The 115,343-nt window shown below is 64.7% G+C and carries 92 protein-coding genes and 1 pseudogene (1 of these 93 running past the window's edge); 46 read left to right on the forward strand and 47 right to left on the reverse strand.

Annotated elements, in window-relative coordinates:
- The first annotated feature begins 192 nt into the window (after window positions 1–192).
- On the forward strand, window positions 193–1,431 hold the full coding sequence (locus tag ACQR10_RS28770) for an NAD(P)/FAD-dependent oxidoreductase (protein WP_316216316.1): 1,239 nt from the start codon (window positions 193–195) through the stop codon (window positions 1,429–1,431).
- The gene (locus ACQR10_RS28775) at window positions 1,428–1,715 is read left to right on the forward strand and encodes a hypothetical protein (protein ID WP_316216317.1); all 288 of its coding nucleotides are present in this window, start codon (window positions 1,428–1,430) and stop codon (window positions 1,713–1,715) included. Before ACQR10_RS28770 ends, ACQR10_RS28775 begins: the two co-directional genes overlap by 4 nt.
- A 167-nt stretch (window positions 1,716–1,882) precedes the next feature.
- On the opposite strand, the gene ACQR10_RS28780 is transcribed toward ACQR10_RS28775, so the two are convergent.
- The 3 genes from ACQR10_RS28780 to ACQR10_RS28790 form a co-directional block, all read right to left on the reverse strand.
- Window positions 1,883–2,962, reverse strand: a complete 1,080-nt coding sequence (locus ACQR10_RS28780) for a D-TA family PLP-dependent enzyme (RefSeq protein ID WP_316216318.1) — start codon at window positions 2,960–2,962, stop codon at window positions 1,883–1,885.
- A gap of 151 nt (window positions 2,963–3,113) precedes the next feature.
- Window positions 3,114–4,919 carry an ABC-F family ATP-binding cassette domain-containing protein gene (locus ACQR10_RS28785; RefSeq protein WP_434912155.1) on the reverse strand — a complete coding sequence of 602 codons (1,806 nt, stop codon included), beginning with the start codon at window positions 4,917–4,919 and terminating at the stop codon, window positions 3,114–3,116.
- 4 nt (window positions 4,920–4,923) lie between these two features.
- Complete coding sequence (locus ACQR10_RS28790; protein ID WP_315805062.1) at window positions 4,924–5,418, reverse strand: YaiI/YqxD family protein; 495 nt, start codon at window positions 5,416–5,418, stop codon at window positions 4,924–4,926.
- A gap of 125 nt (window positions 5,419–5,543) precedes the next feature.
- Here ACQR10_RS28790 and ACQR10_RS28795 point away from each other — a divergent pair, with 125 nt between their 5' ends.
- Entirely contained in the window at window positions 5,544–6,341 is a 798-nt protein-coding gene (locus ACQR10_RS28795) for a hypothetical protein (RefSeq protein WP_316216320.1), read from the forward strand.
- A 304-nt stretch (window positions 6,342–6,645) separates the two neighbouring features.
- Entirely contained in the window at window positions 6,646–8,301 is a 1,656-nt protein-coding gene (locus tag ACQR10_RS28800) for a helix-turn-helix domain-containing protein (RefSeq protein ID WP_316216321.1), read from the forward strand.
- Between the two features lie 101 nt (window positions 8,302–8,402).
- Here the strand turns inward: ACQR10_RS28800 and ACQR10_RS28805 are convergent, their stop codons facing one another.
- The 12 genes from ACQR10_RS28805 to ACQR10_RS28860 form a co-directional block, all read right to left on the reverse strand.
- Window positions 8,403–9,959, reverse strand: coding sequence for a hypothetical protein (locus ACQR10_RS28805; protein ID WP_316216322.1), 1,557 nt, complete (start codon window positions 9,957–9,959; stop codon window positions 8,403–8,405).
- A 178-nt stretch (window positions 9,960–10,137) separates the two neighbouring features.
- A complete protein-coding gene (locus ACQR10_RS28810) occupies window positions 10,138–10,860 on the reverse strand; it encodes a hypothetical protein (protein WP_315805058.1) in 723 nt (240 codons plus the stop codon).
- 122 nt (window positions 10,861–10,982) lie between these two features.
- Window positions 10,983–11,666, reverse strand: coding sequence for a hypothetical protein (locus ACQR10_RS28815; protein WP_316182633.1), 684 nt, complete (start codon window positions 11,664–11,666; stop codon window positions 10,983–10,985).
- A gap of 26 nt (window positions 11,667–11,692) precedes the next feature.
- Window positions 11,693–12,748, reverse strand: a complete 1,056-nt coding sequence (locus tag ACQR10_RS28820; RefSeq protein ID WP_316216324.1) for a hypothetical protein — start codon at window positions 12,746–12,748, stop codon at window positions 11,693–11,695.
- Window positions 12,749–12,754: 6 nt separating this feature from the next.
- Complete coding sequence (locus ACQR10_RS28825) at window positions 12,755–13,099, reverse strand: hypothetical protein (protein WP_315805055.1); 345 nt, start codon at window positions 13,097–13,099, stop codon at window positions 12,755–12,757.
- Between the two features lie 98 nt (window positions 13,100–13,197).
- Window positions 13,198–13,830 (reverse strand): RebB family R body protein, encoded by a 633-nt coding sequence (locus ACQR10_RS28830; protein WP_315805054.1) that lies wholly within the window; start codon window positions 13,828–13,830, stop codon window positions 13,198–13,200.
- A gap of 1 nt (window position 13,831) precedes the next feature.
- On the reverse strand, window positions 13,832–14,053 hold the full coding sequence (locus ACQR10_RS28835) for a RebB family R body protein (RefSeq protein ID WP_315805053.1): 222 nt from the start codon (window positions 14,051–14,053) through the stop codon (window positions 13,832–13,834).
- A 68-nt stretch (window positions 14,054–14,121) separates the two neighbouring features.
- Complete coding sequence (locus ACQR10_RS28840) at window positions 14,122–14,394, reverse strand: RebB family R body protein (RefSeq protein ID WP_172108192.1); 273 nt, start codon at window positions 14,392–14,394, stop codon at window positions 14,122–14,124.
- A gap of 74 nt (window positions 14,395–14,468) precedes the next feature.
- Window positions 14,469–14,738, reverse strand: a complete 270-nt coding sequence (locus ACQR10_RS28845; RefSeq protein ID WP_172108194.1) for a RebB family R body protein — start codon at window positions 14,736–14,738, stop codon at window positions 14,469–14,471.
- A gap of 72 nt (window positions 14,739–14,810) precedes the next feature.
- On the reverse strand, window positions 14,811–15,080 hold the full coding sequence (locus ACQR10_RS28850) for a RebB family R body protein (RefSeq protein ID WP_315805052.1): 270 nt from the start codon (window positions 15,078–15,080) through the stop codon (window positions 14,811–14,813).
- 61 nt (window positions 15,081–15,141) lie between these two features.
- Entirely contained in the window at window positions 15,142–15,432 is a 291-nt protein-coding gene (locus ACQR10_RS28855; protein WP_315805051.1) for a RebB family R body protein, read from the reverse strand.
- Between the two features lie 423 nt (window positions 15,433–15,855).
- Entirely contained in the window at window positions 15,856–18,231 is a 2,376-nt protein-coding gene (locus tag ACQR10_RS28860) for a xanthine dehydrogenase family protein molybdopterin-binding subunit (RefSeq protein ID WP_316216325.1), read from the reverse strand.
- Window positions 18,232–18,431: 200 nt separating this feature from the next.
- Between ACQR10_RS28860 and ACQR10_RS28865 the strand changes: the two genes are divergently transcribed.
- From ACQR10_RS28865 to ACQR10_RS28915, 11 genes are all read left to right on the forward strand, one after another.
- Window positions 18,432–19,505: a Ppx/GppA phosphatase family protein gene (locus ACQR10_RS28865; protein ID WP_316216326.1), complete on the forward strand. Its 1,074-nt coding sequence runs from the start codon at window positions 18,432–18,434 to the stop codon at window positions 19,503–19,505.
- A gap of 110 nt (window positions 19,506–19,615) precedes the next feature.
- A complete protein-coding gene (locus ACQR10_RS28870) occupies window positions 19,616–20,311 on the forward strand; it encodes an RlmE family RNA methyltransferase (RefSeq protein WP_316182643.1) in 696 nt (231 codons plus the stop codon).
- A gap of 100 nt (window positions 20,312–20,411) precedes the next feature.
- Window positions 20,412–20,690 (forward strand): DUF3551 domain-containing protein, encoded by a 279-nt coding sequence (locus ACQR10_RS28875; RefSeq protein ID WP_316216327.1) that lies wholly within the window; start codon window positions 20,412–20,414, stop codon window positions 20,688–20,690.
- Window positions 20,691–20,770: 80 nt separating this feature from the next.
- Window positions 20,771–21,133 (forward strand): hypothetical protein, encoded by a 363-nt coding sequence (locus tag ACQR10_RS28880; protein WP_316216328.1) that lies wholly within the window; start codon window positions 20,771–20,773, stop codon window positions 21,131–21,133.
- A gap of 165 nt (window positions 21,134–21,298) precedes the next feature.
- Window positions 21,299–22,267 (forward strand): Bug family tripartite tricarboxylate transporter substrate binding protein, encoded by a 969-nt coding sequence (locus tag ACQR10_RS28885; RefSeq protein WP_316216329.1) that lies wholly within the window; start codon window positions 21,299–21,301, stop codon window positions 22,265–22,267.
- Window positions 22,264–22,758, forward strand: coding sequence for a tripartite tricarboxylate transporter TctB family protein (locus ACQR10_RS28890; RefSeq protein WP_316216330.1), 495 nt, complete (start codon window positions 22,264–22,266; stop codon window positions 22,756–22,758). Before ACQR10_RS28885 ends, ACQR10_RS28890 begins: the two co-directional genes overlap by 4 nt.
- Entirely contained in the window at window positions 22,758–24,257 is a 1,500-nt protein-coding gene (locus ACQR10_RS28895) for a tripartite tricarboxylate transporter permease (protein WP_315805044.1), read from the forward strand. Before ACQR10_RS28890 ends, ACQR10_RS28895 begins: the two co-directional genes overlap by 1 nt.
- Before the next feature lie 198 nt (window positions 24,258–24,455).
- Window positions 24,456–25,931, forward strand: a complete 1,476-nt coding sequence (locus tag ACQR10_RS28900) for an HlyD family secretion protein (RefSeq protein WP_316216331.1) — start codon at window positions 24,456–24,458, stop codon at window positions 25,929–25,931.
- Complete coding sequence (locus ACQR10_RS28905; protein ID WP_316216332.1) at window positions 25,928–27,148, forward strand: hypothetical protein; 1,221 nt, start codon at window positions 25,928–25,930, stop codon at window positions 27,146–27,148. Before ACQR10_RS28900 ends, ACQR10_RS28905 begins: the two co-directional genes overlap by 4 nt.
- Window positions 27,148–29,124, forward strand: a complete 1,977-nt coding sequence (locus ACQR10_RS28910; RefSeq protein WP_316182655.1) for a glycosyltransferase family 2 protein — start codon at window positions 27,148–27,150, stop codon at window positions 29,122–29,124. The genes ACQR10_RS28905 and ACQR10_RS28910 overlap by 1 nt, the downstream gene beginning before the upstream one ends.
- Window positions 29,125–29,424: 300 nt before the next feature.
- Window positions 29,425–30,483 carry an acyltransferase family protein gene (locus ACQR10_RS28915; RefSeq protein ID WP_316216333.1) on the forward strand — a complete coding sequence of 353 codons (1,059 nt, stop codon included), beginning with the start codon at window positions 29,425–29,427 and terminating at the stop codon, window positions 30,481–30,483.
- On the opposite strand, the gene ACQR10_RS28920 is transcribed toward ACQR10_RS28915, so the two are convergent.
- Window positions 30,468–31,847 (reverse strand): O-antigen ligase family protein, encoded by a 1,380-nt coding sequence (locus tag ACQR10_RS28920; protein WP_316216334.1) that lies wholly within the window; start codon window positions 31,845–31,847, stop codon window positions 30,468–30,470. The genes ACQR10_RS28915 and ACQR10_RS28920 overlap by 16 nt on opposite strands.
- 200 nt (window positions 31,848–32,047) lie before the next feature.
- Here ACQR10_RS28920 and ACQR10_RS28925 point away from each other — a divergent pair, with 200 nt between their 5' ends.
- The gene (locus tag ACQR10_RS28925; protein WP_316216335.1) at window positions 32,048–33,241 is read left to right on the forward strand and encodes a sialate O-acetylesterase; all 1,194 of its coding nucleotides are present in this window, start codon (window positions 32,048–32,050) and stop codon (window positions 33,239–33,241) included.
- Window positions 33,242–33,255: 14 nt separating this feature from the next.
- Here the strand turns inward: ACQR10_RS28925 and ACQR10_RS28930 are convergent, their stop codons facing one another.
- Window positions 33,256–34,743 carry an MDR family MFS transporter gene (locus ACQR10_RS28930; RefSeq protein WP_434912156.1) on the reverse strand — a complete coding sequence of 496 codons (1,488 nt, stop codon included), beginning with the start codon at window positions 34,741–34,743 and terminating at the stop codon, window positions 33,256–33,258.
- A 135-nt stretch (window positions 34,744–34,878) separates the two neighbouring features.
- On the opposite strand from ACQR10_RS28930, the gene ACQR10_RS28935 reads away from it, so the two are divergent.
- The 8 genes from ACQR10_RS28935 to ACQR10_RS28970 all read left to right on the forward strand — a co-directional run bounded on the left by ACQR10_RS28935 (window position 34,879) and on the right by ACQR10_RS28970 (window position 44,229).
- Window positions 34,879–35,127: a hypothetical protein gene (locus ACQR10_RS28935; protein WP_434912157.1), complete on the forward strand. Its 249-nt coding sequence runs from the start codon at window positions 34,879–34,881 to the stop codon at window positions 35,125–35,127.
- A gap of 262 nt (window positions 35,128–35,389) precedes the next feature.
- A complete protein-coding gene (guaB, locus tag ACQR10_RS28940; RefSeq protein WP_316182664.1) occupies window positions 35,390–36,877 on the forward strand; it encodes an IMP dehydrogenase in 1,488 nt (495 codons plus the stop codon).
- Window positions 36,878–37,062: 185 nt separating this feature from the next.
- Window positions 37,063–38,085 carry an NADP-dependent oxidoreductase gene (locus tag ACQR10_RS28945; RefSeq protein WP_434893954.1) on the forward strand — a complete coding sequence of 341 codons (1,023 nt, stop codon included), beginning with the start codon at window positions 37,063–37,065 and terminating at the stop codon, window positions 38,083–38,085.
- Between the two features lie 142 nt (window positions 38,086–38,227).
- Window positions 38,228–38,560, forward strand: a complete 333-nt coding sequence (locus ACQR10_RS28950) for an MAPEG family protein (protein WP_316216338.1) — start codon at window positions 38,228–38,230, stop codon at window positions 38,558–38,560.
- Between the two features lie 13 nt (window positions 38,561–38,573).
- A complete protein-coding gene (locus ACQR10_RS28955) occupies window positions 38,574–39,875 on the forward strand; it encodes an RsmB/NOP family class I SAM-dependent RNA methyltransferase (RefSeq protein ID WP_434912158.1) in 1,302 nt (433 codons plus the stop codon).
- Between the two features lie 286 nt (window positions 39,876–40,161).
- Window positions 40,162–41,769: a glutamine-hydrolyzing GMP synthase gene (guaA, locus tag ACQR10_RS28960; protein ID WP_316216340.1), complete on the forward strand. Its 1,608-nt coding sequence runs from the start codon at window positions 40,162–40,164 to the stop codon at window positions 41,767–41,769.
- A gap of 80 nt (window positions 41,770–41,849) precedes the next feature.
- On the forward strand, window positions 41,850–43,499 hold the full coding sequence (locus ACQR10_RS28965) for an RNA-directed DNA polymerase (RefSeq protein WP_316216341.1): 1,650 nt from the start codon (window positions 41,850–41,852) through the stop codon (window positions 43,497–43,499).
- Window positions 43,474–44,229, forward strand: coding sequence for a hypothetical protein (locus tag ACQR10_RS28970; RefSeq protein WP_316216342.1), 756 nt, complete (start codon window positions 43,474–43,476; stop codon window positions 44,227–44,229). The genes ACQR10_RS28965 and ACQR10_RS28970 overlap by 26 nt, the downstream gene beginning before the upstream one ends.
- 744 nt (window positions 44,230–44,973) lie before the next feature.
- On the opposite strand, the gene ACQR10_RS28975 is transcribed toward ACQR10_RS28970, so the two are convergent.
- Together ACQR10_RS28975 and ACQR10_RS28980 are read right to left on the reverse strand one after the other, a co-directional pair.
- Complete coding sequence (locus ACQR10_RS28975; RefSeq protein ID WP_316216343.1) at window positions 44,974–45,720, reverse strand: DUF4396 domain-containing protein; 747 nt, start codon at window positions 45,718–45,720, stop codon at window positions 44,974–44,976.
- Window positions 45,721–45,831: 111 nt separating this feature from the next.
- Window positions 45,832–47,139: a DUF2254 domain-containing protein gene (locus ACQR10_RS28980; protein ID WP_316216344.1), complete on the reverse strand. Its 1,308-nt coding sequence runs from the start codon at window positions 47,137–47,139 to the stop codon at window positions 45,832–45,834.
- 350 nt (window positions 47,140–47,489) lie between these two features.
- On the opposite strand from ACQR10_RS28980, the gene ACQR10_RS28985 reads away from it, so the two are divergent.
- Window positions 47,490–47,870 carry a hypothetical protein gene (locus tag ACQR10_RS28985; RefSeq protein ID WP_316216345.1) on the forward strand — a complete coding sequence of 127 codons (381 nt, stop codon included), beginning with the start codon at window positions 47,490–47,492 and terminating at the stop codon, window positions 47,868–47,870.
- Between the two features lie 101 nt (window positions 47,871–47,971).
- Here the strand turns inward: ACQR10_RS28985 and ACQR10_RS28990 are convergent, their stop codons facing one another.
- The 13 genes from ACQR10_RS28990 to ACQR10_RS29050 are packed head-to-tail and all read right to left on the reverse strand — an operon-like array spanning window position 47,972 to window position 62,000.
- Window positions 47,972–48,274: a cytochrome C oxidase subunit IV family protein gene (locus ACQR10_RS28990; protein WP_316216346.1), complete on the reverse strand. Its 303-nt coding sequence runs from the start codon at window positions 48,272–48,274 to the stop codon at window positions 47,972–47,974.
- Entirely contained in the window at window positions 48,271–48,915 is a 645-nt protein-coding gene (locus ACQR10_RS28995; protein WP_316216347.1) for a cytochrome c oxidase subunit 3 family protein, read from the reverse strand. Before ACQR10_RS28995 ends, ACQR10_RS28990 begins: the two co-directional genes overlap by 4 nt.
- Window positions 48,912–50,585 (reverse strand): cytochrome c oxidase subunit I, encoded by a 1,674-nt coding sequence (locus ACQR10_RS29000; protein WP_316216348.1) that lies wholly within the window; start codon window positions 50,583–50,585, stop codon window positions 48,912–48,914. The genes ACQR10_RS28995 and ACQR10_RS29000 overlap by 4 nt, the downstream gene beginning before the upstream one ends.
- Complete coding sequence (gene coxB, locus ACQR10_RS29005; protein WP_316216349.1) at window positions 50,582–51,520, reverse strand: cytochrome c oxidase subunit II; 939 nt, start codon at window positions 51,518–51,520, stop codon at window positions 50,582–50,584. The genes ACQR10_RS29000 and coxB overlap by 4 nt, the downstream gene beginning before the upstream one ends.
- Window positions 51,517–52,290, reverse strand: a complete 774-nt coding sequence (locus ACQR10_RS29010; RefSeq protein WP_316216350.1) for an SCO family protein — start codon at window positions 52,288–52,290, stop codon at window positions 51,517–51,519. The genes coxB and ACQR10_RS29010 overlap by 4 nt, the downstream gene beginning before the upstream one ends.
- Window positions 52,287–52,691 carry a hypothetical protein gene (locus ACQR10_RS29015; RefSeq protein ID WP_316216351.1) on the reverse strand — a complete coding sequence of 135 codons (405 nt, stop codon included), beginning with the start codon at window positions 52,689–52,691 and terminating at the stop codon, window positions 52,287–52,289. The genes ACQR10_RS29010 and ACQR10_RS29015 overlap by 4 nt, the downstream gene beginning before the upstream one ends.
- Window positions 52,681–53,754: a hypothetical protein gene (locus ACQR10_RS29020; protein ID WP_316216352.1), complete on the reverse strand. Its 1,074-nt coding sequence runs from the start codon at window positions 53,752–53,754 to the stop codon at window positions 52,681–52,683. The genes ACQR10_RS29015 and ACQR10_RS29020 overlap by 11 nt, the downstream gene beginning before the upstream one ends.
- Window positions 53,751–54,278: a c-type cytochrome gene (locus ACQR10_RS29025; protein WP_316216353.1), complete on the reverse strand. Its 528-nt coding sequence runs from the start codon at window positions 54,276–54,278 to the stop codon at window positions 53,751–53,753. The genes ACQR10_RS29020 and ACQR10_RS29025 overlap by 4 nt, the downstream gene beginning before the upstream one ends.
- Window positions 54,275–54,796 carry a DUF3341 domain-containing protein gene (locus ACQR10_RS29030; protein ID WP_316216354.1) on the reverse strand — a complete coding sequence of 174 codons (522 nt, stop codon included), beginning with the start codon at window positions 54,794–54,796 and terminating at the stop codon, window positions 54,275–54,277. Before ACQR10_RS29030 ends, ACQR10_RS29025 begins: the two co-directional genes overlap by 4 nt.
- Complete coding sequence (gene nrfD, locus ACQR10_RS29035) at window positions 54,793–56,160, reverse strand: NrfD/PsrC family molybdoenzyme membrane anchor subunit (RefSeq protein ID WP_316216355.1); 1,368 nt, start codon at window positions 56,158–56,160, stop codon at window positions 54,793–54,795. Before nrfD ends, ACQR10_RS29030 begins: the two co-directional genes overlap by 4 nt.
- Window positions 56,157–59,033 (reverse strand): 4Fe-4S dicluster domain-containing protein, encoded by a 2,877-nt coding sequence (locus tag ACQR10_RS29040; RefSeq protein WP_316216356.1) that lies wholly within the window; start codon window positions 59,031–59,033, stop codon window positions 56,157–56,159. The genes nrfD and ACQR10_RS29040 overlap by 4 nt, the downstream gene beginning before the upstream one ends.
- Window positions 59,021–59,674, reverse strand: a complete 654-nt coding sequence (locus ACQR10_RS29045) for a cytochrome c3 family protein (RefSeq protein ID WP_316216357.1) — start codon at window positions 59,672–59,674, stop codon at window positions 59,021–59,023. Before ACQR10_RS29045 ends, ACQR10_RS29040 begins: the two co-directional genes overlap by 13 nt.
- Window positions 59,675–59,699: 25 nt before the next feature.
- Window positions 59,700–62,000 (reverse strand): FdhF/YdeP family oxidoreductase, encoded by a 2,301-nt coding sequence (locus ACQR10_RS29050; RefSeq protein WP_316216358.1) that lies wholly within the window; start codon window positions 61,998–62,000, stop codon window positions 59,700–59,702.
- Between the two features lie 222 nt (window positions 62,001–62,222).
- On the opposite strand from ACQR10_RS29050, the gene ACQR10_RS29055 reads away from it, so the two are divergent.
- Window positions 62,223–62,666 (forward strand): MgtC/SapB family protein, encoded by a 444-nt coding sequence (locus ACQR10_RS29055; protein ID WP_316216359.1) that lies wholly within the window; start codon window positions 62,223–62,225, stop codon window positions 62,664–62,666.
- A gap of 136 nt (window positions 62,667–62,802) precedes the next feature.
- Here the strand turns inward: ACQR10_RS29055 and ACQR10_RS29060 are convergent, their stop codons facing one another.
- On the reverse strand, window positions 62,803–64,065 hold the full coding sequence (locus tag ACQR10_RS29060) for a cation:proton antiporter (RefSeq protein ID WP_316216360.1): 1,263 nt from the start codon (window positions 64,063–64,065) through the stop codon (window positions 62,803–62,805).
- A 173-nt stretch (window positions 64,066–64,238) separates the two neighbouring features.
- A complete protein-coding gene (locus tag ACQR10_RS29065) occupies window positions 64,239–65,048 on the reverse strand; it encodes a Crp/Fnr family transcriptional regulator (RefSeq protein ID WP_316216361.1) in 810 nt (269 codons plus the stop codon).
- 129 nt (window positions 65,049–65,177) lie between these two features.
- On the opposite strand from ACQR10_RS29065, the gene ACQR10_RS29070 reads away from it, so the two are divergent.
- The 7 genes from ACQR10_RS29070 (at window position 65,178) to ACQR10_RS29100 (ending at window position 71,974) form a co-directional block, all read left to right on the forward strand.
- A complete protein-coding gene (locus ACQR10_RS29070) occupies window positions 65,178–67,202 on the forward strand; it encodes a sensor histidine kinase (protein ID WP_316216362.1) in 2,025 nt (674 codons plus the stop codon).
- Window positions 67,199–67,858 carry a response regulator transcription factor gene (locus tag ACQR10_RS29075; RefSeq protein ID WP_316216363.1) on the forward strand — a complete coding sequence of 220 codons (660 nt, stop codon included), beginning with the start codon at window positions 67,199–67,201 and terminating at the stop codon, window positions 67,856–67,858. Before ACQR10_RS29070 ends, ACQR10_RS29075 begins: the two co-directional genes overlap by 4 nt.
- A 126-nt stretch (window positions 67,859–67,984) precedes the next feature.
- Window positions 67,985–68,383, forward strand: coding sequence for a BA14K family protein (locus ACQR10_RS29080; RefSeq protein ID WP_316216364.1), 399 nt, complete (start codon window positions 67,985–67,987; stop codon window positions 68,381–68,383).
- 87 nt (window positions 68,384–68,470) lie between these two features.
- A complete protein-coding gene (locus ACQR10_RS29085) occupies window positions 68,471–69,076 on the forward strand; it encodes a PRC-barrel domain-containing protein (protein WP_316216365.1) in 606 nt (201 codons plus the stop codon).
- 287 nt (window positions 69,077–69,363) lie between these two features.
- Entirely contained in the window at window positions 69,364–71,142 is a 1,779-nt protein-coding gene (locus ACQR10_RS29090) for a PQQ-binding-like beta-propeller repeat protein (RefSeq protein ID WP_434848333.1), read from the forward strand.
- Window positions 71,094–71,525 carry a PQQ-binding-like beta-propeller repeat protein gene (locus ACQR10_RS29095; RefSeq protein ID WP_316216367.1) on the forward strand — a complete coding sequence of 144 codons (432 nt, stop codon included), beginning with the start codon at window positions 71,094–71,096 and terminating at the stop codon, window positions 71,523–71,525. Before ACQR10_RS29090 ends, ACQR10_RS29095 begins: the two co-directional genes overlap by 49 nt.
- On the forward strand, window positions 71,522–71,974 hold the full coding sequence (locus ACQR10_RS29100) for an SPW repeat domain-containing protein (protein ID WP_316216368.1): 453 nt from the start codon (window positions 71,522–71,524) through the stop codon (window positions 71,972–71,974). The genes ACQR10_RS29095 and ACQR10_RS29100 overlap by 4 nt, the downstream gene beginning before the upstream one ends.
- Window positions 71,975–72,015: 41 nt before the next feature.
- Here ACQR10_RS29100 and ACQR10_RS29105 read toward each other — a convergent pair whose 3' ends face one another.
- The 7 genes from ACQR10_RS29105 to ACQR10_RS29135 form a co-directional block, all read right to left on the reverse strand.
- The gene (locus tag ACQR10_RS29105) at window positions 72,016–74,238 is read right to left on the reverse strand and encodes an alpha,alpha-trehalose-phosphate synthase (UDP-forming) (protein ID WP_316216369.1); all 2,223 of its coding nucleotides are present in this window, start codon (window positions 74,236–74,238) and stop codon (window positions 72,016–72,018) included.
- Between the two features lie 67 nt (window positions 74,239–74,305).
- Complete coding sequence (locus tag ACQR10_RS29110) at window positions 74,306–74,596, reverse strand: DUF5985 family protein (protein WP_316216370.1); 291 nt, start codon at window positions 74,594–74,596, stop codon at window positions 74,306–74,308.
- Window positions 74,597–74,854 (reverse strand): DUF5985 family protein, encoded by a 258-nt coding sequence (locus ACQR10_RS29115; protein WP_316216371.1) that lies wholly within the window; start codon window positions 74,852–74,854, stop codon window positions 74,597–74,599.
- Window positions 74,855–75,229, reverse strand: a complete 375-nt coding sequence (locus ACQR10_RS29120; RefSeq protein ID WP_316216372.1) for a hypothetical protein — start codon at window positions 75,227–75,229, stop codon at window positions 74,855–74,857.
- A 354-nt stretch (window positions 75,230–75,583) separates the two neighbouring features.
- Window positions 75,584–76,066, reverse strand: coding sequence for a hypothetical protein (locus ACQR10_RS29125; RefSeq protein WP_434848334.1), 483 nt, complete (start codon window positions 76,064–76,066; stop codon window positions 75,584–75,586).
- A gap of 82 nt (window positions 76,067–76,148) precedes the next feature.
- A complete protein-coding gene (locus ACQR10_RS29130) occupies window positions 76,149–76,451 on the reverse strand; it encodes a hypothetical protein (RefSeq protein ID WP_316216374.1) in 303 nt (100 codons plus the stop codon).
- Between the two features lie 298 nt (window positions 76,452–76,749).
- Window positions 76,750–77,166 (reverse strand): GFA family protein, encoded by a 417-nt coding sequence (locus ACQR10_RS29135; RefSeq protein WP_316216375.1) that lies wholly within the window; start codon window positions 77,164–77,166, stop codon window positions 76,750–76,752.
- A 112-nt stretch (window positions 77,167–77,278) separates the two neighbouring features.
- Here ACQR10_RS29135 and ACQR10_RS29140 point away from each other — a divergent pair, with 112 nt between their 5' ends.
- Both ACQR10_RS29140 and ACQR10_RS29145 read left to right on the forward strand, forming a co-directional pair.
- On the forward strand, window positions 77,279–77,893 hold the full coding sequence (locus tag ACQR10_RS29140; protein WP_316216376.1) for a TetR/AcrR family transcriptional regulator: 615 nt from the start codon (window positions 77,279–77,281) through the stop codon (window positions 77,891–77,893).
- 218 nt (window positions 77,894–78,111) lie between these two features.
- The gene (locus ACQR10_RS29145) at window positions 78,112–78,243 is read left to right on the forward strand and encodes an SDR family oxidoreductase (RefSeq protein WP_316216377.1); all 132 of its coding nucleotides are present in this window, start codon (window positions 78,112–78,114) and stop codon (window positions 78,241–78,243) included.
- A 358-nt stretch (window positions 78,244–78,601) separates the two neighbouring features.
- Here the strand turns inward: ACQR10_RS29145 and ACQR10_RS29150 are convergent, their stop codons facing one another.
- Entirely contained in the window at window positions 78,602–79,453 is an 852-nt protein-coding gene (locus tag ACQR10_RS29150) for an alpha/beta fold hydrolase (protein ID WP_316216378.1), read from the reverse strand.
- Window positions 79,454–79,530: 77 nt separating this feature from the next.
- Window positions 79,531–80,082, reverse strand: a complete 552-nt coding sequence (locus ACQR10_RS29155) for a carboxymuconolactone decarboxylase family protein (RefSeq protein ID WP_316216379.1) — start codon at window positions 80,080–80,082, stop codon at window positions 79,531–79,533.
- A gap of 47 nt (window positions 80,083–80,129) precedes the next feature.
- Between ACQR10_RS29155 and ACQR10_RS29160 the strand changes: the two genes are divergently transcribed.
- Complete coding sequence (locus ACQR10_RS29160) at window positions 80,130–80,750, forward strand: LysR substrate-binding domain-containing protein (protein ID WP_316216410.1); 621 nt, start codon at window positions 80,130–80,132, stop codon at window positions 80,748–80,750.
- A 550-nt stretch (window positions 80,751–81,300) separates the two neighbouring features.
- Window positions 81,301–82,412: pseudogene (locus tag ACQR10_RS29165) on the forward strand (tyrosine-type recombinase/integrase); the annotation flags it as partial.
- A gap of 82 nt (window positions 82,413–82,494) precedes the next feature.
- On the opposite strand, the gene ACQR10_RS29170 reads toward ACQR10_RS29165, so the two are convergent.
- Window positions 82,495–83,013, reverse strand: a complete 519-nt coding sequence (locus tag ACQR10_RS29170; protein ID WP_316216380.1) for a papain-like cysteine protease family protein — start codon at window positions 83,011–83,013, stop codon at window positions 82,495–82,497.
- A 323-nt stretch (window positions 83,014–83,336) separates the two neighbouring features.
- Window positions 83,337–85,250, reverse strand: a complete 1,914-nt coding sequence (locus ACQR10_RS29175; RefSeq protein WP_316216381.1) for a hypothetical protein — start codon at window positions 85,248–85,250, stop codon at window positions 83,337–83,339.
- Window positions 85,251–85,327: 77 nt separating this feature from the next.
- Here ACQR10_RS29175 and ACQR10_RS29180 point away from each other — a divergent pair, with 77 nt between their 5' ends.
- Both ACQR10_RS29180 and ACQR10_RS29185 read left to right on the forward strand, forming a co-directional pair.
- Window positions 85,328–97,714, forward strand: a complete 12,387-nt coding sequence (locus tag ACQR10_RS29180; RefSeq protein WP_316216382.1) for a hypothetical protein — start codon at window positions 85,328–85,330, stop codon at window positions 97,712–97,714.
- Window positions 97,715–97,717: 3 nt separating this feature from the next.
- Window positions 97,718–105,847, forward strand: a complete 8,130-nt coding sequence (locus ACQR10_RS29185) for a hypothetical protein (RefSeq protein WP_316216383.1) — start codon at window positions 97,718–97,720, stop codon at window positions 105,845–105,847.
- Between the two features lie 958 nt (window positions 105,848–106,805).
- On the opposite strand, the gene ACQR10_RS29190 is transcribed toward ACQR10_RS29185, so the two are convergent.
- Both ACQR10_RS29190 and ACQR10_RS29195 read right to left on the reverse strand, forming a co-directional pair.
- Window positions 106,806–107,084, reverse strand: a complete 279-nt coding sequence (locus ACQR10_RS29190) for a hypothetical protein (RefSeq protein ID WP_316216384.1) — start codon at window positions 107,082–107,084, stop codon at window positions 106,806–106,808.
- A gap of 34 nt (window positions 107,085–107,118) precedes the next feature.
- On the reverse strand, window positions 107,119–107,397 hold the full coding sequence (locus ACQR10_RS29195) for an ATP-binding protein (RefSeq protein ID WP_316216411.1): 279 nt from the start codon (window positions 107,395–107,397) through the stop codon (window positions 107,119–107,121).
- Between the two features lie 139 nt (window positions 107,398–107,536).
- Between ACQR10_RS29195 and ACQR10_RS29200 the strand changes: the two genes are divergently transcribed.
- The 7 genes from ACQR10_RS29200 to ACQR10_RS29230 form a co-directional block, all read left to right on the forward strand.
- Entirely contained in the window at window positions 107,537–108,196 is a 660-nt protein-coding gene (locus tag ACQR10_RS29200; protein WP_316216385.1) for a cupin domain-containing protein, read from the forward strand.
- A gap of 333 nt (window positions 108,197–108,529) precedes the next feature.
- The gene (locus ACQR10_RS29205) at window positions 108,530–109,546 is read left to right on the forward strand and encodes an ABC transporter permease (RefSeq protein ID WP_316216412.1); all 1,017 of its coding nucleotides are present in this window, start codon (window positions 108,530–108,532) and stop codon (window positions 109,544–109,546) included.
- Between the two features lie 3 nt (window positions 109,547–109,549).
- On the forward strand, window positions 109,550–110,401 hold the full coding sequence (locus ACQR10_RS29210) for an ABC transporter permease (protein ID WP_316216386.1): 852 nt from the start codon (window positions 109,550–109,552) through the stop codon (window positions 110,399–110,401).
- Window positions 110,401–111,363, forward strand: a complete 963-nt coding sequence (locus tag ACQR10_RS29215; RefSeq protein WP_316216387.1) for an ABC transporter ATP-binding protein — start codon at window positions 110,401–110,403, stop codon at window positions 111,361–111,363. The genes ACQR10_RS29210 and ACQR10_RS29215 overlap by 1 nt, the downstream gene beginning before the upstream one ends.
- Complete coding sequence (locus tag ACQR10_RS29220; RefSeq protein WP_316216388.1) at window positions 111,360–112,352, forward strand: ABC transporter ATP-binding protein; 993 nt, start codon at window positions 111,360–111,362, stop codon at window positions 112,350–112,352. The genes ACQR10_RS29215 and ACQR10_RS29220 overlap by 4 nt, the downstream gene beginning before the upstream one ends.
- On the forward strand, window positions 112,342–113,796 hold the full coding sequence (locus ACQR10_RS29225; RefSeq protein ID WP_316216389.1) for an amidase: 1,455 nt from the start codon (window positions 112,342–112,344) through the stop codon (window positions 113,794–113,796). Before ACQR10_RS29220 ends, ACQR10_RS29225 begins: the two co-directional genes overlap by 11 nt.
- Before the next feature lie 47 nt (window positions 113,797–113,843).
- Window positions 113,844–115,343: the 5' portion of an ABC transporter substrate-binding protein gene (locus ACQR10_RS29230; protein WP_316216390.1), read on the forward strand. 114 nt of this gene lie beyond the right edge of the window; 1,500 of the gene's 1,614 nt are visible here — the first part of the coding sequence; the start codon lies at window positions 113,844–113,846; its stop codon lies off the right edge, out of view.

A 115,343-nucleotide genomic window follows, 5' to 3' on the forward strand; every position in this document is an offset into this window, starting at 1 on the left:
GGGGCCACCCCAACTTGCCAAAAACCCACAACAGTTGAGCCTCGCAATATGCGGAAGCTGAACCGGACAGCCGTGGGCTTGACCCGGCCATCCACGTCTTTGGCACTGCGGCGTGGACGGGCGTGGATGCCCGGGACAAGCCCGGGCATGACGACCTTTGGCTTGGTGCGGTGGGGGGCCTAAACTGACGACATGTCCTCTTTAAAGCACATTGCGGTCATCGGGGCCGGCCCGGCTGGGCTCATGGCCGCCGAGGTGCTGGCGGGCGGCGGCGTCGCCGTCACCGTCTACGACGCGATGCCGTCGGTTGCCCGCAAGTTCCTGATGGCGGGGCGAGGGGGCCTCAATCTCACCCACAGCGAAGAGCTGCCGCTGTTCCTGTCGCGCTATCGCGACGCTGCGTCGTGGCTTGCGCCGGCCATCCAAGCCTTCTCGCCGCAACAACTGCGCGACTGGTGCGAGGCGCTGGGCGAGCCGACCTTCGTCGGCTCCTCGGGCCGCGTGTTTCCTGTCGCAATGAAAGCCTCGCCGTTGCTGCGGGCGTGGCTGCGCCGGCTCGATGCGCAGGGCGTGCGAGTCGCGCTACGGCATCGCTGGACCGGCTGGGACGACCGGGAACATCTGACCTTCGAGACGCCGAACGGTCCGCACACCGTGGCAGCCGACGCGACCGTGCTGGCACTCGGCGGCGCCTCCTGGCCGCGGCTCGGATCCGACGGCGGCTGGGTGCCGATCCTCGCCGCCAAGGGCGTCGCGATCGCGCCGCTGCGGCCCGCCAATTGCGGCTTCACCGTCGGCTGGTCCGACATCTTCCGCGACCGCTTCGAGGGCCAGCCGCTGAAGGGCATCGCGCTGGCGTTCGGCGAGCGCAGCGTGCGCGGCGAGGCGGTCGTGACGCGGGACGGCATCGAAGGCGGCGCGGTCTATGCACTGTCGGCCGAGCTGCGGGAGGCCGTGGCTGTTCATGGCGAGGCTGTCCTGCACGTCGCGCTGCGGCCCGATCTCGCTGCCGCTGATCTGATCAAGAAGCTATCGGGTCCACGCGGCAAGCAGTCGTTCTCGAATGTGCTCCGCAAGGCGTTGCAGTTGTCGCCGGTCGCGATCGGCCTGCTGCAGGAGGCAGCAAAGACGCAAGGGCTGTCGTTGTCGTCGCTACCGCCCGACCGTCTCGCGGCACTGATCAACGCCCTGCCGATCAAGCTGACCGGCACCGCCGGGCTCGCGCGCGCCATCTCCAGCGCCGGCGGCATCGCCCGCGATGAGCTCGACGCCGACTACATGCTGCGGCGACTGCCCGGCGTGTTCGCCGCGGGAGAGATGCTGAACTGGGAGGCGCCGACCGGCGGCTATCTGCTGCAGGCGTCGTTTGCGACTGGCGCGGCTGCGGGGAAGGGCGTGTTGAAGTGGCTGAGAGGGGCTGGGCTGTCGTGATCGAGCTGCTCCCTGAGCCCTGGTGTGCGCTCACCGAAGATCATGTGCGGACAACATTCGAGGCCGAGCTGGCGCGCGAAGTTGCTCCAGGTCACGCGCTGGCAAATCTGCCCAGCAGCATCATCGCAAAGCGTGACGATTGTGATGATGTCCTCGTTGCATTGAGTGACGGCCGCGTGGCTGTAGTGCACCTCACGTGGTCTGGCTGTCGTGAAGCTGACCTGCGGTGGCCGACAACCGTGATCTACGACTCGCTCGATGATTGGCGTATGTCTCTCGACTGATCGTGATGTCGGAAGGAGCCAACCTCAGTTTCCGCGGTCATTGCGAGCGAAGCGACTTGTCCGCCAGAGCCCGAAGGGCGACGGCGGAAGCAATCCAGGGCGGCACGTGCGGCTCTGGATTGCTTTGTCGCTTCGCTCCTCGCAATGACGGGCTGAGAGAGCGCCCCCTATCGCAGCTTCCCCCGCGCCGCGACCGGCAGCGTGCCCAAAATCTCCTCGCCGCGCACCATCACCACCTCGTCCATCATGTTGACGACGACGCAGACGTGGTTGGGGACGATGCGGACGACGTCGCCGACATGGGGGCGGGTGTTGCTGCGCGACAGATCGAGGAAGCCGTGCTCCTCGGCGAAGCGCGCGATCTTGGCTTCGGGGTGTTCCAGGATCAGGCCGTGGCCGTCGAGCCCGCCAGTGTCGGTCGTCAGCGTCTTCGAGCCGGCATCGAGAATGCCGCGCTCGGGCGCGGCGCGACTGACGACGGTCGAGTAGATGTGCAGCGCGCAGTCGTCCCAGGTGGCGACGCCGGCGGCGACCTGCATGCGGTCGTTGTAGATGTAGGTGCCGGGGCGGTGCTCAGTCGCGCCCCTGAGCTTGCCAAGGTTCTTGAGGTTCGGCGAGCCGCCGGTCGAGACGATGGCCGCCTCGAGCCCCTCGGCGCGCACGCCGGCCAGCGCCTCGTCGTAGAAGCGCTGCGCGTCGTCCCAGCCGCTCTCGGTCGGATACAGCATGAAGCCGGCGAAGCGCAGGCCCTCGGAGGCTTTGATCTGGCGCGCGAGCTGGATCGCCTCCGCCGGTGTCTCGACCCCGGCGCGTTTGCGGCCGGTGTCGCATTCGACCACGACCGACAGCGTGCGGCCCGACTGCTTTGCCGCCTGCGGCAGGCCGGCGATGACGGTCGCGTTATCGGCGGCGACGGTCATGTCGGCCTTGGCCTGCAGCGCGGCGAGGCGGGCCATCTTCTCCTCTCCGATCAGATTGTAGCTGATCAGGATGTCGGCGATGCCGGCGTCCGCCATGATCTCGGCCTCGCCGATCTTCTGGCAGGTGATGCCCTGCGCGCCCGCCTCGATCTGCAGTTTCGCCAGCACCGGGCTCTTGTGCGTCTTGATGTGCGGCCGGTTGGCGACGCCCGCGGCCTCGCACTGGGCCTGGATGCGCGCGATGTTGCGCTCGACCCTGTCCATGTCGATGACGGCGCAGGGCGTGCCGTACTCACGGGCGATCCTGGCGGCGAGCGGGGTGGTCATGTCATTCACTCCATGTTGCCGTCATTGCGAGGAGCGAAGCGATGACGGAGAGAATGTCGGGTGGGCAAAACGAAGCGTGCCCACCGTCTTCTGTTGCGCAAGCTCGTGGTGGGCACGGCGCTTGCGCGCCTTTGCCCATCCTACGTAAACATCAAGCCCCCTCGATTTCCTCGCGCAGCACTTCCAGCTCCAGCCAGCGGTCTTCCGCGGCGGTGAGCTCGGCCTGCGCGGTGGCGATGGCGAGGGAGGCGGCGTCGAACTTTTTGCGGTCCTTGGCGTAAAGAGCAGGATCCGCGAGCACGGCCTGCTGCTTGGCAATCTCGGCCTGCAGCTTCGCGATCGTCTTCGGCAGGGTCTCCAGCGCGTGCTTCTCGTTGAAGGAGAGCTTGCGCTTCGGCGCGCTCGCCGGCGCAGCCGGCTTGGCCTCCTTCTTCTCCTCAGCCGCCTTGGCATGCTCGCGCTTTAGGTCGGCGCCGCGCTGCGCCAGCATGTCGCTGTAGCCGCCGGCATATTCCTGCCATTTGCCGTTGCCCTCGGGCACGATCACCGAGGTCACGACGCGGTCCAGGAAGTCGCGGTCGTGGCTGATCAGGATCACCGTGCCTTCGTAGTCGCCGAGCATGTCCTCGAGCACGTCGAGCGTCTCGAGGTCGAGATCGTTGGTCGGCTCGTCCAGCACCAAGAGGTTCGATGGCTTGGCCAGCGCGCGCGCCAGCATCAGCCGGCCGCGCTCGCCCCCCGATAGCACTTCGAGCGGCGTGCGCATCTGCTCGCGCGAGAACAGGAAGTCCTCCATGTAGCCGACGACGTGCCTCGGCTTGCCGGCCACCATGACGTGATCGCCGCGGCCGCCCGTCAGCGCGTCGGCGAGCGTCGTCCGGGGATCGAGGCTCTCGCGGTGCTGGTCGAGCGTCGCCGTCTCCAGATTGACGCCGAGCCTGATGCTGCCGCTGTCGGGCTCGCTGCCGCCGGTGAGCAGATTGACCAGCGTGGTCTTGCCGGTGCCGTTGGGGCCGACGATGCCGATGCGGTCGCCGCGCTGGATGCGGATGGAGAAATTGTCGACGATCCTGCGGTCGCCATAGCTCTTCGATGCGCCCTTGGCCTCGATCACCAGCTTGCCGGACTTGTCGGCTTCCGCCGCGGCGAGATTGGCGCTGCCGGCCGTACCGCGATAGTCGCGGCGCTGCTGCCTGAGCGCATGCAGATTGGCGAGCCGCTTGACGTTGCGCTTGCGCCGGCCGGAGACGCCGTAGCGCAGCCAGTGCTCCTCGTTGACGATCTTGCGGTCGAGCTTGTGCTGCTCGCGCTCTTCTTCCGCCAGCACCTCGTCGCGCCACGCCTCGAATGCCGCAAAGCCGCGATCGATCTGCCTGATCTGGCCGCGGTCGAGCCAAGCGGTCGCGCGCGACAGATTGGTGAGGAAGCGACGATCGTGACTGATCAGCACCAGCGCCGAGCTTCGGCCGTCGAGCTCGTTTTCCAGCCACTCGATGGTCGTGAGGTCGAGGTGGTTGGTCGGCTCGTCCAGCAGCAGGATGTCGGGGTTGGGCGCGAGCACGCGCGCCAGCGCCGCGCGGCGCGCCTCGCCGCCGGAGACTTCAGCGGGATCCTCTTCTCCGGTCAGTCCGAGCTGCTCGACGAGATAGCGTGCCTGATAGTGATCGTCGCCCGGCCCGAGTCCGGCCTCGACATAGGACAGCGTGGTGGCATGGCCGGAGAAATCCGGCTCCTGCGGCAGATAGCGCACCGTGGCGCCCGGCTGCACGAAGCGGGTGCCGCTGTCGCATTCGACCAGGCCGGCGGCGATCTTGAGCAGCGTCGACTTGCCGGAGCCGTTGCGGCCGATCAGGCAGACGCGCTCGCCTGGCGAGACCGACAGCTCGACACCCTGCAGCAGGGCCGTGCCGCCGAAGGTCAGGCGGATGTCCTTGAGTTGGATGAGAGGCGGCGCCATGAGGTTAGCTCTGCTGCTGGGTCCGCGCCGCGCGCTGGCGCTGCAGGCGGCGGATCGTGGTGTCGAGGGTGGAAAGGAAGGTGGAGCGGTCGCGCGGCGTGAACGAGCGCGGGCCGCCGGTCACCTCGCCCGATGATCGCAGATCGGTCATGAGGTTGCGCACGGCGAGCGTCATGCCGATCGACTCCTCCGTGAACGGCTTGCCGTTCGGCGCGATCACGGCGCTGCCGGCCTTGACGCAGCGGCTGGCCAGCGGAATGTCCGCCGTGATGACGATGTCGTCAGCGCCGGTGCGCTCGGCGATCCAGTCATCCGCGGCATCCATGGCGCTGCCGGCCGCCACGCGCGTGATCAGGGGATCCTCGGGCACGCGGATGAAGCCGCCGGCGACGACGGTCACCGGCAGGCCATGCCGGATCGCAACGCGGTAGATCTCGTCCTTCACCGGGCAGGCGTCGGCGTCGACATAGATGCGGATCGGGGCGGTTTCGGTCGTCATCGGGCCATCGGTTGGAATGGTCCGGTTGGTACCCCATCGCGCCGGGAATTGCGAGCCAAACGCGCCGCTTGCCAGGGCCTTTCCGGCCGCTACCATCGCCCGAAAACGGTGAAAGGGAGGCAAGGATGTCGGGCAGAATCGCGGCGTATGCGGTCGAGGCGTTCAACACGGCCAAGCAGTCCGAGAACAAGATGCACGACGACAGTGTGGCGCGGCGATTCGGCTTCGCCGGCGGTCTCGTACCCGGCGTCGAGGTGCTGGCCTATATGCTGCATCAGCCCGTCGCACGCTGGGGGCGGGCGTTCCTGGAGCGTGGGCTGATCGAGGCACGGTTCACCAAGCCGGTCTATGACGGCGAGATCGCGGAGGTCGTCGCGAACGAGACCTCCGACGGGCTCGCCCTCGAGGTGATCAGCCGAGGGCAGCTCTGCGCCACCGGTTCCGCTTCGCTGCCCGCGTCGGTGCCGGATGTCGTGCTGGCCGAGTACCGGGATGTTCCGGCCGCGGCGGTGCGGCCGCTCGTCAGTGCGGAGTCTTTCGCTGTCGGCAGCTGGCTCGGCACGGCGCCGCGCGCGTGGCCAGGGCAGGCGGCCGCCGCCTATCTTTCTGAGATTCGCGAGCGCGATCCGATCTATGCCAACGAACGGCTCGGCCATCCCGGCATGCTGCAGCGGGTGATGAACCGGCTGCTCGTCGACAACGTCGTCCTCGGCCCCTGGATTCACGTCGGCAGCCGCATGCAACTGCTGTCGGCGATCGAAGAAGCCGACGAGATCACCGCGCGCGGCCGTGTGGTTGCCAACTACGAGAAGAAGGGTCACCGCTTCGTCGAGCTCGATGCGCTGGTGGTCGCCAATGGCGACCGCCCGCTCGCGCATTGCCATCACGTGGCGATCTATCAGCCACGCGAACAGCGCGGATAGCCGCGACGAATCGCATCAGTCATCAAGACCATTTGATGGCCTGCTTGTGAATTCATTCACACTCAATCTAAAATTGTGTATGGTTTGGTTGGCCCGTAGTTGTGAGGGGGAAGGGCCAATGATCGGACATGGGAGATGCGGCGTGGCCGCGGGCTGCGTCATGGGGGACCATGAATTCTGGCAAGCGATGCACAAGGTGGGCAGATCGGGCCGGCCGCTTCGGTCGGAAGCGGCGTCGGAGCCGCGGTAACGTGCCCGCCATGTTGGATCATCGACACAACGCGTCCGTGCGCTGAGCCGGGTCATGAAAGACCAGCGGGGACTCGACGGCGGCGATCAGGCCTGGCGCGATCTGTCCAGGATGAGCCGGCCGTATCTCAACGTCGTCGATTTCCTGGCAAGCTATGCACAGCGTCTGGCGGAGCTGTCGCGGGCGGCGACTGTGGAGATTGCCGTCGCCGATCTCGGCCGCATCGTCCTGTCCCGATCCGGATCGGAAACCGTGCAGGACTGGCTCAGCGAAAGAGACGGCGGTGGTGCGGCGACTACCGAGCGCGAGCCGCGGCGTGCGCCGGAATGGCGGCTCGAACCGACGCCATCCGTGACGGCGCCGCTGGTCTATGCCGACGTCGGGATCGGCCGTTTGACGTTGGCCTGGGAGGGGCGGCGGGGCGGGCCGGACCTGTCCGACGCGCTGGCGGATTGCGCGCGCCAGCTCGCCTTCGTGATCAAGCGCCACGAGGTCTGCGAGTGGGCACGGCAGCGCCTGGGCCGCTCGCTGCTGTTGGTGGGTGTGAGCGAGGCGGTCCGAAATCTCGAGATCTTCGTCGAGAAGGCGTCGCACAGCGATCTGCCGTGCCTGTTGCAGGGCGAGTTCGGGACCGAGACGCCGTATCTGGCCGCCGCGATCCATTGCTGCGGGCCGCGCCGCGATCTGCCGTTCGTGCAGGTCAATTGCGCGCAGCCGCGGGGGGCGCCGCAGGACTGGTTTCGGCAGGCCGAGGGCGGCACGCTGTTCTTCAGCGACATCGACATGCTGGCGCCCGGTCTGCAGAACGAATTGCCGCAGCACATGCATTCTCGCCTGGGACAATGGCTGGACGTGTCGAACACGACGCGCGTGCGCGTGATCGCCTCGGCCGGCGGCGATCTGCCGCGCATGGTGGCCGAGCGCTCCTTCTCGCGCCAATTGCTGGCCGAGCTCGACTTTCTGCCCGTCAGCGTGCCGCCGCTGCGCGAGCGCTGCGACGACATCGAGCCGCTCGTCATCGCTGCGCTCGAGGGACATGGTCATCGCGCCGAAGACAAGATCAGCGCCGAGATGCTCGATCTGTGCCGCAGCTATCCGTGGCCGGAGAACGCGTTCGAGGTCGAGCGCGTGGTCGCCCGGCTCGCGGTCATGACCGGACGTGCGAGGATCCGTGCCGAGGACATCAGGCGCTATTTCCCGGCTCTCCACGCGCGGGCCGAGCGCGTGACGGTGACGTCGGCGGCACCGTCACCGGCGTTGCCGGCGGCGAAGCCGCCGGCCGAAGCCGTTCGCGAGCAAGCGTCCGCGAGGCCGGAAATCGGGGCGGAAGCGGATGATTGGATTCGCCACGTGCTCAACAAGGACATCACGGCGCTGTCGCGCCTGCATCCCAATCTGCGCCGGGCACTTCTGTATCTCGTCGATCACTATGCCGAGCCGATCCGGCTCGGCAGCCTGGCACGCCAGGCCCATGTCAGCCAGTCGCATCTGAGCTTCCTGTTTCGCCACAGCCTGCAGACCTCGTGCAAGGCAATGCTGTCGCGCATTCGGGTCGAGAAAGCCAAGGAGTTGCTGTCAACAAATGCGCGGCAGCCGATCACCGATGTGGCGCTACAGGTCGGCTTCGCCGATCTCAGCCATTTCGAGAAATACTTCCGCCGTCAGGTCGGCCGCACCCCGCGCGAGTACCGGCGCATGGCGGCGGAGTGAGGGGGCGGTTGTCCTCTTTCACAGAGGCTTTGGAAACATGTAAGCGCCGCCGAGGGTTGGTATGAAAAAGACGCATTTCCACCCAAGGCATTCTCCGTCGCCTAATGCCGGCGATGCTCAACGAGGTACGTCCAATCACCGGTCGACGGCGAGGACCCCGGTAGTTTGATCGAAGACCACATGGTGTCGTAGCGTCCTTCCCACTTCGGTGCTCTGGAATAGTCAAGAAACGGGCGCGCATTTGGCGGCGGCAGATTGAAAGCAAGATCGGTGGATGGATTGCTCGCGTTCAGGAGCATTGCGCCCAGCGCTTTCTCCACCATGTTGATCGCTTTACAGAGAGATTTGACGTCGTACGTCGCGAGCCGTGAGTAAGGTTTCTTTCCGGCCTTCTCTATGTACTCGCGTTGAAACTTTGCGAGTGCGTCCAGCCAAATCGCAGCCGTTTCTCCCGACAAGAGAACTTCGCCGAGCTTGCCGCAAAACGTGCGATCAAAGTCTTCCTTGCTGATCACGTCCAGCAGCGCAGCCTTAAACCAGAGTGCCGTTAAATCCTTCAGGTAGCTATGAAATGGCAACCAGCGCCACCAGCCCGGGAATTGGTCCACTTGATATGAATTGATCTGTTCCTCAAAGGGGTATGGATCCCGAAAGATCAACGTCGATTTTTCGGCGTATGCGATTTCCTGGAGCTTGAGCTGATTCATCTCGCTCAGAGCGCCCATTGCACCGCATACCACCTTGTTCGTAACAAGGAAAACAAACGCGGACTTCTTGAGTTCTGCAATAGTCATGTTCAGTTCGACTGGAACTTTCGCCGGATCAATCTGACCGACGTCCTTATAGATCTTTGTAAGCAATGACATGTATCCGCTATAGACTTCGGCCATGACGTTCAACCAGATCCAGGATGGCCGTGCCACGCCCTTGCTGAAGCGCAGATTTTCACGAGGTAGTTTCCACGCCATTTGGTATAAAAAATAACCTTGCAAGGTCATGGGCATGTTGACCTGCGAAGAAAAGCCTTCTTTTGGGTCTTTCTGGCTGCGCCCAAGGAGGATGTTGTTGAGGTAATCGTTCCACGGTTGTGGATCTTGGGGGCTTCCCTCGTTCTTGGCGAACGTCCATAGGGCCGCGCCGACATTAGTCGTATCGTCAATGTTGTTTTCGTTCAGTTGAACAAGAACTTGAGTGGAGCTGCGATTCTTCGCCTCGGCTTTCTTCAACGCTTTGCCAAAGAAATTCTTGACGAGGGTATCGAAGGCCTCGCTTGCGAGCGCCGCCTTCCATTGCAGGAAAGTCACATATTTTTGCGTCGATGTCCCGGATACAGAAGCGACGAGATATTCAGCAAGTCGGTCTTTGGCAAGGTAGGCGTCCGCGACGGTCGAAAACCACGTCTTGCCCGTCGTGAGTTCGAAGACGTTGTCCGAATCGGTCTCGATCGTCCAGACGGCTTTTGCTTCCGGCGAGTCTCCAACCGTCAATTCGATGTCGGCTGCTTCAACGTGAGTGAATTGGAACACCCAGCTGTTGTGGCTGCAGAATTCGATCTCGAAGCCGTAGCTGTTGGGGCTGATCTGCTCGCCTCCTGACGCGATGACGACTTGCCTGTCGTCCTTGGTCACGAAGATCGTTGGTTCGTCGCCTTTTGGCATCCTGATCGTCCTCTTCTCTTTGTTTGATGTGAGCGCCGTATGCCTGCGAGTTTCGCATCCCCTGGCGCAATCGAATGGGAATCAGTTCTGATGTTCACCGTTTTGCCGTTGGCGTTACGCCCCGGGTCGATCGGCACGGCTCGCGCGCTGCGTCGGGACGGTAGTCCCGCGGCGATCGTCAAAGCGCGCCTCCGTTGGCGATCGTGATGATGGTGAAGCCGCTGGTCGGGAATCCGAGCGCTTGGCATGCGCCCCACGACACCGCAACGATCATGCTGTTGCCGGTTGAATTCACGAACGCATTCAGACTTTTTTGCTTGTTTGTGAGAGTTCCGCCGCTGCCGATCGCCATCTTGAAGAATCGAATGAGTAGTTGTTCGACGTCGACTGTCGTTGAATCGATGTAGACCGTTGGATCTTTAAGGGAATAGATGGGATCGGCGACCCTGCAGGTTTCCATCGTGTTCATCTGCAGCGCGCTGGCGAAAGCATATTGTGGAGTTCCCGGAGCGAATTGGCCGGGCAAGAGGAGGTTGGCGAGGCGGCCATCGTTCGTTTGGGCGTTGTAGGTGATGCCGGCCTCGACCTTGAAGACTGGCAGTGGCGGCGAGGGAGGTTGCGGCGTGTTGAAGGCGTAGGCGACACCCCAGAACGCGCCGACGCCCCTGAGATTGTTGGTGCTCAGTCCGAACTCGTTCACGGTGAGCATTCGACCATCGAAGCGGTCCGCCAGATTGCCGGCTTTCCCGATGTATCTGTTGTTGGTGGGAACGTTGACGATCACGTAGAGGCCGCCTTGGGTTCCCATGCCTTGGGGCAGCGCGCCAGGGAGGCCGGCACCCGGCGAGGCGAGGGTGTCCAGGCCACCGGTGCTGGCGAGATCGAAGATGATGCAGCACATCGGATTGGATCCTTCCGCGTGATAGGCGGTGCCGGAGGCGGTGTTCTTACGACCGCTTCGGGAGTATCGCTGACACAGCAGGTCGGATCACCCGCAGCCGCAGCGAGGTGGTTTGCGTGGCGTCAGGCGGAAGCCGCCGTCTTCTGTGGCTGGCTCGCCGCCAGCGCGGCGCTGATCGAGCGTTCGGCGGCGATGACGCTCTGCTCGGCCGCCTGCTGGGCCTCGGCGATGATGGCGCGGCCGGTGGCGGCCATCGCCGCGAGCTGACGATCGGTGAAGTTGGTGGCCTGGCGCGTGGCGACGATCGAGGCCGCGACGGCCTGCTCGGCCGTCTCGACCGTGGGCGGCGCGTAGTCCGCGGGCGGCTGCAGCGGTTCGACCTGCGCCCGGCGTGACAGCATGGCGGCCTGCGCCGCGGCCATCTTGCGCTCCATCGAGGCCGCCGTGCGACCAACCGCTTCGTTGAACGCCTGCTGGGCCGCGGCGATCGCGCGGGAGGCCTCCAGTAGGCGATGCTCGATCTGGTGGATGGAGTGCGAGGAGAGGGGACTGGCGACCTGCTCGTCCACCTCGATCACCGCCTCGTCCATCTCGCCCAGATGCTCCTCGATCGACACGACCTCGTCGGTGGCGCTCTCGATCAGCTCGGCTTCGACTTCGGTATCGCGCGCCGACTGAGCCGCCGACTGCTCCTCGATCTGCTCGATGAATGCTTCAGGCAACATCGGGCTGGCATAGGGATTGTCGAGCAGGATGTCGGGCTCGTTCTCCGGCGGAGAGGTCTGGGACGGGGGCTGCTCGCTCATGATGCCTGCCTCATGGGGTGTCGGACTCAACTCTTTTCGGCGGGCGGCGCGATCCGCCTGAATTGGCGCAAGGTGATGTCGCCGTCGGCGCCGAGGTAGAGCTCGGCGTAGAGATTGCCGGATTGCGTCGGCAGGATGCAGGAGCGTCCGTCCTGGCTGATCCGGCCGGTCTTCGGATGATTGGCCGAGAGGAACGACTGCGCGTTGGCGAGATACAGCGTGACGACCTGCTGGGCCGCCGCGCCGGTCTCCTGCGTGAATGTCGTGCTCTCGATGATGCGGCAGACGCCCTCCGACAGCCGGGCGAAACCGAGCCGCCGTCCCTGCCGCAGCCAGTTGTTGACGGCCGCGGCGACCTCGTGCGGGGGCACCAGGCCCCGCACCTGCGGACAGTCGAGCGCGCCGAACATCATCGGCAGCAGCGTCTGAACCGCGCCATTGGCCTGGGACAGGCGTTGCTCGGCAGAGCTGGCGGCGGTCTTCAGCTTGGCCGTCAGCGCCATGTAGATGCGGTAGTAGTCGCAGAACTCCTCGGGCGTGCGGGCCTGCTGCACGGCGAAGGCGGCCGCGTCGTTGCGGATGTCGGGCTCGCCGTCCTGCGGCTGCGGCAGCGCGATCAGCTCCCACAGCGCGATCGTCTCGTTGAGGCCAAGACACTGGAACAGCGGCGACGTGGCCACGCCAAACTGCGAGAGCAGGGCCGGGACCGCTGCGAGATCCGACTGCGCATGGATGCCGTGGGCGTTGAGGATGCTCTCGGTCTGGCTCGCCGTCGCGGCGTCCTGCGCGCCGGTCTCCGCCTTGGCGATCGCGCGCAGGTCACCGAGATTGAAGGTCAGGAGCTTGACCGGGCTGACCTGCAGGCCCAGACCGGGCAGCAGCGCCAGCGGCGAGCCGTGCAGCCCGTCCTGGATTTCGGCCATCATGCTGGTTTCGTCGGGGAAGCTGTAGCTCGCCGTGGGCGCCCGCACCGCCCATTCGAGCCACTGCACGCCGCCGTCGATGAACGCCAGAACCACCGCGCCGATCTCGGAGAGGCCGCCACGGCCTTGGATCAGCCTGTTTGCGACCGTCACCGACATGACACATCACCCCGACGGGAAGTTCTTGAGGATCGTGGAAGCGGCCGCGCCGATCTGGGCAAAGTCGTCGGTCGCCGATTTCATCATGCTCTGCGCCGTCACCAGCGCTTCGGCGTATTTCGGCTCGCCGGTCGCCAGCAACTGCGCCATGGCGACGCCGGAGGCCGTGGTCGCGATGGTCGAGACGTTGCGCAGCGCATCGGCCGCGTCCTGGATGGCGATGGCCGCCGATTGCGCCACCGACTGATAGGCCTTGCCGGCGCCGCTGGTGAGTACGACCTGCGGCGCCATGGTCGCCTTCTGGACCTGGTTGATCACGTCGATGATCTGGGCGTCGACATTGCTGGGCATCTGCGTATCCTCAACCGATCCGAAGGCTGCGGCCGGTGCTGGTTGCGGCGCCCCGGATCATGGCGGTCTCGTCGTCGGGTCTTCGGCTCAGGATCTGGTCAGGTCTTCGGAGGAGCGGGCGGGGTGCCGCCGGCCTCGGTGATCAGCTTGTTGAGGTCGCTCTCCGCGGTCTGCGCCAGGCCATTCGCGGTCGCGGCCTGGGCCTTCAGCGTGTCGATCGCGCTCGCCGCATCCGCATAGGCGGTCGCGATCGAGCTGCTCGGGGGTGGCGGCGTCGAGGGCGTCGTGCCGCCGGCGTCGGTGACGATCTGGTTGAGATCTGCCTGCGCGGTCTGCGCCAGGCTGGAGGCCGAGCTGGCCTGCAGTTTCAGCGCGGTCACCGCGCTTTCCGCTTCGGCAAAGGCGGCGGCGACGGCTGCGCTCGGCGACGGATTGGGCGGCGGTCCGGGGAGCGGATCGACGGCGGGCGGCGGGGGCTTCGGCGCGGGCGGCGGTGCAATGGGAAGCGGCACCGACAGCATCTTGGCACACGCCGCGGTCACTGCCGCCGAGCCGATCACGCTCGCGCCCTGCTGCCGCCCGATCGCATTGTGCATGGCCATGCCGAGCGTCTCGACCATCACGGCGTCGAGCAGTCCGAAGGCCTGCGACGGAGACTGACCGGTCAGAAGCGTGACCACGCCGGTCGTCGAGTCGATGATCTGGCCGTTGACCGTACCCGGATCGCTCATGTCACGAACTCCCTTGCGCAATGATCATCGCCAGGACCTGCGCGAGCGCCGCGCCGGCCAGGACCTGGCCACGTTGCTGATTGGCCGCGGCGTTCGCCATGGCGAGCCCGAGGCTGTCGGCCATCGCCACATAGGTCATGCCCATGGCGACCGATGGGGCGAGCCCGACATTGACGACGTTGCCGTCGACCACGGCCGTCAACGATGCGGAGGCGGCTGGCACGACGAACGGCTCCCTTGGCCGGACGCAAGCCTGCGGCTAGCCGGGTGGCACCGTCGGTGGACGGACCGCTACACCAGGCCGAGCACCTTTTCGGTGGCGATGCCGGTCGTGCCGGTATCGAGGGTCAGCAGGGTGGAGATGCCCTGAGTGGTCGAGGCCTGCATCGTCACGTAGGACTGCTGCTGGTTGTTGGTCGCGTTGTGGGCCGCGTTGGACAGCGCCTGGCTGGTGGCGATGAACAGGTTGCCCATCGCGACGGCCGGCGCGTCGCCGAGCACCTTGGTGTTCACCTGGCTGATGGAGTCGGTGATCTGACTGTTGACGGCGGTGGGGAATGCCATGATGTCTCTCCTTTGCGAGTGCTGTTGGCGTGGGGTCGTCTCTCGATCAGCCGGGCATCACGCGCGGATGGTGCCTAGCTCTTCAGGATGGTCGACGTCGCCAGTCCGGTCGACGCCGTGTCGAGTGAGTAGAGCAGCGCGACGCCTGCCGTCGTCGCTGCCTGCGCAGTGACGTACATCTGTTGCTGCGCCAGGGTGGCGTTGTGCGCGGCATTCGCCAGCGCCTGCGCCGTCGCCTGATACAGGTTGCCCATTGCGATCGCAGGTGCCGTACCGAGGACCTGGACGTTGCTCTGGGTCACGGAGTCCGTGATCTGACTGTTGACTGCCGTGGGAAATGCCATCTCACCAGCTCCCTGGGATCATGAGGCGAGGGCCAAGATCGGGGAGTGTCCCGATCCCGCGCTCGGGCCTGGTCAGGACGACAGGATGTCCTTGGTGGCGACGCCGGTGGAGGCGGTGTCGAGCGAGTAGAGCGTGGCGACGCCCATGGTCGTTGCCGCCTGCGCGGTCACATAGCTCTGCTGCTGCGAATTGGTGGCATTGTGCGCAGCGTTCGCGAGCGCCTGCGCGGTTGCCTGGAACAGGTTGCCCATCGCGATCGCCGGCGCGTCGCCGAGCACCTTGGTGTTCGCCTGGGTGACGGAATCGGTGATCTGATTGTTGACTGAGGTCGGAAATGCCATGGCTCGATCCTTTCAGGTGGAGGTCATTTCAGCAGGTGGGTGGTCGAACGGGACGTGCGCGTCAGCTCGTCAGGCCCTTGACGCCGGTGTTGAGGATGTCGGCCGTCGCGACGCCGGTGGTGGCGGTGTCGAGCGAGTAGAGCGTGGCGACGCCCATGGTGGTGGCGGCCTGCGTGGTCACGTAGCTCTGCTGCTGCGCATTGGTCGCGTTGTGAGCCGCATTGGCGAGCGCCTGCGCCGTGGCCTGATAGAGGTTGCCCATCGCAATCGCGGGCGCATCTCCGAGCACCTTGGTATTCGCCTGGGTGACGGAATCGGTGATCTGGTCGTTGACCGACGTCGGGAAAGCCATCTCGTCATTCTCCCTCGTTTGAGCCGACATTCACCGCGTGACGCAGTCGTGCGTCGTTTGGCGTGGCACCGGCGTCCGGCGTGTGTTGAAGATGCCAACCGGCGTTGCAGCAACCTAAGGAAGATCGGGACGCTCGCGATAGTCGAAAGGGATGGAACTCAGGGACGAATCCCGGCGAAAATAACCGGATGACTTCATCGGTTCTGCCGCAATTCAGCGATTTTTCCGCACGCCTGCTGCGGTGATCGCGATTGGCATCCCCCGCTGCGGGCAGGGCGATCGCGTATGGAGGGAGCTTGAGACCGGCGCGCGGCAACGTCGCCGTGCGAACGGATCCTCTGCCATCTGCGCAAACGAAAGCCCGGCCGTTCGGGCCGGGCTTGATCAGGCAAAAGCGACGGCGATGCGCCGAAGACGACGGTTCTACGCCGCGGTCCTCGCCTTGCCGTCCTGGATTGCGCGCCAGAGCTTCTCGGTGGTCAGCGGCATATCGAGATGCTTCACGCCGTAGTCGGACAGTGCGTCGATCACCGCGTTGATCACGGATGCCATCGAGCCGGCGCAGCCGGCTTCGCCGCAGCCCTTGGTGCCCAACGGGTTGGACTTCGCCGGCACCGGATGGTTGTCGACCGTCATCATCGGCACGTCGGAGGCGCGCGGCAGCGCGTAGTCCATCAGCGATCCCGTGATCGGCTGGCCGCTCTCGTCGTAACGCAGGTGCTCCATCAGCGCCTGGCCGATGCCCTGCGCGACGCCGCCATGGAGCTGGCCGGCGACGATCATCGGGTTGATCACCGTGCCGAAGTCGTTGATCGCGGTGTAGGCGACGATCTGCGCGACGCCGGTGTCGGGCTCGATCTCGACCTCGCAGACATGGCAGCCGTTCGGAAACGTCGACTCGGTCGCGGTCGAATTGTGGTCGACGTCGAGCGAGGCCGGCACGCCCTCGGGCATCTTGCCCTCGCGCATGCGCCGCGCCAGCTCCATGATGTCGATGCTGCGGTCGGTGCCGGCGATGGTGAACTGGCCGCTCGCGAACTCGATGTCGGCTTCCGAGGCTTCGAGCAGATGCGCCGCCGCCTGCTTGCCCTTGGCGATGACGAGCTGCGAGGACTCGACGATCGCCTGGCCGGTCGCGGTGATCGAGCGCGAGCCGCCGGTGCCGTTGCCGAAGCGAACGAGGTCGGAATCGCTCTGCTCCAGCCGGATCTTCTCGAAGGGCACGCCGAGCTGCGCCGACAGCACCTGCGAGAACGGGGTCGCGTGACCCTGGCCGTAATCGAGCGTGCCGGTGGTCAGCGTCACGCCGCCATCGGCGTCGAAGGTGATCTTGCCGAGCTCGCCCGACGGCGGCGCGGTCACCTCGAGATACGAGCCGACCGCGATGCCGCGCAGCTTGCCGTTCTTGCGGCTCTCGCGCTTGCGCCTGGCAAAGCCGGCGTAGTCCGAGACCTCCAGCGCCTTCTCGAACACCGCGGCGAAGTCGCCGGAATCATAGGTGACTCCGGACGCCGCCGGGAACGGCATCTGGCTCGGCTTGATGAAGTTGCGCTTGCGGATGGTGAGGCGGTCGATGCCCATCTCGCGCGCGGCGGTATCGATCAGCCGCTCCATGAAGTAGTTCGCCTCGGGCCGTCCGGCGCCGCGATAGGCGCCCATCAGGGTGACGTTGGTCAGCACCGTCTTGATGTCGACGCCGAGCAGCGGCGTCTTGTAGACGCTGGCGAGGTTCTTGCCGGTGTTGAGCGACAGCGGCAGCGGCGCCACGCCCATGATGTAGGCGCCGAGATTGCCGTAGCCGGACAGCCTGACAGCGAGGAACTTGCCGTCGGCGTCGAGCGCCAGCTCGCCATGGATGATCTGGTCGCGGCCCTGGCTGTCGGACAGGAAGGCCGTGGTACGCTCGTCGCGCCACTTCACCGGACGGCCCAGCGCCTTGGCCGCATGCAGGATGCAGACATATTCGGGATAGGAGACGTTCTTCATCCCGAAGGAGCCGCCGACATTGGTGGTGAGGATGCGGACCTTGTCCGGCGCGACGTTGAGGATCTTGGCGAGCGTTGCCTTGTTGCCGGAGACGCCCTGGGTCGGCACTTGCAAGGTGAAGCGCTCGGTCTTGCCGTCGAAGGCCGCCAGCGCAACGCGCGGCTCCATCGACACCACGGCGACGCGGGTGTTGACGATGTCGAGCTTGGTGACGTGCGCCGCCTTGGCGAAGGCCTCCTCGATCTTGGCGGTGTCGCCATAGTGGTAGTCGAGGGCGACGTTGTTCGGGATGTGGTCGTAGAGAAGCGGCGCGCCGGGCCTAGCGGCTTCCTCGGCATTGGTGACCGCGGGCAGGGGCTCGATATCGAGCTCGACCGCCTCGGCCGCATCGCGGGCCTGCGCGGCGGTTTCCGCCACGACGAAGGCGACGGGGTCGCCGACGAAGCGCACCTTGTCGGTCGCCAGCGCCGGGCGATTGGTCTGCAGCAGCGGTGAGCCGTCCCGGCCCTTCAGCGGCAGGCCGCAGGTGAACGGGCCATAGGCGGCCGCCGCGAGGTCGGCGCCGGTCCACACCCCGAGCACGCCGGGCATCGCCTTTGCGGCCGCGGTATCAATGCCCTTGATGATGCCGTGGGCATGGCTGGAGCGCACGATCCAGGCATGGGCCTGGCCGGGCAGGTTGAAATCGTCGGTATATTTGCCGTGGCCGCGCACCAGCGTGTCGTCCTCCTTGCGCCGGACCGGCTGCCCGACGCCGAATTTCTGCAGCGCGATCGCGTTTTCGAGGGAGGCCGGGGAGGTGTGATCTTGCATGGATGAGGACCCAACGGGCTGGATTGGTCGCAAATGCGGGCTGTTCCCAGATAGTGCAGCGCCCGCGGCCGGACAACGGTTGATTAGGAATGGTGCATCACGCCTGACGGAGGGGCTGTTGCGCCGGCGCTATCCACTGATAATGTCTAGGGAAAGAGAACTTCCATCTGGGCCGGTCCGGCCAGCGGAAAGACATTTGAATGATCAATGACACGCGGCTGCGGGAGAGTCCCACGCCGCGCGGGAACCTGGAGCCCGGCTTGCGTCCGGGTCTGGACGTCGCAACGCCTTCCTGCGCCAGCAATGGCAGCAGCGTCTACGCGGCCCTGGACCTCGGAACCAACAATTGCCGGCTCCTGATCGCCTGTCCTTCGGGCGACAGCTTCCGCGTGGTCGACTCGTTCTCGCGCATCGTCCGGCTGGGCGAGGGCATCTCGACCACCGGCTGCATCAGCGACGCGGCGATGGATCGGGCCATTGCCGCCCTCAGCATCTGCCGGGACAAGATCCAATCCAAGAAGGCCAGCCGCCTGCGCCTGATCGCGACGGAAGCCTGCCGCGCCGCCGCCAATGCCGACGGGTTCCGCAGCCGGGTGGCGGCCGAGACCGGCATCGAGCTCGAGGTGATCGACCGCGAGACCGAGGCGGCACTCGCCGTCAAGGGCTGCGCGCCGCTGCTGGATCCGGGCGGGCGCGGGGCCATCCTGTTCGACATTGGCGGCGGCTCCAGCGAGCTGGTGCGGATCGCGCGCGACCCGGCCGACCGCAACGCGGAGCCGCGCATCAAGGCCTGGATGTCGATCCCGCTCGGCGTCGTGACCTTGGCCGAACGCTTCGGCGGTCGCGACGTGACACCGGAGATCTATGCCGCCATGGTCGAGGCCGTGGCCGAGCATGTCGGGCCGTTCGCGGCCGAGAATGGCGGCGACCTCTCCGGCATGCATCTGCTCGGCACCTCCGGTACCGTGACGACGCTCGGCGGCATTCATCTGAACCTCGCGCGCTACGATCGGCGCCGGGTCGACGGCATCTGGATCAACGATGCCGACATCACGACGACGATCGCCAAGCTGCTGGCGATGAGCTACCAGGAGCGCGCCGAGAACAACTGCATCAGCATCGACCGCGCCGACCTCGTGCTCGCGGGCTGCGCCATTCTCGACGCGATTCGTCTGGCGTTTCCGCTGCCGCGGCTGCGCGTCGCCGATCGCGGCCTGCGCGAGGGCATGCTGGTCGAGATGATGCGCGAGGACGGCGCGCTCAGGACGGCGTAAATTCTTCACCCTCCCCCTCCATGGGAGGGTGAGCCGACTAGCTGCTGTCGGATCTTTGTTGTCGAACGATCCGTCGTCGTCGGCATCTGGTCACGACCATTGAGACCCATATGGCAAAAGACACCACCGGCCGCATGCATGTGCAGGTCAAGACCGGAGGCAAGCGAAAGCTGTCCTCGAAACTCTGGCTGGAGCGCCAGCTCAACGATCCCTATGTCATGAAGGCCAAGCGCGACGGCTACCGCTCGCGCGCGGCCTATAAGCTGCTCGAGATCGACGACAAGTATCACTTGCTGAAGCCCGGCATGACGGTGGTCGATCTCGGCGCTGCGCCCGGCGGCTGGAGCCAGATCGCGGCGCGTCGGGTCGGGGCCGAAGCCGGGAAGGGCAAGGTGATCGCGATCGATCTGCTGGAGATGGGCGAGATCCCCGGCGTCACCTTCACCCAGCTCGACTTCCATGCCCAGGATGCGCCGGAAAAGCTCCGCGCGATGCTCGGCGGCCGTGCCGACGTGGTGATGTCCGACATGGCGGCCAACACCACAGGCCACCGCAAGACCGACCAGCTGCGCATCGTCGGTCTCGTCGAACTTGCCGCGCATTTCGCCAGCGAGGTGCTCAAGCCGGGCGGCAGCTTTCTCGCCAAGACGTTCCAGAGCGGCGCCGATGCCGACTTGATGGCGCAGCTCAAGCGCGATTACGCCAGCGTCCGCCACGTCAAGCCGGCGGCGAGCCGGCAGGATTCGTCGGAGCGCTACGTGCTGGCGATGGGTTTCCGCGGCGGAGAGCAGGCCGACCTGTTGTAATGGCGTCATTGCGAGCGGCCCGCGCCGGCGATACAGAGCAGATGCAACACGGTCTCGGGAATCGGCTTGGGCCGACGAGACCCCTTCCGGAGGTCCCCGAATGCGTGTCCTGACCTGCAGCGCTGTCGCGGTCGCTTTGATGGTGGGCTCGGCCATGTCGGGGCCGGCTCATGCCCAGGCCTACGATCCGCGCTATCCCGTGTGCATGAAGGTCTATGAAGGCGGCCGGTTTGGCGGTGGCGAGTGGATCGACTGCAGCTATACGTCGCTGCCGCAGTGCCGCGCGACGGCGTCCGGCCGGGCGGCGATGTGCGACCTCAATCCGTTCTACGCCCCGCCGTCGCCTCCGCCGCGCCGCGCGCATCGGCGGCATCGCTGAAACATGTCATGACGCTGCGGCCGTTGCCGTGCCGCAATCGGACTGAAGATTCGCGACCTCCTCTCCATCGGGCTGACGCCATGCCGCATCGTTTCATCGTCTCGATCGTGATGCTCCTGCTGCTGTTGCCCGCAATCGCGACCGCCGCGCCGTCGCACAAGCGCAAGGCGCACCGCTGGCAGGGCTATGGCTTCCTGCCCGGCTACAAGCAGCCGCCCAACAACAGCCTGCCGCTCTATGCCGACAAGGAGGCGATGCGTAACGGGCCGCCGCGCGGCAGCCGCCGCCACTGGTACATCGACGGCACGCCGAAATACATGCTCTACAACGGCGAGTGGCATTACTTCGGCCAGCCCGGCTTCTATCGCGGCCATTACAACGGCGGCAGCTTCGGCCCGTGCTGGACGCGGACGCCGGTGGGGATGGTCTGGACCTGCGGTTAGGCCGCTCCTCCCGCATCCGTCTCGTTCTCCCGGGGCTGTTGCTGCAACGCAGGCGACGGCGCGAGCAATCCCGTCTGGACAGGGGCCGCATTTCCCGCTGAAATGCCGCTCCTGAGAGGCAAAAGAAACGCGAGCCGTTCGTTCGGCCGACCGTGGAGGACCGCTTTGAATTCGCTCTGTACGCGCCTGTTCGGCGCCGTCGTCGCTTTGACCGTGCTTGCCGGTCCTCCGGCCTTCGCCCAGCAACTCGAGTTGAAGGTGATGGCGCCGGCCGCGCCCGGCGGCGGCTGGGACCAGACCGCGCGGGCCATGCAGCAGGCCTTCGTGGCGTCGGGCGTGGCGCGCAGCGTCCAGGTGACCAACGTCGCCGGCGCCGGCGGCACCGTCGGCATCGCGCAGTTCGTCACCGGCGCCAAGGGCGACGGCAACCAGCTGATGGTCAACGGCTTCGTGATGGTCGGCGCGCTCGCCATGAACAAGTCGCCGGTGACGCTGGAGCAGGTGACGCCGATCGCGCGGCTGACCGAGGAGATCCAGGTCATCGTCGTGCCGGCCAACTCGCCGATCAAGACGGCGCAGGACCTCGCCGCGGCGCTGAAGGCCGATATCGCCAAGGTCACCTTCGCCGGCGGCTCGGCCGGCGGCGTCGATCACGTGATGGCGGCGCTGTTCGCCGGCGCCGTCGGCGCCGACGCCAAGAAGGTCAACTACGTCCCGTTCTCGGGCGGCGGCGAGTCGCTGGCGGCGATCCTCGGCGGCAAGGTCACGGCGGGCATTTCCGGCCTGTCGGAGTATGACGGGCAGATCAAGAGCGGCAAGCTGCGCGCGATCGGCGTGTCCTCGGAGAAGCGCATTCCCGGGGTCGACATCCCGACCTTCAAGGAGCAGGGCATCGACCTCGTGCTCGCGAATTGGCGCTCGGTGGTCGCGCCGCCCGGCATCACGCCGGAGCAGAAGAAGGTGCTCAGCGACGCCGTCGAGAAGATGGTGAAGTCGGATGCCTGGAAGGAGATCCTGAAGCAGAAGGGCTGGGACGACGCCTATCTTCCGGGGGATGCGTTCGCCGACTTCCTGAAAAAGGAGAACGTCCGCGTCACCGACGTGTTGAAGTCGGTCGGCCTCGTCAAATCATGACGACGGAGCGCGCCGGCGCCGAGACACCCGCCTCGGGAGGCGTCGACAAGGCCGGCATCGTCATTGCGGCGCTGCTCGCGGCCGTTGCGCTCGTGCTGGTCTACGACGCCAATCAGATCCCGGCGACCACGATGTACGGCATGGGCCCGCAGGTCATGCCGGTCGTGATCGCGATCGGGCTCGGCATTCTTGCGCTGGCCAATCTGATCGATGCCGTCAGGGGCAACATGCCGCCGCGCGAGAGCTCCGATCCGGTTGCGGTGCTGCTGATCCTCGCCGGCCTTGCGCTCTTGATCGCGATCATCGGCTTCGGCGGCGGCTTCATCCTGGCGACGACGACGCTGTTCGTGACGACGTCGGCCGCGTTCGGCCGGCGCGCCTTCGTCACCGATCTCGTCATCGGCGCCGTGCTGACGACCATGATCTATCTCGCCTTCGACCGTCTCCTCACCCTGAGCCTTCCCGCCGGTCCGCTCGAAAGACTGCTCTGATGGACACCTTTGCCGCGCTCGCGCATGGGATGGCGATCGCCGTCCAGCCCATGAACCTGCTCTATGCGCTGGTCGGCGTGTTCCTCGGCACCGCCGTCGGGGTGCTGCCGGGCATCGGGCCGGCGCTCACGGTCGCCCTGCTGCTGCCGGTCACCTACAAGCTCGATCCCGGCGGTTCGCTGATCATGTTCGCCGGCATCTATTATGGCGGCATGTATGGCGGATCGACCACCGCGATCCTGATCAACACGCCAGGCGAGAGCGCCTCGATGGCGACCGCGCTCGAGGGCAACAAGATGGCCAAGTCCGGCCGCGGCGGCCCGGCGCTGGCGACCTCGGCGATCGGCTCCTTCGTCGCCGGCACCATCGCCACCATCGGTCTCGCCTTCCTGTCGCCTTACCTCGTCGACATCGCCGTGCGCTTCGGTCCGGAGGACTACTTCGCGCTGATGTGCGTCGCCTTCGTCACGGTGTCCGCGACCTTCGGCGATTCACCGATCCGTGGCCTCACCAGCCTGTTCATCGGGCTGACGCTCGGTCTCATCGGCATCGACAAGCTGACGGGGCAGGCGCGGCTCGCCTTCGGCGTGCCGGAACTGCTCGACGGCGTCGAGGTGACGACGTTGGCGGTCGGCCTGTTCGCGGTCGGCGAGGCGCTCTACGTCGCCTCGCGCCGTCACCATAGCGAGGAGAAGATCGAGGCCATCAAGGGCTCGCTGTGGATGACGCGCGAGGACTGGAAGCGGTCGTGGAAGCCGTGGCTGCGCGGCACGCTGTTCGGCTTTCCGATCGGCGCGCTGCCGGCGGGCGGCGCCGAGATTCCCACCTTCCTGTCCTATTCGGCCGAGCGGCGGCTGACCAAATATCCTGACCAGTTCGGCAAGGGCGCGATCGAAGGCGTCGCCGGCCCTGAGGCCGCCAACAACGCCTCGGCCGCGGGCACCCTGGTGCCGCTGCTGACCCTCGGCCTGCCGACCTCGGCGACCGCCGCGATGATGCTCGCGGGCTTCCAGCAATATGGCCTCAATCCGGGACCGCTGCTGTTTGCCGAGCGGCCCGATCTGGTCTGGGGCCTGATCGCGAGCCTGTTCATCGCCAACACGATGCTGCTCGTCCTCAACCTGCCGCTGGTCGGGCTGTGGGTGAAGCTGCTCGCGATCCCGACACCCTGGCTCTATGCTGGCATCCTCGTGTTCGCGACCATGGGCACGATCGCGGCAAAGCCTTCGGTCGTGGAACTGTCGATGCTGGCCGGCTTCGGCGTGCTCGGCTTCCTGATGCGCCGGTTCGATTTCCCGATTGCGCCGGTCGTTGTCGGGCTCATCCTCGGGCCGATCGCCGAGAGCCAGTTGCGGCGGGCGCTCGCGATCAGCCTCGGGGATCCCATGACCCTGCTGCAGTCGCCGATCTCTGCAACGCTTCTGGTGGTTGCGCTGATTGCGCTGATCGCGCCGTTCATCTTGAAGGGACTCGGCCGCTTCAAGGCGAATGAGGATTGAGTGTGGCGCGCAAGCGGAAACCGCACCATCGCACTGCAACATAACGTGACCGGAGGTGAGCGCGGAGATCGGGCGCGGCGTGAAACGATGTGCCCGCGATCCGGTTTTGGGTTGAGCCATCGAGACCGGAGCCTGGAACTCCGGATCAGCTGAGGAAGCGTCTTTCGGGGCGTGTCACCCCAAACCGAAAGAGACCCGATGACCGATCGCTTCGATGACGGTTTCAAGCCAGCCCCCGCGCAACGTCCCGCCGCTCCAAAGACCGCAACCCAGCCGCCGCGCCATCCCGTGATCCTCAGGGTGTCGGCGCTCGGTGTGGCCGGCATCCTTTCGGCGTTGATGCTGACCGCGGTGGTGCCGCCGATCGTGGCCGACCAGTCCGATCGCGCCGTGGTCGATGCGCCGGTGATGCTGCTGACGTCCCCGATCGCGGGCCAGGTCGATTCGCTCACGGCCAAGCCGGGTGGCGAGGTTCGGTCCGGCCACCGCCTCGCAGAGATCACCAATCCGCGGCTCGACCGCACCACGCTCATCTCGCTGGAAGAAAAGGCGGGCGACGCGCGTCAGAAGCTCGATGCCACACGCGCCAAGCATCAGTCTGACGTCGCTTATGTCAGCTCGCTCGATCAGGAGATCGCGAGCCAGGCCGGTCAGTTGAAGGCGCAGTTGCAGTCCCAGATCGAGGAGCTGCGGGCCCGCGTCGCGCAGTCGAACGCGCAGAGCAGCGAGAAGAAGGCCATCGTCGACCGCCAGAACCGCATGGTCGCGCGCGATGCCGCCAGCGTCGAGATGCTGAAGCCGACCGAGCAGCAATATGCGGCGGCGCTGCACGACACCGATGCGCAGACTGCCAAGCTGAACCAGAAGCTGGCGCAGCTGGAGGCGCTCGACGCCGGCGTCTATGTCGGCGAGGATCTGGTCGCGCTGAACATGCTCAGTCAGAAGCGCCGTGACATCGATCTCGATGCAAGGCGGATGGAGATCGAGGAGAAGCAGCAGGCCGCCGTGCTCGAGGATCTCGAGGGCCTGATCAAGTCCGAGCGCGCGCGGCTGGCGCGGCTCGCTGCCGCGGACGTGCTCTCGCCCGGTCCCGGCAAGGTGCTGGCGGTGGGCGCCGACACCGGACGCCACGTCAGCGCCGGCGATACGATCGCCTCGGTGGTCGATTGTGACAAGCGCTTCGTGGTCGCGATCTTCTCCTATCGCCAGGGCGAAGCGATGAAGCCGGGCACCAAGGTGCGCATCGATGGCGGCGGCTTCCATAGCGGCATCGTCAGCGCCGTGCTGCCGAAGACGAGCGACAAGGTCGACGAGCGCTTTGCCGTGCCATTTCCGCAGACCGAGCGGCGCGAGCTCTACGTCATGATCACGCCTGACGCCGCAGACGAAAAGCCGGCAGCGCAGCCGACCTCCGCGGCGACGCCGGCCTGCACGGTGGGGCAGTGGGTCACCGTGACGCGCGACAATGGCATCGTGCCGTCGATGTCGGTGACATGGCGCCGGCTCGGCCACCTCGTTGCGTCGCTGACCGATCTGGACCCGTCTGAGCCGGACGAAGCGACGCGCCGTGCCGGCGTCAGCAAGCTCGACTCCGCCTTGCGGTCGCACCCGGCGCAGCAGCCGGTCTTCGACGAGCAGTGGCTGCCGACAGCGCGCGCGGTCTCGGCACAATGAGGCTTCTCTCCATGGCGATGGCGGTGATCGCTCTGCTCAGCGGCGCATCGCCGATGCGCGCCGAGACGTCGTCGCTCTGTGCGGGACTGATGCAGGCCGTCGAGCCTGGCCTCGCCGGCCGTGACGCGGCGTTCATCCGCAGCTACGAGCCGGGTGCCGACGAGGAGGGGCTGCCGCTCGGCCTTTCGACGACGGCGTTCACCTATGATAACGCCCTGGCCGCCATCGCGCTGGTCGCATGCGGTCGCGTCGACGAGGGCCGCGTGATCGGCAACGCGCTGGTGCATGCCGCCGCTCATGATCGCAGCTTCGGCGATGGCCGCCTGCGTAACGCCTATCGCGCCGGTCCTGTCGGCCCCGGCGCGGCGCTGCTGCCGGGCTGGTGGGACGACCACAAGAAGATCTGGGGCGAGGACGCCGCGCAGGACGGCACCGCGACCGGCAACGTTGCCTGGGCAGCGTTGGCGCTGCTGACGCTGCATCAGGCGACCGGTGAGGAGGACTACCTGTCCGGCGCGCGGCGCCTGATGGACTGGATCATGGCCCACGCAACGAACGGCGCGGACGGCTTTAGCGGCGGTTATCACGGTTACGATCCGCAGCAGGTGCGCCTCAGCTGGATGTCGACCGAGCACAATGCCGATGTCTACGCCGTGGCCTCCTGGCTCTCTCGTATCACATCGGAGCCGCGCTATCGGGATGCCGCGCAGACGGCGCGCCGGCTGCTCGATCGCACGTTCCGCGGCGATCACTTCCTGCTCGGCACCAAGCCCGACGGCCACCTCGCCGACGGCAATCTGCTCGCGCTCGACGTCCAGCTCTGGCCGTGGATGGCGGTGACGGATGCGCCCGACTGGCGCAGGGCGCTGCGCTTTGCCGAAACTCATCTCGCCGTCGACGGCGGCTTCGATTTCAACGGCGATCGCGACGGCGTCTGGGTCGAGGGCACCGCGCAGGCGGCGCTGGCCTATCGCATGGTCGGAGATGCCGCCGCCGGCCAGCGGCTGCTTGCAGGATTGCGTGCCGACCGCACGGCAACGGGATTGCTGAACGCGACGCGCAACGCGCGCCTCACCACGGGGCTGTCGATCGATCCGACGGGCGCCACCACCATCCAGGACTTCTTCTACTACAAGCGTCCGCATCTCGGTGCCACCGCCTGGGCCGTGCTCGCCGAGACCGGCTGGAATCCTTTCACCGGCGCAAGGGTGCCCTGATGTTTCCGCTCCCCAGCAATGACGCCTCGGTGTTGACCACCGATCTCGGAGTCCTGCTCGGGCTCCTCGTGATGGCTCGCCTGCTCGATCCGACGCGCCGGCGCGACCGCCTGCTGTTCGGCGCTACCGCAGCGTCGTTCCTCCTGATCTACACGCTATGGCGCTGGCACGACACGCTGCCGGTGTTCGACCTGACCCTGCAGGCGCTGTGGCCGCGGCTGTTCATCACGCTCGAGATCGTGGCGATCTCCTACACGCTGATGTCGATCCTGATTCTGACCCGCAGCGTCGACCGCTCGGGACAGGCCGACGCCGCGCAGCGCGCGCTGGCGGCACGGGGCGAGCAGCCGGCCGTGGACGTCTTCATCTGCACCTATGACGAGCCCATGGAGATTGTCGAGCGCTCGATCCTGGCCGCGCTCGCGCTCGACCATCCCAACAAGACCGTCTGGGTGCTCGACGACACCCGGCGTGATCGGCTCCGCGCGTTCTGCGACGAGGTCGGCGCGCGCCATCTGACGCGGCCCGACAACAAGGGCGCTAAGGCCGGCAATCTCAACAACGCGCTTGCGGCGACGGCGCAGCTGTCGAACGCGCCGGTGATCCTGGTGCTCGATGCCGACTTCGCCCCGCGCCGTGACTTTCTCCAGCGCACGGTCGGCCTGCTGCTGTCCGAGCCCGATATCGCCGTCGTGCAGACGCCGCAATTCTACTACAACCCCGATCCGATCCAGCACAATCTGCTGTCATCAGGCCATTGGGTCGACGACCAGCGCTTCTTCTTCGACGTGTTCCAGCCGGCCAAGGATGCCTGGGGCTGCGCGTTCTGTGTCGGCACCTCCTTCGTCGTCCGCCGCGAGCGGCTCATGGAGATCGGCGGCTTCCCGCATGCGGCGATCTCCGAGGATCTCAACCTCACCTACACGCTGCTCAAGCGCGGCCATCGCACGGTCTGGCTGAACGAGCCGCTCAGCTTCGGCCTCTCGGCGGAAGGCGTGCCCGAATACATCACCCAGCGCGCCCGCTGGTGCCTCGGCACGATCCAGGTCGCGCTCTTGCGCGATGGCCCGCTGCGCAGCCGCGGCTACAGCTTCACCCAGCGCTGGCACTTCCTGCATGGCGTGCTCAACTGGGCCTGCAAGCCGTTCATGGTGCTGCTTTTGATCGCGCCGCCGATCTACTGGTTCGCCGGGCTGCCGGCGTTCGAGGCCGACTATCTGTCGTTCCTGCGCTACGGCGTGCCGGCGCTGCTCGGGACGATCATCTACATGGGCTGGATCTCGCGTTCCAAGACCCTGCCGCTGTTCATGGAAGCGACCCATGCAGTGACCTGCTTTGCCGTCACTGCCACCTTGCTCAGCGCGCTGGTCCGGCCGTTCGGCCGCCCCTTCAAGGTGACCGACAAGGGCGGCGACCGCTCCAAGCCGCGCGTCCACGGCAAGCTCGCCGCGATTTTCGGCGCGATCGCCGCGAGCTCGGCGGCGGCCATCGTCTGGGCGTTCGTGTCGCCGAATGCAGCCAGCGAGATCTCGTCGATCGACTACTTCAATCTGTTATGGGCCGGCATCGCGATGCTGATCGCCTTCATCGCGTTTCTCGTCTGCTTCGAGCTGCCGCGCGGCGAGGACCTGTTTCCGAGCGACGAGGCGGGCTGGCTGGCGCAGAACGGCGAGGTCGTGCCGTGCAAGATCGAGGCGCTGTCTCTGTCGTCGGCACGCGTGGCCCGGTCGCGCGGCCGCGGAACGATGCGGCCAGGGGCGCTGCTGCCGGTGCATCTCGACGGCCTCGGATGGATCGAGGCCTCGGTGAGCGATGTTTCCAGGACGACGATGCACCTCCGCATGCACCCGACCGAGGCGCAGCGGCGCCAGTTGGTCGTCCGCCTGTTCAGCTCCTCTTGCGGCGTCATCACCGGCCGCGCCCGCCTGCGCGGGGCCCTCGCAGGGTTGGCGCGCCGCGGCTTCGTCGGTCGCTGACGTTCCGGATCCAGCGGTAGGGTGGGCAAAGCAGCCGCCGCAGGCGGCAGCGTACCCACCGGCCGGGCGGGATGGCGAGCGTCTCCACCTCGTGCCTGGCTTCGGTCGCGATCCCCGGCGGAGGTGCAGCCATCCGGCAGAGGCTTATCGGTTGGTTAAGACTAACGCGAGAATACCCCCGATGTCCTTGCAGCCGCCGACGGCGTTGCAAAGCCGGCTGCGATATGACTTGGGGCGCGCTGACTTCGCAGCATCGCGGACTGGACGCGGGCTGCGCGACAGAAGCAGGACATGTCGGGCATGGACGCTGGAACGCAGAGGGCAACGGCTGACACCGCGCGCACGGCGTGGATCGATTTCGCGCGTGGCCTTGGCGTCATCCTGGTGGTGTACGGTCATGTGCTTGGCGGTCTCGTGCGCCCGGGCATCTTCCCGGATGGAGCCGTCGCGCGCTGGATGGACTACACGCTCTATACGTTCCACATGCCGCTGTTCTTCTTCCTGGCCGGCTTGAACGTGCAGCACAGCTTGCGGCGCGGCGCGCGTTCCTTCCTCACCTCCAAGCTCTGGACCATCGCCTATCCCTACGTGCTGTGGTCGTTGATCCAAGGCGGGATCACGATGCTGCTGGCGCGGGATGCCAACATCCCGATCTATCCCGGAGATCTCGCCGCGATCTGGTATCGTCCGATCGCACAGTTCTGGTTCCTCTACGCGCTGATGATCTGCCATGTGTTCGCGGTGCTGGTTCCGTCGCGGACGGTTTTGATCACGCTCGCGCTGGCCGGGCTCGGCGTGTTCCTCGCGCTGCCGATCCGGCCTGACCTCGCACTCACCCTGCATCATCTGCCGTTCTACGTTGCGGGCATCTACGGCACCCGCGTGGTGGCGGAATGGCGGCCGTTCGGCTGGTCCTCTCCGGTCGTGATCGGGATTGCGTTTGCGGCCGCAGTGGCGCTGGGCGGCCAGCTGTCCGGCATGGACGCCAACGGGCTCGCCTCCCTGCCGGCCTGTGTGCTCGGGATCGCCGGCACGGTCGGGCTCTGCAAGCTGCTCGCGCCGACGCGCCATCGCTGGCTTGCGGCCGCGGGCGTCGCGTCGATGACGATCTATGTGCTGCACATCCTTGCCGGCTCGGGCGTGCGGATCATCATGCTGAAGCTGCACATCCCGCCATTGCCATGGGTCTACCTGCTGGCCGGAACGGTGGCCGGCGTGGTGCTTCCTCTGATCGCGCATGCCATCCTGCGGCGGCTCAATCTGCTGGCCGTCTTCGGGCTCGCACCACTGGCCTCCCGCAAGCCGCAGACTGCGGCGATCACGCCGCGCGTTGCAACGTCCGATCAGGCGCCGGCCTGATGCTGCCGCGCGGCGACGGTGCGCCGTGCTGCGCCGGCCGACTGGTCGAGCGGACAGGCCATGGCGACGAGCATCCAGAACAGCGTCGAGACCTCACCGGACGAGATGCTGGTCAGCGGCAGCTGAACCAAGAGCGCACTGATGGCGAGCGCCCCGAGCACGGCGCCCTCGCGCGTCGGCATCCGCCACGCGGCTCCGGTGGCGGCGAGCCCGACCCAGACATAGGCCGCGAGGCAGATCAGTCCGACAGGAATGCCCATCGTCACCCAGCTTGCGATGATCTGCCCGTCGATCGGCATCGCGCCCGCGACGCCGACGTCGGTGATGGTGAAGCCCGATCCCAGGACCATGCTGTTCGGCGCATTCCACAGCGTGACGAACTCATCCAGCCGCTCGCTGCCGCTGCTGTCCTGCGACACGCTGCCGAGCGATTCCAGACGGGAGGTGATGACCTCCGCGAACGGCGTGAACATGACGGTGACGATCACCGCGCCGACCAGTCCGACCGTGATCGATACGGCGCGACGCCGCGTCGCGGGGAGCAGCATGCAGAACAGCACGCCCACCGCGAGCGTGATCCAGCTGGTACGATAGAGCGACAGCAAAAGGCCGAGTGCTGCGGGCGCCATCGCCGCCATCGACAGCCATCCCGGGCGCAGGAAGCCCACCAGCAGCAGGCCGGTGGCCGTGAAGGTCGCGTAGCTGGCGGGGCCGTTCATCGTGCTGAACACGCGGACCATGTAGGGCAGCGGATAGCCGGCCGAGGTGATGCTGGCATTCACCATCCAGAACCGATCCCAGCCTTGCGGATCGACATATTGCCAGATGCCGTAGAGGCCGGTGACCGGCAGCACCAGCAGGAAGACACGCGTGATTGCATCGAGCAGGGCGCCGTCGGATCGCGACCGCTGCTGCAGGGCGATCGCATAGAGCACGGGCGCGGCCCATTTCATTCCGCCATTGGCGGCGTTAAACCAGTCGTTCTGGAATATCGACAGCACGCCGCCATAGACGATGCAGGCGAGGACGATGAAGGGCGCCACGAGCCATGGATTGCCCGGCCTGTCCTTGTCCGAGGGCGAGAGCACCAGACTCGGAACTGGCGCGATGATGAACAGCAGCGGGCCGCTCAGCATGATGCCGGACGAATCGAATCCCGCGGAGATGTCGACCAGGCGGCGCACGAAAGGAGCGAAGGCGAACATCAGGATCGCCGACTGCACGTGGGCTGCGGGGCTGCGACGCCACGCGAACCAGCCGGCGACCGCGCAGCCGAGCACGAAAGCCGGCCTGACGATGCCGCCGAGTGCGGGCACGGCGAGCGCCGTCGCTGCCAGGAGAAGCGCGGACGGCCAACAGTTCATCGCCATCGCCGCAAGCGGCTGCGGGTCGATTCGGCTCTCTTTCATGAAGTCGGACTATAATGGAAAACCCGGGCTCCCGACGCACGTTCGAACGAGACCGTGCCGGCGCGCATGGCTGGGACAGCCGCATGGCCGGGAAAGTCAGAGGCCCGGCGCCTGGGGCGGCCGTCAACCGAGGCGACGAAAGAAATGATCCGAGCATGATGCGACGCGTAATCGTGGCCACGCTTGTCGCCGCGTGGTTGGCCGTCTCGTTGACTGCGACGGCAGGAGCCGCGGAGGTGCTGCCGCCCCGCGACGTCTGCCAGCCGACCACCTCGGCCAAATCGCACGACGGCAATTGCGTTCCCTGCGCCGTCGGACCCGTCTCGACCGCCCCAGGCTTCCTGACACTGCTGGAGCAGGTGCGCACGCGGCGCGCCGCCTTTGCCGACATCGACCGTCGTATCGATGGCGCCAGCGGAGATCCGGAGGTGCAGACCCTGCTGCAGGGACGCAACCTGGCCCGTGCGCTGTACGGTTCTGACGCGGATTTCATCGCGGGCGGCAGCGCCTCGCGCTGTCTCCTGCCGGACAACGAGGCGGTGCGCGCCAGGGCGACGCCGATTGCCTGCGACGCCATTCCGCGCGAGGGGCTGGTGGTGCTTCTGACCGCGGGCCAATCGAACATCTCCAACACCGGCGCGCCCGATCAGAGCGGCCGGCTCTATCAGCCGCACAACCGGTTCTACAATTTCGACCGCTTCGACGGCCGCTGCTACGTGGCGCGCAATCCCTTGCTGGGAACGCCGGGCGAGGGCGAGAACGTCGCCACGCGGCTGGGCGACGAATTGATCGATCGCGGACTGGCGAAGACGGTCGTGATCGCCCCCGTTGCGATCGGCGGGACTTATCTCGAGGAGTGGCGGGCCCGCGGCGGCAAGTATTTCGAGGTGCTGCTCGCGACCATCGCCGGCCTGCGCGAGGCCAATCTCGAGCCGAGCGCGGTGCTCTGGCATCAGGGCGAGTCCAACGCCTTCGCCTTCTCGACCAATGGCGCGGAGGACGGCACGCAATTGCAGGTCACCGCGAAGATGAAGGAGGCGGGACGGCTGTCCTACTTGCGGAACGATCTCGAGATCGTGGCCGGGCTGCGCGCGGCCGACGTGACCGCGCCGATCTTCGTCGCCACGGCGACGCTCTGCGGCAGCGTTCCCGACGAGATCATCCGGTCGGCGCAGGCCGCCGTGCCGAACCCTGCGACCGGCGTCTATCCGGGGCCGGACACCGACCAGATCGGCCTTCCGCTGCGCCACGACCGCTGCCACATGAGCCACGCCGGCACCGAGCTTCACGCGCGGATGTGGGCCGATCGCCTCGCCGAATTCTGGAAGTCCGGCGGGCGGAGACATTGAGTGGAGAGCAGCCGCTACCCCAGCCGCTGATCCCGCGCATCCTGCGTGGTCTCGCTCGCCGACTTCCTGGCGGCCTTCTCCGCGCCCTTCTCGGCGCCCTTGCGACTGGCGATCGCCGCGACCTTGCGGCCCGAGATCTCGCTGCCGGCGTCATCCGGCATCTGCCAGAACAGGATCGACGACAGCGCCGAGGTGATGGCGACGACGATGAAGGCGGGCGCGAAGGACGCCGCGGTGAGCTGGCTCGCGCCGTGCATCCACATCGTGGTCTCCACCGAGAACGCGCCGACCGCGACGCCCGCGGAGATCGCGAGCTGCTGGTTGACGCTGGTGAGCGTCGTGGCGCGGCTCATCTGGGCGGTCTCGACCTCGGCATAGGCGACGGTGTTGATCGCGGTGAACTGCAGCGAGCGGAAGAAGCCGCCGACGACGAGAATGATCAGGATCAGCAGCAGCGGCGTCGCCGGCGTGAACAGCGCGCAGGCGGCGAGGAAGACCGAGCTGACGACGGCATTGACCGTCATCAGATGGCGGAAGCCGAAGGCGCGGATGAGCCGCGCGGCCAGCGCCTTCATGCCCATCGCGCCGGCGGAGGAGCCGAAGGTAACGAGGCCGGACTGGAACGGCGACAGGCCGAAGCCGAGCTGCATCAAGAGTGGCAGCAGGAAGGGCAGGGCGCCGATGCCCAGGCGAAACATGAAGCCGCCGACGATCGAGGCGCGCAGGGTCGGCAGCCGCAGCAGCGAGAAATCGAGCACAGGAGAGTTGGTTCGCCAGGAGTGGCGGACGTAGAGCGTCATCGAGATCGCGCCGATCGCAACGAGACTCGCGACCACCGACCACGGCAGCAGGTTGAGACCGGCGACCGAGAGGCCGAAGGCGAGACCGGAGAGGCCGATGCCCGCCAGCACCATGCCAGTAAGGTCGAACGGCTCGGGATTGTCGCTCTTGATCGGATCGATGAAGCGCAGCGCCATGATGATGCCGACGATGCCGATCGGGATGTTGATCAGGAAGATCCAGTGCCAGGAGAAATAGGTGGTGATGAAGCCGCCGACCGGCGGCCCGATCACCGGGCCGATCAGCGCGGGGATCGTGACCCAGGCCATCGCGCCGACCAGCGCGCTCTTGTCGACGGAGCGCAACAGGACAAGACGTCCGACCGGCGTCATCATCGCGCCGCCCATGCCCTGCAGGATGCGCGCGAACACGAAGTTCTCGACGGAGTTGGCGAGCGCACAGCCGATCGAGCCGATCATGAACACGGCGACCGCGCTGGAGAACACCCGCCGCGCGCCAAACCGGTCGGCGGTCCAGCCGCTCGCCGGGATGAACACCGCCAGCGACAGCAGATACGATGTGATGGCGAGCTTCAGCGTCAGCGGGCTGGTGCCGATGTCCCTGGCGATCGCCGGCAGCGAGGTCGCGATCACCGTGGAGTCCATGTTCTCCATGAACAGGGCGGTGGCGACGATCAGCGGAATGATTCGTTGCTTGTTCATCGAATCCTGGGAGGGGAAGGCGGGGCCGGCGCGGCGGCTTTAACACCCTGCGACGAACGGGGCCATTGCGCTGCCGGCATGGCCCCCCAAATGCAGCGCGACGCTGTCGCGTCCTATGGTTTGGGAGATGTGCCGATGATCTACCTGCTCGCCGCCCTGGTGCCGCCGCTGGGTCTGCTGCTCAACGGGCAGCCGTTGGCGGCCATCTTCAACCTGCTGCTGTGCGTGGTCTGCCTGGTGCTCGGCCTGTTCTTCCACGTGCTGCTGCTGGTGCCCTCGGCGCACGCCCTGATCGCCGTCCGCATGCGGCGCGAGGATCGGCGGCACCGCGAGGTGGTCGACGCCATCCGCCGCTATGGACCGCCGCCCGGCGCCTGGCGCTAGAGCCGCGGAACTTCTGCCCCGGAATCGCGGCTTTCGCGACCGTTTATTGCGTCTCCGGGCCATATCAGGGGCCGATCCGCGCCGTCATTCGCAATCGCGGGAGGACGGCGGATCGGCCCTTTGATTCGTCACAGGCCCATGCTATCGACCCGCGTCAACCCCACCGATGGGCTCCGATTCGACGGCGAGGCATGGTCTCGACGGCGGCGCCGCTCATCCGTAACCGCATCGCGGCCGTTCGGCCGCAGACAAGGAGTTGACGATGGCGACCGTCCAGACACTTCGCGAAGCCTTCACCTTCGACGACGTGCTCCTGAAGCCGGGCCTCTCCGATGTGCTGCCCTCCGAGGTCGACATCCGTTCGCGCGTGACGCGCGAGATCCCGCTCAACATTCCGATCATGGCCTCCGCCATGGATACCGTCACCGAGGCGCGTATGGCGATCGCCATGGCGCAGGCCGGCGGTGTCGGGGTGATCCACCGCAACTTCGATCCCGAGGGTCAGGCCGCGCAGGTGCGCCAGGTCAAGAAGTTCGAATCCGGCATGGTGGTCAACCCGCTGACGATCTCGCCCGAGGCGACGCTGGCCGACGCGCTGGCGCTGATGAAGGACTACGGCTTCTCCGGCATTCCGGTCGTCACCGGCGGCGGCAAGGGCATCCCCGGCAAGCTGGTCGGCATCCTGACCAATCGCGACGTCCGCTTCGCCACCGATCCGCGGCAGAAGATCTCCGAGCTGATGACGCATGAGAACCTCGTCACCGTGCGCGAGGGCGTCGGCCAGGACGAGGCCAAGAAGATCCTGCACAAGCACCGCATCGAGAAGCTGCTCGTCGTCGACGACCAGTACCGCTGCGTCGGCCTGATCACCGTGAAGGACATGGAGAAGGCGGTCGCGCATCCGCTCGCGTGCAAGGACGCGCAGGGCCGCTTGCGCGTCGCCGCGGCGACGACCGTGGGCGAGGGCGGCTTCGAGCGCACCGAGAAGCTGATCGAGGCCGGCGTCGACCTCGTCGTGGTCGACACCGCGCACGGCCATTCCTCGCGCGTGCTGGAAGCCGTCAACCGCATCAAGCGCATCTCCAACGCCGTGCAGGTGATCGCCGGCAACATCGCCACCCGCGACGGCGCGCAGGCGCTGATCGACGCCGGCGCCGACGCCGTCAAGGTCGGCATCGGCCCGGGCTCGATCTGCACCACCCGCATCGTGGCGGGCGTCGGCGTGCCGCAGCTCACCGCGATCATGGATGCGGTGGAAGCCGCCAAGAAGGCCGACGTGCCGGTCATCGCCGACGGCGGCATCAAGTTCTCGGGCGATCTCGCCAAGGCGCTCGCCGCCGGCGCCGATGTCGCCATGGTCGGCTCGCTGCTCGCCGGCACCGACGAGACGCCCGGCGAGGTGTTCCTGTGGCAGGGCCGCTCCTACAAGGCCTATCGCGGCATGGGCTCGGTCGGCGCGATGGCGCGCGGCTCGGCCGACCGCTACTTCCAGCAGGACATCAAGGACACCTTGAAGCTCGTGCCGGAGGGCATCGAGGGCCAGGTGCCGTACAAGGGCCCGGTCGGCAACGTCATGCACCAGCTCGCCGGCGGCCTGCGCGCGGCGATGGGCTATGTCGGCGCCAAGGATCTCGCCGAATTCCACGGCAAGGCCGAGTTCGTCCGCATCACCGGCGCGGGCTTGCGCGAAAGCCACGTCCACGACGTGACGATCACCCGCGAGAGCCCGAACTATCCGGGCGGGGTGTAAACAACCACCGCTCTCTCCGTCATTGCGAGGAGCGAAGCGACGACTTGTCCGCCATAGCCCGAAGGGCGACGGCGGAAGCAATCCAGGGGTTGCGCGCGCGGCCCTGGATTGCTTCGCTTCGCTCGCAATGACGGCTCCCGTGGGGTCGGCGCCGAACGCCACATCAACAAACAAGAGGAAACACCATGTCCCAAGCCAAGCGCATCGTGCTCGCGTCCCGTCCCGTCGGCGAGCCCAAGCCGTCTGATTTCCGCCTCGAGGAGCACACCATCCCGACTCCCGGCGCCGGCGAGGTGCTGTTGCGCACGATCTGGCTGTCGCTCGATCCCTACATGCGCGGGCGCATGAGCGACGGGCCGTCTTACGCCCAGCCGGTGCCGGTCGGCGGCGTGATGGAGGCGGGGACCGTGTGCGAGGTGGCGGCCTCCAACAATCCCGGCTTCAAGGCCGGCGACATCGTGCTGGCGCGCGCCGGCTGGCAGACGCATGCGGTCTCCGACGGCAAGGGTCTTGCGAAGATCGACCCGAGCCTCGCGCCGATCTCGACCGCCGTCGGCGTGCTCGGCATGCCCGGCATGACCGCCTACACGGGCCTGCTCGACATCGGCCAGCCCAAGCCGGGCGAGACCGTGGTGGTCGCCGCCGCCTCCGGCGCGGTCGGCTCGGCGGTCGGACAGATCGCCAGGATCAAGGGCGCCCGCGCCATCGGCATCGCCGGCGGCAAGGACAAGTGCGACTACGTGAAATCCGAGTTCGGCTTCGACGACTGTCTCGACCATCGCGACCCCGATCTCGCCGCCAAGCTGAAGGAAGCCTGTCCGAAGGGTATCGACGTCTATTTCGAGAATGTCGGCGGGGCGGTGTTCGAGGCGGTGTTCCCGCTGTTCAACGCCTTCGCGCGCATGCCGGTCTGCGGCCTGATCGCCCATTACAACGATACCCAGTCGGTGGCGCCGAAATGGGCCGGCGCGCTGATGCGCAACGTCCTGACCAAGCGGCTCCTGATCCGCGGCTTCATCGTCTCCGACTTCGCCTCCCGCCATGGCGACTTCCTCAAGGACATGTCGGCCTGGGTCCGCGACGGCAAGGTCAAGTACAAGGAGCACGTCACCGAGGGCCTGGAGAACGCGCCCGCGGCGTTCATGGGCCTGCTCAAGGGCGCCAATTTCGGCAAGCAGCTGGTACGGGTCGGGCCGGACAAGGCCTGAAGCCACACTTGATGTGATTCTTCAGCGCGACCGTAAAATCACGGGAACCACAGCCCCTTATCGGGAGTCCTGAGGGAACCGGTTCATCCACGAGGGCCCGGCATCATGCCGGGCCTTCACTTTTCCCAAGGGGGGATTGTCGATGTCGCTGCCCATGGTGCTGCTGCCCGTTTTCGTCGAGGTTGCACTGACCTTCGCGCTGCTGTTCTGGAATAAGAGGAAGGCGCAAGCCACGGATGCCGCCGATGAATTCGGCCTGCCGACTTTGTTCTATGCCCTGATCGCGCTTGCGCTGCCGCTGCGCCATGCCGATCTGGTGATCGTGCTGCTGTCCTGGGTGTTCGTCGTCACCCGCTTCGTCAATGCCGGCTTTATCAGTGGGGCAGACAAGCGCGGGCTGGCCTGGACCGCCTCGGCGCTGGTGCTGCTGGCGATGTGGCTGTATTTCGCCCTGAAGATGCTTCTCCTGATCTGAGACTGGATACTGAATGACCCCCGCCGCCCGGCTGTCCGCCGCCATCGACATCATCGAATCCATCGAGTCCCAGCGGGCGCCGGCGGCGAAGGCCTTGAAGGATTGGGGCACCAGCCACCGCTTCGCCGGCTCCGGCGACCGAGCCGCCATTGCCGGCCTGGTCTGGGACGTGCTGCGCCGCCGCGCCTCCAGCGCCTATGTCATGGAGGACGACACCGCGCGGGCGCGGGTGCTCGGCATGCTCAAGCTCGAGCGCGGCCTGGATGTGCCGACCATCGCCGCGATGTGCGACGGCAGCCGCTTCGCGCCGCCGCCGCTCACCGCCGCCGAGGAGAAGGCGCTGGCCGCGCGCACGACCGAGGGCGCGCCGCCGCCGGTCGCCGGCGACTATCCCGACTGGCTCGACCCGTATCTCGCCGCCGTGTTCGGCGACGACCGCGTCGCCGAGGCCACGGCGATGGCCAGCCGCGCGCCGCTCGATTTGCGCGTCAACACGCTGAGAGCGAAGCGCGAGAAGGTGCAGGCCTCGCTGAAGCATCTCGGCGCTCAGCCGACGCCGTGGTCGCCGCTCGGCCTGCGCATCACGCTCGGGGCCGACGCGCGCAATCCCGGAATCCATGCCGAGGAGGATTTCATCAAGGGCGCGATCGAGGTCCAGGACGAGGGCTCGCAGCTCGCGGCGCTGTTCACCGCCGCCAAGCCCGGCGAGCAGGTCATCGACCTCTGCGCCGGCGCCGGCGGCAAGACCTTGGCTCTGGCGGCGATGATGCAGGGCAAGGGCCGGCTGATCGCCACCGACGCCGACAAGCGCCAGCTCGCGCCGATCCACGAGCGGCTGTCGCGCGCCGGCGTCCACAACGCCGAGATCCGCACCCCGAAGGGCGACGCCGACCCGCTCGCCGACATCAAGGCGTCGGCCGATCTGGTGGTGATCGACGCCCCCTGCACGGGCACCGGCACCTGGCGCCGCAACCCCGACGCCAAATGGCGCATGCGCCCCGGCGCCCTGGAGATCCGCCTCAAGGACCAGGCCGAAGTGCTCGACCGCGCCGCCCGTCTGGTCAAGCCCGGCGGCCGCATCGGCTACATCACCTGCTCGGTGCTGCAGCCGGAGAACGGCGACCAGGTGCGGGCGTTCGTGGCGCGGCATCCGGAATTTGCGGTCCAGCCGCCGGAGCAAACCGCTACCGTTCTCTGGGACAAGGCCGAAGCCTTCGCCGAAGCCGCCCTGCAGACCCCCGAAGGCTGGCTGATGACCCCCCGCCGCACCGGCACGGACGGGTTCTTCGTGTCGGTGCTGCGCCGCTCCGCCTGACGCGGGCTGCCCATGACTGAGCCCTCTCCCCTTGTGGGAGAGGGCATGCAGGACAGCTCGGCAGATTCGGTCGGGTGAGGGGTATGCCTCCGCGAGCACTGTTCGCCGAGAGATACCCCTCACCCAACCGCGTGCGTGGATGGGCCGGTGATGCCCTCTCCCACAAGGGGAGAGGGCGCTGCATCGGGCAGCCCTGCAAAGCGTGTCGGTGAAACGGTTGCACGGCGCGGTGAATCCCCCGCTGCCAAGGGTTGCGAGTCCCCCCGCAGCGGCGTAATTCCTTGCCATGACAGCCCCAGCCAACAACACCCCGACCACCGCCGCCGCCGACACCTCGGTGGCCGCGCTCCATGACAAGATCCTGATCGTCGATTTCGGCAGCCAGGTCACGCAGCTGATCGCGCGCCGGGTGCGCGAGGACGGCGTGTATTGCGAGATCGTGCCGTTCCAGAAGGCGGAGGCCGCCTTCCGGCAGATGAACCCGAAGGCCGTGATCCTCTCCGGCGGCCCCGAATCCGTCCACGAAGAAGGCTCGCCGCGCGCCCCGCAGCTGATCTTCGATTCCGGCGTCCCGGTGATGGGCATCTGCTACGGCCAGATGACGATGGCCGCCCAGCTCGGCGGCACCGTCGAGGGCGGCCACCACCGCGAGTTCGGCCGCGCCGACGTCGAGGTCAAGACCAACAGCCTGCTGTTCGACGGCGTCTGGCAGCCGGGCGAGCAGCACCAGGTGTGGATGAGCCATGGCGACCGCATCACGCAGATGCCGCCGGGCTTCTCGGTCGCCGGCGTCTCGCCGAACGCGCCCTTCGCCGTGATCCAGGACGAGGCGCGCAAGTACTACGGCCTGATGTTCCACCCCGAGGTGGTGCACACGCCCGACGGCGCCAAGCTGATCCGCAACTTCGTCCGCAACATCGCCGGCCTCGGCGGCGACTGGACCATGCACGCCTTCCGCGAGGAGGAGATCAAGAAGATCCGCGCGCAAGTGGGCCAGGGCAAGGTGATCTGCGGCCTCTCCGGCGGCGTCGATTCTGCCGTCGCCGCAGTGCTGATCCACGAAGCGATCGGCGACCAGCTCACCTGCGTGTTCGTCGATCACGGCCTGCTGCGCTTGAACGAGGCCGAGACCGTCGTCGATCTGTTCCGGCACCACTACAACATCCCGCTGGTGCATGTGGACGCCTCAAAGCTCTTCCTCGGCGAGCTCGCTGGCGTCACCGATCCGGAAGCGAAGCGCAAGACTATCGGCAAGCTCTTCATCGACGTGTTCGAGGCGGAGGCCAAGAAGATCGGCGGCGCCGATTTCCTGGCGCAAGGCACGCTCTATCCCGACGTGATCGAGAGCGTCTCCTTCACCGGCGGCCCCTCGGTGACGATCAAGTCGCATCACAATGTCGGCGGCCTGCCGGCCCGCATGAACATGAAGCTGGTCGAGCCGTTGCGCGAGCTGTTCAAGGATGAGGTCCGCGTGCTCGGCCGCGAGCTCGGTCTTCCCGATGTGTTCGTCGGCCGCCACCCGTTCCCGGGCCCGGGCCTCGCCATCCGCTGCCCCGGCGAGATCACGACAGACAAGCTCGACATCCTGCGCAAGGCCGACGCCATCTACATCGACGAGATCCGCAAGGCCGGCCTCTACGACACCATCTGGCAGGCCTTCGCCGTGCTGCTCCCCGTCAAGACCGTCGGCGTCATGGGCGACGGCCGCACCTACGACTACGTCGTGGGCTTGCGCGCCGTCACCTCAACGGATGGCATGACCGCGGATTTCTATCCGTTCGATATGAAGTTCTTAGGCAATACCGCGACGCGCATCATCAACGAGGTGAAGGGCGTGAACCGCGTGGTGTATGATGTGACCAGCAAGCCGCCGGGGACAATTGAGTGGGAGTGAGGCATACGCAAGTCGTCAAGCATTATTCATTTGCATATCGAAGTTAGCTTTTAACCGAAGCGTGGGCCTAGGCCTTTCCCATGAATCAAATAAAGCTTGAGCATTTTAAGCGAGCTGTCGCAGACATAAGTGCGCACGGCGATAACGATACGCTCCCATTTGACGTAGATAATCGATTCATCACCGAACGTCAGGATGATCTGGCAAAGCTGGCGTTTGAGTGGAGCAAGAGGGTTGCCAAGGTCGACAAGAAGACCGCTAAGCGATTGATAGAGGAGCTGCCGGTCTTTTCTGAAAGATTGCTCGTGCCCACCGGCGCCGCCGGATTTCGGATTACTACAAAAATCCATCCGTTTTGGAACATCTATTTCAACGGTTTAGGTATTGCCATTGCTGAGGCTGTCGAGCCTAACCGCAGTAGCCGTGCACACTCTTACAGATATACTGCTAGCGGAAGCAGCCTATTTGATCGCGACGCTTCGTGGCGCTCCTTTCGAGAGGTGGCAATAGCAGACTGCGAGAAAATGCCCGGTTCAGCCGTTGTCGTGCAGACGGACATATCAAGCTTCTACGAACATGTTTCGCACCACCGAATTGAGAATCTAATCGACGATCTCTTTGGTCAGGACTCGAACCTGGCCGTCCAGGTTGACCGTTTTCTCAGCAAGTTCGCTGCCGGAAGATCCTTCGGTTTGCCTGTTGGAGGGCAGTGCTCGAGAATACTCGCCGAACTGCTGATGACCTCAATCGACAGCACTCTTTCCGTGGAGAACATAGTCTGGCGGCGGTATGTTGATGACTTCGTGTTGGTGACGGCCAATCAATCGGAAGCATATCGCGCTCTCTCTATTTTATCTCACGCGCTTGCTGATTATGGATTAACACTAAATCGTACAAAGACGATCATTATAACGGCGAAGCATTACATTGACTACGTTAGAGCGCAGCTTGGTACCTCGGAAGATAAGGCCAATAAGCTCGCAGAAATTGACCTGCAGTTTGATCCCTATTCTGATACGCCAGAGAGCGACTACGACGAACTAAAGGAAATCGTTGAAGGACTAGACATCCAGGCGCTCCTGAATAGCGAGCTTCGCAAAGCGCAGCCGGACACCTTTTTGGTCACCCAGATTGGACGAACGTTGAGGCTGCATGATCCCGCCGCGGCCTTCCAGCTTTGCAAGACCTTGCTGTCTTCGAGAAATCTTCACGCATTTCGTGCGTCTTGGTCTACGATTATGAGAGGTGTTTCGTCAGTTTGTGCCGACCCACGCTTCGCGCCAATTCATGCAGGGCTAGACCAATTGCTAGACGCGATTCCTGCTCATTCTTCGCATTTGTTGCGCGCTGAAGTTAGCTGTCTCCATTATTTACGCACGCTTCGCTTTCGCCGCACTTTGGATAGAGCTGCGTTTGTCCAGAAGGTTCATTCCACAACCTCGTCCGAAACCGTAAAGCGCGCGTGCTTTGACTGCTGGCGCCTTTGGAAGGATCGAACGGCTTTTACAAGACAGCGGAACAAGTGGAGTTCCCTGAGCGCTGAGGAGCAGCGTATGCTCTGGCTCTCTGCAGCTCAGTTCGGAGATGAGGGATTCAAGTTTCGAGATCAAGTGAGGAAGAGCATAGTCAACGAATGGCGCCTTGGCATCGAGCGTGGGAGTGAACCGACGTTTGCCAATACATACTCCGAATGGACGGAGGGCGATGTTGATGCGTCTACCACTCAGTGATCCTCGGACAATTGCTAGAGAGATTCCTGGTCTGTTCGACGCGCTCTTCCCGCAGCTTGCTCAGGGCGTTGTTGCTGGTCTGAATCGTCGAGCAGTATCGTTGGATGATTGCCTTGAGGTTCCGCAAGAATTGGTTGATGCGACAAAAATTCAGCGTGCGATGCTTTTTGAAGTGGCTGTAGCTGCGGCTGAGCAGTTGATTGAAGGAAGCCAAGCTGTTGATTGGGGTGGGTGTCTACTTACTGCAGTGGCTCGCCAGAGAGAGCATTTCGATGCGAAGCTTCCCGAAGAGCTGTCTGCTGTAGAAAAGGAAGTATCGTTGAAGGTTGCTGAGAACCTTGTCGCTATTTTAAAACATGTCAGATTATCCAGTGGAGGTTTTGATCTTGTGCGTGCACCCGCTATTCCAGGGTATCAGTGGGTGGCGTCGGGTGTCGGGGATTTTTCGGTCGGAAGTGCGTTGATTGAAGTTAAATGTACTAACAAGCGCTTCTCAGCTTCCGACTATCGACAAATCTTAACGTATTGGCTTCTCAGCTACTGCGCTGCGCTTGAATCTGGGGCAGTCGAATGGACTTTGGGATTTCTAGTGAATCCTCGTCTGAATCTAATCGTGCGATTTTCGTTTGATGAGATAATATCGATAGTCGCTGCAGGTAAATCTAAGATTGATTTGGTCGAACTATTCTCGAGTTTGCTTGAGGACCGGGCTGTTATTACTTCGGCGTGAAGACGCGTTCTGCGAGGCGGCGTCAGTGACCTGCTGGTATCTGCCAGACGCGCGCTCCTCACCACGAGGATTGAGGCTGTCTCTCTACAATCCTTCAATCTTGTCGCTGTGGTCGGTCGGCTTAATGATCATTTACCCGACGGGCTATCCGCGCACACCTCGCATGCACCAACTGCCCGTCGTGCCAGTTTGTCGCGGACTCGTCTCTTGCCACGTCGGGCAAATCACCTCCACATTCTCGCTCATCCCGGCTCGCTGAAGAGGGACGTTTCGCGATCGTCATGAAGCGTCGAGCCGGAGAGGCGACGGGCGCGTTGCTCTGCAGCCGGGTGTCAAAAGCCCGTGCCGACGAACGGAGCGAGGCGACGGCGAAGTGGCGTGGTCCTGGTCTCCCGACGCTGAGACCAAGCCGGTGGTCATGATGATCCGCTGGTGACGGGGGCAAGACAGCCGGTCCCCGGGGAGAGCGCCTATAACCCGCAAAACCGTCGCGCAGGGAAGGCCGGATATTGGGCTGAACCTGTGGTTCTGCCGCGTGCTTGTTTGCTGCACGCGGACCGCGGGTATCAGCCGATACCCGGTCTTCCCTGCGCCTCTTCTTCACAAGGAGAGGTCCAACTCGGAGAGACCTCGGGCGCAGATCGCCGCGAGATCGCGACGCCGTGCCTGCTGTTCCGCGCGCGGAGAGATGTGGCGGTGACGATGTCCGGCACCCACCAGAACGCCTCGATCTGCCGAAGGCCGCTACATCTTCTCCTTCAGGCCGCGAGACAGCAGCCACCAATTGGCCGGATACGACGTCACGAAGCCGAACAGCATGGCGATCTGCATCATGAACCAGAACTCGGGGCAGTCGACCTCCAATCGCGTGCCGAGCACATGCCGGAAAAGATAGAAGTTGGCGAACGCCATGAAGCCGTACATGCCGACCTGCCACGAGGTGATCGAGATCGTGTCGGCCTTGACGGCTGCAATGAGCCCCTGGCCGAGCGAAAGGCCGCGCATCGGCGCAATCGTGAAGTACTGAAACAGAATGCCAAATCCGTAGGCGAGCAGGAAGTCGAGGATCCACACCGCGAACATCTTCTCCGAAAAGATGCTCGTCCAGCCGAACGCGACGGCGATGGCGGGAAAACCGAACGCCAGCCATTCCGCGACGATGTCGCCGAGCGTGCATCCGCTGCCGCAGTGAAGCGAGCCGTTGGCGACCATGATGGCGAACGGAGTTTGCCGCTTGTTCGGCGGCTGCGCGTCATGGCTCTTGGCAACTCGCATCTTCTCCTGGGTGGCAAGCCGCCCGTAGGAGAAGTACTGCCAGACGACCCAGATGCTTCCGAACAGCGCGGTCGTCGGCCATACCACGTCCATGATCCACATCTGCTGCGGATGCCGGATGACGTCGATCGCAATGACGAGGGCGCAAAGCACGCCCAGGGCCAACGAGACCAGCGAAAGGATATGAAGCCAATCAGGGACCACGGGAGCATCCATGGGATGTTATCGACCTTGAGGAACATGGGAGCGCAGTATGCTCCTGTTCGTCGCAGCCAAACGACCTGCATGCTCCCGCGTTCCAATCCGTCGCGGGTGGACGGGACGGTCTCAGATCCGGAAGCGCCCGAGTGCTCCGTCTTCGAACACGGCGGTGAAGACGCGATGATGGCCGCGGACGGCGTCGAGATCACTGGGATTGCGGATGCATCGCTCGGCGTCCGCGAGGACGAGATCGGCGTGCTTGCGGACGCAGTCGATCCGATGCGGATCGCGCTCGCAGCTCACGACCTGGATCATCACCTCGATCATGCGGATGAGCACCGGAGGCGCATCCGCCGCATTCTGCCTGATCATGTCGAACATGGCGGCGACCAGTTCAGCGTAACGGAGATGAGGAACGACCAGCGCGGGTTTTCCATCCTTGATCCAGACGCCCGTTTGCAACCGCAGCGGCTGCATCTCGCACAGGGCCGCGCCGAGCCGGTCGAGGACGGCGATCGCCGTATGCGGATCGTTGATCCCCGGCGACAGCGCACGGACCGCGACCTCGACGAGTTGCCGAACCGCGAAGCGGAGATCGGCCGAGGTGACCTGCTGCGGGCCGAGGGCTGTCGCGTCGCGGATCGCTTCCTCGAGTCCATCGCGCGTCCTGGTCGCCATCGCGATCGGCGCGCCGGGAAATACGTAATCGCCCGGCCGTACCAGGAGATGGATGGCGGTGTCGTGCTCGCACGCCCACGTCGCCAGTCCGCTCTCGTCCAGCTGGACCAGATAGCCCTGACGCGCGTCGACGATCGGAACGGCATGCTGCCAGAAACGTGCAGGTGGAGGTGCAGGTTGGCTATCCTCGCGGGTGAGCGAGTGGATCATGGCCTGCACGTCGTCGCTGACCAGGCCGATGACGGTGTCGACATTGATCCGTCCGGACATGTGCCCGACGAAATAGACGAGCGTGGCGACGGAGAGAAAGGCGAGCACGATGCCGATCGTGGTCGCGAGGTGCGGCACGAACGCGCCTTCCGCCGGGGTGCGCACGCTGCGCAGCACGATGAGCGCGTAGCAGAAGGTGGCGAGGAAGACGCCGAGCGTGATCTGGTTGCCGCGATCGCGCGTGAAGTTGCGCAGCAGCCGCGGCCCCATCTGGCCGGCCGCGAGCGACAGCGCCGCGATCATGATCGAGAACACCGTGCCGGCGACACCGATCGTGGAGGACGCGATGGCGCCGAGAAGGGTGCGGGCGCCGGTGGCGCCGCCAGTATAGAGCCACTCGTTGCGCAGCCAGTCGGGAACGATGGTGCCGCGATCGATCTCGATCGCCATGAACGCGATGCCGATACCGAGCAGGACGATCAGAGCCGGCACCAGCCAAAACGTCTCTGCGAGATCGTCGAGCATCTTGCGGAAACGTGCGGTCATGGGTCCTCGATGCGCGTGATCGGAGGCCCCCGCTGGACGATGACGCTTCGGCAAGGCCGGGCGGGAGCAAGGGGGCTGCGGAGACGGGGCCGCCGCCTGTCAATGGTTCCTCTCCAGGATGGTTCCGCGACCGGCCCTGTCGGCTTTTCCGGTGTTTGCGATCCGGGGGGCGGCAGCCGTGCGCGGCCAGCCAGGTCCGTCAGAGCGAGATGGACGTGAGACTTGGACGATGGGAAGGGACGCCAGCAATCAGAGTACGAGAGCGTACGAAGCGCCTTTGACTGCGTCGAACCTTCGTCGCCCGCGTCGGTTCAAGGTCCGCATCACGATCCAATCCAGGAGGAAATGGAATGTTTGTACGGCTCATCGCATCGTCGTTGTTGGTTCTCGCTGCGTCTCAGGCTCCGGCGTTCGCGCAGGGCACCAGCTCTCATGCCGCAACCCAGAACAGTCAGGCGAGCAATTCGGCGTCGCAGCCGATCCCGCAGGAGATCAAGCAGAAGCTGCAGAAGCAGGGCTTCACCGACATCAACGTGGTGCCGGGTTCGTTCATCGTGAGCGCCAAGGACAGCAACAACGATCCAGTGACGATGGTGATCGGGCCGCACTCGCTGACGATGTTCAGCGAGATCAGCCCGCAGAGCCAGACCACCGGCAGCGCCAGCGGTGCGGCGCATTCGGGCGGCAGCTCCAGCAACACGCAGAACGGCAGCGGCCAGAGCAGCAAGTAATCGGATCATTCGTCGGAGGCCGATCGGGCGCGGGTCACAAGCTCAGTGTGGCCCGCGCCGCCGCGTGCCGGCAGTCCAATGGTCATATACTCGCGATCCCATCAACCAGGCCTGGTGAGGACATCTGCAAACGTCAGAGTGAACAATACGGCGACGAACACCAAGCCGGCCACCGCGGCGAGCCGGATCAGCGGCTTGGATTTCGTGAGCTCCATGAAAAACAGCATGACCAGCCCGCTCTTGATCACGGCAATCACGATGCCGGCTGTGGTCGTCAGCCGGCCCATGGGAACGTAGGCGATCGCCGTGCTGCTGAACAAGAGCAGCATCAGAGCGAGCCAAATCAGACCATTGCGGCGCCACCATGTGCCGGCCGTCGGAAGCCGTCCTTGCTGCGGGTTCATGACGCCCGTCCCGGAAGGTAGATCAGGGGATAGAGGAAGATCCAGACGATGTCGACGAGATGCCAATAGAGGGCGGTGACCTCGAGCTCCGGATTGCAGCGGAGCGGAAGCCTCTTCAGATAGCCGAGCAGCGCGAGCCGGCTGACGAGAACGATGCCGATCGTGAGATGGATGGCGTGGACCGCCGTGACAAGCCAATAGAAGCCGAAAAACAGCTGCGCGGCTGCTTGCGGAAGCGAGAAATGCAAGCCGGGGATCAAGCCCTTGTCGATGTCCTCCTTGTACTCGAAGCCCTTCACCACCAGGAAGGCGAGCCCGAGCAGGGCGGTGGCCGAGAGGCAGCCGATCATCAGCTGCCGAAAGTCGCGGCCGGAGCTCGCCGCCTGCGAAGCCATTGCCATAGTCAGGCTGCTGGTCAGGAGAATGACGGTGTTGATCGTCCCATACCAGATATCGGTCTCACGCCCCGCGGCCGAAAAGGCGGCAGCGTTCTCGGTTCGGCAGATCGCGTAGGTCGCCATCAGTGCGCCGAAGAACAGCATCTCGCTGGCGAGAAAGACCCAGATGCCGAAGCGTCCGGCGTCGCGCTGGCGCGCAAAACTGTCCCACGGCTCCCTGAGAAGGGCATTCGTTTCCGTCATGTCACGTCTCGCGCATCTTGAACGGCCGGCCGATCGGTGCCGGCGGACTGGCCCGCCGCGTGATACTCGTAGGGTCCCCGCTCGACCCGCGGCTGCCGGTCGAAGTTCTTCGGCGGGGGCGGGGACGTCGTGCTCCATTCGAGCCCGGTGGCGCCCCAGGGGTTCTTGCCTGCCGTCCGTCCGTAGAACAGCGACCACGTCAAATAGCCGAGCGGCAGCAGGTAGGCGGCGGCGAGGACGGCAGCGCCAGCGGACGACATGACGTTGTAGATCTGAAACTCGGGCGGGTAGGTGTGGTAACGGCGGGGCATGCCGAGATAACCGGCGAAGAACTGCGGCAGGAACGTCATGTTGAAGCCCGCATACATCAGGATGGCGGCGAGTTTCGCCCAGCTCTCGGGATAGGTCTTGCCCGTGACCTTAGGCCACCAGAAGTGCAGGCCGGCGAAGAACGCCGACACCGAGCCGCCGACCATGATGTAGTGGAAATGCGCCACGACGAAGTAGGTGTCGGTCACGTGGATGTCGACCGGAATGGATGCGAGGAACAGCCCCGACAGCCCACCCGTCGTGAACAGTCCGACGAAGCCGAGTGCATACAGCATCGGAGAATCCAAGCTGATCTGGCCGCGATAGAGCGATGCCGTCCAGTTGAAGACCTTGATCGCCGAGGGCACCGCGATGATGAAGGACAGGAAGGAGAAGATCAGGCTCGCATAGATGGACTGTCCGGAGATGAACATATGGTGGCCCCAGACGAAGAAGCCGATGCCCGCGATGGCCATGATCGCGTAGACCATGAAATCATAGCCGAAGATGCGGCGGCGCGCGAAGCAGGGAATGATCTCGGAGACGACGCCCATGGCCGGCAGAACCATGATGTAGACGGCCGGATGCGAGTAGAACCAGAACAAGTGCTGGAACAGGATCGGATCGCCGCCATTGGCGGGATTGAAGATAGGCAGGCCGAGCCAGCGCTCCGCCATCACCAGCATCAGCGAGATCGCCAGCACGGGCGTCGCCAGCACGATGATGATCGATGTCGCGTAGATCGACCAGACGAACAGGGGCAGGCGGAACCAGGTCATTCCCGGCGCGCGCAGCATGTGCGTGGTGGCGATGAAATTGACGCCGGTGGCGATGCTCGCGAAGCCGACCACGAACACGCCTGCGGCGGCAGCGAACACGTGGCTGTTGGAGAACATCGTCGAGTAGGGGGTATAGAAAGTCCAACCGGTGTCGACGCCGCCTGCGACCAGTGCGTAGACCGTGAACAGGCCGGCGGCGATGGTGAGATACCAGCTGAACAGGTTGAGGCGCGGAAACGCGACATCGGGCGCGCCGATCATCAAAGGCAGCAGGAAGTTGCCGAGCGTGTTCGGAATCGACGGCACCAGGAAGAACCAGACCATGACGATGCCATGGAACGAGAACAGCTTGTTGTAGCTGTCCGAGGTCAGCAGCCAGCCGTTCGGCTGGAACAGCTCGAGCCGGACCATGGTGATGGCCGCGCCGCCCATGAAGAAGAACACGGTGATGGTGATGGCATAGAGGATCGCGATGCGCTTGTGATCCGTGGTGATCAGCCAGGATGCGATCGTGCTGCCGTGGCGCAGATAGTCGAGCCGCGGCGGCAGCGGGAGTTCGCCATCGAGCAGGGCGTCGGTCATTGAGGCTCTCCCGCTGTCAACGATCTGATGTAGGCGGTCAGGCTCTGGATCTCGCCATCGTCGAGCTGGCCGGCGAAGCTCGGCATGATCGGCTCGTATCCGGCTACGATGTCGCGCTTGGGCTGGAGGATCGAATCCCGGATATAGCCGTCATCGGCGACGACGTGTCGTCCGTCGGCCAGCGCGATGGTGCGGCCATAGAGCCCTTGCAGACTTGGCGCGTGGACGTTTGAAGACGCCGCATGGCAACCGGAGCAGCCGTTGGCGACGAACAGCCGGGCGCCATGATGCGCGAGGTCATCGCCTTGGGGCTGCGCGCTCAGCCATTGCGCGTAGGCCTCCGGTGGCATCACGATGATGCGGCCGCGCATCAGCGAGTGATCGGTGCCGCAATATTCGGCGCAAAGCAGCGGGAAGACGCCGGCCCTGGTCGGCTTGAACCACAACTCGGTCGTCCGTCCCGGCAGAACGTCCTGCTTGACGCGGAAGGCCGGCACGAAGAACGAGTGGATGACATCTTGCGACGTCATCTGCAGGCGGATCGCCCGCCCGACCGGCACGTGAAGCTCGTTGATCTCCCGGGCACCATTGGCGTGCTGCGTCTTCCACATCCATTGCTTGGCCAGGACATGGATGTCGAGTGCATTGGCCGGCGCCGACTGGCTGCTGACGTCGATCGAGGACGCCCACCAGAACAGGAAGACGAAGGTGAACAGCGTGGCGGCGGTCCAGCCGATTTCGAATTCCCGGCTCACGAATTCCGGCAGCCGGCCGCGTGGAGCCGCCGAGCCGCGCCGGTAGCGAACGGCGAAGGTGAGTATCAAGCCGAACACCAGCGCCGATGTCGCGGCCGACAGCACCAGCAACAGATCAAAGATCCGGTCGACGTCCTCGGCGTGGGTGGTGGCGCTCGACAGGTGCTGGAATGAGCTCATGTCGGCGCTCCGCTTCTCATCGCGCGCGCCAGCAGCAGGGCGATGGCGCCCATCACCAGCGCGCATGTGCCCGCGCCGGCGAGCTGGAGCAGCATTTCGATCCGGCTTGTGTACACGCCATGCACCGCATCGAAGCCATAACAGAGCAGGGCAATCCGCCCGGCGAGGCCGCCGATCGTTCCCCGGCCGGCTTCGATCAGCGCGATGCGCAGATCCTGCGGTTGCAGGGCAAGGCTGGAAAGCGCCCGGGTGACACGTCCATCCGGAGAGAGCGTGACCAGGGCCGCTGGGTGGGCAACGGCGTCGTTGGCCGTATCCGCCTCGAAATGGTAGCCGATCGCGGTGGTCAAGCGGTTGATGGCAGCGGTGCTGCCGGTCAGCACCGCGACGCCGGGACCACCAACCTGGGCGCCCGCAAAGCGGCGCGCGTCGGCCAGATCATTCCTGGCGTCAATGCCGACGACGACAAGGCTGTAGTCGCGTCCGGCGATCAGGCCAGTCTGCTGCAGGGCCGCCGAGACGATCGTCAGGGCCGGTCCGCAGATCTGGCGACAGGTGAAATCGGCTGGGAGCAGCAAAGTCGGACGATGGCCAATGGCGGCGCCGAGGGTGATGTTGTTTCCGTCCAGGGCCTTGAACACCAGGTCCGCCGGCACCTTGGCGTTGGCCGCCGGTGCCAGCGCAACTCCCTCGATCTGCCGTTGTGCGAGGCCAGCCATAGCCTGCGTGGACCACAGCACAATGGCAGCGGCGACGAGGAGCCGGGTCATGGCTGGGCTCCGGGCGTGACCGGTGCGGCGGCGTCAGGCTGAGCAACCGGATCGAAGCCGTGATCACCGCGGCTGGCGACGATGCGCATGGCGTCCTCGATCGGGATGCGGGCGAGGTTCCGGTCGCGGTCGACCCAGGCGTAGGTCGTCAGTTCGGCGCGCTGGGCCTTCTCGAACGCCGCCAGATCCGAGGAAGGTGACCGTTGCAGCGCCGGCTGCGGAAACTGGCGCGGCGGCGCCCGAGTCAAGATGTCCGGCGCATGGACGTCGAGATAGTAGAACAGGCCGGCCATCGACGCTGCGACAAAGGCCAGGAATCCGGCGATGATCCAGGCGACGGTCCGGATGTCGATCGCGGGCGGTTGCGGCACTGTGCGGCTGCCCATCTCCTCAGTCGGCATCGCCGCCCTCCAGGGATGAGAGAACTCCTCGGGCGGCGACCGCGGATGCGAGCGCCAGCACCAGCAGGGTGATGGCCGCAAAGGCGACCGTCGCCGCCTGCTGCGGGAAAGCCGGCGTGATCAGCCATGTGAGATGCAGCGACACGCCGATCAGGATCAAGGCGCCTGCGATCAGCAGGCCGTTCGAGCTGCTGCGCACCGATTTGATCATCAGCATGCCGAACGGCAGCAAGGCTCCCACAACGAATGCGACCAGGAGGACCACGAGCCAGACGGGAGACACGCGCTTCAGGAACCACTCGGCCTTGTCCGGAAGGTCACTGTACCAGGCCACGACCATGGTCATGTAGCCGAGATAGACCACGCCGAGCAGCGTCGCGATCAGCAAGCCGCCGAGATCGCCGGCAACCCTTGGATCGAGCACACGGACGGTCAGGACGGTGGCCAGAGCCAAGGCCGCCAGCATCTGCTGGATGACAATCATCGCCGCGAATGCCGTCGCGACATAGTCCGGCTCGACGGACAGGTACCAATCGACCGAAACGAGGCTGATGGTCAGGCCGAAGAAGGCCAGCCCCAGCGCTGCGAGCAGCCGGCTGCCGGCGCCCATGGCGAAGACCAGCCCCAGCACCGACCATCCGGCCAACGTGACCAGCGCGCGCAGCGCGAACCAGGGGCTGCTGAGATACCAGCGCGCGACATCGGCCGGCACGCGGCCCGGATCCGCGGCCCATGGGTAGATCGATGGCAGGGAAGCCAGGATGGGGAGGATCGCGATCAGCACCATCGGCATCAGAGCCGCCGCGGGTCGCAGCACTGGGCGGGCCGCCACGCCCCATGCCCCGCCAGTCAGGCGATGGATCATCAGCAGCGACATGCTTCCAATCGGAACGGAGCTCCAGATCGCAAAGCCGACCAGCCAGCCACGGCAGACGGACGGGAGGGCGCCGGTGAAGCCAGCGACCGCTACGATGAGAGCTGCGGCTGCCGCGATCAGCAGTCCGATGCCAGCGCTCGCGCCAGGGATCGACGGTCGGGCCGAGGAACGAATGCCAGCGGTCATGGCAGCTTGCTCCGAAGCTCGGGCACCTCGGCGACGTCGGTGTGCTGCGACTGTTGCAACGCCCGGATATAGGCGACGATCGCCCAGCGCTCGCGCGGCTCGACTCTGGCGGCGTAGGAATACATCACGCCATAGCCGTTGGTGATGACGTCGAAGAAGTGCTGCGCGGGAGCCGCGCGCAGGCGTGCCGTGTGATAGGACGGCGGTCGAGGGAAGCCGCGCTGCACGATCATGCCGTCTCCCTGGCCGGCGAGGCCGTGACAGGGCGAGCAGTAGATGTCGTAGCGTTCATGGCCGCGCGCCAGGAGGTCGGCGGAAACCGTGGCCGGCTGGCGGGCCTGCGCCGCCCGCTCGATGTCCCCTTGGGCCACGGTCCCCGGTGGCAAAGGCTGAGCCTCGGTTCCGTTCGGCAGCGAGGGCGCCGCGGCGTAGGTGCCATATCGATTCTGGTGCGTCATGGAGTGATCGCCGCAACCGCCGAGCAGCACGAGACACGTCAGCGCGGGGAGCAGGCGGGGGATCATGGCGCGCGCAGCTCCGTGACGACTACGGCGCCGGCGTCCTGCAGCACCTGGCGGAGGTCGGACGCGCCCTCATTACCTGCGGCTGCAAGCAGGAAATAGTGGTCCTGGGTGGCACGCTCGAAGCCTGGGACGTCGAACAGTGAATCATGGAGGCGGGGCAGGCCGCACGACCAGAGAAAGGCGATGACGCCGCTGAGCGCGGCGGCGAAGACGCCGACCTCGAACGGGACCAGCAGGAACACCTGCCACGAGTTGAGCGGGCGGCCGCCGCTGTTGATGGGATAGTCGATCGTGGCGCTGTACCATTGCAGGCCGAAGGCGACAGCGGCTACGGCAAGGCCTCCAATCAGCATGGCTGTGCGGATGTGGGACGGGCGGAAGCCGAGTTTGTCATCGAGCCCCTCCACCGGATAGGGCGTGAACGCATCGAGCGCCTGGTGAGGGGTCTGCTTGACGCGCGCGAGTGCGATCTGCAGCCGTTCCACGTCGCGGTACTCGGCCAGGTAGGTCGTGCTCATGCCGCGCCCTCCTCATGGGCCAGCTCGCGCATGTCGAACATCGAGACCGCCGGCACCAGACGGACGAACACGAGGAAGAGCAGGGCGAACAGCCCGAGCGGTGCGATCAGGAACGACCAGTCCCAGAAGGTGAAGTGAAAGCTGCGCCAGAGCGAGGGCATGTAGCCGTGCGACAGCGTGTTCCAGACAATGAGAATGCGCTCCAGCCACATTCCGACATTGATGGCGATGGCGATCGCGAACAGCACCGGCAGCGAACGCCTGAGCCGCGGCAACCAGAGCAGCTGCGGGATGGCGACGTTGCAGGCGAGCAGGGCCCAGTACATCGGCGCATAGGTGCCGGTGAACTCGAACGCGACGAGGCCCCGCTCGCGATGCTCGCCGCCGTACCAGGCCATGAACCATTCGGTCGCGTAGGAGTAGCCCATCACGATCGATGCCATCAGCAGGATGCGTCCGATCACCTCGAAATGTCGGCGCGTGATGATGGCCTGCAGGCCGAACCCCCAGCGAATGCCAAGGGCCAGCACGACCACCATTGCGAATCCGGAATACATCGCGCCGACTACAAAATAGGGCGGGAAGATCGCTTCCTGCCAGCCGGGCATCAGGCTCGCCGCGAAATCGAGCCCGACGATCGAATGCACCGAGCAGACCAGGGGCACGCCGAGCGCAGCCATCGTGCTGTGCAAGGTTTGCAGCCGCGACCAGTGTCGCGTCGATCCGCGCCAGCCCAGCGCGAGCGCGCCGTAGAAGCGCTGTCCGGCATGGGAGCGTGTCCGGTCACGCATCGTGGCAAGGTCGGGAATCAGGCTGACGTACCAGAAAAGGATCGAGAACAGCAGGTAGCTGACGATGGCCCAGAAATCCCACACCAGCGCGCTGCGCCATTGTGGCCACAGCGCCATCGTGTTCGGATAGGGCGCCAGCCAATAGGCATAGATCGGGCGTCCGAGATGCATGATCGGCATCAGCCCGGCGATAGCCACCGCGAATAGCGTCATGGCTTCGGCGAAGCGGTTGATCGACCCGCGCCACTTCTGGCGCGTCAGCAGCAGCATCGCCGAGATCAGCGTGCCGGCATTGCCGATGCCGATCCACCAGACGTAATTGGCGATGGCGACGCCCCAGACGATGGTGGAGTTGACGCCCCAGATGCCGATCCCCTGATCGAACAGCCAGACCACCGCAACGATGAACCACAGGCTGATGATGCCGCTCACCAGCAGCGACAGCCACCAGATGCGGCCCGGCGAGGTCAGCAGTGGCGCCGTGATCGCCTGGGTGACCTGGACGTCGCTTGCCCGCCGGGCCGCAATCCAGCGCGACGGCGCGGCGGGATCGGGCTCCAGCACCTGGCTCACGTGCCGCCTCCGTCATGGTCTGGCGCGGGGTTGCGGACATCCGCCAAATAGGTGGTCCGCGGCCGGGTCCCGAGATGCGCCAGCAACGCGTAGTGGCCCGGCTCGGTGCGGCGGCGCAGGATCGACGCGTCCGGCTGCTGCAGGTCGCCGAACGTGATCGCCTGCGTCGGGCAGGCATTCTGGCAGGCGGTGTGAACCTCGTCGGCGCCCACCTGACGGCCCTCGCGATCCGCTGCGCGTTCAGCGGCACTGATGCGCTGAACGCAATAGGTGCACTTCTCCATCACGCCGCGCGCACGGACCGTGACCTCCGGGTTCTTCTGCCCGCGGTATGGATCGAGGCCGAGATTGGCGTATTCCTGTCCATCGGCGTAGCCGAAGAAATTGAAGCGGCGGACCTTGTAGGGGCAATTGGCTTCGCAGAAGCGCGTGCCGACGCAGCGGTTGTAGACCTGCAGATTGAGGCCGCCGCCGTCATGGACCGAAGCGGCGACCGGGCAGACCGGTTCGCAGGGCGCGTGCTCGCAGTGCATGCACGGCACCGGTTGAAAGCCGAGCTGATGATCGCCGGAGCCGCCATGATCGTAGACGTCGATGCGCAGCCAATGCATGTCGCGGCCGCGCGCAACCTCTTCCGGTCCCACCACGGGAACGTTGTTCTCGGCCTGGCAGGCGACCACGCAGGCGTTGCAGCCGATACAGAGCGAGGTGTCGATCGTCATCGCCCAGGCATGGCCGTTATCCGGCCGCGGCCGCTCCGGCATCAGGCTGGGCCTGTCGTGGATCGCAAGCGTCTTGGGCAAAGGCTGCGGTTTGCCGAGCTGATGCACGGGGAATAGCTCGCGGACATCGTCCGGCCGCCGCACCACGTTCTGGGTCGTGAGAATGGCCTGTTGCCGGCCGGTGCGCGCGAACCTCACCGAGGGGACGAGCCAAGGAGAGTCCACGCCGCCACGCAGGACGTAAGCATCGACGCCGACGCCGCTGCCGATCGCGCCGGCCTTGCGGCGACCCATCCCGAGCGTCAGGCTCGCGGTCCGAGGCGCGAGCCCCGGCTCGATCAGGACCGGCGCCTGCACATGCTGTCCGCGCGATGTGACGGTGACAACATCGCCGCTGGCCATCCTGAGCCGCCTTGCGTCGTCGGGGTGCAGCAGCAGGGCGTTGCCCCAGACCTGCTTGCTCAGCGGCTTCGGACATTCCTGAAGCCAGGCATTGTTGGCGAAAGAGCCGTCCCAAAGGCAGGGGTCGGGTCGCAAGACGAGCGCCGCGCGGTCGTCGCCTTGCTCGTCCTTTGGCGCCGCATCGGCAAGGGCCGGAAGCACCGGCTCGCCGGCGCTGACGGGAGGGGCCGCCGAGTTCGCGATCACGCCGTCATGCAGCGCCTGCGACCACCAGCTTTCGAAATCCGTGCCTCCTTGAGAGCGCCACGTCTCGCGGACCAGGTCGTAGGACCGCGCGTCGGCCCGTCCCACGAGCTGGGTCAACAGCTCGTGATCGGTCATCGTGCGATGGAGCGGCCGGATCAAGGGCTGGATCAGGCTCGCTGTGCCGTCACTCGCGCGAACATCCGACCAGGACTCGAGCACGTGGCTCAGCGGAACGTGCCAGGTGGCGAGCTCAGCCGTCTCGTTCGCGTAGCAGCCGGCATGGAGGCGGAAACGCGCATTCGGCAGCGCGGCAGCAAAGCCGAGCTCGGCCGGCGTATCGTAGGCCGGGTTCACGCCGATCATGACGATCTGCGTGACCTTGCCGGCCGAGAGGTCGGCGGTCAGCTCCGAGATCGAGGCTGACGCGTGACCGTCGGGCGTGCGCGTGAGGGGCTCGATCAGGCCGAGCGGGGCCTGCGCGTGCGAGTTGATCCAGTGCACCAGGGCATGTGTCTCAGCAGTGAGGCCCGGCCCCGCCAGCACCAGCGCGGCTCCCCGATGATCCGCGAGATCCTTCGTCAGCGCGGTGACCAGGGATCGGGCCCGCTCGGGGATGGCCGGCTCGCGGACGGCAGCGCCCTGCGCCCGCGCGATGGCGACGGCGACTTCACCGATCTCGTTCATTCCGAGCGCCAGGCGATGATCGGCTTTCGCACCGGTCAGACTCGGCACTGGCTCGAAGGCGTAGATGCGCGAGAAGTCCGATGTCGTGGGCCTGCGATGTGCGGCAAACCCGCGCCCATTGCGCATCTGATCCGGGCCCGCGCCCAGCGGATCTGCATCGAGCGCCACGATGATGCGCGCCTTGTCCAAGCGCGGAATGGCATGCAGCGGCCGTCCAAAGGCGAGCGTCGCGCCGGCCTCCGCCGCGGGATCGCCGAGCGGATCATGCGCATGCCATCGTGCCTTCGGATAGGTCCGGAGAAGCCCGCCGATCTGGCGCAACAATGTCGGCGAGGTCGTCGGCCCCGTCAGCAGGCGGAAGCCTTCGCCGTCGTTGGCGCGCATGTGCTGCTGCTCGCCGACGAGCGCCTGCTGTAGCGCCTCGTATGACGTGATTGCCCCGTCCCGCAGGACCACGGCGGAGCGGTCGGGATCGTAGAGCGACAGCACCGTCGCCTCGGCAAACAGGTCGGTAGCCCCGAGGCTTGCGGGGTGGCGGGGATTGCCTTCGATCTTGAAGGGGCGGCCGTCGATTGACTTGACGATGACGCCGCGGCCGTAGCCGGACAGCGGCAAGGTCGTCGCGAAGTGCAAAGCCTCGCCTGGAACCAGCCGCTCGGGCATCGTCACATAGGGAATGATCGTCTCGGCCGGCTTGCTGCACGAGGCAAGTCCCGACGCGATCCCTGCCGCGAGCAGGCCGAGCGCTTTCCGGCGGTCGATCGTCGCGGGCTCCGCCACCGGTGATGCCACCGTCGGCAGTTCGTTCACCTGTGGCATATCGAACAGTCCGTGAGATGACGGGTGTGAATGTGATAGGCCGCGGCCAGTCGGGCGCCGGCCTTGTTCTGATCAGGCGGCGGAGTCCATTTCGGATCGAACACGGTTTCGCGCGGCTGCAACGCCTTCGCCGGGTCGCGATGGCAGTCGAGGCACCATCCCATGGTGAGGGGGGCGGCCTGCCGCATCAGCGGCATGCGATCGACCCGGCCGTGGCAGGTCACGCAGCCGACGCCTTTGGCGATGTGGACCGAATGGTCGAAATACACGTAGTCCGGCAGGCGGTGGACGCGCTGCCACGCGATCGGCTTGTTCTCGGCGAGACTCTTGCGGACCGGAGCCAGCATCGTCGCATTGGTCCACAATTGCGAATGGCAGGTCATGCAGGTCTCCGTCGGCGGCACTCCGGCGAAGCGGGCCTTCTCCACGGAGGTGTGGCAATAGCGGCAGTCGAGGCCGAGGCCGCCGACGTGATGGTCATGACTGAAGGGCACCGGTTGATTGCGCGTGATGTCCTGGTTGGTGGTATAGGGCGAACTCGTGATCCGGTAGGCGAGGCCGATGCCGAGCACCGGAGTCGCGCCGATGGCCGCGAGCACCAGAAGGGCGATCGTGTTGGCTCCGGGACGGAAGATCTGCATGTGTCCCGTCTCGTCGTCGTTCGCTCTACTGGGCCTTGATCCTGACCGGCACCGACTTCGATGCCGGGGTCTTCGACTGGCAATCGTGGTGAGACAGCGGGACGAGCGGATTCATCTCGGGATAATAGGCGCCGACGCAACCCGGAGGCAGGTCGAACGGCGTCACCTTCAGCGGGCCCGCTTCGCGGTGAATCCCGTCCTCGGCGTCGCTGACCAGGTAGACCATCTGGCCTTCGCTCAGGCCGGTGCCGGCGATGTCTTCGGGACTCATCAGCAGCACCTGCCGCGTGCCCTCGATGCCGCGCATGCGATCGCTGAAACCGTAGATCGTGGTGTTGAACTGGTCGTTGCTGCGCATCGTCAGCAGCCGGTAGCGTCCCGGCGCATCGTCGAAGCCGGCTGCATCGAGCGTCTCGGGCACCGTGAAATCCGCCCGTCCGCTCTTGGTCTTCCAGATGCGCTCGCGCGCCGAATTGCCGCGATAGAACCCGCCGGGCGTGAACATGCGCGCGTTGAAATCGTGAAACTCATCCGGATAGGTCTCGGCGATCAGATCCCGGATCCGTGCGTAGTCGCCGACCCATTCGCGCCATCGTAGCTTTGGATTTGCCGCCAGCGTCGCCTTGGCGAGGCTGGCGACGATGTCGATCTCGGATTTCAGGTGCTCGCTCGCCGGTTTCCGCATTCCGATCGACCCCTGGATGCAGCTGAACGTATCCTCCATCGTGACCGCCTGAGGTCCCGACGCCTGCATGTCCTCCTCGGTGCGCCCGCGACACGGCAGCAGATACGCCGCCTTGCCGTTGACGAGATGGCTGCGGTTGAGCTTTGTCGCGATCTGTACAGTGAGCTCCATGGAGCGCCAGGCATTCTCCATCGCCTCGCGTTCAGGGATGGCGCGAACGAAATTGCCGCCGAGCCCGAAGAAGGCCTTGACCTTGCCGGTCAGAATGCCCTCGCAGGCCTCGACGGTGTTCATGCCCTTGTCGCGCGGCGGATCGAAGCCGAACTGCTGCTTGATCTTGTCGAGCGGCACCAGCTCCGGTTTCTCGGAAATCCCGACCGTCCGCTGTCCCTGCACGTTGGAGTGGCCGCGGACCGGAGAGATGCCGGTGCCGTCGCGACCGATATTGCCCTTCAGCAGCAGCATGTTTACCAGCATGGCCACGTTCTCGAAGCCGTGGACATGCTGGGTCAATCCCATGCCGTAGATGGCGATGACGCGGTCGGCCTGGACATAGATCCGCGCGGCCCGTTCGATGGCACCCTGGCTCAGCCCTGACCTTTGCTCGATTTCGGGCCATGACGTCGCGCGAACCTTGGCCTCGAACGCCTCGAAGCCGCTGGTGTGCTGCGCGATGAAGGGAGCGTCGAGAACGCGCTTGCCCTGCTTCTTGGCTTCGTCGTCGGCCGCAAAGACATATTTGCAAATGCCCATGATGACGGCGATGTCGCCGCCGAGCTTGACCTGGTGATATTGGGTGCTGATCGGAGTTTCGCTCCCGGTCAACATCTCGGTCGGGCTTTGTGGATTGGTGAAGGCGACGAGGCCTTTTTCGCGGACCGGATTGAAGGTGACGATCGGGACGCCGCGCTTGGCGGCCTCCTGCAGCGGATGCAGGAAGCGCGGACTGTTCGAGCCGGTGTTCTGCCCGAAGAAGAACATGGCATCGCAATTCTTGAGGTCGTCGAACACGACGGTGCCGACGCCGGCGCCGATCACCGTCTTGAGCGCGACCGAGGTCGTCTCGTGGCACATGTTCGAACTGTCAGGCAGATTGTTACAGCCATAGGCACGCGCAAACAGGGCGTAGATATAGGATGTTTCGAGGCTGGCGCGGCCTGATGAGTAGAAGATCACCGACTTCGGATCGAGCCGGTTCAGCTGTGCGCCGATCGCCGAGAACGCCTCGTCCCAGCTGCAGGGCATGTATTTGTCGCTCGCGCTGTCGTACCGCATCGGCTGAGTCAGCCGGCCCTGCTGCTCGAGATCATAATCGGACCAGGACAGCAGTTCGCTCACGGTGTGTGAAGCGAAGAAATCAGGCGTGCAGCGGTGGGTCGTCAGCTCCCACAGCGTCGCCTTTGCGCCGTTCTCGCAGAACTCGAAAGTGTGATAGGTCGCCGGCTTGGCCCAGGAGCAGGACACGCACATGAAGCCGCGCGGCTTATTCTGCCGCATCAACGTCTCGATGGCCGTCGGAGTGTCCCATTCTTTGCCGAAGATGCGTGAGATGCCTCTCAGCGAGCCCCAACCTCCGGCCGGACCGTCATACTGGACGGTGCGTTCCTCGTCATGGGTGACCGTATTGTCGCTCTCAGCCATGACGTACTCCTGCAGGCGTGCTCGCCCAACGTACTCACGAAGACGCCGTTCCAAACGGCCGTCGGTCGACGTCGGCTGACGGTCCGGTGCCGTACCAAGGGCCGGGCCAGGCGGCGGCCTCGATTGTTTCCACTCCGGACCTCGGCGATCAGTGGATGAACTTGCCTGGGCGAAGGCCATCGCTGTCATGGAAGAGAAGCTGGAACGTGACCGGAGGCGACCATGGATCATTACGACGATGTTCTGCGCCTGCTGGTGGCGGCCGCGACCGGCCTGCTGATCGGGATCGATCGGGACATGCGCGGCAAGGCCGTGGGCATGCGAACGCTTGCACTGGTCTCTCTCGGATCTGCGTTGGTGTCGATCGCGGCGATCGAGTTCAAGGACCTGCGGGATCACCCGGATGCGATCTCGAGGGTGATCCAGGGTGTTCTGACCGGGGTGATCAGCGGGGTCGGGTTCATCGGTGCCGGCGTCATCTTGAGAGACCAGCGCGCGAAGACGGTTCGCGGACTGACAACAGCGGCAACCGTCTGGATCGCTGCGGGGCTCGGAATTGCTTGTGCGTTAGGGGCCTGGCTTCTGGTCGGGGCGGCGATCACGATCACGTTGCTGGTCTTGTTCGGCATGGGATGGCTGGAGCGCGCCACGGGGATCAAGGACTAGCGGCTCGCCCCAGCGCCGTCGTGTTGCGTTGCGCATAGCGTCGATATCACGCGACGGGTGAAGCGTGCGCCCGGCTTGCGGGCGGCGCGGTCACCGCTGGCGATTGCAAGGCAGCAGGGTAGGGCGCCCCTTACTGTCAAGCCTTCTTGTCCGACAGCGACAACGTCCGCTTCGCAACGAGGCCGAGCGTCGATCCTTGGACGATCACGCTGAACACGACGACCGCATAGGTGGCTGCGAGAATGGGAGCCTTGGCCGCTCCTTCCGGAAGCGACAGCGCCAGCGCGACGGAGATGCCGCCTCGAACACCCGCCCAGGTCAGGAAGGGGATGTTGTGGGCCGAGACGAGCGTGGTCCGCGCCAGGAACAGCAGCGGAAGGCTGACGGCGGTCAGCCGGCCCAGCAGCACGATCGGGATCGCCGTTGCGGCTCCCAGCAGCGCCAGCGTGCCGAAGCGGAGCAGGAGAACCTCCAGGCCGATCAGCAGGAAGAGAACCGAATTCAGGATCTCGTCGATCAGGGTCCACAGGCCGAACAAATAGCGCTGGGTCTGCTCGCTCATGGCGTATCGCGGGCCGCGATCTCCGATCAGCAATCCGGCAGCGACCACCGCGAGCGGCGCACTGCAATGTAGCCGCAAGGCAACCGCGTAGACGGAGGTGACGAGCGCCAAGGACAGCAGAACCTCGATCGCATAGTCATCGATCGCATGCATGGCCCTGTAGGCGATATAGCCGCCCGCCAGACCCAGGAGAATTCCGCCACCGGCTTCGAACAGCAGCAAACGGCCGATGTCGGAGGCACCGACATCGCCACCACCCGTGGCATAGCGAAGCAGAATGGTGAACAGGACGATCCCGATGCCGTCGTTGAAGAGCGACTCGCCCTGCATCTCGATCTCCAGGTCCGGCGGGACGCGGATGTTCCTGAGCGTGCTCAGAACCGCCACGGGATCGGTGGGACTGATGAGGGCGCCGAAGACCAGCGACCAGGCGAGTGAGATCGGCAGGCCGATGGCCGTGCACGCACCGTAGAAGCCGAAGCCGACCACCACGGTCGAGATGCCCGTACCAAGCAGGGCCAGAGTGATCACCGGAACAGCCCGGCGCCTGAGCTGCTTGAGATCGACGTGCAGCGAGCCGGCGAACAGGAGAAAGCCGAGCATCCCGTTCATGACGACCGAGGAGAAGTCGATCTGGAGCAGCGCATTCGTCAGCGGCGCGAACAGGTGATGCGACGGCGCGGCGACGTCGACCAGCACGAGAATGCCGGAGACCACGACACTCATCAACAACAGGCCGATCGTGTGCGGCAGCGGACTGTACTTCTGGTTTAGCCAGCCGAACAGCGCCGAGAGAACCAGCAGGATCGCGCTCAGGTCCAGAAGGGAAAACGCCAAGTCGCTCTCACTGCTTTGTCGGGCGTCGCGATGCGGAGCTGGACCTGATGCTCGACCGCACGCAGCCGTCCAGACCAGCCGTGCCTGCTCGGGCGGACCGGCGGCATCGTCTCAGGGAATGCCGTCGGGAGATCGTTCGTTCCTCGCGAAAGTCCCAGGTGGTACCCCGAAGGTCACCGCCGCTCGATGTGCAGACCGGGATTTCCGAACAGGGTGTTCTCGTGGGCAGCCTGGATGACGCGGTGGCAGTTGCAGCTCAGTTCCGCCATGCAGGCCTCGTTGGTGATCGCAATGTGCTTACGGCTGCGGCGGATGAGCCCGGCAGCCTCCATTTCGGCAAACGTGTCGGTGATGCTCGCCCGCCGCACCCCAAGCGCTTGGGCGATCGAGCGATGGGTGATGCCGATCTCCGGGCTGTCCGTCCGGTCCCTGGCGACCAGCAGCCATCGCGCAACGCGCTGATTCAGGCTGTGTCGCGAGTTGCAGGCCACGAGCTGGGAACTCTGAATGAGGGTTGCCTGGACGTACCGCAGCAGCATCTTTTCGACCTCGCGGTCCGTGGTCATCGCGTGAATCAGCGCTTCGACGCGGATGCGCAGTGCGGTTCCCGGTACCTGGACGGTGCACGTATGCGGCGAGATGCGCATGCCGAGAACCAGGGGAATGCCGACGAAATCCTTTTTGCCCAGGGTCTGAATTTCGACCTGGAGACAGTCTCCCGCCCGCGTACTCACGGATGCCGCGCCGGATTCGATGAAGTAGGCATACTGAATGGGAACCCCACGATCCTGCAGACGCATTCTGGCCGCGAGATCGACGCTCTCGCAGCGCTCGAGCAGGTTCTGGCGGGAGCGACGCGAAAGGCTGCTGAGCAGCGCGTTGCCTGTCTCCTGCGGATCGGTGCAGAGCAATCCCCGGGCGTTGATGGTCTGCGGTGGTCCCGCGGTCCACGCGCGATCGTCTATCGTGTCGGTTTTCAGCATGTCGACCGTCCTCGCCATCGCCATTTGACTATTGATGGTGAGTGCAGGACGCTCATCCCAGTCGGGCTGACGGTGAGGCGCCGTCAGGAAAAACCTGACTCTGAGAGAACCTGGTTTTTGAGGGATAGATTGACCAGTCAGAAAGCGAGTGCCGCCCGGCGGTCCCTGGTGCTCCTGGTCATGGCCGCCGCAATTCCCTTGATCCTGTTTGCCGGCTGGGTGGTCTTCCTGAACGCCCGCCAGGCCCGAACCGATTCGCGCGTCGCCGCACTCGAGACGCTCAACCGCGTCGTCGGCCGTCTGTCATCCGAGCTGGGCCTTCAGGTCGAGATTGCGGAGACGCTCGCCACCTCTGCGAGCCTCGATGCGCCGGATCTGGACTCGTTCTACATCGAAGCGCTCCGCATCAAACAGGCAAGGCCGCTATGGGAGACGATCGAGCTCGTCGATCCCAAAGGCAATCAAGTGCTCAATCTGCTGCGGCCCATCGGGGCTGACCTCGGAGCCACGGCAGACCGCGAGAACTTCGAACGGATATTGGCGACCCGCAAGGCGGCGATCGGTGGCATTGGCCCGATCGGCCCCATTTCCGGCAAACGGCTCGTTGCGCTCAGGGCGCCGGTCGAACGACACGGTGAACTGAAATTCGTGCTGACGGTCGCTCTGGTGCCGGATGCGGTCAGCCAGATCCTGAAGGGCGCCGGCGCTCCACCCGGATGGGTCGGTGTCGTCGTCGACGCGAAAGGCAACATCGTCGCACGGACAATCGGCGAGTCGTTCGAGCTCGGAAGGCCGGCCGGCGCTGCCGTTCGGCAGGCGATCTCGGAAGGATCGGAAGGAAACTATACGGCAACGACACCGGAAGGCGCCCGCGTCGATTCGATCTTCAAGGAGCTGCCGGGCACCAGCGGCTGGTCGGTTCACCTTGGAATCCCGACAGATCAGCTCGATGCGCCGGTTCGCCGGTCGGCCTTCGTCCTTGCCAGCGGAGGTGCAGTCAGCCTGACGCTGGGCATGGCGCTCGTGTGGTTTACGGCGCGGGATATCTCGCAGCGGCGTCTGGAGCAGGAGGCCCAGGCGGCGCTGGCCCTGAAGGCCAGTGAAGAGCGGCGACGCATCATGGTCGATGCCGCGGACCTCGGCGTCTTCAGTCTGACCGTGTCGACGGGTGACGTCATCGCCTCCGGGCGCGCCCTCCAGATGCTGCAGCTGAGCGACGAGGCCGGCCATGAGGACCTGACGCTCGCACTCGATCGCGTTGTCGAAGCCATCGAGCCGGCCGACCGTGCTGCGGTCAGGAACGCTCTGCTGCATTGTCGCGGAGACCAGGCCGTCACGGTGGACTTTCGAACGGCGACGCCACAGCCGCGCTGGCTGCGTGTCAACGGCCGCTGCTCGCATCGGCCGGATACAGGCGGTGAGGTCGTGGTCGCCGTTCTTGTCGACATCGACGACAGCAAGCGCGCAGAGCTCGACCGGCAGCGTCTTCTGAGGCGACTTGGCAAGGCGGAAGAGGATGAGCGCAAGCGCCTGTCGCGCGAATTGCACGACCAGATCGGTCAGACCGTGACCGGCCTGCTATTTGGCCTCAAGAACGTCGAGCAGGCGATTGCGCAACTCCCCGGGCAGGCCGCACAGCTCGACAGCCTGCACGCGTTGCAGGCGCTTGCGAGCGACATTGGACGTGACATCCACCAGATTGCTGCGGATCTTCGTCCCGCCGCGCTGGACGATCTCGGATTGTACAAGGCGGTGCAGGCGTTCTGTTCGGAATGGTCGCGACGATTCGGCGTCAGCACGGATGTCCAGACGTTGGGACGTGCGGGCCGGCTTCCGCCGGAGGTCGAGAGCGCGATCTATCGCGCCATTCAGGAAGCCCTGACCAATGTGGCAAAGCATGCGGGGGCGCGGCACGTCAGCGTCGTGCTGGACCGGCGCGAAGAGGAGCTCCGCGTCATCGTGGAAGACGATGGCAAGGGATTTGATCCCAATCGCCGCGCCAGTCCTGACGGCGCGAGCCAGAGGCTTGGGCTCTCGTTCATCGAAGAGAGAATGTCGCTGCTGGGAGGAACGCTCGCGATCGAAACCGAGCCCCGGCACGGAACGACACTCTACATGACGGTGCCGGTGATCAACGGGAGCTTGAGATCTTGACGCCGATCCGGATCACGCTAGCGGATGATCATCCCCTCGTGCTTGCAGGGATGAAGGCGCTCCTGGAGCGCGTCGGCGACATGGAGGTCGTCGGCGAGGCCACGGATGCCGAGACCGCGCTCGAACTCATCGCGCGTGAAACCCCGGATATCGCGGTTCTGGACATCTCGCTTCCGGTCATCGGCGGCATCGAGCTGGCGCACAGGATTGCGGACAAGGTGCCGTCGGTACGGATGCTGGCGCTCACGGTGCATGAGGATCGCGCCTATGTCGAACCGATGATGCAGGCCGGCGTGCGTGGATATCTGCTCAAGCGCTCCGCGGCCGAAGATCTGGTGCGCGCCATCAGGGCCATTGCCGAAGGCGGCGTCTATCTCGATCCCGCTGTCGCGGAGAAGCTCCTGCCGGCTGCACGGGTCGACGAGTCGACTCCGGGCAAAGCATCTCAATATGAACTGACACCGCGCGAGACTGAAGTACTGCGCTTCATCGCGCAGGGCTTCAGCAACAAGGAAATCGCCGGACGCCTGGATGTCAGCGTGAAGACGATCGAGACGCACAAGTCGAGGGCGGTCGAGAAGCTCGGCCTGTCCACCAGAGCCGACATCGTGCGTTATGGCGTGTCGCAGGGATGGCTCGGCGATCTCGCCAAATAAGCTGATGATCGCGACAGATTGCCGCTGATGCACGGTAGCCCGCATGGTACGCAGCGGTACACTTCAGGAGAACTCGGGCAGCTGGCGCGGATTGGTCCTTCGCAAATCGAAACGAAGGAGAACTCCATGCCCATCAGAAACGCAGTTCCAGTCGCAGCTGTTGCGTTCGTGGCGATCCTCTCGGGCGCCGACATGGCGTCCGCGGCAACCGTGATATCTCCCAAGGCGCCGATTACAGCCGGAAGCAGCGTCAACGGGACGAACGTGATCGAGGCGCGCTGGCGTGGCGGCGGCTGGCGCTACGGGCATCGGGGTTACGGCTGGCATCACCGCTACGGACGCGGTTACGGCTGGGGACCGGCGATCGGCGGTCTGGCAGCCGGCGCGGTGATCGGTGGAGCCATCGCCAACAGCCGCGCGCAGGCGGCAGAGACCGACGCCTATTGTTCGCAGCGCTTCAGGTCCTACGACCCGAGCTCCGGCACCTATCTCGGCTATGACGGACAGCGCCATCCCTGTCCGTAAACCGCGGCGCGATCATGAGGAGGGAATCCTCCTCATGACATCGACGGTCGCTCGAGATCGAACACTTACGTCAAGAAGGTGAATTTTATGCGAAATCTGACGACAGCGCTGGCGCTGACAGCCCTGGCATCCACGGCAGCGCTTGCCGAGACGGCATCGCAGGCACCGGCCGCAAATCAGAGCGGTCGCCAGGACATCGTCGCCAACCTCCAGCAGTCCGGCTTCACGAATGTGCGGGTGATCTCCGCCCCAACCGTCATCCAGGCGAAGGACCGGTCGGGCAATCCGATCATGGTGTTCGTCGGAGCGAATGTGACGGGCGAACCCGCGACGGTCGGGGCGAACACTGCGGCATCGGCGGGCTCCGCTTCGGATGCAGCGCCCGGCGGCGCCTTCACATCCGTTCCGGCCAAGGACGGGCTCGGATCGCGGATGATCGGACTCGACGTCTACAACATGGCCAAGCAGAACATCGGCACCATCAAGGATATCGCCTTCAACGAGAATGGTGTCGACGGCTACATTCTGTCCGTCGGCGGCTTTCTCGGCATCGGCGATCAGTACGTGGCCGTGCGTCCGTCGGCGATCAATATCAAATATGATCAGAACGATCGGCGGTGGCATGCCTCGATGGACACGACGGCGGAGCAGCTGAAGGCCGCCCCGTCATTCAAGTACCCCAGCAACATGTGAGCGACGACGAGCCGGAGCGGCGTGCGTGCCGCTCCGGCTTGCCGCCGCGGCTGCTTTTCAAATCGATAGACAGCGAGAACGGGCATGTGGCGTAGCAGGTCGGCAGCTGACTGGATGGCGCTCCTCCTGGGCGTCGTGATGATCGTCATCGGGATCGTCCTGGGCATCGGCGGCGCCTGGCTCATCGCCCTTGGCGGCTCGTTCTACTATCTTCCGGCCGGCATCGCCTTGATCCTGTCCGGCTACCTTCTTGCGCGTCGCCGTGCCGAGGGCGCGTGGTGTACTCGTTGCTGTTTCTCGTCACGGTCGCCTGGGCGTGGTGGGAGGTCGGCACGGACGGATGGGCGTTGGTGCCCAGGACGGTCGGTCCCGCCGTGTTGCTCGTATGTGTCATCCTCCTGGCGCCGACATTGCGCGCCTACCGCCATGCGTTCGAGCTCCCGGCCACGGTCGCAGTGGGCACGCTGATGCTGGTGGGAACGGGCTATATGATGTTCGTGTCCTCGAATGCAGCGGCGGCCGTGTCGGTGCCGGGGACGGCGGCCGGCGCCGCCATGAGCGATTCCTCGCTGCTCAAGGCAGGCGCGGACTGGCCCGCCTATGGCGGGAGCTACAGCGCACGACGCTATTCGCCGCTTGACCAGATTAACCCCACGAACGTGAGCCAACTGACCAGAGCATGGGTGTTCCACACCGGTGATCTTCCATCCGACGAAACGCGAAACACCTATGGCGCCGAGACGACTCCGTTGAAAGTCGGCAACCTGCTGTATGTCTGCACGCCCAAGAACATTCTGATCGCCGTCGAGGCGTCGACCGGAAAGCAGCGCTGGCGCTACGATCCTCGCGTTCCCGACGCGTTCATCCCCTATACGGCCGCCTGCCGCGGTGTCGCGTACTTCGCGGTGCCGGATGCCGATCCCGCGCAACTTTGCGCGGCCCGGGTGTTCGAAGGAACGCTGGATGGACGTCTCGTCGCGGTCGACGCCGAATCCGGCAAACCTTGCATGTCGTTCGGTTACGGAGGTCAGGTCGACACGGCGACCGGGATCGGGCGGCATGATCCCGGCATGTACTCGATCACGTCGCCGCCGACCGTCATTCGCGGCGTCGTCGTGGTGGGACATCAGATCCTCGATGGACAGAAGCGCGATGCTCCGTCAGGCGTCATCCAGGGCTACGATGCGGTCTCCGGCAAGCTGCGCTGGGCCTGGGACATGGCGAGGCCGGATGGAGCTGCGCCGCCGGCCCTCGGCGAGACCTATAGCCGCGGCACGCCCAACATGTGGACGACCGCGTCTGGCGACGAACAGCTTGGGCTTGTCTATCTCCCGCTCGGGGTCTCGGCGGTCGATTATTGGAGCGGCAGCCGCTCGGAGGTCGAAAAACAATTTGCCACGTCGCTCGTGGCCATCGATGTGACGTCGGGCAAGCCGGCCTGGCACTTCCAGACCGTTCACAATGACGTCTGGGACTACGACCTCGGCTCTCAGGCCACGCTGGCCGATTTCCCCGACAAGACGGGCCAGTCTGTTCCCGCCCTCGTTCTGCCCAGCAAGCGAGGAGACATCTTCGTGCTGGGCCGCCGGACCGGCGAGCCGCTGGTCGGCGTGGAGGAACGCCCCGTGCCACAAGGCGGCGTCGAGCCGAAGGAGCGTGCCAAAACGCAGCCGTTTTCCTCCTACCATACGCTTCGTCGGCCCGATCTCACCGAACGCGACATGTGGGGCATTTCTCCCATCGATCAGATGGTGTGCCGCATTCAGTTCAGGCGCGCCGACTATCAGGGGATGGCGGTGTCGCGCTCGATCCGGTCCGCGGCATCCTCGTTGCCAACTACAACGACATGCCGAACTATAACAGGCTGGTTCCGCGCGACGAGGCCAATCGGCGCGGCTGGGCTCCGCGGGAGCAGGCGCGCGGGACGATCGGAGGTCCGGAAGGGGCCGGGGATCCACAGCAGGGTGCACCGTACGCCATCAACGTCAACGCCGGCTGGCGTCTGCCTTTCACGGGCATGCTCTGCAAGCAGCCACCTTACGGCGGCATCCGCGCCATCGATCTGAAGTCTGGAAAGACGTTGTGGGACCGACCCCTGGGCTTGGCCCGGACCAACGGACCGTTCGGCATCCCGTCGATGCTGCCCATCCGCATCGGAACGCCCAACAATGGCGGCTCGGTCGTGACAGCAGGAGGACTTGTGTTCATTGCCGCCGCGACCGACAACCTGATCCGCGCGATCGATATCAGGACCGGGAAGACGGTCTGGAGCGACACCCTTCCGGCGGGCGGCCAGGCGACGCCAATGACCTACGAGGCCGACGGGCGTCAGTATCTCGTCATCATGGCGGGCGGCCACCATTTCATGGAAACGCCGATCGGTGATGCCGTCGTCGCATATGCCTTGCCGCAAAGTCCTGCCGCAACGACCCGGAGGGAAGCTCAATGACGGTTGAAAGCAATACGTGGCGTACTCCCCGAGCCGGCGGGCATGCACCGGCTTTGAAGCGTTTCGATCACACGTCGTTCAGGAGTGCGGCGAGCGGAGCGTTCTCGAACGGGTCCTGGTGCGACGTCGCGAATTTGATTGTCGGGGCCTTCCTGTTCTCGTCGCCCTGGGTGCTCGGCTTCGGCGGTCCCGTCACAAACGTCGCAACGCGGACGGCCGGCGTGCTGGGGGCGGTCATCGCTGTCACCAGTGTGGCAGCCCTGAGGGCGTTCGAAGCTTGGGAGGAATACATTCTCGTCTTGGCGTCGCTGTTGGCGATCTTGTCGCCGGCCTTCGTCGATCTGCCCGGAACGGCGGCCGTCACGGTGGGGCTGAGCGGCGTCGTGACTCTGGCCCTGGCATGTTCGCGCCTCTGGTTGCTGCGTCAGACGGCGCCGGCCTCGCGCTGATTGCGGCCTCTCGTTCAGAGCTCGCGCCAGCTGACACCGATCTAGGCCGACCGTCGCTGTGACTCCGGCTCGACCGAGCCGATGCGCTGGCGCTGCCGGATATGCGATGCGTCGAGCAGCATCTGCGCCGCCCAGCGATACACGTTGCGTTCCCGGATCAGCTCTCGCATCAGCCGCATGCGGTTGCGCTGTTCGGACGGGGACATCTGCATCGCATGCTGCAAGGCGTCGGCCATGCCGTGCGTATCGTAGGGATTGACGAGCAGGGCCTCCGACAATTCGCGCGAGGCGCCGGCGAAGGTCGACAGGATCAGCACGCCCTGTTCGTCGTCGCGCGCGGCGACGAATTCCTTCGCGACCAGGTTCATGCCGTCATGCAGGCTCGAGACGACGCAGATGTCGGCGGCCCTGAACAGCTCGAACACCTCATCGGGTTCGTGGTGACGAATGACCAGCCGAATAGGCTCGAATTCCCGTGTTCCATGCTTGGCGTTGATCCAGCCGACCAGCGTCTCGGCTTCCTCCTGCAAGGCGCTGTAGGCGCCGAGCTTGCTCCGGGTCGGGGCTGCGGCCTGGATGAAGACGAAGCGGCCGCTCCACTCGGGGTGGCGGGTCAGCAGATCGTCCACGGCCTTGAGCCGGTCGAGAATGCCCTTGGTGTAGTCGAAGCGCTCGATCCCGACCGCGATCCGCACGTCCGGCGACAGGCCGAACCGCCGTTGCACCGTGGCCCGGCAGGAGGCCACCGGAGCCTGATTGGCCAAGGCCGCCGGCGGCCATTCGATCGAAATCGGATATGGTCTCACCAGCACCTCATGGCCACGATAGGTCACCGACATGTGCTCCCGGTCGACGCGGCTTTCCATGAACCGGTCGGCGGCCTCAAGGAAGTTGTTGCAGTGAAGCTGGGTATGAAAGCCGAGAATAGTGCTCCCCAGCAGGCCCTCGATGATGGCGTTGCGCCAGGGGCAGATGCTGAAGGTCTCGGCGTTCGGCCATGGAATGTGCCAGAACGTGATGATCGTGGCCTTCGGCAGCCGGTCGCGGATCATCCGCGGCAACAGCGCGAAATGATAGTCCTGCACAAGCACGATCGGATCGTCACGCGTGGCCTCCTGGACGACCGTCTCCGCGAAACGCTCGTTGACCTTGCAGTATTGCAGCCAGTCGGTTTCCCGGAATGTGGGGCGAACGAAAGCGATGTGGCAGAGCGGCCATAGGCCCTCATTGGCGAGACCGTAGTAGTAGCCCGTCTGTTCCTCCTCGGTCAGCCAGACCCGGCGCAGCGTGTACGCCGGATCGGCCGGAGGGACTTGCAGGCGATCGTGCCGGTCGACCGTATCGCGGTCGGCGGAGCCCGAACCATGGGCGATCCAGACGCCGCCACACGCTCGCATCACCGGTTCGAGCGCGGCGACCAGTCCGCTTGCGGGGTTCTGCAGCACGATGCCGTCGTTCGAATGGTTGTGGATATAGGGCTCCCGGTTCGAGACGACGATCACCTGAGAGTCCGGCAGTCGCTCGTCGAGCAGGCGGTGCAGCGTCTTGGGCGACCAGTCGACATTGATGTCGCTGCCGAAGCGGCGCTCGGCGCGCAGCTCTGTCAGGGTCGCGTGCACGGCCCGGCCGATGGGTGAGCCGCTGAACGGCGTCGATGGCTCGCCAGCGACGGATGTGCCTTGCAGAATGTTTCGAATGGCGCGCGCCCAGGAGCGGGTCAGGGCGGATATGACGGCGAAAGCGAAGAGGCCGAGCCCTGCCGCGATCCCGCCGAGGGCCAGGGCGGCATAGACGCGCGCTTCGGCCGCTCGCTCGTCGATATAGGCGAGATCGTGGATGACCAGGAGGTCTCCGGCGGCCTGCGGAGCGTTGACCGGGAAGATGCCGACATTGATGCGGCGGCCCGCGCTGCTGGTGTCGAATGTCCGGCGCTTGTCACGGTCGACGATTTGGCAGGTGATGGCCCGCGGAAAATCCTTCGTCGCATAGCGCAGCTCGCCTCCGGGCGTGCAGAAGCCGAGGGCCAGGATGCGTTCGTCCTCGGTGATGCGCTCGAACAGCGCGCCGATATCGGCCTGCTGAGGCGAGGCCGCTGCCGCCACGATCTGATCCCTGACCGATCGAAACACCAGACGCGAGCGCAGATCAACGTCCTGCCGCGACCAGCTCTCGATCAGGACCGAGGCAAGAATGACAAGTCCGGTCACGACGATCGCGACGGCAACGGCCGTCAGCGCGAGATATTTCGCGACCGGCCGACGCATGAGCTGACCTGCAGACCGGATCATTCGTCCGGCCGGAAACATGGAGCGGCGGGGTATGGGACGTCTCCTAATCTGGATCGCTTGCGTCGTGCGCCCCGCGGCCCGTGTTCTTCTGAACGATCGCCGTCAGAATGAGGCCGAAGGTGACCAGCCGAGGGAGGTAGTACATCGGCTCGGTCGTGTCGGACACGGCAACGGCCGCGAGCAGAAACCTCGACGCGGAGTCCACCGCGAAGGCGGCCGAGAACAGCAGGAAGAAGCGGTCGCCCGTTCTCCTCCAGAACTTGAGGAAGAACAGCGCGACAACGAGAGAGCAGGTGGCGACGCTGCCGCCGAGCACCGGGCCGAGATGTGCCATCTACTCCGATTCCCAAACGAGGCCGTAGATCAGGACCAGCATGGCGACCAGCGCGATCGCGTTGCGGACGGGTGACAGATCCGCTGCGGGCAGAATGATCTTGTCGATCCAAAGTGCGACATTGTTCAGCGTCAGTCCGAGAAACGACACCGCGCTCCAGAGCAGTAGGCGCGATCTGAACCGCACATAGGCGCGGGCCAGCAGGCCCGTACACAATGCGCTCGTCAGCGCGCAGAGCGTGTAGATGACACCAGCCATCTAGCGATCCTTGCGCCACTTGAAGGCATCCGAAAAGGCGTTGATGCTTCGAAGCTTGCCATGAATGAGGTTCGTGATCGGTATGAGCTGATGTCGGTACGCCTCGGCAAACTCCGCCACGAGGGCGGCGCGCTCGGGAGATGACCGGAACTGATAGAGGCCGTCGCTCTCATGCAGGAAGCCGTCGCGATGAAGTTCGCTGAGAGCAGCAACGATTTCTCGTTCGGTGGCATAGAGACGCTTGGCCATGTCGGCTGCAGCCCAGCGTTCCTGCGGATGAGCGTGAAGAAACAACAAGGCTTCCATCTGGGCGACAGTGTGAATGTGCTTCAGGATGAAATCCTGAATGGTTCTGGCCAGGGGCTGTATGGGCATGAAGCGTCGAGATCTCGGTGGCCCGCAGATTGGTGCAAGATCAAGGGCGGATCAAGAACTCTCACAGACGCTTGAGTCGGCAGTTTGGTTCCGCAGTCACGTTCGCGCCATGTGGCACACTCGTACGTGAGAGTTGGTACGCGTCCGTACCAACTGCGGAGCTGCTACGGATGTCGGCTGCGAAGGCACTTGGTGCGAGGCACCGCGCATGACGGAAGTCGACCGGTCCTTCGGCGAATCGACGGGCGGTCCGGCAGCACACCTGCTGCCGGATGCCCTACCGGGACGATGAGATCGGGCTGAGAGAAGCGCGCAGCGATCAGAGCGCGGCGCCGCTTGGATCGACCGCGTCGCCTACCAGCGATGGTGCGCGCGAATGACGCCGTGGTGGTGACGCCGCCATGGCCGCGGCTGCCAGCCATAGCTGTTTCGCCAATGCGGCCGGATCGTGTAGCCCCAGGGAGCGGCGCCGTAGCCGTAGGTGGTGTAGAAGCGAGGGCCGCCACCCCACCCATATCCGCCCCAGTAAGGTCGGTAGGCGTAGCGGGGGTAGTAGGCTGGCCCGTACGAGTAGCCGTAGCCATAGTAAGTTGGATACGGCTCGTAGTAATAGGGAGCGGCAAAGGCGGAGCCGATGAGCGCGCCGGCGAGAAGACCGGCTCCAATGCCCCAGCCGCCACGCCAACGGACTTCCGTCACGTCGCTTCGCATGCTGGAAGCTCGTTCGAGCGGTTTGGCAGCTGCGGACAGCGACGTCAGCGGGGCCGCAGTGGCGCAGGTGACCTGCGTGATTGCCAACAAGCCGGAAAAGGATAGTGCCAAGCCAACACTGCGCATCTTTCGCCTCCTGTCTTCGTCGTGGGTACGAATCGATACAGGCTCGACGCGGCTCGCCGGGCCTGACTGCTTCTGGTCTGTGCTATGACGCCTGATCGCGGAGAGGGCCCTGTTCGGCGGAGAATGAATCATGGCCCTCGGCTTGGCGCGGTACCGGACTGGATGTCGAAGGACGAGCCGGTCGCTGCGCGCTGTTGCCATCGGGGAGTGAAAGCCAACGATCGATCTCCGCAGCCGTCGCGCTTGCGGAAGCTTTCTTCAGCAGGTCGCGGCGTGCGGTCCCGGCCGGCAATGTCTTCGCTGCGGCATGGGCCTGCGCCGCGAACTCCAGCAGCCGCTCCCGAAGCGATGAGGTCGGGGAGGTGCGCTTGCGTCGCTTGCTCATCGAGGAACTCCGTCGAGCCTGCCGACGATCGACGTGCCGAAGGGGCGGATCGTTGGCTTTCACCGCCCTTCAACAATTCAGCACGGATGTCGACGCAAAGGCGCGACGGTTCTTGGTACGCGTCCGTACGGGCACATCGGCTGCCGGATGGGGGCCGGCCAATCGGCTTGTCGGCAGGGGGAGGTCTTCCTCAGCGGGCCATCGTCGCGATTCGCGCCGGTTTCAGAGCCTGGAGCCGTATCGCAGAGCGTCGGACGGCGCAAAACTTCCGCCGGCAACACTGCCGCGAGACGATGCCTCACATCCCCGGCGGCATCTTGTCGTACGCGGGGAGCACTCCGGACGGGGCATCCCAGGTCGGCGCTCGCATGGTCCAGACGTGCATCTGTGGCTTGAACACCTCGAGGTCGTCCAAGCTCGATGCGCGCAGGAAGAGCAGGCCGGGCAGAGCGGGGTTCGTCGAGAACACGGGGGCGCCGCATTCCGGGCAGAACGCCCGCGTGACGGGATTGCCGCTGGCAGACGGCCTGACATAGGTCTTCGTCGCCCCGGTCATGCTGACATGATCCGCCGAGACCGCCAGGTGTGACGAGTGCCCCGTTCCGCTGCTGCGGCGGCAGTCTTCGCAATAGCAGTGGCCGGCCATCATCGGCTCGGCGGTGCAGGTGTATCGGACGCGGCCGCAGAGGCAGCCGCCGGAAAATGTCGTCGCCAAGGGTCGGGCTCCCGTTGTCGCTTTGTCGATGGACGCCTACAGATGCTCTTCGGCAGAATATGTTCAAGAACATATTCTGCCGGCTGCTACCGTTGCGACGGGAGACGTCACCTTGCCCTATCGACCGGAACACAAGGCCGAAACGCGCGCGCGCATCGTCGAGAACGCGCGCCTGCTGTTCAATCGGCACGGCTACGACAACGTGACCATCGATATGGTGATGGAGGCGGCGTCGCTAACGCGTGGCGGCTTCTACAGCCATTTCCGCAACAAGCAGGAGCTGTTCGCCGCGGCGGTCTCCAGCTTCCTGATGGGGCGGGGCGCGCGTTGGCGCTCCGAGGCTGGGGTCGATCCGATCGATCCTGGTCTGGAGGACGCCGCGAACATGCTCCGAAGCTATCTGTCGCCCGCGCATCTCGGCGACCTCGAAGGCCAATGCCCGATGATCGCGCTGCCGTCGGACGTCGCGAGGGCGGAGCCGCAGGTCCAGACGGCTTACCAGGAGCTGCTGAAGGCGATGATAGGGCTTTATGAGAGGTCCATCCCCGAGCCGCGCGATGACCGCCGCGCCACTGCACTGGCATTGGCGGCGCTCAGCGTGGGCGGCATGGTGCTCGCCCGGACGATCCCCGACGCGGCGCTCGCCGCCGAGATTCGTGAGGCGGCGTTCGAAAAGGCTCGGGCCATGCTGTCGCCCGCCTCCGATGGAAGCCAACGCATCCGGTGAGTTTGACGACCATTGGCTCACGGCAGCTCCCATGATCGACGGCGCGCGAGCAAACAGCCAAGTCGTCCGGGAGCGAGGCTCGCGTCTCAGGGAGAGCTTTACGCCGTGCCGGCAGAGCCTTCGGCCAACGCGGCCTCGACGAAACGGGCGAATTCGCGCGCCTTGGCGCTTGCCAGTCGGCCTGCGGGGAACACGGCCCAGAGATCGCGAGTGTCCCGATGAAGCGGTTCGGCCGGCCGGAGGAGATCGCGGCCGCTATCGCCTTCCAGTTGTCGGAAGGGGCTGCCTTCGTCACCGGCCAAACCATCCATGTCGACGGCGGCGCCTCGATCGGCAAGGCCGCGTTCTAGAGCTTGTCAACAACTGCGGTCTGAAGTCATTCGGGTCGGCGTAATGAACCAGTGAGAGAAGCGATCTGTTGCCAAGTCGAGTCGCCGGCATTGCTGAGCATGTGCCTGCTGCGATCCAACGTCCCCTGTCGCGGGGCCGTCGTAGGGACGCCTCGCGGCTGGACCGCCTGGTCGCTGAATAGCGCCGCGCTCGGCGCGGCCGCCGCGCTTGTGGCGTGGCTCAAAGAGTAGCCGGACCTGCTTTCCCAAGCCGTGCTCGGGCGAGGACCCCCGCGTCACATCCTGGTGTCGTTCAGGCAGGAGCGGGGGTCCGGGAGCTCGGATCGAGGGAGCGCGAGCTCACTTGGCGGGGATGATCTCAGCCGGCGAAGCTCGCCTTGATCTCGGCGGCGACCGTGGCGGCGTTCTCGTCGAGGACGAAGTGGCCGGCATCGAGCCAGACGAGGCGGGCGTCGGGCAGGTCAGCGAGGTAGGCCTCGGCACCGGCGGGAATGAAGAACGGATCGTTCTTGCCCCATACGATCAATGTCTTCGGGCTGTGGGTGCGGAAGGCCTGGTGCCAGCTGTCGTACAGCGCGACGTTGGTCTTGTAGTCCTCGAGCAGGTTCAGATGTGCCGCATCATGGCCGGTGCGGTCGAGCAGCGCCTGATCGTGCGTCCAATTGTCGGGGCTGATGGCGTCGACATTGCGCGCGCCGACCTGATACTGATACTTCGTCGTGTCGGCGGCAAGCAGACTGCGGGCGGCGGCCTCGCTGGCCGCATCGCGCTTCTCCCACAATGGCAGGAAGATCTGCGCCGGCATCTCGCCCACACCTGCCATATAGGTATTGGTGTTCTGGATGACGAAGCCGGCGACCGCCTTCGGATGGCGCGTGAACAGCCGGAAACCGACCGGGCCGCCGTAGTCGTGCATGTAGAGGATGTAGGAGCTCAGTTCGAGCTGCTCGATCAACCCTGCCACATGCGCGGTCAGGTTCTCGAAGCTGTAGTCGAACGCGGCGACCGATGGCGCATCTGACAGCCCGAAGCCGATATAGTCGGGAGTGATCACGTGGAACCGGTCCGCCAGAAGCGGAATCAGGTCTCGGAACATGAAGCTGCTGGTGGGAAAGCCGTGCAGCAGGATGATGGTCGGATGTGTCGGATCGCCGGCTTCACGATAGAACACCTGGCGATCGTCGACGGTTGCGAATTTGTAGAGGGTCACGGGGGAAGCTCCGATCAGGTTGGGAACAGGCACCAGGCGCGTGGCGAGAGTCGGTGGGGTCGTCACGCCCTTGAAGGTCAGGCGGCCTTGCTGGCTTCGACGACCGGGAAGTCGATCTCCGTCTTGAACGCTTCGTTGAAGAAGTTGGTCCAGCTGTTCAGAGCAACGTGCTGCACGATCTCGATGACCTCAGCGTCGGTGTATCCGGCGAGCTTCACGGCAGCGAAATCGGCGTCGGTGACATGACCACGATTGGTAGCGACCCGCGCCGCGAAACGAACGGCGGCGTCCGCCTTGGGGTCGTTCGACGCGCCGTTGCGGTTGGCGGTGATCTCCGCGTCATCCAGCCCGGCAAGGTTGCGGCCGAGATAGGTGTGGGCTGAGAGGCAGTAGCTGCAGCCGTTGATTTCGGCCACCGCCAGGGCGATCCGCTCGCGCGTGGCGGCAGGCAGCGAGCCCTTGCCGAGCGCGCCGGACAAGGCGAGATAGCCTGCCAGCGCCTGGGGGCTCAGCGCGATGGCGCGGAACATGTTCGGCGTACGGCCGAGCTGCTTGGCGACCGCTTCAAGCAGAGAACGAGAGGCTTCAGGCGCGTCGGCGATGGTGGCGGGGGTCGGGATGCGGGTCATGGGAGAGTCCTTTCGTGGCAGCCGTGTTGGCTAGCGGCCCGCCGATCATGTTCGGCAAGCTTCATGTCGCGCCGCTCGTCCATGGGTTTCTTGCCGCCTATCCGCCGGTCAGCGTGCGGCTGATCCTGTCGGATCACGTCATCGATCTCGTCGATGCGCATGTCGACGTCGCGGTCCGTATCGGCCGCATGCCCGACAGCCAACTCATCAGCCGCCAGGTCGGCCACGTGCGCTGGATCCTCAGCGCCAGTCCGGACTACCTCGCCCGCCGCGGCGAGCCCGAAGACCTCGAGGCTCTGCGCGATCATGATTGCATCGCCTTCGAAGGCTTGCAGACGTATCGAAGCTGGACGTTTGGCATTGGCGCCGGCGAACACACGGTGCCGATCAAGCCGCGATTTTCGGTCAACACGGCCGACGCGGTGGTGGAGGCAGCGGCTGCCGGCCTGGGCGTCGCGCGCCTGATGTCCTACCAGGTCGCGCCGGCGATCGCTGACGGGCGGCTGGTGCAGATCCTGCACCAGCATGACGATCGTCCAACGCCGGTCAACCTCGTGCACCAGCCCCAGCCGGTCCAGCCGCTCAAGCGCCGGGCCTTTCTGGATTTCGTCGCGCCAAGGCTGAGCCTTGCGCTGACTAAAATCGAAGACTCCCTCGGGAGGACATGAGCAGCACGAGGTGATGGCGCGCCTTTGCCAAGGGTGATGCGCTTTTCTGCAACGAACTAACAAACGACTTGTTGCTGTTCCGGCAATAGCAGCCGATAGTTGATGAAGAGAGGCCCGGCATGCCCCCGCAAAATATTCCTGTGGAATCAAGACCAAAGAAAATCGTCGGTCTCGCCATCGGCGTCCCGATGTGGCATGCCGGTAAAAGCGTTTCGTATCAATACGTTAGTGACGCGCAAGATAATCGAGTGGGAATAACTCGCGGCTAGCCAAAGCTAGCCGGATCTTTTCGAGTCTATGCTCTAACTTACTGATACGAAAAAGAAAATCCGCCGGCACCTATCGCGGACTATCGGTAGGCCAAGGTCGCCGGTGTCGGGCTGTTTGACGGCATCGTCCTCCTTATTCTCATCCCGTTTTGATCAATACCGTCAGCTCGAAATGAGCCATGACGGTATCTTTTTTTGCTCCAACCAATTGAAATAGTGTCGCTTTCCTTCAGATTCGCGGTCGAAATCGCGTGACGGTATCGAACCCAGAAGGCGGACAAATGCTGACAGATGCTGCGCTTAAGCACCTGAGACCAAAGGAAAAGTCCTACAAGGTCACCGATCGGGACGGCATGTACGTCCTCGTCAGTAGGAAGGGCTCGATCTCGTTCCGGCTCGACTACAGGATGAACGGACGCAGGGAGACCATCACCTTCGGCAAATACGGTCCGGCCGACCTATCGCTCGCACGAGCAAGATAGCTCTGCATCGACGCCAGGCGGGCCATCAAGGAGGGGCGTTCGCCAGCCATCGAGAAGCAGCGCGCCAAACGGCGCCTGATGGAGGCCAAGGCATTCGGCGAGTTCGGCGAGAAGTGGCGCACGGCGGCTCCGATGGCTGACAGCACCCGGGCTATGCGCCGTTCGATCTTCGAGCGGGAGCTGCTGCCGCCTTGGCGCAAGCGACTCTTGTCCGAAATCACGCCAGACGATTTGCGAAAGCACTGTGCCGCGATTGTCGACCGTGGTGCGCCGGCAACCGCGATCCACGTCCGCGTCAAGCAGATCTACGGCTTCGCCATTCTGCATGGCGAGAAGGTCGCCAATCCAGCGGATGACGTCGGTCCATCGTCCATCGCGCAGTTCGTACCGCACGATCGCTCGCTGTCGCCCTCAGAAATACGGATCATGCTCAGGCAGCTGGAGCACGTCCCGACGCTACCGACGATCCGGCTAGGCGTAAGGCTGTATCTTCTCAGCATGGTACGGAAGAGCGAGCTACAGGATGCGACCTGGGACGAAGTCGACTTCGAGAATGCTGTCTGGACCATCCCGAAGGAGCGAATGAAGCGGTCAAAGGCGCACAACGTGTACCTTTCGCGTCAGATGCTCGATATCTTCATTGCGCTGAAGACCTGTGCCGGCAATTCGCGATATGTCCTTCCCGGTATGATGCCGATAGCCCGATGTCCCGCGCGACCTTCAATCGTGTCACCACCGCGGTCGTCGAGCGCGCCCGGAAAGAGGGGCTTCCGCTCGACCATTTCGCCGTCCACGACCTCAGGCGGACAGCGTCGACGCTGCTCAACGAGCTTGGCTTCAACAGCGATTGGATAGAGAAGTGCCTGGCGCACGAGGATGGCCGCTCGTCCCGCGGGGGCTATAACAAGGCATAATAGCACTATTCATTTGCTATCGATCCTCTCCTGATCGCCATTACGACCAGAAGTACAGTAAGAACCGTTCATTTAGTTATCAGTAAAATCTGATCTGAATATACTGGTCATCCCCGGACGCTGTGTACGCGTCGTCATATTTCTTGACAAAGTCATTGACCGCTTCGTCGTATGTTCGGCCGCCGTCAGGATCAATCATTTCGAAAGAGGTGCCGGCCGCCGTACCGTCGCCCTTGATACCTCGAACCAGCCGTGAATGAAGTCCCGCAGGCGGATTGAGCGAATTCATCGTGCCAACCCAGATCGGACCATGATCAACAAGCTGCTGAAGCCAACCATCGATGGTCAGGTCTTGTGGAGCTAGATGCTGCATCCCGGCATCAGCCAAGAAAGAACCAAATTGGCTGGCAGAAAGTGGTGAATTGGAGTTTAGAAGATCAACATACTGTTGGCCAACAGTCCCCAATGCTGTCGCAATTTCGCAGGATGCCTGATCCTTCCATGACTTCATCATGGTGAAAGCGGTAGCCCAACACGCTTGATCGTTTGGCTGCGCCAAAATTTCGATTATTCCTGGAACCCTGTACGGAAGTGTCATTGTTTCCTCCTAGTCACGGTCATTTAGCCAGTTTAGCGGCTTCTGCGGCCATTGCCGCGGCGCAGTATTGTGGATGTCGCCGCGCGCAGAGTTTATTTAGAATAACGCTCGTGCCTTCGAAGGCTGCGGAAAGGCAATCAGAAACGCCTCGCGTGTTTGGTACGCCTTATCATCCGACGCACTCTTCCTCGTACTCCAAAAAGTAGTGCAAACTCATTCGGCCGTGCGATGACGAGGTCTGGCCCAATACCCCGAAGCGGCTTGACCATCTTCGCGCGCTATTCGGGCGAAGCCTTCGTCGATCGAACCACTGCCGAGCATTCTCACTTTGGACCTTTCTTGGGATCCGCTTCCGGCTTGTCGGCTGCTTTGGCGACCAGGTAGGTGGCGTGGCTTACCGATAGCATGATCGCCATCGTTGCGCCGACAATCGGTAGGCCTGGGATAAGGACGGTGAGACTCTGGATTGCGAGCAGGATTTCCGGTGTCGGCAGGTTGCGGAAGGAAGCAAAAATCGCATGGCCATAGGTCGCCAGCAGCCCGGCGGTAACCAGCACCATCTGTACTCGCGATATGTCGATGCGGTCTGTCTTGCCGGCATCCTCGCCGAGGAACCAGTCCGCGATCGAAGCGCTGTGTTCGTCACTACGTTTTTCGGTTGGCGTTGTAAAAAAGACGTTCTTGTTCGCATCCCGAGTGGCGTCAGCCACGCTGAGGTCCGCCTCCGCCTCCTGCACGGTCCCCTTCAGACTCTTGATCCAGGTCGAAAGCACCGTCGTCGACAGGGTAATGCCGAGCACGGCCCAGATCCCAGGGGGAATATCGGGAAAAAATCCGTTCTTGATGGCTGCCGGCGCGTCGGCGTTGGTAGCTGGCAGGAAATAACGCATCTGCTCGGAGACCAGCCCTGCGTTAAACACGGCGATCGCCACCACACTGGTCAGCACCAGCACGGTCCAGAACGTCACCTGCGCCAGCGCAAGCGAATAGCGGTTCTGGGGGCTGATCAACACGCCGAGCGGCGTGCCCATAATGCCCCGACCGAGCCCGATCAGCACCAGGATGACGCCGAAAATCATGAAGGCAGTTGGCATGCCGAGCGATACGTTTTCGGCAGCATTGTTTGGCACGTGCCAAGTGAGCGCAAAAGCGAGGATGGATCTCAGGGCAGTCCCGACATACTTGCTGAACCAGTTGTTGTCCTGAACCTGAATCACGAGGTAGTCGGAGGAGAATTGGAGTGCGGCGCCGAGAATTGTCAGGCATATGAGGCTTTTGGTCCGATCATCGCCCTGCAGCGGATCTAGAATTGTTTGGCTCTTCCTCTTTGAGATTTCCTCCTTGGCCCGATCAGTCAGCAGCTTGACGCATTGCGGGCCGATAACGGTTGCAAATGTATCGAGTTTAGCGTTGCGCAATTTGGCAGCGTCGGTCTTCTCCGTGTCCGATTTTCTCTGCATCAGCACGCCGGCGTCGTCGTACACGCCTTCTTCCGGCGTGAGGCAGAAAGGCTTCACGGTATTGGAGGCGTTGTCTGGACAGTTCGGCAACGGAGGGCGGCCGTCACCGGCCGTGAATTTGCCGACATAGCCCTGCTGCCGGTTGGTCATCAGATCGAAGGCCTGACTGAAGCTAATCGCGGTCCACAACACGTTGAACAATGCGATGAAAAACAGTGTGGCGCCGAAAAGTCCGATCCCCCAGTTCAGGCTCTGATACCAGTGCCGTGCCTTTGCCGGAGTGGGAACTCCAAAGCTTGTATAGCTCGATATGTAGGGCAGGTCGTCGCCCGTCGAAGCCGTGGCGGACTCAAATAGACGATAGGTTCGTGCATCCTGGCCCGAGCCTGCGACGAAATCGCCGCCGTGGGCTGCGCCGGTTTCGAAAATCCATGCCGCGGCCTTTGGCGGGGAATGGTCGCGCGGTGGCATGCCGCTCTCATTGATTTCCCAGAGCACCGCACGGTTCGGCAGCGGCACGTCGGGCGGCCCAAAGGTGCCGGCTTCGACCTGGTCCACCGTCGTCTTCAGGGCATTGTATGCAGCGAGAGCCTGCTCTTCGCTGCCGCGCGGTGCCAGTTTCCGTTTGAAGTCCTTGTCGAGACCCTTTCCCTTCGTCGCCACGGCGAGCTTGGCGACGACTGCTTCCAGGCGCGCCAATGTCTGGTCGCTGCCGTCCTTGGCTGAAAGTCCTGAGACCTCTCCCCATACGATCTCGCGCAAATCCTGATCGGCCATATCCGCCCCCAACTTGGCCCGTCGCAATATTCTGTATTCAACCGAAACGAAGCTTGGCAATGCGGTATCATTTATGATTGTATAAAAACATACAACTGAAAATTGTTGGCATATTTCGCCAACTCAAAGCCGACGCGGGGGCGTGGATGGCGGCGAGTATTATTCTATTTTCACGAAGCCAGGGTGACCTGACCGTCGAGGGCCTTGCCCCCAACGACCCGTTCACCATCGAGGAAATCTCGATCAGGGCGCAGGCGGCCACCGGCAAGATCAGGCTCCAGGATGCGGTCAAGATTCCGACGTACATCGCCGACGGAGGTACGCGCGAATCCTATTTCGTCGCCAACGGGAAACTCAAGAGCTGGGGTGAGATCCAGGCCGAGATCAAGAAGCTGAGGGATGATGGGAAGTTTGCTGCGGCCGTTCTGATCGAGACCGCGCGCGGCGAACTGATCGCCCAGCTGTCTAAGCCGGTAGACCTTGCTGTGGGTGGCAGTGCTTTCCTTGGCGTTAGCACGCTGCCGTTTTCTGCTGTTGCGGCTATCGAGGCCCGCATCCACCTCGATCTCGTCGCGCTCGATTCCGGGCCGATCGACGCCCCGTTCCTGACGGCGGCGCTTGGGGGAAGCGGTCAGATATCGACGGTCGCCGGCTCGGCGAATGCGGAAATCCGTTTCGAGTTCACGGTGTCGCGCGAAAACGTCGACGACGCTATCAAGATGCTGCCGTCGATATCGATGCCTCCGTTGCCGAATTTCCCTGCACTGGATCTGCATTGGCCGAAGATCAAATGGCCACAATTGGATTGGCCGTCGCTCGATCTCAGCGGATTGGCAAAACTGCTGCGGTTCGATCTGCCGATTCCGAGGTCGCCGGTGCGGCTCGACTGGACGGATCCGGCGACCGGAAAATCCAAGCTGAGTCTGAAATTCAATGTCGATGCCCAGAGGCGGCTTTCCATCGGCACCGCAGCGCCCTGCGATGGCAAGCTGATCTACGACGATGGCAGCAGGCCGCCACCGGCGATCGCTGACATCAACGGCTTTTCGTTCGCGCTGACGATCGGCGGTAATCTCGCTGTCGCGGGCATCGTCACGCCGCATGCAGTATCTCCCAATCTTCCGGCCACCGTAATCGATCAGCCGGAGCTGCTGCCGTTCAAGATCGAACTCCCGGCGTCGACGCTCACCATTCAGGCGCCCACAATCAATTTGTCGCAGGTGCAGGCTACTGCCCTCGGCATTACCGCGACGCTCGAGCTCAAGCGGATCGTCATTCGCGCCAAGAACGATCCTGCGCTTTTCATTGCATTGCACGCGGTCTACACGCAAACTGTCGAAGCCAGCGGCAGGACGTCGGGACAATTGACGACGCTCGAAATCATCGAGCCGTATCCCGTCAGGCTGATCACGGTAGCGGCGCAGAAGGCGGAGGATCTCGCCAAGCAATTGCTGCGGTTCGCTTCCGGAATCCGCATGCCGGACGGCAGCTTTCCAGACCTCTCCGACCTCGGCAAGGTGCTGGATCGCATTGCCGACATGGTGGCCGCGGCGGTGCGCTGGCTTACGCAGCAGGGCGGCTCGATACGCAATCCGCTGCTCGGCGTCGCCGAGGCGGTCGGCGAGGTTCTCGCCAGACTTGTCCACATGCTGCGCGACGCGATCAAAAAGATCGGCACCGGGCCCGGGATAGCGCCGCCGCACTTGATGATCGAAGTGCGGCTTGACGCGCGAACCTACGCGTTGCGGCAGATCATCATCACGCCGGCATGGGGCAGCACACCCACTACCGATAGCTTTTCCGGGGAAGGGCTTGGTCTCAGCCTCGATATCAAAGTGCCGTTTGTCTGGCAGCCACTCGTCGTCATCGATCTTGATGGACCGCCTTCGGTTGCGCTGCTGATAGCGCCGCCGCCCGCTGCGCCAGGCGCGGGGCCGTCGGCTACGATCGGGACGGACCTGTGGTTGGGACACGACTCCGGAATGGAGGCCGTTCGCGATACCGATCTCAAGGGTAAAAGAGATGCCAAGCGGCTGATCCAGGCCGACATTAAGTTCACGAACGTCAATGCGATCGCACTCGTCCGGCTGGTCGATGGAGCGGTGCATTTCATGCAGGCCTGCGACGCGCAGGTGAGCGCGACGCCGATCACGCTGACGCCGGGAACTGGTTTGCCGCCGAACCTGACAGTGGCAACCATTTCAGGCGACATCACCTACAAGGGTGCGCTGAACTGGCAGAACGTCGATGCCACCGTGTCAGCGCAGACGGACAGGCTGCTGCCGTTCCTGCAGTCCTCGCAAAGCACCGATTCCGGGGCGTTGGGTGTCCTGAACTCGATCGGGCAGTACATCAAGGTTTCGGCGCCAAGCAGCGTCAAGCCGTCGGCTGATGGCAAATGCGACCTCCCGGTCAAGGTCTCGCTCAAGATCAACGATGCGAACGTCGACTTCGACCTGCACGTCAACATCGACCTCAAGGTTTTCAGCGTAAAGCTGTCGGGGGCCGACAAGATCGCGATCCTCGGCGATTCAAGCCATACGGACTTCAGCCTGCTCGGGCTGACGGGCAACATCGTTCCCAAGGCTGGCGGCAATTGGCCCGCCGGCAAGGTCCCGTTTTTCAAACTGGATTTTTCGAGCGGCGACGCGCGCCTGTCGCTGGCGCCCGAAGCGCGGCTGGATCTCGCCTACGGCAAGGTTGCGAGTGGTGGCCGGGGTATCGTGTTTCATGTCGAAGAGCTCGATATCTCACGCAGCGGGCTCGATCTCGATGCCAAGGTCGATCGCGATACGCCGGTACAGCTCGCGGGCGTCGATATGCCGTTCAGGTTCGACAGTGGCGGCCTGTCGATCAAACACGGACAGATTCAGGCCTTCTCGATCAAGGGATCGGGCCAGTTGCCGCCCGAACTAGTCGGCGAAGCCAACGCGACGATCTCGATCTCGATGGGACGCGGGAGCGATGGTTCGCTGATCGTGCAGAGTGCGGAAGCCAAGCTCGACAAGGCCGGCGATCCGATCGTCTGTCATGCGACCCGTTTCGTTCTGACCATTTCTGCGCTCGGTTTCGAATTCCAGAACTTTGCGCGCGAGGGCGGCGGTTATCAGTTCTATTTCACTTTGACCGGAACCGCCGAGTTCCGCCCGGGTGAGGGCGAGTTCACCGACGGTCTTCTGAAGTATCTTGGCAGCGTCACCATCGTGCTCGACAAGGCGCCGCTTGCGCGCGATTCCTCGATGCTGCTGCGCGCCATCAGCTTCCAGGTCGCGGTGGTCCCGCCGAAGCAGGTCAACTTTTTCAACCTGTTCAGCTTCGAGCTGCGCGGCATCGGCTTTCACCCGTCCTCGCCCGCGTTCGGAGGCAAGCCCGCATTGTCGATTTCCGGCCAGGTCAACTTCGTCGAATCCGGCGACATCGTCAGCCCGAGATTCGATTTTCACGAGTTGTGGATCGCGCCGCCGAAGCAGGGACAGTCCTTGCCGCAGATCCGCTTCGACGGACTTACGCTCGGCATCCGGTTCGGCGGAGCGGCGTCGATCGAAGGCACTGCAATCGCGGTGGACGGTTCGCTGCCGAGCCTCTATGCGCCCGGCGCATTGCCGACGGACGTTACCGTCAATGGATTCCTCGCCTCCGGCAAGCTTTCGATCAAGGGCTGGGGAGCCATGGCCGCGGCCATGGGCTTCCTCGAGCTCCGAAAGGACGGCGGCGACCTGCGGCGCGCCTTCTTCCTGTACGCCGAGGCCGACGATCTTTCGATCGAAATCCCGACCCCGATCGGACCGATCTATTTGCGCGAAGTCGGTTTCGGCTTCGGCTACCGCTTTACGATCGCCGCGTTCAACCGCGCGGACAAGGTGACCAGCGTCAAGGATCTGATCAAGGTTCTCGACGACATCTCGAAATACCAGGGCAATCTGGCATCGATCAAATCGTGGGAGCCGGAAGCGGAAGGCAACCGCGTGACGCTGGCCTTGCGCGGCCTGATCACGATCGAGAGCGCGTCAGAGGAGACCGAATACAACGCCGATGGCGAGAAGGAGCTTCCGAACCCGATCCTGTTCGACATCGTCGTCGCGCTGCGCAGCGACTTCACGTTCTTCCTGAACGCGCGGGTCTGGATCGCGCGCAACTACGCCGACTGGCACGATTCCAGCGCCAATGATTTCTGGCGCAACAATCCGACGCTGCGGGGCTACGTCTATCTTTCGGTACCGCGCAAGGAGTTCCTCGGACGGCTGATCGCCGACGGGACCGGCGATGTCGACGGCAAGCATCCGCAGCTGCCGGCGCCGCTGGTCAAGGCGATGAAGGGCATTCGATGGTCGGCGACGACCTACATCCGGCCCGGTCTGTTTCACCAGGAGTTCGGCTGGCCGTACGAGCTGGGCTTCACGTTCGAGGAGAAGCTGGGCGGCGGCAGCTTCCAGATCGTCTGTTCGGGCGGCATGATCAACCGCATCGAGGACGGCGCGATGCTGTGGGGCATCGCCTTCCGCGCCAAGGGCTATGCGCAGTTCGGCGGCCAGATCGGTGGCCGGTCGTTCGGCGCTTCGGCGTTCGCACGCGCCGATTTCTCGATCGATGCGAAATTCCTTGCCTATATTTCGGTGAAGCGATTCAGCGACACGCTGTTCTACGGCTCGATCTCGTTCGACGTTTCGATCGGGCTGCAGGTTCGCATCTGGCTCGAATTCAGCGTCGGCTTCACCGACATCCATCTCGAAGTCGGATTCTCGGTCTCGTTGACGATCTCGATCGCGCTGGAGGCCGCGGCCACGCCGAACAGCATTTCGGCCCGCGGTTCGGCGTCGGTCGCCGTCGGCGCCTTCGGCCGTCATATCCGGCTGGGCGTCGCCTTCGCCGTCAATCCGGGGCGGCTTGACGAGGCACGCGCGCGCGTCGAGCGCTTCATGCAGCTCGGGCTCACGTCTTCGATGCCGGATGCCGAACAGGCGATTGCGCCGCCGGCTCCCGAACTGCCGCGCGGACCGCGCGCAGGCAGCGCCGATCAGGCCGTCGACACGGGGCTCGACAAGCATGACGCGCTCAACGCCAATGATCCGCCGACCCCGACGGTGCCCGGAAAGCCGCTGCCGGTTCCAGAAGGGCGCCCGCTGCAGCCGACCGCGTATTGGGCCATGCTGTTCCCGGTGGCCGGCAATCAGCCGGGTGCGGAAGAAGAATTCGTGATGATCTTCGTCCCGCGCGATCACACCGAGACCGGGCTGACGAGCAGGGAACTGCCGCAGGACAGGGATGGCGAGGCTTTCAGCAGCTTCTACCCGCCGCCGCTTCAACTCGATTCGTCGGTCGACAAGAATCCGGCGGCGTTCAGCCTGGTGGCGCGTGCCGGCGGCGCCCTGCCGGCGACGTTCAAGTTCAACAGGCTCGATCCGACGTCGGGTGTGCAGCCCGTCGCCCTCGGCGACATGGTGAAGTACAATACGGATTGGACGGTTGCCGTCTCGGGGGCGAATACGATGGACCTCGGCACGTTCCTGTCCCAGTGCTTCATCCGGAAGCCGAGCACGACCTCGCCGCCGCCGAAGGTCCCCGGTCTCGCCGACCTTGCCGAGCCGCTGGACACGCACATCAAGGCCGATCCGGAACGGCTTCCGAGCGCGCGCGAAGCCGCCGCTCAGGTCCTGACCGATGCCGGCCGCGATCAAATGGCGCTTGGTCTCGAGCTTCGCGCCGCCAACGACATTGAGGAGCGGCGTTCAGCGGCGATCGCATCGCTGTGCGAGTCCGCGGCGAAACTTGCGGCAGGGGGCCATAATTCCTGGCAGGCGGCCCCCGCCGCGACGGGTTTCGACATTCGCACGCTCGGCGCGGCCTTCGTCGTGAAGAAGACTGAACTCGACGACTTGTTCGAGCCGGGTTCGCCAAACGGCCCGCCGCGCCCCGGAAGGTTCGATATCGCGGCCGCGGTCACCTCGATCCCGAGGCTTCCGGGCAACGTCCATCTGTTCAATTCGCCGGAGCGGATGTTCCGCGAGCGCGGGCCGCGGCTGGCGGAGCCGGTGGTTGAAGCGACGCCCAACGGCATTCGGCTCGACTGGGATCTCGAGCCGCCGTTCGGCGTTTCGAGGGGCGTCTGGTTCGATCCCGAATTCGACCTGAAGCACTATCGCATCGAGCGGATCGTCACCAAGCTGGACGGCTTGACCAGCCTGTCGAAGCCGATGCGCACCACGACCAAGGCTGCCGCGCCGATGCGGTTGGTGCGCGATCCCGTCAGCGGAAACTTCGTGTGGCGTTTCCTGCGGCCCAACGCCCAGTTCGTCGACGACCTTTCCGATCTCCCCGACGCGATGCGGCGGGCGATCCTTCCGCCGACAATCGTGGCCGACACGGCGCCGACAGTGCCGGCCTCGCTCAACTCGATCGCCGGTCCGCCCTATGTACTTCGCTATACCGTGGTGCCGGTCGATACCGCCGGGACCGACGGCGCTCCGACGCCGCTGGTTCTGCAGACCCGGCCCGTCAAGCAGCCGCGAAAGGGCGTCAAACGCGCGGTCCTGCATTTCGAATACCGCGCCAATTCGGCGGACGCGGTCATGGTCGATGTCACGTCGCCGTCCTTCAAGCCGACATTCACGCTCGGGATCGATGACGGCTCCGACGATCTCGCGAAGCGCGACGTTCTCAGGGATAACCGTCGTTACCTCTTGCGCGTGCGTGTCGAGCAGACGGTTCCGACCGGGCTCTATGGATCCGACGCCGTCAGCGACGCAAAGGCGCGACCGTCGGCTGGCGATTTCGCTATTCGCCGGCCTGGCGATCCCGACGATTTCGTCATCATGCTGACCAAAGGCACGATCACGCCGCCGGGCGGAAAGCCAACGCCGCTCCAGCAACCCAATTTCGACGACCCGATGCTGGTGAACCGGGCGCCCCAAGTCGGCTACTCGATCGATGACATGCAGCGATTCCTGCGAGTGATCGGTGCCGACAGGCCTCCTCAAGACCGGCTCGACAACGGCCCGATCGGCGTTCGCTTTGCCATTCAGCCAGCACACTCGACAGACCCGGTACAAGCGGCGGGTGAGGATGAGCCGCCGTGGTGTCCGATGGACAGTTCGATCCTGATCGATATCATCGGTTCGAAAGACAAGCTGCCTGCCGTAGCTTCGCCGGTCGAAGTGTTCGAACATCCGGTAAGGATCGATGCAGCGCCATTGTTGTCGGAAGACATCGACGGCGACGCTGGCCGTATCGTCGTGCTGCACCCGGCGGTGAAAGCTGACGCGACGCTCGCGCCGGCCACTCTGAGACAGCTTCTCGACCCCGCGGCCAAAGACACCCTGCAGCGTTTGCGAGACGCCGCGCGCAGGGTCGGTACGCGCGTGCAGTGGAATGCGCGACCGGCAGCAATCGAGCCGGAATTGGCTGACCGCAGCGCGAGACGAAATGCGTCGTATTTCGGCGGCTACGATATTTTCGAACTCGACGCCGCCGGCGAGGCGGAGGGTGCGACCAGTGCGCCGACGGCATTGGCGCTGCAGTATCCGTTCAGCAAGTCGGTCGTGGACGCCAATCCCGGCAACGCGTTGCGCTACAACGACAAGGTCGATCCGGAGGACGAGACCGTCGGCGCCATCTATGTCGGCGGCGACCAGATGCTCGAACTGGACGCGCTGAACGCGTCCGGCGTGGGTGCAAACGCCCAGATACGGCTGATTGCGGCGGACGATCCGACCAAGGCGCTGACCCTGGATCTGAAGGTCTACGTTCGCGCCCGCGGCTATCGCAAGCTGCTGGTCAAGCACGGCGGCGGCGCCATTCCGTTCGTCGACGGCAAAAAGGTCATCCTGTTCCTGACCTGCGACCCGCCGGCCAAGCCAGTGGCGCGGGTTCAGGCGCTCCCCGCGTCCCTGGCGCAACTCGATCCGGCGGAAATCGTCGATTTCGCCAAGCTCGAGGCGCACTATCCGAGCGAGACGCTGCGGCTGATCGCGCCGAGCGGCGGACGGCAAAGCGGCTGGTATTCGCCGGCCGAGTCGTTCCTGGTCTGGCCGAAGCGCACCCTGCGCCGTTCGCTGTCGATCAATGTCGACGAGCCAATCCTGACCGAAATGCTGTCGAGCGGCCGGCCCGAAACGATCTGCGTACAACTGAAGATTACCGACAAGCTCAGCGGCATGGTTCTGCGTCGAAGGGATCGGTTCGGGGAAGCAGGCTATGACGAAGTGCTTGGATCCGGCCTGAAGGCGCCGAGCGGAGGAAAATGGACCGCGGGCGCATTGCGCGAGTTTCTGCAGAGCCTGGAATGGGATTCCCGCACCGTCGATGTGCAGGCGGCGTTTGCCGAGAATCCGGATCAATTCCGCAAGGCGACCATCACGCTCAGCGCGCTGAAGCCGTCCGGCACCGCGGGCGCGCCCGACATCGTGTTGGCCAGCGCGCAGTGGGGCATCGATCTCGATCCGCCGCTTCATCCTCTGCTCGCCGACGTCATCGACTTCGCCAGATATGCGGAAGCGCCCGCGGGCGCAGAACAATACCCATCGGTGGTGCTCGAATCCTCCGAGGCAAAGCGGCTGGCGGCGTGGCTTGCCGATGCCGGCACCGTCTTCGGAACGTCGGTCGCGTTTTCGATCAACGGCTGGACCGCATCGGCCCAACCCGTGCTCGGATTCCAGCTTGGCGCGGACTTTGATTTCTCGACGGCCAGCTTCGCGATTGAAAGGGTCGACAAGAAGGGGGGCGTCGCAACTCATGACGAGATCGCCGCGCAGATCGCCGCCGCTGCGGGGCGGCTGGCGGTGAAGCTCGACGGCGGCCAGCTTGCGGCATTGAAGCCGAACGACGCCCCCATCGCCGCGAACCTGGTCGTCGATCTCGGCGTTGCACAGAACCCGGCTCATCCCGTTCCAGCGCCGTTCAAGATCAGCGTGACGGCGCTAAAGCGGCCGAAATACCGCCGCTACGAGCCGGTGCTGGAACAGCTTCCGAAGGTCAACGCCAAGGACGTCCTGGGCTGGTTCGACGAGACGCCGGTGCAGCGCGATCCCTATGGCTGGAGCATCCTGCGCACGCTCGGCCTCGCTGCCGGCATCAAGCTGTACGACACCGAGAAGCGCGACTACATGACGCCGGCAGACACCTTGAAGCAACTGCAGGCAGCGTTCACGGAAATCTTGCCCCGATACCGCCACGACGACATCGGCTCTCCCTTTGTCGACGTCATAACCCACGCCGGCGGCACGCTGTCGCTAGCCTCGTTCGACGGCGGCATCAGCGGCGTCGGTGCGAACGAGGCGGCCGCACTGCTCGCTGGCCCGGCGCTGTCGCTGGCGCAGATATCGTTGCGTCCGACCGTCGACCGGTTTGCCCAAACCTGGGCCGATGCCGGCACGGAAACGGAAGGCTGGACGCTGAAGTCGATCGACAAGGTAGCGGCGTATTTCGCGATCCAGGCAAAACCCGGCGCGAAGGTCACGCTCGATCTCGACAAGCTCACGGGCGCCTCGCACCTGATCGCGGTCGCCGAGGTCATCGATCTCACCACCGGATTGGCGAAACCTCCGATCGTTACCCTTGCTGCGAAGAGCTTCGACCCGACGCTCAAGGATTTGCGTGACGCGATGCTCGACGGTACGGGCGAGCAGACGACGCTCGAGATCACGGCCAGGGGCCCGGGCGCCGGCGATCCCGTCACCGTCGCGATCGCGCGGGTTATCGTGAGCTCGGGCGATGCAGCGACGCTGTTTGGTCCCGACGGATCGGTGCCGTGGGCTGCCAATGCACAGGTCAAGCAGATCAACCGCCCGGTCGATTTCACCTCGACCCACGCCAGCGCGTTCGGCCGCTTTCCCGATCTGACCGCGCCACGGTTCAAGGCGCTGACCGGGGCGAATGGCCATCCCTCGTTGCACGAGGCCATTGCAAGTCTCAAGAGCTATACGCGCAAGCGCCTGCCGGAAGGCTGGCCGGGCGCGGCGGACGAGCCGACCTTGGTGGCGCGTATCCCGGATTGGACGCGGCGCTTCTTCGACCACGGGCCGCCGACACCGCCGAACCTGTCCGACGCTCCGCTATTTGCGATCGCCGAGGTCACACGGCCGGATCCGTGGCGGGTCGGTGTGGCCGCCGACGGCACGATGCAGGTAACGTTCTTGCACGACGATCGAAAGCGCCGTCTCAAGCGCTACGCGATCAAGCCGTTCGGCCGCTATGACGGCTTCGTCGATGCGCTGTTGCACGCCAGCGATCCCAATGCGATTCCGGCGCCGCCACGGCTCGGAGGCGCCTGGAGCGATCCGATCGCCAACGATCCGGATTTGCAGCGAACGTTCGAGGACAACTGGAGCCGCCGGTTCTTCGACGTCGTGATCCCCCGGACCGAGCCGCTGGCCCCTCCGGTTCTGGTGGATGCGAAGCGCATCGAGATATTGCCGCCGGCGCCCGCTGCAGGCCAGGCACGAGCTCCATCGCGCAAGGCCCTCGAGTTCCTGTTCGCCCGGCATGCGGAAGAGATTCTCTCCGAAGCCAACGTGACCGTTGAAGGTGCGTTGTCGTTCGAGACGGTTTCGTTCGGGTTCTGGCGCGAGTTTCCGATGCAGACCTGGGCGAACGATATTCAGCCAGGCATCTCGACCACCCAGGGCTTCGGCGACTGGAATAACCGGCCGGCGGTTCCTAAACTCATCGAGAGCGCCGACGCCTTTGGCGGTCTCGCACGCGACGACAAGGGCAGCGCCGGACGCTATCCAGACGGTTGGCGCGGCGCGCTCGCGTTGCGTACGGAGGCGCTTCCATTTTTCTTCCGTACCCATGTCGCGGCGTTCGCTTCGGCCGGCGTCGTGGTGTCGGATCCCGTCGTCGCGACGATCGAGGAGGGGCATTACGAGCTCGCTCTGCCTTGGCAGAAGGGAGGCGCCGACGATATCGAAGTACCGACACCGGCGCCGACCTGGTCGGTGAGCCGACAGAAGACTCCGCTTCCTCTTGGCCTCTGGGTCACGATTGAGCTTCCGTTGGTTCGGCTGTTCGATTCAATGCCGCAGGACTCGCGAAAGGCATGGCTCCGGGGGCGTGCCATTCCGGACGTATTCATGCTGCCCGACCCCGTGGTTCGATATGAAATCGCAGTCGTCGCCGCCGATGATGCCGGCATGTCGTCGGCGTCGGCGGAACTCGACATCATGGGACAGCAACGTGCCGCGACGCCGGGCAGCCCACCATCCTCCTTCGGGATGAATCTGGTCGGTCCGCTGTTCGACCCGAAAGGTGCTGTGGCTCCGCATTTGCAGCGGATGGCAAATACGGCAACCTGGAACCTGTATCCGAAGGTGCTCGCTTTTGAGGGCGCCGCGTTGTCCACGGACTTTGCTCCCTCGATCAAGGCTGCGGAGCACCCGTCCGGCCCCGCGAGCGACGCCTTGCAACTGTTCGAGATCAGGCCGACGGAATTCGTCGCCTTTTCCAGCATTGCACCGACGACGACGGTTCAATTCACCGTGGTGCCGCCTGCCGCCCCCGCGGGTTGGCCGGCGTTCAAAACCGGGGTGACGGCATGGCGCGCGCTCTACGCGCCGTACATCGCGATGAGCATCGGCGCAAAGGGGATCACGGACTTCCTCGATCAGTGGATCAATGCGAATCCGGCCGCTCCGCCATCGATCAAGATGTTCAGCACGGACGCATTCATTGCAGGCCTGCCGCGCTTGACCAGTCCATCGCCTGACGTTGTGTTCAAGCAGACCTCCCTGCAATGGCTGTGGCCAACTGCGCCGGCCGCAGGCGTCGACCAGCGAGCAGCGATACGCGCAGTCGTCCCGGTCACCGCTGCCAATTACAGCGCAGCGGAGTTCGCGGCAGGGGTCGCCAACCCCATCATCGCCGAAATGCGCCGCGTTCTCGCAACCGGCAAGGAGATCGACAGCCGCTTCATGGATTACCCCTCCCTGACGGTTTCGCTGCCGGCCGGTGCGCTTGCCGACGACGCTGGGAAGTTGGGAGAAGCGTTGCAGTTGCCTGGATGCGCCGACGTGGTGATGTCGATCCCGATCGCGGTCAAGGTGGATCCGGGGCTTGCTGCAAGAGTCCAGGCGCTATTGAAGGCCATCGAAGCGGAAGACTTCACTGCGGTTGCGATCCAGGACCTCGGCGCGCTCGAGGATAGTACCGCCGAAAATGTCGAACTCCACCTGCCGTACGGCGTGTTCGCCAAGGCCGGAGTTCGATCAGCGCTTGACGCGCTTGATCCGGCCGCCTCCGGCAGCAAGAAGCCGTGGTCGCTGCTGTTGCGACAACCGCCCGAAGACGCGGATCGGTCCAGGATCATGAGTGCGATCGACGGCGTGGCAGGACTTGCCGACAGGGACGCGCTCAAGCGCTTCTTCGACCGGGCCATGACAGATCAGATATTCGGCGTCGGCCGGTTGCCGCGCGTGAAGGCCTATCGCGGCACGTCCGCACCACAGCAAGACCAGATTGCAAGGAAGGTCTGACCGATGGCCGATCCGATGACCGCATTTCGCAGGCTGCTAGTCGACGGCCCGGGTGTCGGCAGCAACGATCCGCTCTGGCAAGCGTCGCTGGACCTTGGTTACCAGACCGGCGCGCCGGCCAACGATCCAATGCTGCGCAGTGACTCGATCCGGGTCGTGCTGCAACGTGCTTCGACGCGGCAGGTGCATATTCATGGAAAGAAGGACGTCTTCTTCCAGGAACCGATGCTGCTCGCAACCGCGGCAACGACGGTAGACTTCCGCAACAATCCATCGAGCGCGCCCTTCGTCAAGATCGGCAAAGCCCAGTTCACGCCGTTCCCGCTGGCCGACGTGCACGCGACTGTGGCAGCGGTCCCCGCGCCGCGATACGCCGAGTTGCGGGTCGCGCCGAAGTCGGGCTGGCCGCCGACGGCCGACGGCTTCACCATGACGAACGGCGTGTTCGAACTCGGGGCGCCACGGTTGGCTGCCACCCGCGGGCACATCCATGTTGGCTGTGCGCGAGATGCCGAGCCGAAAGCCGGCGATCCCGCCGAAAAGCGCTATGCGTTGACGAGATTGCTGGCGATCGACTGGGCTCTCCCGGGCAATTACGTCAAGATCTTTGGCGGATTGTTTGTCGCCCGCCGCAAGACGAAAACACCAGTCCCAGGTCACGGCGCGGTTTCGGACGCCATCGCCTTCGATCTCACGCCGGAAGGCGTCGAGTTCGATGCGCTGGTCCCTGATCCCTTCGGCGCCAGCACGACTGATCAGATCGACGTCACAAAAGCACTGTCGCTGCGGTTTCGCCTCGTGGTCTTCGACAACGGTGACGGACTCTCCAGTCTGCAACTGGAATTGATCGGGCAGCATGTCTCGTCCGCGCCGGATGCGGTGGCGCCGTTCACCTATCTCAACACCAAACTCGCATCATTGACGCGCAATCTGGCGCAGCAGGGCTGCCTGCTGCTCCAGGCGGATACCGGCGACATTCCGCCATTGGCGTGGCCGCTGGTCGTTGGCAGCAATGCCGGGTCGCCGGTCTGGACCTGCGAGAACCCGCAAGGCATTCCGACAGCGAACCTCGTCCCCGCGGTCCGGTTGCTGGAGAACTCGGTGACCGCGCGTCTGCTGACGCGCCAGGATTTCGGCGGCGGCGAACCCGGTGTTGCCGAGCTCTCCCGCCACAAGACCATGTTGTCGGCACGCCGTCCTTCCGCTGGATTCGTCCTTACCATCCAGTCGCAGGCCAGGGACTGGACGCCGGGCACGACGGATCCGGCCTCTCCCGATGTGACCCTGACATGGAGTACGGAGACGGCGATCAATCCCGACAAGGTCGAGGTATCGACCTTCTCGGGAATCGTCGAAAGTGCGCCGCTGGTGGCGCGGCTGCAAAATGTCTGGGCGCAGTCGGGAGCGATCGCACCCGATGACCGTCCTCCCTATGTCTTCATCGCGCTGGAGCGGGGCTGGGTTCAGATGCCGTTGCCCCCGCTGTCGAGCGATCCGATCTCGCTGGTCGCCGCGGATTCGGCCTTTCGCGGATATCTGCGTCTTGCGATAGGAACCGGTAACATTGACGCGCCCACCGACGACCCGATGTCGCCGGGAATTGAAATCGTGGCCGCGCAGAACATCCTGGTCACGGTGACCTGGGGCAAGCCGGATATCGCCGCACCGCGCACGATCGTTGCGGTCCTGAACGGCGCCGCCGGAACGCTCGACGGCGCATTGTGGTCAGGGGAGGCGAGCCCGTCGCCGACCGAGGTGCTGCCGCCTCTGGATGCCGGTCCGGCGGCGCTCGCCAGCGTTCCCATTTCTTTCGGCGTGAGCGGACCGGGCAGCTGGCCGGTAACGGTCGACGCGTTCGTCGAAAGCGGACCCGGCACGATCCGCTTCCCGCTGCCGCTGCTCGGATCGGCCACCAACCCCGTGCTGCTCTGGCAGCCGCATCCGACGCTTGCGCTGGTCTCGTCGATCTCGATGACGCGGACTGCCGAGAGCGCCTTGCGTCCCTCGGCGACACGCGAATTCGTTCCGTCTGAAGTCGTCGGCACTGCGGCCACGCCGTTGGTGCTGACCTTTGTTACTCCTGACGGCACGAAGCGGTTGCCGCGTGTCGACGTGGCGAAATTGCCGTCGCCGGCAACGGCCCATGGTGACGGCCGTTGGCGTTGGCCGTGGCCAAAGACGACGGGCGAGGGCCGCGATTCCTATCGATCGTCTCCGCTGGAGGCCGCCGGCGTGGCACTGGCGTCGTTGACGCTCCCAGGTATCGAGTTCACCGCGGCCACGGACGCCAATCTGCCGACAGCCGACAATCAGATGCGCGTCTCGCTTCGGTTCGATCTGCCGATCCTTGACGAGCTGTTCGCCAACGCCAAGGCGCCGGAGGCAACACCGCCGGCCACACCGCAACCAGTAACGGCGTCCAAAGGCAGCGACCTGCCGACCGCGCTCGATATGGCAGCGCTGTCCGCGGTGTGGTCCGAAAATGCGCGGCGCCTTGCGCGTGCGCGCACCGAGGCCGACCGGGTCGTGCTGCTTGAAAGAACCGTCGGCGCCGGCAAGTCCGTCGTCGACCTCTGGCATCCGTTGCCGGGCGTGACCGGTACTGTGGTTCGCGGCATCGCCGAACCCTATGTCTGGAAACCGGCGACGTTTTCCTTCAGCGCGTTGCCGATGATGCCGAACAACGTCGCATCTACGGATGTCAATCTTGGCTCCTATTGCCTGGGAGCGGGTGATGCATGGCAGTTCGGTCCCGACGCATTGGGTGGTCTGCCCGGCACGACGAGCTTCGAGATCAGCGGCGATGAACTGAAACTGGTACCGGCCACGTCGCCGCCAGGCGCGATCAGGGTCAACGGCTTTGCTGCGTCGTCGTTTCCGTCAGCCGATCCTGCCGCGCCGGCGGTCGCGCATCTTCAGGACGCACGCGGCCTGTCGCTTGCGAAAGCGCCGGACCTGATCGGCCAGCCCGAGCTGACGAGCAGGGCAGCCTTGCTCCGTGCTGCGCCGGACGACCAGAGCCTCATCCTTGCGACGCTGCGGCAACCTGCGCAGGTGAAGATCGGCAGCCGTGTATGCAGTTTCTGGTTCCGCGATTTGCCGCTCCAGCAGAACCCGGACAAGAAAACGCCGAATGTCAGCACGCTGATCTTCGATCAGTCGGGCGGTCTGGAAACCGGATTTGGACCGGACCCCACGGCGATCAATCGCAACCGGCTGGCCAGGACTCTTTACGAGTGGAGCTTTTTCGGTCCGCCGGAGCCGGGCGCCACGATACCGAAACCAAAGCCGCCGCGCGGCCGGTTCGAATTCGATCTCGCCGGTCCGTTGGCCGCCCTTCCGCTGCGGCTGCTTGACATCGGGTTTGCCGCGGATGGCCACTTGCAGGATCTCGCGATCCTGGTCTCGGTGCAGTACCGGTCGCCACCGTCGGACGGCCTGGACGTGGCGCCGTTTGCCGCGGAAGCCGTCTACGCCACCGGCAATCTCGTGAAGATGTCGTTCGAAACCGACACGGATCCGAACGTGCCGGCCGGCAGCCTCAGGCTGAAGGCCATGGAACGGGTCGAACTGAAGGATTCGTCCAATTCGACGGCGATGTCTGATCCCTTCGTCTCATCGAAGAAGCCGGTTTCGCTGGTTTCGGATATGACCGTGAATCACGGGCCCTCCGGCCACGGCACATTTCCGACCTCGCAGGCTCAACTCACTTTTGAGTTCAAGCCCGGCGTCAGCGGCAACGCGCCGGACATCGCGGCCGCGAACGTGCGCGTGCGCCTCTTCGGGCAGGATTGCAGCCTCGACACCACGGATGCGCATTTCACGGCGGATGGGTTGCAGGCAACGTTCACGGCGCCCTCCGGGCAGAACGGATTGCTCAATCTGAGGAAGATGCAGCTGATCTGGTCGCGCAACCCCGATGGCACGCCGGCATGCCCGCAATGGTATCTGAGCGAAGGCGAGCTCGGCATTCCGCTGCGCGATGAGACCGACAGCCCTGTCGCCGTCAAGCGTACTTTCGACAAGGACGGCAAAGTCCACTGGCTGGGGCTATCCTTCGCGAATGCCGGTGCGGCCGAAGTCGTCGATCACGATCTCGGCGTGATTACGATGCAGTTGCAAACGGAGGTCGGTCTGGCGGACGATCCGGCCCTGTTCCGCGGATTGCTGCTCCCGGACGGCGAGGTGCGCGGGGCCGTCTCGGTCGTCTTCAAGAAGAAATATGCCGCCGACGGAGCAAAATGGCCGAATTGGCTCGAGCCCGGTCTCGGCTCGGTGTTCGCGGAATTCGCCTTCGACGCAAAAGGCGGGGCGGACTTGCCGCAGCGGATCACCGCGATACGCCATCGCCACCGGAGTGCTCTCAATGAGGACAAGACGCCGAGCTGGCGCTCACGCCTCCTGATCGATGCGGCATTCGCCGCGCCGCAGCTCAATACCAGTTCGGTATCGTGGCCGGTCGGGCGGGTCGCCATTGCGATTCCGGCGGGCTCGGATCCCGCGACGCGTCCATTTTCCGATCCCGCCGATATTCGCTTCAACCCGGATGCTGGCGTTCCCGAGGACTGGAAGGCCAGACTGCAGGTCAACGGTACCGATGATCCGGCGCATCCGGCGCTCGTATTGTCGCACCATGTTACGCCGCGGATCTGCGCCCACGAACTGCCGACGGATTTGCTCTCGGTCGACGCCGCCGGTACCGTCATTCTCAATAGCCCGTGGCTTTTCCGAGCCGTGGTGGATCACGTCCTGCGACCTTCGTCCGGGAGGTGGCCGGGTCAGCCGGGCACGGCCGAGTTCAAGTGGACGTCGATCGACGAACTCGCATTGTTCGACATGATCCGGCTGGTCGAGAGCGCAAAGCTTGCTCCCGATCCCGACCGCGACCGCTATGCGTTTCTCGCAAGATACAAGGACAACGCCTCCGACCCGGACATCCGGATTGCCGGGGTCGCCCGCCGCGCGCTCGCCGACGCCGGCTTCCCGGTCGAATATGTCATGCAGGCCTTGAAGGCATCCACGCCAAAGCCGTCTCTGGTCCTGACCGGCGCCGCGGTGACCGAAGTGATCACGTCGGCCGCCAAGCCGGATCTCGGCGTTCCCCTGGTGCTGCAATGGATATTGCCGTGGGCGCCGCTGAAGAACGATGCCGACGGCAAGGTTGCGCTCGGCGTCTTGTCCAGTTGTCCGCAAACCGATGACAAGGTCCGCACCTACGACATCGCGCTGTACGATGCCGCGGCAGGCGCTGTGCGCCCGCTGGACGGCTCAGTGGTCACTTCGTTTGCCGCCCAGGACGGTACGCAGAGATTGATCGAAGCCCGGATGTCGGCGATCGTGGGAGGCGGTCGGGCCCGCACGATGGTCGCCGTCGATCAGGCTATCTTGCAGCCGACGGACGCCGGCGTAGCTCTTCTCAGCCGTCCATTGTTTCCGCGCACGCTGCTGGCCCTAAGTGCGGTTGCGAAGGCCTTTGGCGCACTGGCAAGCGCGCCGGGCGCGCCGTTTGCATCGAGGATCAGTTGCGTTACCGCGCGTGATGACGCGCCTGTCGACGGCACCGGGCTACGTCTGGCGAAGGAAGTCAGGTTTTCGGTCACCGCATGGGAGCCCGGGCAGAAGCCGGACGAGACGCCGGCGCCGGCCGTCTCCATGATCGTCGCTGACGACATGGCGATCCATACCGCGGAGCTGCCATCCTCGACGGCTCAAACGCTAGTCGATCCTTCCGACAACACCGTCGTTCTGGACGGCAAGCAGCGCGCCGACGCCGAGATTCGGGCGCTTGGATTGAGTGCCAGTCCGCGTGTGATCATCCTTGCGAGCGTGGACAGCAGCTATTTGACGATTCACGACACCGGCCAATCGTCGCAGGCCGTCACGACGGGGCTGCCGCACGTGTCCTGGCTAGTGACCAAGGGCGCGCAGCCCGCGCTCGCGGTCCGCAGGGCGCACACGCTGCGCAAGATGTTCGATACGATCTATGCATCGCCGGCGCTCGGTTGGCCATCAGCACCGCGGGCCGCTGAACTTGCCCTGGCTCACGCCGACCTCGGCGAGGAGGAGGTTCGTCGCAACGAGGAGGCCTGGGCAGGGCGCGTCCGATCGGCGGCCTGGCCGGCGATTGCCTGGGATCGTAGCGCCGTTCCCCCGACCGAGACATTCAAGGAGAAGACCACCGAGGGGGGTGTAGAAGCGATCCGGGACAGGACCATCGAGGGCGAGTATCGGCCCGAGGAGGCCGCCGAAGTTCGCAGCAGTGCCTTTATCGCTGCCGGACAGCGCGTTTCGCTGCGGCGGGTTGCCGCCAGGAATTTGCGCTCGGCGCCTGACCGGCTTTCGGTACTTGCGCCACCGCGCGCCCGCGCGCCCACGGTCGATGCCATGGCGGGAGCGTTCCGACAGGTGCGCAATCCGGTGCCATCGGACATGAACGAGGCCGCCGACCGGCCGGGCCTCGCGCCGATGCTTCCGGGGTCGATCGAAGCCACCGTGACGGGGCAACGGCCCGGTGTGTTGCTCACCCAGTTCGAGGGCTTGCTCCTGACTTCCTCGATGGTGCCGTTCGATCCAGAGTTCAACCGCTTCGGCCGTCCCGCCTGGCGTGCACCGCTCACAGTTCACCAGGTGCGCGCGCCCCGATCGTCGGCGCTGCCCGAGACTTCCGACCTGGCTATCCGGCGCAAGACCTATGTCGCGGCCGATGAAATCGACCACGACAATAATCTCAGGACGTTCAAGGTCGTGCTCGGACCGGCGCAAGTCGTCCGCTTCGATCACACCGGCGACGTCAACAGCCCGCACGCCGTGACGATCGCGGTGCAATCCCCCGATGGCGGCCGACTTGCCGCGGACTGGGACGGCAATATCCGACTGATGGTGACGGTGCCGAATGCCACTCCTTCCGCGGCAGTCGCGCTGACGCGGATCGGTCTGCTTCCATCGGCCGGCGGCGTCACAGAAGCTCCGCGGTGTGAGCTTGCCGTGGGCGATGTGCTGGTCGTCTTCACGACGTTGACATGGGGTTTCGACGGGGATCACAAGCCGGTAACCGACCCGAAGCGACTACCGGTCGTGCTTTCGGTGGAAGGAGCGCAAGGGGCTGCGGTTCGAACGGCAGTCGCGCAAGCCTTGAACAGCGCTTCGGCGGATACGCCGGTACGCTTGACGATCCGCGGAGCTACGCCAATGAACCCCCGCGATCACGATCCAACGCCGCAGCCGACCGGCAGTATTCCTCTCGACCCCGCAGCAGTCACCGATCTCCGTCCGGGGCCGCCGCACGTTCTGGTATTCAACCTGCCGCACATTCCGAGCCGGCAGCGCTGGCTTCCGGTGCGGACATTTACGATCGCGTTCGGCGATCCCGCCTATGACCGCGAGCTCGGTAGCCCCACCTCCAGCAACCAATACGCGATCGCAGACGTACCGCATTGGCTCGCGGTCGATCGCGCCGAATACGATCCGTCCGCGAAAATCTATCTCGCCTTCTGGAAACGGCCGAAGGGGATCGACAAGCCACCGGAGGATCCAATACCGGCGAACGGCTGGTCCCTGACCCTGCAGATCGTGCCACGTGACGGCAGTCCCGCGCGGCAACTCCAGATCGCGGCGACGCGACCCGTGGATCCGTCGCCCGCCAAGCCGAAGTATGGCATCATGGCACGCCAGCCCTACGCGGTCGCTCTTTCATCGTTGCGAGAACCATTCGATCCGAAAACACCGGCGGCCGACGTGCCGGTGCAATTCGTCGCCGGAGATCGCCTGCAGATCACGGTGAGTAACGACTCCGACGCAACCCAGATATTGACGCTCAATGTCGGAATCATCGCCGAACCGGTGCTGCCGCCGCCGGCTTCGACCTACGGACTTGCGACACTGCATAGTTTGAAGACCGCAGTGGGTGCCGGGTTGTTCGCGACCGCACCGCTTCCCCAGGCGATCGACTTCCCGGATCTGCTTGGTGATCTTTACGCCGGTCACGTCAGGCGTCGCGGAATTTTCCTGTGGCCCTTGGCGACCAACGATGCGCCCGAGGCCGGCAAGGAATTCTCGTATCTGGTGAAGGTCGACCGTACCGGGGGCGGTCAGCTGCCAGGACGGCGAGAGGACTTTCAAAAGTATGAGAATTGAGCGTTCCAAGCGAGTCCTATTATTCTGGCCCGGCAAATTTTAAGATTTGATACGGGGCATACCATACACCACTTTGTGGGGTCATCTTGGCAAGCATTGACGACGTCATCGCAAGTACAATGACATTGGAATCGAAAGCGGCTCAATGTCATCGACCGGCAGTTGCCCGCGACAGTCGAGATCGACGCCCCGGCTGGCTCTCATATGTAGTGAGGATCCGTTCGTCGACGGACTCATAAGGATGCGCAACGGCGTCAGTCGACAGACTGATAAGGCTTCATACCAAAGCTGATCAGTTGGTGTGAGACGTAGCGGCAGGGCCATTTTTTGGCTGCATGGCAGGAGGAAGATTGCATGACCGTATTGACAATTGAACTTCGCAATCCGGACGGCTCGGTTATGAATACCATCCGGTTTTCGGACGCCGATAAGAAATGGTACGATATAGATCCAGAAAACTCGCCGCTGAACACTACCCAAGGACGTGTCGACGACTCCGCATATGGTCAATTCCGATGTATGGATAGCGGTTCTGAGGTCCTTCGATTAGCTAACATTGATTGGAATATACCAGTCACCCGAAACGGCGACGCGTTTTGCTACGGCTGCAAGATTGGCTTCACACAAAACCCGCACTGGTACTGTACGGACGTCTCATAAATTTAGCCGTCACGGTCGCTGGGACTGCAGGCCGGCGATTCATTCCGGCTCGGACGACCTTGATTGCGGCGGCGCCGCTGCGTCGACCGATCGAGTGTCCGGACTGGTTTGAAGATCTTGTAGCCAGCCCTTGAGGATGACGCGGGCAGATCGTTCGCGCGATGCGGGTTCTCCACTCGTGTATCTCGTCGCGGTCGAGCATGCCGGCGGTAGGCAATTGCCTGCGGGCCGCGATGACTTTCAACCTTGGGAGCCGGTATGAATATCGGGCCCGGTTCAGACTGGCCTCGTCGTCCACCTATGCATCGGTAATCCTGAACATGGTGGCAAACCACTGCCTGATCTCCGCTCCCGTATCTTCGCAGCATTTGTTCGTCGTATGGGCCCAGACCTTGGCAGGTTTGAGCGGGTCACGCAGATCGACCGGCTCGCAGACCATAAAGGCATGCGAAGGTCGCAGGAGGTTGCTGAGAAATCCGATGTCTCCAATGATCGCGTCCACCATTCCCAACTCGCTTACGTTATCGCAATCCGCCGCCAATTTTTTCAGAGCAGGCACCAGTTCGGTATTCCGCATCGAGAGCTCCGCCGGGCATGTCGTATTGGCAGGATTATTGGGCTTGAGGGTGATTCCGCCGGCGTTCAGACAATGCGCGATGAAGTGGGCGCAATCCGTTTTTCCGGCTGGTCGTAGAAGGCGCCGCACGCGTTGTTTTTCTGGCCGCAGTAGTTCTTCGCGTAAGCAGGCAGCCGAGCTCGTCGACGGTCAGCAGCTTCGGCTTCGACAGCGCCAGCAGCTTCTCGTCCAGGCGCCGCTCGCTGTGCGCCTTGGCGGGCCCTTCGACCAGCGTCGTCGCCGTAGTGAACTGCACCGTGTAGCCGGCCAGGATCGCCTAGCCGAGCCATGCCTGCTGTTTGAATCGTGGAGACAGGTGAGCTTTGCGGACCAGGCGCAAATGTGCTGCCGGCCGCCATTCGGCGTCTTGCGACTGCAACCCACCTCTTGAAAGACCGGACCGTCGGAGGGCCGTGACGCCGCGTCTGATGCATAACATCCTGGTAAATCACGTGATTATTATGCATATGTGGCTATCTGAAACCGCTGGAACCCGCCCCGTGAACCCGGAAAGCACATTGAATATCGGTCCGCGTCTGCGGCGGGCCCGGCTGGCCAAGGGGATGCGGATGCGCGACCTGGCGCAGGTCGTCGGTTGCGATGAAAGCATGATCTCCAAGATCGAGGCCGGCAAAGTGATGCCGTCGCTGCCGATGCTGGACAAGATGGTCCACGCGCTCGACCGCGACATGGCCTCGTTCTTCGGCCTGAGGGTGGACGACTACAAGCTGGTGCAGAAACCTGAAGACCGGATGAAGGTGCCTGTCGATGCGCTGCGCGGCGGCAAGGGTGTGGTCTACGAGCGTCTGGTCCCAGTCGCTGCAGGGAATTTGCTCGAGGCGAACATTCACGTCGTGGCGCCTGGTGGCGAGAAGGTCGATCTCATTACCCACCAGGGCGAGGCGGTCGGCTATCTCGTGTCCGGAACGATCGAGCTCACCATCGACGACACCACATATCTGATGACCGCCGGCGACTCCTTCTTCTTCAAGGCCTATCTGACCAACAGCTATCGCAACGTCGGACCCGACGAGGCGCGCATCGTCTGGGTCAATACTCCGCAAGTTCACTAGAGGCCGGTTCGTCACGGGGCGGGGTGGGGCCTTGGATCTGCTCTGCGTCATTGCATGAATTTCATGCATGTGGCGAGAACGGATGCAGAGGGCTTTGGAACCTCTGCGTTCGCAACCTCACGGCAGAGCCGCGCGGAGGTCAAATCACAGCAGTTCCGCATATCCCTGCATTTCAAGGGCTCTGTGGCGATGATGGCATAGCGCTTGCTTAATCCTCGACATGACTGTGATGCATGCCGATTGCCCCCGGCTGCGTCCGACTGTCGATGGGGCCTCACCCGCTGAGGCGTCCGGCGCAAGCCGTCGCCGCAGCGAATGATGGCAGGCGAACCGCTGATGGCTTTCGTTTGGAAGCGACTGCTTGGCACCATCCCGAGCCTGGTGGGCGTCGTCGTTCTCACATTCTTCATTTCGCGCGCGCTGCCGGGAGATCCCGCCGCGTTCTTCGCCGGGCCTGCGGCGAATGCCGCGTCCATCGCCAGCATCCGTGCCACGCTGGGCCTCGATCGTCCGCTGCCGGTGCAGTTCGTGAGCTACATCGTCGACCTCGCGCACGGCAATCTCGGCCGGTCGCTGACGACCGGACAGCCGGTGCTGACCGATCTGCTCGAGCGGTTGCCCGCATCGCTGGAACTGTCGTCCTTCGCGCTGCTGTTTGCGATCGGCATCGCCATCCCGATGGGAGTCTGGGCAGCGACGCGTCTCGACGGCGGCGTCGATCATGCCTGTCGCGCGCTGGTCACCGTGAGCGCCGCGTTTCCGACCTTCTTCGTCGGCCTGCTGTTCGTCTACATCTTCTACTTCCTGCTCGGCTGGGCGCCGCAGCCGCTCGGCCGGCTCGACGAGATCGCCTTCTCGCCGCCGCCCCGCGTCACCGGGGCCTACACGATCGACGCCGTCATCGCCGGCGACTGGCCGGTGTTGCGGGCGGCCTTGGCGCAACTGATCCTGCCGGCGATCTCGCTCGGCCTGTTCGCGCTGGCGCCGATCGCGCGGATCACGCGGGCCGCGATGCTGGAGGCGTTGAGCAGCGATTTCATCCGCACGGCGCGCGCCAGCGGCCTGCCGGTGCGCAAGATCCTGATGGCCTACGCCTTCCGCAACGTGCTGCTGCCGGTCTCGAGCGTGCTCGGCATGGTGTTCTCCTTCCTGATCGGCTCCAACGTGCTGATCGAGCAGGTGTTCGGCTGGCAGGGCGTCGGTGCTTATGCGGTGGCAGCGGTCATTGCCTCCGACTACGCGGCAGTGCAGGGCTTCGTGCTGATGATGGCCGTGCTCTACGTGCTGCTCAATCTCGCGGTCGACGTGTTCGCGACGCTGGTCGATCCCCGCGTCAGGTTCGAGGGCTGAGCGATGAGTCTCGTCACGCTCGCCCGCAACACCGGCTATGCGTTCGGCGAAAACCGCCTGACGCTGGTCGCCGCGATCATTCTGGCGCTGCTGACGCTATGCGCGATGTTCGGTCCGTCGATCGCGCCGTACGATCCTCTGCTCACCTCGGCGACGACCAAGCTCGCGCACCCGAGCCTCATGCATCCGTTCGGCACCGATGCGCTCGGACGCGACATCCTGAGCCGGGTCATCGTCGCGACGCGGCTCGATCTCGGCATGGCGGTGTCGGCGGTGGCGCTGTCCTTCGTGGTCGGCCTCGCGCTCGGCGCGCTCGCCGGCTATTTCGGCGGCTGGACCGATCGCATCATCGGCCGGGCGATGGACACCATCATGGCGTTCCCGCTGTTCGTGCTCGCGATGGGCATCGTGGTGGCGCTGGGCAACAGCGTCGCCAACATCATCATCGCCACCATGATCATCAACCTGCCGTTCTACTGCCGCTTCGCCCGCGCGGAGGTGAACGTGCGGCGCGAGCTTGGCTATGTCGAGGCGGCACGGATGGGTGGCAACGGGCCGCTGCGCGTCCTGATCAATCACATCGTCCCGAACATCCTGCCGCCGATGATGGTGCAGGCCTCGCTGAACATGGGCTGGGCGATCCTCAATGCCGCCGGCCTGTCCTTCATCGGGCTCGGGGTCCGGCCGCCGACGCCCGAATGGGGCATCATGGTGTCGGAAGGCGCGAGCTACATCATTTCCGGCGAATGGTGGGCCTTCATGTTCCCGGGCGCCGCGCTCGTGCTCGCGGTGTTCTCCTTCAACATGCTGGGTGACGGGCTGCGCGATCTGCTCGATCCGAGAAAGCGCGTGTGATGGCGCAGCTCGAGATCGACAACCTCTCGGTGGAATTCCGCACGCGTCATGGCGTGGTGCGGGCGCTGGATGCCGTCAGCCTGTCGGTGTCGCGCGGCGAGATCGTCGGCGTGGTCGGTGAAAGCGGCTCCGGCAAATCCGTCACCGCCTACACCGTGATGGGCCTCAACGATGCCGCCGCACGCATCACCAAGGGCGCGATCACGATGGGCGGCATCGATCTCTTGGCGGCACGCCCGGAAGCAATGCGCGAGCTGCGTGGACGCGAGATGGCGATGATCTTCCAGAGCCCGCGCACCGCGCTCAATCCGATCCGCAAGGTCGGCAAGCAGATCGAGGACGTCCTGCAGGAGCATGCGGCGCTGCCGCGGCGTGAGCTGAAGCAGGCGGCGATCTCAGCGCTCGCGCGGGTGCGCATTCCCGATCCCGAACGCCGCGCGGAGGCCTATCCGTTCGAGCTGTCCGGCGGCATGTGCCAGCGCGTGATGATCGCGATGGCGCTGGCCTGCACGCCCTCGGTGCTGATCGCGGACGAGCCGACGACGGGACTCGACGTCACGACCCAGGCCGTGATCATGGACCTGATCCGCGAGATGAGCCGCGCGACACAGATGTCGACCTTGCTGATCACCCACGACCTCGGCCTCGCCGGTGAATATTGCGACCGGATCGCTGTTATGCATGCCGGCCACATCGTCGAGATCGCCCCCACGGAAGAACTGCTGGAGCGTCCTGCGCATCCCTATACGCGCCGGCTGCTGGCGGCGACGCCCGTGCCGGAGTCGCGCCTCGACGACCTCAATGCCATTCCCGGCCATCTGCCCGATCTGCGCGGCGCGCTGCCGCCGTGCCGCTTCAGCGGACGCTGCGAGCTGAAGCAACCGATCTGCGACGAGGCGGAACTGCCGTGGACCAAGCTGTCGCCCCAGCATCTCGTGCGTTGCCGGTTTCCGCTGTCATGACGCCGCTGCTCGAGGTCGCCTCGCTGTCCAAGCTGTACCCGATCAAGCGGGCGGGGAAGGGGGCGATGCTCCATGCCGTCGACGACGTCAGCCTGGTGATCTCAGCCGGAGAAAGCGTCGGCCTCGTCGGTGAATCCGGCTGCGGCAAGTCGACGATGGTGCGCCTGCTCGGCCGTCTGATCGATCCCACCGCAGGCCACGTGCTGATGGACGGTGAGGATCTCACCGCGATCACGCAGACGAAATTCGCGGCGTCGCCGAACCGGCGGCGCATCCAGGTCGTGTTCCAGGATGCGACCGAGAGCCTCAATCCATCCTTCCGCGTGTTCCAGGCGGTCGCCGATCCGCTAAAGCGGCTGCTCGGCATCAACGATAGCGCCGAGATCGCGCGTCGCGTTCACGCGACCGCCGCCCTGGTCGGGCTGCCGGATGAGCTGCTGCAGCGCTATCCGCACCAGCTGTCGGGCGGCCAGCGCGCGCGTGTTGGCATCGCGCGCGCGGTCGCCGTCGAGCCGTCGCTGCTGATCCTGGACGAGCCGACCTCGGCGCTCGACGTGTCGGTACAGGCCGTGATCCTGCGGCTGCTCGCGGACCTGCGCGCGCGGCTGTCGATGAGCTACCTGTTCGTGTCGCACGATCTCAACGTTGTCAGGCTGCTGTGCTCGCGCGTGGTCGTGATGTATCTCGGCAAGATCGTCGAGATCGCGCCGGCGGAGGCGCTGTTCACCGCGCCACGCCATCCCTACACGCAGGCGCTGGTCGCCGCGATCCCGGATCCCGCGCGACGCGGTGAAGCGTGGCCGCGGCTCGATGGCAGCCCGGCCAGCCCGATCAATCCCGATCCCAATGTCTGCCGCTTCTACGGACGTTGTCCGAAAGCAGCCGACATCTGTGCGAAGGCGATGCCGCCGCTGCGCGCGACAGGGCCGGATCATTTCGCCGCCTGCCACTTCGCTGTTTCACCCGCTGGAGGAAACGATGAGCGCTGACAACGAAATCTGCCGTATGGACGCCGTCACCGTTGCGGCGAAGGTCAAGGACAAGACGCTCTCGGCCACGGAGGTCACCGAGGCGGTCCTGCGCCGCATGGACAAGCTCGAGCCGCACATCCATGCCTTCTGCACGCCGACCCCCGACGTTGCGCGCGCGGCGGCTGCCGCCGTCGACGCCAAGATCGCGGCGGGCGAAGATCCCGGCCTCCTCGCGGGCGTACCGATCGGCATCAAGGATCTGGTCGCGACCAAGGACATCCTCACTGTCATGGGGTCGCCGCTCTACCGCGATTTCGTGCCCGACGAGGATGACATCGTTGTCGAACGCCTCAAGGCAGCCGGCGCCGTCATCATTGGCAAGACCAACGTGCCGGAGTTCGGCTACAGCGGCGTCGGCCACAATCCGGTGTTTCCGGCGACGCGCAATCCGTGGAATCTCTACATGACGTCGGGTGGATCGAGCGCCGGCTCGGGTGCATCGGTTGCCTCAGGCGTCGCGCCGTTTGCGATCGGCTCCGACGGCGGCGGCTCGATCCGCATTCCCTCGGCGCTGTGCGGCCTCTACGGCATCAAGGCTTCCATGGGCCGCGTGCCGCTGTATCCGGGCTGCCGCGACGAGCGTTATCCCGGCGTATCGAGCTGGGAGTCGCTCGAACATGTCGGTCCCATGAGCCGCACCGTGGCCGACTCCGCATTGATGCTCAAGGTGATCACGGGACCCGATCCACGCGATCGCTACTCCATTCCATCAGCCGATTTCGACTACATCGATGCGACGAAGGAGAGTATCAAGGGTCTCCGCATCGCCTACAGCGAAGACTGGGGCTATGCGCCGGTGGATCCGGAAGTCCGGCGTGTCGTTTCCGAAGCGGTCCGCGTGTTCGAGACCGACCTCGGCTGCACGGTCGAGCGCGCCAATCCGGGCTGGGACGATCCGTTCCCACATTTCTGGACCATCGTCGCCGGCGACACCGATCTCACCGGGATGCGCCGGATGATGAAGGGGCGCGAGAAGGAAATGTCGCCGCATCTCGTCGCGATGTTGCAGCGGCAGTGGACGGCGGAGGAATTCACGGATGCCAAGATGATCCGCCAGATGGTCTGCAACCGCATGTGGCGGTTCATGGCCAACTACGATCTCCTGATCACGCCGACGCTCGCGGTGCCGGCCTTCCCGCTCTACATGCAGGGGCCCGAGATCATCGAAGACAAGATGGTCACGACCGGCGACTGGCTCTGCTTCACCTTCATCTGCAATCTGACCGGCCAGCCCGCCGCGACCATTCCAGCGGGCTTCACCAACACGGGTCTCCCCGTCGGCATGCAGATCATCGGCCGCCATCTGGCTGATCGGACCGTGCTCGCCGCCTCCGGCGCCTTCGAGCAGGCGCGCCCGTGGGCGCACAAATGGCCGAAGCTGCTGAGCGAGCTCGGCCTCTGACACCGCCTCGAACCACCCACCTGAAACATCCAGAAAGGACGCACGATATGAAGCTCTATCGCAGTCTCGTTGCAGCGGCGTTGCTCACAGCGTCCGCTGTGCTGCCCGGCGCCGTTGCGCGCGCGGCCGAGATCGCCAAGGACACCCTGGTGATCGTGTCGGAGATGGGCCCGAACGGCCTCGACACGATGGTGCCGACCGCCAACGATCACAGCCGCATGGTGGTGTGGCAGGCGTATGACCGCCTGGTTAGCCATGGCGAGAAGACGCTGGCGGACGGCACGGTGTCCTACGACGCCAAGATCATGACGCCGGAGCTCGCCGAGAGCTGGGAAGCGAGCGAGGACGGCAAGACCTACATCTTCCATCTGCGCAAGGACGCAACGTTCCACGACGGCACGCCGGTCACCGCCAAGGACGTCAAATGGTCGTTCGACCGGGCCATCGCCGCCGGCGGCTTTCCGGCGGTGCAGATGGCCGCGGGTTCGCTGGTCAAGCCCGAACAGTTCTCGGTGGTCGACGATCACACCTTCAAGGCCACGTTCGATCAGTTCAACAAGCTGACCATGCCGGATCTCGTCGTTCCCGTGCCGGTCATCATCAACTCGGAGCTCGCCAAAAAGCACGCCACGGCGCAGGACCCGTGGGTGTTCGACTGGGTGTCCCGCAACGATTGCGGCGGCGGCGCCTACAAGGTCGAGTCATGGACGCCGGGCCAGCAGACCGTGTTCACGCGGTTCGACGCCTGGAAGTCCGGACCGCTGCCCAAGCTCAAGCGCGTCGTCTACCGGCAGATCGCCTCCGCGGGCACGCGCCGCGCGCTCCTTGAGAAGGGCGACGTCGACATGTCGGTCGGCCTGCCGCCGAAGGACTACGCTGAGCTGGCGGAGCAGGGCAAGGTCACGATCATCGGCGTGCCGGTGCAGAACGACCTTGTCTTCGTCGACATGAACGTGAAGATCGCCCCGTTCGACAATCCGAAGGTGCGTGAAGCGATCTCCTACGCCATTCCCTACAAGGAAATCGTCAGCTCCGCGCTCTACAACCGCGCCAAGCCGATGTTCGGCGGCGATCCGGACAAGCCCTATCCAGATGCGACCTGGCCGGTGCCGATCAAGCATGGCCAGGACCTCGCGAAGGCCAAGCAGCTGCTCACCGAGGCCGGATTCCCGAACGGCTTCAAGACCACGCTGTCGATCGATCTCAGCGAGTCTACGGTGCGTGAACCGACCGCGATCCTGATCCAGGAAGCGCTCAAGAACATCGGTGTCGAGCTGACGATCGAGAAGGTGCCGGGCTCAAACTGGTTTGCCCAGATGGCCAGCAAGACGATGCCGATGGTCATCGCCGAGTTCTACGGCTGGCTCGACTATCCCGACTACTTCTTCTTCTGGACCTTCCATGGTGGCAACAATTCGGTGTTCAACACCGCCAACTACGTCAATCCCGACCTCGACAAGGTCATCGACGAGGCCCGCTTTACGCGGGATCCGGAGATCTACAAGACCAGCCTGAACAAGATGGTCGACATCGTCATGACCGACCTC

Source organism: Bradyrhizobium sp. HKCCYLRH2060 (assembly GCF_051168135.1).
Taxonomy (GTDB): Bacteria; Pseudomonadota; Alphaproteobacteria; order Rhizobiales; family Xanthobacteraceae; genus Bradyrhizobium.

Coding starts and splice junctions, on each gene's coding strand:
- ACQR10_RS28770 (WP_316216316.1), top strand. CDS start 193: ATGTCCTCTTTAAAGCACATTGCGGTCATCGGGGCCGGCCCGGCTGGG.
- ACQR10_RS28780 (WP_316216318.1), bottom strand. CDS start 2,962: ATGACCACCCCGCTCGCCGCCAGGATCGCCCGTGAGTACGGCACGCCC.
- ACQR10_RS28785 (WP_434912155.1), bottom strand. CDS start 4,919: ATGGCGCCGCCTCTCATCCAACTCAAGGACATCCGCCTGACCTTCGGC.
- ACQR10_RS28790 (WP_315805062.1), bottom strand. CDS start 5,418: ATGACGACCGAAACCGCCCCGATCCGCATCTATGTCGACGCCGACGCC.
- ACQR10_RS28795 (WP_316216320.1), top strand. CDS start 5,544: ATGTCGGGCAGAATCGCGGCGTATGCGGTCGAGGCGTTCAACACGGCC.
- ACQR10_RS28800 (WP_316216321.1), top strand. CDS start 6,646: ATGAAAGACCAGCGGGGACTCGACGGCGGCGATCAGGCCTGGCGCGAT.
- ACQR10_RS28805 (WP_316216322.1), bottom strand. CDS start 9,959: ATGCCAAAAGGCGACGAACCAACGATCTTCGTGACCAAGGACGACAGG.
- ACQR10_RS28810 (WP_315805058.1), bottom strand. CDS start 10,860: ATGTGCTGCATCATCTTCGATCTCGCCAGCACCGGTGGCCTGGACACC.
- ACQR10_RS28815 (WP_316182633.1), bottom strand. CDS start 11,666: ATGAGCGAGCAGCCCCCGTCCCAGACCTCTCCGCCGGAGAACGAGCCC.
- ACQR10_RS28820 (WP_316216324.1), bottom strand. CDS start 12,748: ATGTCGGTGACGGTCGCAAACAGGCTGATCCAAGGCCGTGGCGGCCTC.
- ACQR10_RS28825 (WP_315805055.1), bottom strand. CDS start 13,099: ATGCCCAGCAATGTCGACGCCCAGATCATCGACGTGATCAACCAGGTC.
- ACQR10_RS28830 (WP_315805054.1), bottom strand. CDS start 13,830: ATGAGCGATCCGGGTACGGTCAACGGCCAGATCATCGACTCGACGACC.
- ACQR10_RS28840 (WP_172108192.1), bottom strand. CDS start 14,394: ATGGCATTCCCCACCGCCGTCAACAGTCAGATCACCGACTCCATCAGC.
- ACQR10_RS28845 (WP_172108194.1), bottom strand. CDS start 14,738: ATGGCATTTCCCACGGCAGTCAACAGTCAGATCACGGACTCCGTGACC.
- ACQR10_RS28850 (WP_315805052.1), bottom strand. CDS start 15,080: ATGGCATTTCCGACCTCAGTCAACAATCAGATCACCGATTCCGTCACC.
- ACQR10_RS28855 (WP_315805051.1), bottom strand. CDS start 15,432: ATGGCTTTCCCGACGTCGGTCAACGACCAGATCACCGATTCCGTCACC.
- ACQR10_RS28860 (WP_316216325.1), bottom strand. CDS start 18,231: ATGCAAGATCACACCTCCCCGGCCTCCCTCGAAAACGCGATCGCGCTG.
- ACQR10_RS28865 (WP_316216326.1), top strand. CDS start 18,432: ATGATCAATGACACGCGGCTGCGGGAGAGTCCCACGCCGCGCGGGAAC.
- ACQR10_RS28870 (WP_316182643.1), top strand. CDS start 19,616: ATGGCAAAAGACACCACCGGCCGCATGCATGTGCAGGTCAAGACCGGA.
- ACQR10_RS28875 (WP_316216327.1), top strand. CDS start 20,412: ATGCGTGTCCTGACCTGCAGCGCTGTCGCGGTCGCTTTGATGGTGGGC.
- ACQR10_RS28880 (WP_316216328.1), top strand. CDS start 20,771: ATGCCGCATCGTTTCATCGTCTCGATCGTGATGCTCCTGCTGCTGTTG.
- ACQR10_RS28890 (WP_316216330.1), top strand. CDS start 22,264: ATGACGACGGAGCGCGCCGGCGCCGAGACACCCGCCTCGGGAGGCGTC.
- ACQR10_RS28895 (WP_315805044.1), top strand. CDS start 22,758: ATGGACACCTTTGCCGCGCTCGCGCATGGGATGGCGATCGCCGTCCAG.
- ACQR10_RS28900 (WP_316216331.1), top strand. CDS start 24,456: ATGACCGATCGCTTCGATGACGGTTTCAAGCCAGCCCCCGCGCAACGT.
- ACQR10_RS28905 (WP_316216332.1), top strand. CDS start 25,928: ATGAGGCTTCTCTCCATGGCGATGGCGGTGATCGCTCTGCTCAGCGGC.
- ACQR10_RS28910 (WP_316182655.1), top strand. CDS start 27,148: ATGTTTCCGCTCCCCAGCAATGACGCCTCGGTGTTGACCACCGATCTC.
- ACQR10_RS28915 (WP_316216333.1), top strand. CDS start 29,425: ATGGACGCTGGAACGCAGAGGGCAACGGCTGACACCGCGCGCACGGCG.
- ACQR10_RS28920 (WP_316216334.1), bottom strand. CDS start 31,847: ATGAACTGTTGGCCGTCCGCGCTTCTCCTGGCAGCGACGGCGCTCGCC.
- ACQR10_RS28925 (WP_316216335.1), top strand. CDS start 32,048: ATGATGCGACGCGTAATCGTGGCCACGCTTGTCGCCGCGTGGTTGGCC.
- ACQR10_RS28930 (WP_434912156.1), bottom strand. CDS start 34,743: ATGAACAAGCAACGAATCATTCCGCTGATCGTCGCCACCGCCCTGTTC.
- ACQR10_RS28935 (WP_434912157.1), top strand. CDS start 34,879: ATGATCTACCTGCTCGCCGCCCTGGTGCCGCCGCTGGGTCTGCTGCTC.
- guaB (WP_316182664.1), top strand. CDS start 35,390: ATGGCGACCGTCCAGACACTTCGCGAAGCCTTCACCTTCGACGACGTG.
- ACQR10_RS28945 (WP_434893954.1), top strand. CDS start 37,063: ATGTCCCAAGCCAAGCGCATCGTGCTCGCGTCCCGTCCCGTCGGCGAG.
- ACQR10_RS28950 (WP_316216338.1), top strand. CDS start 38,228: ATGTCGCTGCCCATGGTGCTGCTGCCCGTTTTCGTCGAGGTTGCACTG.
- ACQR10_RS28955 (WP_434912158.1), top strand. CDS start 38,574: ATGACCCCCGCCGCCCGGCTGTCCGCCGCCATCGACATCATCGAATCC.
- guaA (WP_316216340.1), top strand. CDS start 40,162: ATGACAGCCCCAGCCAACAACACCCCGACCACCGCCGCCGCCGACACC.
- ACQR10_RS28965 (WP_316216341.1), top strand. CDS start 41,850: ATGAATCAAATAAAGCTTGAGCATTTTAAGCGAGCTGTCGCAGACATA.
- ACQR10_RS28970 (WP_316216342.1), top strand. CDS start 43,474: ATGTTGATGCGTCTACCACTCAGTGATCCTCGGACAATTGCTAGAGAG.
- ACQR10_RS28975 (WP_316216343.1), bottom strand. CDS start 45,720: ATGGATGCTCCCGTGGTCCCTGATTGGCTTCATATCCTTTCGCTGGTC.
- ACQR10_RS28980 (WP_316216344.1), bottom strand. CDS start 47,139: ATGACCGCACGTTTCCGCAAGATGCTCGACGATCTCGCAGAGACGTTT.
- ACQR10_RS28985 (WP_316216345.1), top strand. CDS start 47,490: ATGTTTGTACGGCTCATCGCATCGTCGTTGTTGGTTCTCGCTGCGTCT.
- ACQR10_RS28990 (WP_316216346.1), bottom strand. CDS start 48,274: ATGAACCCGCAGCAAGGACGGCTTCCGACGGCCGGCACATGGTGGCGC.
- ACQR10_RS28995 (WP_316216347.1), bottom strand. CDS start 48,915: ATGACGGAAACGAATGCCCTTCTCAGGGAGCCGTGGGACAGTTTTGCG.
- ACQR10_RS29000 (WP_316216348.1), bottom strand. CDS start 50,585: ATGACCGACGCCCTGCTCGATGGCGAACTCCCGCTGCCGCCGCGGCTC.
- coxB (WP_316216349.1), bottom strand. CDS start 51,520: ATGAGCTCATTCCAGCACCTGTCGAGCGCCACCACCCACGCCGAGGAC.
- ACQR10_RS29010 (WP_316216350.1), bottom strand. CDS start 52,290: ATGACCCGGCTCCTCGTCGCCGCTGCCATTGTGCTGTGGTCCACGCAG.
- ACQR10_RS29015 (WP_316216351.1), bottom strand. CDS start 52,691: ATGCCGACTGAGGAGATGGGCAGCCGCACAGTGCCGCAACCGCCCGCG.
- ACQR10_RS29020 (WP_316216352.1), bottom strand. CDS start 53,754: ATGACCGCTGGCATTCGTTCCTCGGCCCGACCGTCGATCCCTGGCGCG.
- ACQR10_RS29025 (WP_316216353.1), bottom strand. CDS start 54,278: ATGATCCCCCGCCTGCTCCCCGCGCTGACGTGTCTCGTGCTGCTCGGC.
- ACQR10_RS29030 (WP_316216354.1), bottom strand. CDS start 54,796: ATGAGCACGACCTACCTGGCCGAGTACCGCGACGTGGAACGGCTGCAG.
- ACQR10_RS29040 (WP_316216356.1), bottom strand. CDS start 59,033: ATGCCACAGGTGAACGAACTGCCGACGGTGGCATCACCGGTGGCGGAG.
- ACQR10_RS29045 (WP_316216357.1), bottom strand. CDS start 59,674: ATGCAGATCTTCCGTCCCGGAGCCAACACGATCGCCCTTCTGGTGCTC.
- ACQR10_RS29050 (WP_316216358.1), bottom strand. CDS start 62,000: ATGGCTGAGAGCGACAATACGGTCACCCATGACGAGGAACGCACCGTC.
- ACQR10_RS29055 (WP_316216359.1), top strand. CDS start 62,223: ATGGATCATTACGACGATGTTCTGCGCCTGCTGGTGGCGGCCGCGACC.
- ACQR10_RS29065 (WP_316216361.1), bottom strand. CDS start 65,048: ATGCTGAAAACCGACACGATAGACGATCGCGCGTGGACCGCGGGACCA.
- ACQR10_RS29080 (WP_316216364.1), top strand. CDS start 67,985: ATGCCCATCAGAAACGCAGTTCCAGTCGCAGCTGTTGCGTTCGTGGCG.
- ACQR10_RS29085 (WP_316216365.1), top strand. CDS start 68,471: ATGCGAAATCTGACGACAGCGCTGGCGCTGACAGCCCTGGCATCCACG.
- ACQR10_RS29095 (WP_316216367.1), top strand. CDS start 71,094: ATGCTCTGCAAGCAGCCACCTTACGGCGGCATCCGCGCCATCGATCTG.
- ACQR10_RS29100 (WP_316216368.1), top strand. CDS start 71,522: ATGACGGTTGAAAGCAATACGTGGCGTACTCCCCGAGCCGGCGGGCAT.
- ACQR10_RS29105 (WP_316216369.1), bottom strand. CDS start 74,238: ATGCGTCGGCCGGTCGCGAAATATCTCGCGCTGACGGCCGTTGCCGTC.
- ACQR10_RS29110 (WP_316216370.1), bottom strand. CDS start 74,596: ATGGCACATCTCGGCCCGGTGCTCGGCGGCAGCGTCGCCACCTGCTCT.
- ACQR10_RS29115 (WP_316216371.1), bottom strand. CDS start 74,854: ATGGCTGGTGTCATCTACACGCTCTGCGCGCTGACGAGCGCATTGTGT.
- ACQR10_RS29120 (WP_316216372.1), bottom strand. CDS start 75,229: ATGCCCATACAGCCCCTGGCCAGAACCATTCAGGATTTCATCCTGAAG.
- ACQR10_RS29125 (WP_434848334.1), bottom strand. CDS start 76,066: ATGCGCAGTGTTGGCTTGGCACTATCCTTTTCCGGCTTGTTGGCAATC.
- ACQR10_RS29130 (WP_316216374.1), bottom strand. CDS start 76,451: ATGAGCAAGCGACGCAAGCGCACCTCCCCGACCTCATCGCTTCGGGAG.
- ACQR10_RS29145 (WP_316216377.1), top strand. CDS start 78,112: ATGAAGCGGTTCGGCCGGCCGGAGGAGATCGCGGCCGCTATCGCCTTC.
- ACQR10_RS29155 (WP_316216379.1), bottom strand. CDS start 80,082: ATGACCCGCATCCCGACCCCCGCCACCATCGCCGACGCGCCTGAAGCC.
- ACQR10_RS29160 (WP_316216410.1), top strand. CDS start 80,130: ATGTTCGGCAAGCTTCATGTCGCGCCGCTCGTCCATGGGTTTCTTGCC.
- ACQR10_RS29170 (WP_316216380.1), bottom strand. CDS start 83,013: ATGACACTTCCGTACAGGGTTCCAGGAATAATCGAAATTTTGGCGCAG.
- ACQR10_RS29175 (WP_316216381.1), bottom strand. CDS start 85,250: ATGGCCGATCAGGATTTGCGCGAGATCGTATGGGGAGAGGTCTCAGGA.
- ACQR10_RS29185 (WP_316216383.1), top strand. CDS start 97,718: ATGGCCGATCCGATGACCGCATTTCGCAGGCTGCTAGTCGACGGCCCG.
- ACQR10_RS29190 (WP_316216384.1), bottom strand. CDS start 107,084: ATGCGGAATACCGAACTGGTGCCTGCTCTGAAAAAATTGGCGGCGGAT.
- ACQR10_RS29210 (WP_316216386.1), top strand. CDS start 109,550: ATGAGTCTCGTCACGCTCGCCCGCAACACCGGCTATGCGTTCGGCGAA.
- ACQR10_RS29215 (WP_316216387.1), top strand. CDS start 110,401: ATGGCGCAGCTCGAGATCGACAACCTCTCGGTGGAATTCCGCACGCGT.
- ACQR10_RS29220 (WP_316216388.1), top strand. CDS start 111,360: ATGACGCCGCTGCTCGAGGTCGCCTCGCTGTCCAAGCTGTACCCGATC.
- ACQR10_RS29225 (WP_316216389.1), top strand. CDS start 112,342: ATGAGCGCTGACAACGAAATCTGCCGTATGGACGCCGTCACCGTTGCG.